General features: G+C 72.0%; 108 protein-coding genes and 3 pseudogenes (2 of these 111 running past the window's edge). 55 read left to right on the top strand and 56 right to left on the bottom strand.

What is annotated here, in order from left to right; translation table 11 throughout:
- Both AB0J40_RS30125 and AB0J40_RS30130 read right to left on the bottom strand, forming a co-directional pair.
- Positions 1-2,516, bottom strand: partial view of an ABC transporter permease gene (locus AB0J40_RS30125; RefSeq protein ID WP_364459850.1) — the 5' portion only. Its footprint begins 7 nt before the window's first position; 2,516 of the gene's 2,523 nt are visible here — the first part of the coding sequence; its start codon is at positions 2,514-2,516; its stop codon lies beyond the left edge, outside the window.
- A gap of 2 nt (positions 2,517-2,518) precedes the next feature.
- Positions 2,519-3,253 (bottom strand): ABC transporter ATP-binding protein, encoded by a 735-nt coding sequence (locus AB0J40_RS30130; RefSeq protein ID WP_364459346.1) that lies wholly within the window; start codon positions 3,251-3,253, stop codon positions 2,519-2,521.
- Positions 3,254-3,379: 126 nt separating this feature from the next.
- On the opposite strand from AB0J40_RS30130, the gene AB0J40_RS30135 reads away from it, so the two are divergent.
- The 3 genes from AB0J40_RS30135 to AB0J40_RS30145 all read left to right on the top strand — a co-directional run bounded on the left by AB0J40_RS30135 (position 3,380) and on the right by AB0J40_RS30145 (position 5,483).
- The gene (locus AB0J40_RS30135; RefSeq protein WP_364459349.1) at positions 3,380-4,579 is read left to right on the top strand and encodes a sensor histidine kinase; all 1,200 of its coding nucleotides are present in this window, start codon (positions 3,380-3,382) and stop codon (positions 4,577-4,579) included.
- Positions 4,567-5,223: a response regulator transcription factor gene (locus tag AB0J40_RS30140; protein ID WP_364459352.1), complete on the top strand. Its 657-nt coding sequence runs from the start codon at positions 4,567-4,569 to the stop codon at positions 5,221-5,223. Before AB0J40_RS30135 ends, AB0J40_RS30140 begins: the two co-directional genes overlap by 13 nt.
- 71 nt (positions 5,224-5,294) lie before the next feature.
- On the top strand, positions 5,295-5,483 hold the full coding sequence (locus AB0J40_RS30145) for a hypothetical protein (protein ID WP_364459355.1): 189 nt from the start codon (positions 5,295-5,297) through the stop codon (positions 5,481-5,483).
- Here AB0J40_RS30145 and AB0J40_RS30150 read toward each other — a convergent pair.
- The 8 genes from AB0J40_RS30150 to AB0J40_RS30185 form a co-directional block, all read right to left on the bottom strand.
- Positions 5,459-6,529, bottom strand: coding sequence for an MFS transporter (locus tag AB0J40_RS30150; protein WP_364459358.1), 1,071 nt, complete (start codon positions 6,527-6,529; stop codon positions 5,459-5,461). The genes AB0J40_RS30145 and AB0J40_RS30150 overlap by 25 nt on opposite strands.
- A 153-nt stretch (positions 6,530-6,682) precedes the next feature.
- On the bottom strand, positions 6,683-7,249 hold the full coding sequence (locus AB0J40_RS30155; protein ID WP_364459361.1) for a TetR/AcrR family transcriptional regulator: 567 nt from the start codon (positions 7,247-7,249) through the stop codon (positions 6,683-6,685).
- Between the two features lie 59 nt (positions 7,250-7,308).
- On the bottom strand, positions 7,309-8,622 hold the full coding sequence (locus AB0J40_RS30160; protein WP_364459364.1) for an ABC transporter substrate-binding protein: 1,314 nt from the start codon (positions 8,620-8,622) through the stop codon (positions 7,309-7,311).
- Positions 8,609-9,679 (bottom strand): branched-chain amino acid ABC transporter permease, encoded by a 1,071-nt coding sequence (locus tag AB0J40_RS30165; RefSeq protein ID WP_364459367.1) that lies wholly within the window; start codon positions 9,677-9,679, stop codon positions 8,609-8,611. Before AB0J40_RS30165 ends, AB0J40_RS30160 begins: the two co-directional genes overlap by 14 nt.
- Positions 9,676-10,527: a branched-chain amino acid ABC transporter permease gene (locus AB0J40_RS30170; RefSeq protein WP_364459370.1), complete on the bottom strand. Its 852-nt coding sequence runs from the start codon at positions 10,525-10,527 to the stop codon at positions 9,676-9,678. Before AB0J40_RS30170 ends, AB0J40_RS30165 begins: the two co-directional genes overlap by 4 nt.
- 28 nt (positions 10,528-10,555) lie before the next feature.
- Positions 10,556-11,263 carry an ABC transporter ATP-binding protein gene (locus AB0J40_RS30175; RefSeq protein ID WP_364459373.1) on the bottom strand — a complete coding sequence of 236 codons (708 nt, stop codon included), beginning with the start codon at positions 11,261-11,263 and terminating at the stop codon, positions 10,556-10,558.
- Positions 11,256-12,047, bottom strand: coding sequence for an ABC transporter ATP-binding protein (locus tag AB0J40_RS30180; RefSeq protein ID WP_364459376.1), 792 nt, complete (start codon positions 12,045-12,047; stop codon positions 11,256-11,258). Before AB0J40_RS30180 ends, AB0J40_RS30175 begins: the two co-directional genes overlap by 8 nt.
- 154 nt (positions 12,048-12,201) lie before the next feature.
- Positions 12,202-13,170 carry an ABC transporter substrate-binding protein gene (locus tag AB0J40_RS30185; protein ID WP_364459379.1) on the bottom strand — a complete coding sequence of 323 codons (969 nt, stop codon included), beginning with the start codon at positions 13,168-13,170 and terminating at the stop codon, positions 12,202-12,204.
- A gap of 341 nt (positions 13,171-13,511) precedes the next feature.
- Here AB0J40_RS30185 and AB0J40_RS30190 point away from each other — a divergent pair, with 341 nt between their 5' ends.
- The gene (locus AB0J40_RS30190; protein WP_364459382.1) at positions 13,512-14,423 is read left to right on the top strand and encodes a hypothetical protein; all 912 of its coding nucleotides are present in this window, start codon (positions 13,512-13,514) and stop codon (positions 14,421-14,423) included.
- A gap of 4 nt (positions 14,424-14,427) precedes the next feature.
- On the opposite strand, the gene AB0J40_RS30195 is transcribed toward AB0J40_RS30190, so the two are convergent.
- The 5 genes from AB0J40_RS30195 to AB0J40_RS30215 form a co-directional block, all read right to left on the bottom strand.
- Positions 14,428-14,691 (bottom strand): hypothetical protein, encoded by a 264-nt coding sequence (locus tag AB0J40_RS30195; RefSeq protein ID WP_364459385.1) that lies wholly within the window; start codon positions 14,689-14,691, stop codon positions 14,428-14,430.
- 11 nt (positions 14,692-14,702) lie between these two features.
- Complete coding sequence (locus tag AB0J40_RS30200; RefSeq protein WP_364459388.1) at positions 14,703-15,032, bottom strand: hypothetical protein; 330 nt, start codon at positions 15,030-15,032, stop codon at positions 14,703-14,705.
- 134 nt (positions 15,033-15,166) lie between these two features.
- On the bottom strand, positions 15,167-16,411 hold the full coding sequence (locus tag AB0J40_RS30205) for an MFS transporter (RefSeq protein ID WP_364459391.1): 1,245 nt from the start codon (positions 16,409-16,411) through the stop codon (positions 15,167-15,169).
- Between the two features lie 20 nt (positions 16,412-16,431).
- Complete coding sequence (locus tag AB0J40_RS30210) at positions 16,432-17,409, bottom strand: methyltransferase (protein WP_364459394.1); 978 nt, start codon at positions 17,407-17,409, stop codon at positions 16,432-16,434.
- Positions 17,410-17,423: 14 nt separating this feature from the next.
- Positions 17,424-17,852, bottom strand: coding sequence for a hypothetical protein (locus AB0J40_RS30215; RefSeq protein WP_364459397.1), 429 nt, complete (start codon positions 17,850-17,852; stop codon positions 17,424-17,426).
- A gap of 167 nt (positions 17,853-18,019) precedes the next feature.
- Here AB0J40_RS30215 and AB0J40_RS30220 point away from each other — a divergent pair, with 167 nt between their 5' ends.
- Entirely contained in the window at positions 18,020-18,193 is a 174-nt protein-coding gene (locus AB0J40_RS30220) for a hypothetical protein (protein ID WP_158104092.1), read from the top strand.
- On the opposite strand, the gene AB0J40_RS30225 is transcribed toward AB0J40_RS30220, so the two are convergent.
- On the bottom strand, positions 18,142-18,756 hold the full coding sequence (locus AB0J40_RS30225; RefSeq protein WP_364459400.1) for a thioesterase domain-containing protein: 615 nt from the start codon (positions 18,754-18,756) through the stop codon (positions 18,142-18,144). The two genes, AB0J40_RS30220 and AB0J40_RS30225, sit on opposite strands and share 52 nt — an antisense overlap.
- Positions 18,757-18,840: 84 nt before the next feature.
- Here AB0J40_RS30225 and AB0J40_RS30230 point away from each other — a divergent pair, with 84 nt between their 5' ends.
- On the top strand, positions 18,841-21,924 hold the full coding sequence (locus AB0J40_RS30230; protein WP_364459403.1) for a BTAD domain-containing putative transcriptional regulator: 3,084 nt from the start codon (positions 18,841-18,843) through the stop codon (positions 21,922-21,924).
- Between the two features lie 225 nt (positions 21,925-22,149).
- On the top strand, positions 22,150-22,917 hold the full coding sequence (locus tag AB0J40_RS30235; RefSeq protein ID WP_364459406.1) for a GntR family transcriptional regulator: 768 nt from the start codon (positions 22,150-22,152) through the stop codon (positions 22,915-22,917).
- Between the two features lie 151 nt (positions 22,918-23,068).
- Here AB0J40_RS30235 and AB0J40_RS30240 read toward each other — a convergent pair whose 3' ends face one another.
- From AB0J40_RS30240 to AB0J40_RS30255, 4 genes are read right to left on the bottom strand one after another with little or no spacing between them, the layout of a single operon-like run.
- Positions 23,069-24,385, bottom strand: a complete 1,317-nt coding sequence (locus AB0J40_RS30240; RefSeq protein ID WP_364459409.1) for a hypothetical protein — start codon at positions 24,383-24,385, stop codon at positions 23,069-23,071.
- Positions 24,382-24,771, bottom strand: a complete 390-nt coding sequence (locus AB0J40_RS30245) for a PTS mannose transporter subunit IIAB (RefSeq protein ID WP_364459412.1) — start codon at positions 24,769-24,771, stop codon at positions 24,382-24,384. Before AB0J40_RS30245 ends, AB0J40_RS30240 begins: the two co-directional genes overlap by 4 nt.
- Before the next feature lie 11 nt (positions 24,772-24,782).
- Entirely contained in the window at positions 24,783-26,402 is a 1,620-nt protein-coding gene (locus AB0J40_RS30250) for a PTS system mannose/fructose/sorbose family transporter subunit IID (RefSeq protein WP_364459415.1), read from the bottom strand.
- Positions 26,403-26,408: 6 nt separating this feature from the next.
- Positions 26,409-26,885, bottom strand: a complete 477-nt coding sequence (locus tag AB0J40_RS30255) for a PTS sugar transporter subunit IIB (RefSeq protein ID WP_364459417.1) — start codon at positions 26,883-26,885, stop codon at positions 26,409-26,411.
- 409 nt (positions 26,886-27,294) lie between these two features.
- Between AB0J40_RS30255 and AB0J40_RS30260 the strand changes: the two genes are divergently transcribed.
- Entirely contained in the window at positions 27,295-28,551 is a 1,257-nt protein-coding gene (locus AB0J40_RS30260) for an RICIN domain-containing protein (protein WP_364459420.1), read from the top strand.
- A gap of 60 nt (positions 28,552-28,611) precedes the next feature.
- Entirely contained in the window at positions 28,612-29,556 is a 945-nt protein-coding gene (locus AB0J40_RS30265) for an MBL fold metallo-hydrolase (RefSeq protein WP_364459423.1), read from the top strand.
- Here the strand turns inward: AB0J40_RS30265 and AB0J40_RS30270 are convergent.
- Positions 29,553-29,732 carry a hypothetical protein gene (locus AB0J40_RS30270; RefSeq protein ID WP_364459426.1) on the bottom strand — a complete coding sequence of 60 codons (180 nt, stop codon included), beginning with the start codon at positions 29,730-29,732 and terminating at the stop codon, positions 29,553-29,555. The two genes, AB0J40_RS30265 and AB0J40_RS30270, sit on opposite strands and share 4 nt — an antisense overlap.
- Positions 29,733-29,873: 141 nt before the next feature.
- Here AB0J40_RS30270 and AB0J40_RS30275 point away from each other — a divergent pair, with 141 nt between their 5' ends.
- Genes AB0J40_RS30275 through AB0J40_RS30285 form a run of 3 tightly spaced genes read left to right on the top strand, consistent with a single transcriptional unit; the run spans position 29,874 to position 31,705 of the window.
- The gene (locus tag AB0J40_RS30275; RefSeq protein ID WP_364459429.1) at positions 29,874-30,434 is read left to right on the top strand and encodes a sigma-70 family RNA polymerase sigma factor; all 561 of its coding nucleotides are present in this window, start codon (positions 29,874-29,876) and stop codon (positions 30,432-30,434) included.
- Positions 30,431-30,871: a hypothetical protein gene (locus tag AB0J40_RS30280; protein WP_364459431.1), complete on the top strand. Its 441-nt coding sequence runs from the start codon at positions 30,431-30,433 to the stop codon at positions 30,869-30,871. The genes AB0J40_RS30275 and AB0J40_RS30280 overlap by 4 nt, the downstream gene beginning before the upstream one ends.
- Before the next feature lie 27 nt (positions 30,872-30,898).
- Entirely contained in the window at positions 30,899-31,705 is an 807-nt protein-coding gene (locus AB0J40_RS30285) for a lipase (RefSeq protein WP_364459434.1), read from the top strand.
- Here the strand turns inward: AB0J40_RS30285 and AB0J40_RS30290 are convergent.
- Genes AB0J40_RS30290 through AB0J40_RS30300 form a run of 3 tightly spaced genes read right to left on the bottom strand, consistent with a single transcriptional unit; the run spans position 31,695 to position 34,569 of the window.
- The gene (locus AB0J40_RS30290) at positions 31,695-32,537 is read right to left on the bottom strand and encodes an ABC transporter permease (protein WP_364459437.1); all 843 of its coding nucleotides are present in this window, start codon (positions 32,535-32,537) and stop codon (positions 31,695-31,697) included. The two genes, AB0J40_RS30285 and AB0J40_RS30290, sit on opposite strands and share 11 nt — an antisense overlap.
- Complete coding sequence (locus AB0J40_RS30295) at positions 32,534-33,445, bottom strand: ABC transporter ATP-binding protein (protein WP_364459440.1); 912 nt, start codon at positions 33,443-33,445, stop codon at positions 32,534-32,536. The genes AB0J40_RS30290 and AB0J40_RS30295 overlap by 4 nt, the downstream gene beginning before the upstream one ends.
- Positions 33,442-34,569, bottom strand: a complete 1,128-nt coding sequence (locus AB0J40_RS30300) for a hypothetical protein (RefSeq protein WP_364459443.1) — start codon at positions 34,567-34,569, stop codon at positions 33,442-33,444. Before AB0J40_RS30300 ends, AB0J40_RS30295 begins: the two co-directional genes overlap by 4 nt.
- Positions 34,570-34,750: 181 nt before the next feature.
- On the opposite strand from AB0J40_RS30300, the gene AB0J40_RS30305 reads away from it, so the two are divergent.
- A complete protein-coding gene (locus tag AB0J40_RS30305) occupies positions 34,751-35,794 on the top strand; it encodes a class I SAM-dependent methyltransferase (RefSeq protein WP_364459853.1) in 1,044 nt (347 codons plus the stop codon).
- On the opposite strand, the gene folP is transcribed toward AB0J40_RS30305, so the two are convergent.
- The gene (gene folP, locus AB0J40_RS30310; RefSeq protein ID WP_364459446.1) at positions 35,784-36,662 is read right to left on the bottom strand and encodes a dihydropteroate synthase; all 879 of its coding nucleotides are present in this window, start codon (positions 36,660-36,662) and stop codon (positions 35,784-35,786) included. The genes AB0J40_RS30305 and folP overlap by 11 nt on opposite strands.
- A 95-nt stretch (positions 36,663-36,757) precedes the next feature.
- On the opposite strand from folP, the gene AB0J40_RS30315 reads away from it, so the two are divergent.
- Positions 36,758-37,414, top strand: a complete 657-nt coding sequence (locus AB0J40_RS30315; protein ID WP_364459449.1) for a rhomboid family intramembrane serine protease — start codon at positions 36,758-36,760, stop codon at positions 37,412-37,414.
- Here AB0J40_RS30315 and AB0J40_RS30320 read toward each other — a convergent pair.
- The gene (locus tag AB0J40_RS30320) at positions 37,407-38,186 is read right to left on the bottom strand and encodes an alpha/beta hydrolase (RefSeq protein WP_364459452.1); all 780 of its coding nucleotides are present in this window, start codon (positions 38,184-38,186) and stop codon (positions 37,407-37,409) included. The genes AB0J40_RS30315 and AB0J40_RS30320 overlap by 8 nt on opposite strands.
- Before the next feature lie 94 nt (positions 38,187-38,280).
- Here AB0J40_RS30320 and AB0J40_RS30325 point away from each other — a divergent pair, with 94 nt between their 5' ends.
- Positions 38,281-39,018: a serine protease gene (locus tag AB0J40_RS30325; protein WP_364459454.1), complete on the top strand. Its 738-nt coding sequence runs from the start codon at positions 38,281-38,283 to the stop codon at positions 39,016-39,018.
- A 63-nt stretch (positions 39,019-39,081) separates the two neighbouring features.
- On the opposite strand, the gene AB0J40_RS30330 is transcribed toward AB0J40_RS30325, so the two are convergent.
- Positions 39,082-39,909 carry a hypothetical protein gene (locus tag AB0J40_RS30330; RefSeq protein ID WP_364459457.1) on the bottom strand — a complete coding sequence of 276 codons (828 nt, stop codon included), beginning with the start codon at positions 39,907-39,909 and terminating at the stop codon, positions 39,082-39,084.
- 175 nt (positions 39,910-40,084) lie between these two features.
- Positions 40,085-40,714: a helix-turn-helix domain-containing protein gene (locus AB0J40_RS30335; protein ID WP_364459460.1), complete on the bottom strand. Its 630-nt coding sequence runs from the start codon at positions 40,712-40,714 to the stop codon at positions 40,085-40,087.
- A 93-nt stretch (positions 40,715-40,807) separates the two neighbouring features.
- Between AB0J40_RS30335 and AB0J40_RS30340 the strand changes: the two genes are divergently transcribed.
- From AB0J40_RS30340 to AB0J40_RS30360, 5 genes are all read left to right on the top strand, one after another.
- On the top strand, positions 40,808-42,493 hold the full coding sequence (locus AB0J40_RS30340) for a TIGR03086 family metal-binding protein (protein ID WP_364459463.1): 1,686 nt from the start codon (positions 40,808-40,810) through the stop codon (positions 42,491-42,493).
- A gap of 882 nt (positions 42,494-43,375) precedes the next feature.
- The gene (locus AB0J40_RS30345) at positions 43,376-44,215 is read left to right on the top strand and encodes a hypothetical protein (RefSeq protein WP_364459466.1); all 840 of its coding nucleotides are present in this window, start codon (positions 43,376-43,378) and stop codon (positions 44,213-44,215) included.
- Between the two features lie 22 nt (positions 44,216-44,237).
- Positions 44,238-44,837: a TetR/AcrR family transcriptional regulator gene (locus AB0J40_RS30350; protein ID WP_364459472.1), complete on the top strand. Its 600-nt coding sequence runs from the start codon at positions 44,238-44,240 to the stop codon at positions 44,835-44,837.
- Positions 44,834-46,018, top strand: coding sequence for a Glu/Leu/Phe/Val dehydrogenase dimerization domain-containing protein (locus tag AB0J40_RS30355; protein ID WP_364459475.1), 1,185 nt, complete (start codon positions 44,834-44,836; stop codon positions 46,016-46,018). The genes AB0J40_RS30350 and AB0J40_RS30355 overlap by 4 nt, the downstream gene beginning before the upstream one ends.
- A gap of 15 nt (positions 46,019-46,033) precedes the next feature.
- A complete protein-coding gene (locus tag AB0J40_RS30360) occupies positions 46,034-47,056 on the top strand; it encodes an LLM class flavin-dependent oxidoreductase (RefSeq protein ID WP_364459478.1) in 1,023 nt (340 codons plus the stop codon).
- Here AB0J40_RS30360 and AB0J40_RS30365 read toward each other — a convergent pair.
- A complete protein-coding gene (locus tag AB0J40_RS30365; RefSeq protein WP_364459481.1) occupies positions 47,053-47,631 on the bottom strand; it encodes a TetR/AcrR family transcriptional regulator in 579 nt (192 codons plus the stop codon). The two genes, AB0J40_RS30360 and AB0J40_RS30365, sit on opposite strands and share 4 nt — an antisense overlap.
- A gap of 82 nt (positions 47,632-47,713) precedes the next feature.
- Between AB0J40_RS30365 and AB0J40_RS30370 the strand changes: the two genes are divergently transcribed.
- Both AB0J40_RS30370 and AB0J40_RS30375 read left to right on the top strand, forming a co-directional pair.
- Positions 47,714-48,277, top strand: coding sequence for an alpha/beta fold hydrolase (locus AB0J40_RS30370; protein ID WP_364459483.1), 564 nt, complete (start codon positions 47,714-47,716; stop codon positions 48,275-48,277).
- Positions 48,214-48,615 (top strand): alpha/beta hydrolase, encoded by a 402-nt coding sequence (locus tag AB0J40_RS30375; RefSeq protein ID WP_364459486.1) that lies wholly within the window; start codon positions 48,214-48,216, stop codon positions 48,613-48,615. The genes AB0J40_RS30370 and AB0J40_RS30375 overlap by 64 nt, the downstream gene beginning before the upstream one ends.
- Here AB0J40_RS30375 and kstD read toward each other — a convergent pair.
- Complete coding sequence (gene kstD / locus AB0J40_RS30380) at positions 48,612-50,336, bottom strand: 3-oxosteroid 1-dehydrogenase (protein WP_364459489.1); 1,725 nt, start codon at positions 50,334-50,336, stop codon at positions 48,612-48,614. The two genes, AB0J40_RS30375 and kstD, sit on opposite strands and share 4 nt — an antisense overlap.
- A gap of 179 nt (positions 50,337-50,515) precedes the next feature.
- Here kstD and AB0J40_RS30385 point away from each other — a divergent pair, with 179 nt between their 5' ends.
- Both AB0J40_RS30385 and AB0J40_RS30390 read left to right on the top strand, forming a co-directional pair.
- Positions 50,516-51,214: an SDR family NAD(P)-dependent oxidoreductase gene (locus AB0J40_RS30385; RefSeq protein ID WP_364459856.1), complete on the top strand. Its 699-nt coding sequence runs from the start codon at positions 50,516-50,518 to the stop codon at positions 51,212-51,214.
- Positions 51,215-51,224: 10 nt separating this feature from the next.
- Positions 51,225-51,950: a nucleotidyltransferase domain-containing protein gene (locus tag AB0J40_RS30390; RefSeq protein WP_364459492.1), complete on the top strand. Its 726-nt coding sequence runs from the start codon at positions 51,225-51,227 to the stop codon at positions 51,948-51,950.
- Here the strand turns inward: AB0J40_RS30390 and AB0J40_RS30395 are convergent.
- Together AB0J40_RS30395 and AB0J40_RS30400 are read right to left on the bottom strand one after the other, a co-directional pair.
- Positions 51,947-53,227 carry a 6-phospho-beta-glucosidase gene (locus AB0J40_RS30395; protein ID WP_364459495.1) on the bottom strand — a complete coding sequence of 427 codons (1,281 nt, stop codon included), beginning with the start codon at positions 53,225-53,227 and terminating at the stop codon, positions 51,947-51,949. The two genes, AB0J40_RS30390 and AB0J40_RS30395, sit on opposite strands and share 4 nt — an antisense overlap.
- Complete coding sequence (locus AB0J40_RS30400) at positions 53,224-53,967, bottom strand: DeoR/GlpR family DNA-binding transcription regulator (protein ID WP_364459497.1); 744 nt, start codon at positions 53,965-53,967, stop codon at positions 53,224-53,226. The genes AB0J40_RS30395 and AB0J40_RS30400 overlap by 4 nt, the downstream gene beginning before the upstream one ends.
- Positions 53,968-54,080: 113 nt before the next feature.
- Here AB0J40_RS30400 and AB0J40_RS30405 point away from each other — a divergent pair, with 113 nt between their 5' ends.
- The 5 genes from AB0J40_RS30405 to AB0J40_RS30425 all read left to right on the top strand — a co-directional run bounded on the left by AB0J40_RS30405 (position 54,081) and on the right by AB0J40_RS30425 (position 57,925).
- Positions 54,081-55,109: a carbohydrate kinase family protein gene (locus AB0J40_RS30405; RefSeq protein ID WP_364459500.1), complete on the top strand. Its 1,029-nt coding sequence runs from the start codon at positions 54,081-54,083 to the stop codon at positions 55,107-55,109.
- Positions 55,109-55,807, top strand: a complete 699-nt coding sequence (locus AB0J40_RS30410; RefSeq protein ID WP_364459503.1) for a heavy metal-binding domain-containing protein — start codon at positions 55,109-55,111, stop codon at positions 55,805-55,807. The genes AB0J40_RS30405 and AB0J40_RS30410 overlap by 1 nt, the downstream gene beginning before the upstream one ends.
- Positions 55,808-55,898: 91 nt before the next feature.
- Complete coding sequence (locus AB0J40_RS30415) at positions 55,899-56,696, top strand: heavy metal-binding domain-containing protein (RefSeq protein WP_364459506.1); 798 nt, start codon at positions 55,899-55,901, stop codon at positions 56,694-56,696.
- Between the two features lie 9 nt (positions 56,697-56,705).
- Positions 56,706-57,524, top strand: a complete 819-nt coding sequence (locus tag AB0J40_RS30420; protein WP_364459509.1) for a heavy metal-binding domain-containing protein — start codon at positions 56,706-56,708, stop codon at positions 57,522-57,524.
- Entirely contained in the window at positions 57,524-57,925 is a 402-nt protein-coding gene (locus AB0J40_RS30425; RefSeq protein ID WP_364459512.1) for a hypothetical protein, read from the top strand. The genes AB0J40_RS30420 and AB0J40_RS30425 overlap by 1 nt, the downstream gene beginning before the upstream one ends.
- Here AB0J40_RS30425 and AB0J40_RS30430 read toward each other — a convergent pair.
- The 4 genes from AB0J40_RS30430 to AB0J40_RS30445 all read right to left on the bottom strand — a co-directional run bounded on the left by AB0J40_RS30430 (position 57,922) and on the right by AB0J40_RS30445 (position 62,436).
- The gene (locus AB0J40_RS30430; RefSeq protein ID WP_364459515.1) at positions 57,922-58,683 is read right to left on the bottom strand and encodes an alpha/beta hydrolase; all 762 of its coding nucleotides are present in this window, start codon (positions 58,681-58,683) and stop codon (positions 57,922-57,924) included. The two genes, AB0J40_RS30425 and AB0J40_RS30430, sit on opposite strands and share 4 nt — an antisense overlap.
- A 74-nt stretch (positions 58,684-58,757) precedes the next feature.
- On the bottom strand, positions 58,758-59,366 hold the full coding sequence (locus AB0J40_RS30435; protein ID WP_364459518.1) for a TetR/AcrR family transcriptional regulator: 609 nt from the start codon (positions 59,364-59,366) through the stop codon (positions 58,758-58,760).
- A gap of 74 nt (positions 59,367-59,440) precedes the next feature.
- Positions 59,441-61,498, bottom strand: a complete 2,058-nt coding sequence (locus tag AB0J40_RS30440; protein WP_364459521.1) for a PQQ-dependent sugar dehydrogenase — start codon at positions 61,496-61,498, stop codon at positions 59,441-59,443.
- A 68-nt stretch (positions 61,499-61,566) separates the two neighbouring features.
- Positions 61,567-62,436: an alpha/beta hydrolase gene (locus AB0J40_RS30445; protein ID WP_364459523.1), complete on the bottom strand. Its 870-nt coding sequence runs from the start codon at positions 62,434-62,436 to the stop codon at positions 61,567-61,569.
- Positions 62,437-62,500: 64 nt separating this feature from the next.
- On the opposite strand from AB0J40_RS30445, the gene AB0J40_RS30450 reads away from it, so the two are divergent.
- Together AB0J40_RS30450 and AB0J40_RS30455 are read left to right on the top strand one after the other, a co-directional pair.
- The gene (locus tag AB0J40_RS30450; RefSeq protein ID WP_364459526.1) at positions 62,501-63,064 is read left to right on the top strand and encodes a CGNR zinc finger domain-containing protein; all 564 of its coding nucleotides are present in this window, start codon (positions 62,501-62,503) and stop codon (positions 63,062-63,064) included.
- A 10-nt stretch (positions 63,065-63,074) separates the two neighbouring features.
- Complete coding sequence (locus AB0J40_RS30455) at positions 63,075-63,482, top strand: VOC family protein (RefSeq protein WP_364459528.1); 408 nt, start codon at positions 63,075-63,077, stop codon at positions 63,480-63,482.
- On the opposite strand, the gene AB0J40_RS30460 is transcribed toward AB0J40_RS30455, so the two are convergent.
- From AB0J40_RS30460 to AB0J40_RS30475, 4 genes are all read right to left on the bottom strand, one after another.
- Complete coding sequence (locus AB0J40_RS30460) at positions 63,483-64,238, bottom strand: SDR family oxidoreductase (protein ID WP_364459531.1); 756 nt, start codon at positions 64,236-64,238, stop codon at positions 63,483-63,485. It abuts the gene before it with no gap.
- A gap of 61 nt (positions 64,239-64,299) precedes the next feature.
- Positions 64,300-65,139: a hypothetical protein gene (locus AB0J40_RS30465; protein ID WP_364459534.1), complete on the bottom strand. Its 840-nt coding sequence runs from the start codon at positions 65,137-65,139 to the stop codon at positions 64,300-64,302.
- A 4-nt stretch (positions 65,140-65,143) separates the two neighbouring features.
- Positions 65,144-66,355, bottom strand: coding sequence for a cytochrome P450 (locus AB0J40_RS30470; RefSeq protein ID WP_364459536.1), 1,212 nt, complete (start codon positions 66,353-66,355; stop codon positions 65,144-65,146).
- A 97-nt stretch (positions 66,356-66,452) separates the two neighbouring features.
- Positions 66,453-67,181 carry an SDR family oxidoreductase gene (locus tag AB0J40_RS30475; protein WP_364459539.1) on the bottom strand — a complete coding sequence of 243 codons (729 nt, stop codon included), beginning with the start codon at positions 67,179-67,181 and terminating at the stop codon, positions 66,453-66,455.
- Positions 67,182-67,352: 171 nt separating this feature from the next.
- On the opposite strand from AB0J40_RS30475, the gene AB0J40_RS30480 reads away from it, so the two are divergent.
- Both AB0J40_RS30480 and AB0J40_RS30485 read left to right on the top strand, forming a co-directional pair.
- Complete coding sequence (locus tag AB0J40_RS30480; RefSeq protein ID WP_364459542.1) at positions 67,353-68,906, top strand: discoidin domain-containing protein; 1,554 nt, start codon at positions 67,353-67,355, stop codon at positions 68,904-68,906.
- Positions 68,907-68,981: 75 nt separating this feature from the next.
- Entirely contained in the window at positions 68,982-69,605 is a 624-nt protein-coding gene (locus AB0J40_RS30485) for a class I SAM-dependent methyltransferase (protein WP_364459545.1), read from the top strand.
- 56 nt (positions 69,606-69,661) lie between these two features.
- Here AB0J40_RS30485 and AB0J40_RS30490 read toward each other — a convergent pair whose 3' ends face one another.
- Together AB0J40_RS30490 and AB0J40_RS30495 are read right to left on the bottom strand one after the other, a co-directional pair.
- Entirely contained in the window at positions 69,662-70,678 is a 1,017-nt protein-coding gene (locus AB0J40_RS30490; protein ID WP_364459546.1) for a S1 family peptidase, read from the bottom strand.
- 162 nt (positions 70,679-70,840) lie between these two features.
- Positions 70,841-71,134 carry a GNAT family N-acetyltransferase gene (locus AB0J40_RS30495; protein ID WP_364459549.1) on the bottom strand — a complete coding sequence of 98 codons (294 nt, stop codon included), beginning with the start codon at positions 71,132-71,134 and terminating at the stop codon, positions 70,841-70,843.
- Positions 71,135-71,278: 144 nt separating this feature from the next.
- Between AB0J40_RS30495 and AB0J40_RS30500 the strand changes: the two genes are divergently transcribed.
- The 7 genes and pseudogenes from AB0J40_RS30500 to AB0J40_RS30530 all read left to right on the top strand — a co-directional run bounded on the left by AB0J40_RS30500 (position 71,279) and on the right by AB0J40_RS30530 (position 77,992).
- On the top strand, positions 71,279-73,267 hold the full coding sequence (locus tag AB0J40_RS30500; RefSeq protein WP_364459859.1) for a germacradienol/geosmin synthase: 1,989 nt from the start codon (positions 71,279-71,281) through the stop codon (positions 73,265-73,267).
- Between the two features lie 82 nt (positions 73,268-73,349).
- Positions 73,350-74,141: an MBL fold metallo-hydrolase gene (locus tag AB0J40_RS30505; protein ID WP_364459552.1), complete on the top strand. Its 792-nt coding sequence runs from the start codon at positions 73,350-73,352 to the stop codon at positions 74,139-74,141.
- On the top strand, positions 74,138-74,719 hold the full coding sequence (locus tag AB0J40_RS30510) for a VTT domain-containing protein (RefSeq protein WP_364459555.1): 582 nt from the start codon (positions 74,138-74,140) through the stop codon (positions 74,717-74,719). The genes AB0J40_RS30505 and AB0J40_RS30510 overlap by 4 nt, the downstream gene beginning before the upstream one ends.
- Positions 74,716-76,824 (top strand): phage holin family protein, encoded by a 2,109-nt coding sequence (locus AB0J40_RS30515; protein ID WP_364459558.1) that lies wholly within the window; start codon positions 74,716-74,718, stop codon positions 76,822-76,824. Before AB0J40_RS30510 ends, AB0J40_RS30515 begins: the two co-directional genes overlap by 4 nt.
- Positions 76,821-77,051 (top strand): glutaredoxin domain-containing protein, encoded by a 231-nt coding sequence (locus AB0J40_RS30520; RefSeq protein ID WP_155544664.1) that lies wholly within the window; start codon positions 76,821-76,823, stop codon positions 77,049-77,051. Before AB0J40_RS30515 ends, AB0J40_RS30520 begins: the two co-directional genes overlap by 4 nt.
- Positions 77,048-77,251 (top strand): annotated as a pseudogene (locus tag AB0J40_RS30525) (ferrous iron transport protein A); the annotation flags it as partial. The gene AB0J40_RS30520 and the pseudogene AB0J40_RS30525, both read left to right, overlap by 4 nt.
- Complete coding sequence (locus AB0J40_RS30530; RefSeq protein WP_364459862.1) at positions 77,225-77,992, top strand: methyltransferase domain-containing protein; 768 nt, start codon at positions 77,225-77,227, stop codon at positions 77,990-77,992. The pseudogene AB0J40_RS30525 and the gene AB0J40_RS30530, both read left to right, overlap by 27 nt.
- Here the strand turns inward: AB0J40_RS30530 and AB0J40_RS30535 are convergent.
- Positions 77,970-78,758 carry a TetR/AcrR family transcriptional regulator C-terminal domain-containing protein gene (locus AB0J40_RS30535; protein ID WP_364459561.1) on the bottom strand — a complete coding sequence of 263 codons (789 nt, stop codon included), beginning with the start codon at positions 78,756-78,758 and terminating at the stop codon, positions 77,970-77,972. The two genes, AB0J40_RS30530 and AB0J40_RS30535, sit on opposite strands and share 23 nt — an antisense overlap.
- Positions 78,759-78,835: 77 nt before the next feature.
- On the opposite strand from AB0J40_RS30535, the gene AB0J40_RS30540 reads away from it, so the two are divergent.
- The 3 genes from AB0J40_RS30540 to AB0J40_RS30550 are packed head-to-tail and all read left to right on the top strand — an operon-like array spanning position 78,836 to position 82,795.
- Entirely contained in the window at positions 78,836-81,109 is a 2,274-nt protein-coding gene (locus AB0J40_RS30540) for an excinuclease ABC subunit UvrA (RefSeq protein ID WP_364459564.1), read from the top strand.
- Positions 81,106-81,897: a siderophore-interacting protein gene (locus AB0J40_RS30545; RefSeq protein ID WP_364459567.1), complete on the top strand. Its 792-nt coding sequence runs from the start codon at positions 81,106-81,108 to the stop codon at positions 81,895-81,897. Before AB0J40_RS30540 ends, AB0J40_RS30545 begins: the two co-directional genes overlap by 4 nt.
- A gap of 16 nt (positions 81,898-81,913) precedes the next feature.
- Positions 81,914-82,795, top strand: coding sequence for an aminoglycoside phosphotransferase family protein (locus AB0J40_RS30550; RefSeq protein ID WP_364459570.1), 882 nt, complete (start codon positions 81,914-81,916; stop codon positions 82,793-82,795).
- Position 82,796: 1 nt separating this feature from the next.
- Here AB0J40_RS30550 and AB0J40_RS30555 read toward each other — a convergent pair whose 3' ends face one another.
- From AB0J40_RS30555 to AB0J40_RS30575, 5 genes and pseudogenes are all read right to left on the bottom strand, one after another.
- Positions 82,797-83,960: a cytochrome P450 gene (locus AB0J40_RS30555; protein ID WP_364459865.1), complete on the bottom strand. Its 1,164-nt coding sequence runs from the start codon at positions 83,958-83,960 to the stop codon at positions 82,797-82,799.
- Between the two features lie 99 nt (positions 83,961-84,059).
- Positions 84,060-84,623: a TetR/AcrR family transcriptional regulator gene (locus AB0J40_RS30560; protein WP_364459868.1), complete on the bottom strand. Its 564-nt coding sequence runs from the start codon at positions 84,621-84,623 to the stop codon at positions 84,060-84,062.
- Between the two features lie 133 nt (positions 84,624-84,756).
- A pseudogene (locus tag AB0J40_RS30565) lies at positions 84,757-85,338 on the bottom strand (glycoside hydrolase family 75 protein); the annotation flags it as partial.
- A gap of 48 nt (positions 85,339-85,386) precedes the next feature.
- Positions 85,387-85,815 (bottom strand): annotated as a pseudogene (locus AB0J40_RS30570) (CBM35 domain-containing protein); the annotation flags it as partial.
- A 146-nt stretch (positions 85,816-85,961) separates the two neighbouring features.
- Complete coding sequence (locus AB0J40_RS30575) at positions 85,962-86,666, bottom strand: SDR family oxidoreductase (protein ID WP_364459573.1); 705 nt, start codon at positions 86,664-86,666, stop codon at positions 85,962-85,964.
- Between the two features lie 102 nt (positions 86,667-86,768).
- Between AB0J40_RS30575 and AB0J40_RS30580 the strand changes: the two genes are divergently transcribed.
- Together AB0J40_RS30580 and AB0J40_RS30585 are read left to right on the top strand one after the other, a co-directional pair.
- Positions 86,769-87,263, top strand: a complete 495-nt coding sequence (locus tag AB0J40_RS30580; RefSeq protein ID WP_364459575.1) for a helix-turn-helix domain-containing protein — start codon at positions 86,769-86,771, stop codon at positions 87,261-87,263.
- A 114-nt stretch (positions 87,264-87,377) separates the two neighbouring features.
- Entirely contained in the window at positions 87,378-87,932 is a 555-nt protein-coding gene (locus AB0J40_RS30585) for a snapalysin family zinc-dependent metalloprotease (protein ID WP_364459578.1), read from the top strand.
- 60 nt (positions 87,933-87,992) lie between these two features.
- On the opposite strand, the gene AB0J40_RS30590 is transcribed toward AB0J40_RS30585, so the two are convergent.
- Genes AB0J40_RS30590 through AB0J40_RS30620 form a run of 7 tightly spaced genes read right to left on the bottom strand, consistent with a single transcriptional unit; the run spans position 87,993 to position 97,020 of the window.
- A complete protein-coding gene (locus AB0J40_RS30590; protein ID WP_364459581.1) occupies positions 87,993-88,664 on the bottom strand; it encodes a GntR family transcriptional regulator in 672 nt (223 codons plus the stop codon).
- A gap of 29 nt (positions 88,665-88,693) precedes the next feature.
- Positions 88,694-90,046 carry a sugar ABC transporter substrate-binding protein gene (locus AB0J40_RS30595; RefSeq protein ID WP_364459584.1) on the bottom strand — a complete coding sequence of 451 codons (1,353 nt, stop codon included), beginning with the start codon at positions 90,044-90,046 and terminating at the stop codon, positions 88,694-88,696.
- Between the two features lies 1 nt (position 90,047).
- On the bottom strand, positions 90,048-91,007 hold the full coding sequence (locus AB0J40_RS30600; protein WP_364459587.1) for an alpha/beta fold hydrolase: 960 nt from the start codon (positions 91,005-91,007) through the stop codon (positions 90,048-90,050).
- On the bottom strand, positions 91,007-93,283 hold the full coding sequence (locus AB0J40_RS30605; protein ID WP_364459590.1) for a glycoside hydrolase N-terminal domain-containing protein: 2,277 nt from the start codon (positions 93,281-93,283) through the stop codon (positions 91,007-91,009). Before AB0J40_RS30605 ends, AB0J40_RS30600 begins: the two co-directional genes overlap by 1 nt.
- Positions 93,280-94,158: a carbohydrate ABC transporter permease gene (locus tag AB0J40_RS30610; protein ID WP_364459593.1), complete on the bottom strand. Its 879-nt coding sequence runs from the start codon at positions 94,156-94,158 to the stop codon at positions 93,280-93,282. Before AB0J40_RS30610 ends, AB0J40_RS30605 begins: the two co-directional genes overlap by 4 nt.
- Before the next feature lie 8 nt (positions 94,159-94,166).
- Positions 94,167-95,063 carry a sugar ABC transporter permease gene (locus AB0J40_RS30615; RefSeq protein ID WP_364459596.1) on the bottom strand — a complete coding sequence of 299 codons (897 nt, stop codon included), beginning with the start codon at positions 95,061-95,063 and terminating at the stop codon, positions 94,167-94,169.
- Positions 95,032-97,020, bottom strand: coding sequence for a CBM35 domain-containing protein (locus AB0J40_RS30620; RefSeq protein ID WP_364459598.1), 1,989 nt, complete (start codon positions 97,018-97,020; stop codon positions 95,032-95,034). The genes AB0J40_RS30615 and AB0J40_RS30620 overlap by 32 nt, the downstream gene beginning before the upstream one ends.
- Positions 97,021-97,200: 180 nt before the next feature.
- On the opposite strand from AB0J40_RS30620, the gene AB0J40_RS30625 reads away from it, so the two are divergent.
- Together AB0J40_RS30625 and AB0J40_RS30630 are read left to right on the top strand one after the other, a co-directional pair.
- Complete coding sequence (locus tag AB0J40_RS30625; RefSeq protein WP_364459601.1) at positions 97,201-98,355, top strand: AAA family ATPase; 1,155 nt, start codon at positions 97,201-97,203, stop codon at positions 98,353-98,355.
- Between the two features lie 87 nt (positions 98,356-98,442).
- On the top strand, positions 98,443-98,799 hold the full coding sequence (locus AB0J40_RS30630) for a hypothetical protein (protein ID WP_364459604.1): 357 nt from the start codon (positions 98,443-98,445) through the stop codon (positions 98,797-98,799).
- A gap of 3 nt (positions 98,800-98,802) precedes the next feature.
- Here the strand turns inward: AB0J40_RS30630 and AB0J40_RS30635 are convergent, their stop codons facing one another.
- On the bottom strand, positions 98,803-99,801 hold the full coding sequence (locus AB0J40_RS30635; RefSeq protein ID WP_364459607.1) for a LacI family DNA-binding transcriptional regulator: 999 nt from the start codon (positions 99,799-99,801) through the stop codon (positions 98,803-98,805).
- Positions 99,802-99,955: 154 nt separating this feature from the next.
- Between AB0J40_RS30635 and AB0J40_RS30640 the strand changes: the two genes are divergently transcribed.
- From AB0J40_RS30640 to AB0J40_RS30675, 8 genes are all read left to right on the top strand, one after another.
- The gene (locus AB0J40_RS30640) at positions 99,956-101,032 is read left to right on the top strand and encodes an ABC transporter substrate-binding protein (RefSeq protein ID WP_364459610.1); all 1,077 of its coding nucleotides are present in this window, start codon (positions 99,956-99,958) and stop codon (positions 101,030-101,032) included.
- A complete protein-coding gene (locus AB0J40_RS30645) occupies positions 101,032-102,588 on the top strand; it encodes a sugar ABC transporter ATP-binding protein (RefSeq protein WP_364459613.1) in 1,557 nt (518 codons plus the stop codon). Before AB0J40_RS30640 ends, AB0J40_RS30645 begins: the two co-directional genes overlap by 1 nt.
- Entirely contained in the window at positions 102,581-103,543 is a 963-nt protein-coding gene (locus tag AB0J40_RS30650; protein ID WP_364459616.1) for an ABC transporter permease, read from the top strand. The genes AB0J40_RS30645 and AB0J40_RS30650 overlap by 8 nt, the downstream gene beginning before the upstream one ends.
- Entirely contained in the window at positions 103,540-104,514 is a 975-nt protein-coding gene (locus AB0J40_RS30655) for an ABC transporter permease (protein ID WP_364459619.1), read from the top strand. The genes AB0J40_RS30650 and AB0J40_RS30655 overlap by 4 nt, the downstream gene beginning before the upstream one ends.
- A 42-nt stretch (positions 104,515-104,556) precedes the next feature.
- A complete protein-coding gene (locus AB0J40_RS30660) occupies positions 104,557-107,055 on the top strand; it encodes a LamG-like jellyroll fold domain-containing protein (RefSeq protein ID WP_364459622.1) in 2,499 nt (832 codons plus the stop codon).
- A 130-nt stretch (positions 107,056-107,185) separates the two neighbouring features.
- Positions 107,186-109,552: a DNRLRE domain-containing protein gene (locus AB0J40_RS30665; protein ID WP_364459624.1), complete on the top strand. Its 2,367-nt coding sequence runs from the start codon at positions 107,186-107,188 to the stop codon at positions 109,550-109,552.
- A gap of 34 nt (positions 109,553-109,586) precedes the next feature.
- Complete coding sequence (locus tag AB0J40_RS30670; protein ID WP_364459627.1) at positions 109,587-109,985, top strand: carboxymuconolactone decarboxylase family protein; 399 nt, start codon at positions 109,587-109,589, stop codon at positions 109,983-109,985.
- Positions 109,982-110,472, top strand: the 5' portion of a protein-coding gene (locus tag AB0J40_RS30675) for an epimerase (protein ID WP_364459630.1). 175 nt of this gene lie beyond the right edge of the window; the window shows 491 of its 666 coding nt (coding positions 1-491); it begins with the start codon at positions 109,982-109,984; the stop codon falls past the right edge of the window. The genes AB0J40_RS30670 and AB0J40_RS30675 overlap by 4 nt, the downstream gene beginning before the upstream one ends.

Below are 110,472 nucleotides of genomic sequence, written 5' to 3' on the forward strand. Positions count from 1 at the left end.
CGCAGCCCGATGGCGTCGATCGGCCGGGCCCGCAGCGCCACGAACGTCGACAGCCCCATCGCCAGGAACCCCAGCACCGCCGCGCCGCCGACGATTCCGAAGTAGACAGACCACGAGCCCGACGGCAGCGGGGTCCCCCGCAGCCCCACGTTCAGCAACCCCAACGGCACCAACGCCACCACGGTCCCGACGACCACCGCGATCCCGACCGTCGCCAGCGCCTCGAGCCGCATCATGTGGGTCACCTGGCGGCGCGTGGTCCCCACCAGCCTCAGCAACGCGAACTCCCGCGACCGCTGGGCCGTCGTCAGCACCAGCGTGTTGGCCACCGAAATCGCCAGGTACCCGACGATCACGCCCGCCGCCACCAGGTTCAGGTAGAACTGCGCGTCACCACCTGCCGACGACGAAGGCGAAGAAGCCGGGGAAGCCACCGTCAAGCCCGGGTACGGCAACGAACGCAACGCCGTGGCCACCGCCGCCGGATCGGCGTCCGGAGAGCGCCGGACCAGCACCGAGTCGTCCAAGCGGCCGCCGTTGTGCAAGCGGGCCAGCGAAACCGGCAGCACGAAGTCGCCGAACGCCTTGTCGTGCGTGTACGTCGCCACCAACCGCAGCTTCGCCGGGACGCCGTCGCCGAAGTAGAACGTCACCTCGTCGCCGATCTTCTTGTCCTGCCAGTCGGCCTCCGCCTTGCTCAGTGCCACCGTGTCGCCCGTCAGATCGGCGAGCCGCCCGGAATCGACGCCCAGCTCGAGCACCCCCTGGACCGACCCCAGCCCCTGCGCCGGCGTCCGCTGGACCTCCGTGCTGTCGCCGACCGTCGACACCGTGAGCACCGAAGTGCGCACCACCGGCGTCACCGCGGCCACGCCCGGCAACCGGCCGACGGCCGCCGCCAGCTCCGGCGACACCCCCGCCGGACCGGTCAGCACGTAGTCGGCGGTGGTCGATTCCGCCGTCTCCGAAGCCGCGGCCGCCGTGGCGGACGTCGGGCCGTAGAACATCGCCAGCGCGAACGCGATCGCCAGCATCAGCGGGGTCACCGCCGCGGCGAGGCGCCGCGTGCCCGCCGAAGCGTTCGCCCCGGCCAGGTAGCCGCTGATCCGCCACAGCCGCGCCAGCACCGGGCTCAGGAACCGCACCGCCACCCCGGTCACCTGCGGCCCCACCACGGCCAGCCCGATGACGATCACCAGCGTCGACATCGACGACACCGCCGTCGCCACGTCGCCGCGCAGGAACAGCGGCACCAGCGCGCCGCCGACGCCGGCCAGGACCAGGCCCCAGCCGGTGAGCACGCGGCCGCGGCCGAGTTCACGGCGTTCGACCGCCGCCTCGCCGAGCGCCTCGACCGGCTTGATCGACGACGGCCGCCGCGACGCCGCCCACGCCGCCAGCCGGGCCGCGCCCAGTCCCAGCAGCACCGCGGCCAGCGACGGCAGCGGGCTGATCGCCAGCCCGAAGTCGGCCGGGATCACGCCGATCGCGGCGAACGCGTCACGCAGCCCGGACGCCACCGCCAGGCCCAGCGCGCCGCCGAGGACGCCGGCGACGAGCGCCACGATCGTCGTCTCGGTGCCGATGAGCTTGCGGATCTGCCGCGGGGTCGCGGCGACCGCACGGAGCAGCGCGAACTCCCGGCGCCGCTGGTTGATCGTCAGCGCGAGCGTGCTCGCCACCACGAACACCGCCACGAGCAGGGCGAACCCGCCGAACGAGCCGGCGATGGCGAGCAGCAGCGTCCGGGTCTGGCTGACGTCGAGGAACTCGATCGTGCTGCGCTCGACGCCGGTGGTGACCTCGGCGTCGCCGGCGACCGCGCGGATCCGCCCGGCCAGCGTCTCCGGTGCCACCCCGGGCTCGGCGAGGACGCCGATCGCGTGCGCCCGGCCGGGGCGAGCGGCCAGTTCCGCGGCCCGCGCAGGCGTGAAGAACAGCGCCGACTGCCGCGAAAGGGCGTCGACGATCCCGCTCACGCGGAACTCGACCGGCACCGACCGGCTCATGATCCGCACCTGCCCGTCGACGCCGACGCCGGCCCGCCGCGCCAGCTCGGCGTCGAGCACGACCTCGTCCGGCGCCCCGGGCGCCCGGCCCGCGCTCAGCCGGAACGGCGCCAGCACGGCCGCGTCCCAGTTGTGGCCCAGCGACTGCGGGCCGCCGAGCACCTCCCCGGAGACCGTGACGACCTGCGCCGGGAAGCTCTGCTCCGCCACCGCGGACCGCACGCCAGGCACCGAAGCGATCCGTCCGGCCAGCTCCGAAGGCACCGACGGCTGCTCGCCGACCTGGTCGAACGTCAGCGCGTCGGCCCCCGGCGGCCGCACGGTCTGGGCGCCGCCGACGACGACGGCCGCGGCGGCGTAGCGCTGGGTGGGGACGCCGGCCCGCAGGCCGGACTCCATGAGGACCCCGCAGCCCGCGACCAGCGCGGTGCCGCAGAGGATCGCGATGAAGGCTCCGGTGAACCCGCCGAGCCTGCTGCGGACGGTCTGCCACGCGAGGTTCAGCACGCTCACCACTCCCCGAGGTGCGTCATGCGCTCCGCCACCCGCTCGGGGGTGGGGTGCGGCAGGTGCCCGGCGAGCTTGCCGTCGGCCAGGAAGAGCACGCCGTGCGCGGCCGAGGCGGCGACCGGGTCGTGGGTCACCATCAGGACGGTCTGCCCCATCCCGTCGACGACGGCGCGCAGCAGGTCGAGCACCTGTCGCGCGGTGCGGGTGTCGAGCGCGCCGGTCGGCTCGTCGGCCAGCACGACGTCGGGCCGGGCGATGAGCGCCCGCGCGATCGCGACGCGCTGCTGCTGCCCGCCGGACAGCTCCGCCGGGCGGTGCTCCAGCCGCTTGGCCATCCCGACGCCTTCGACGATCTCGCGCAGCCACTGCGGGTCGGGCTTGGCGCCGGCCAGCCGCATCGGCAGCGTGATGTTCTGCAGCACGTTCAGCGACGGCAGCAGGTTGTAGGCCTGGAAGACGAACCCGACGCGGGTGCGCCGCAGCCGCGTCAGCTCGTTCTCCTTCAGCCGCCCGATCTCGGTGCCGCCGAGCACGACCTTCCCCGACGTCGGCCGGTCGAGCCCGGCCGCGCAGTGCAGGAAGGTGCTCTTGCCGGAGCCCGACGGGCCCATCACCGCGGTGAACGTCCCCCGCGGCACCCCGGCCGTCACGCCGTCGAGCGCGGTGACGGCGCCGTCGCCGGAGCCGTACACCTTTCGCACCCCGGCCAGTTCCAGCGCGTTCCCTGTGGTCATTTCCGATCCCCTTCGTTCTCTCGCAAGAAAACTAGGGCTCCTGACCTGGCCCGATCGATCCCGTGGAGAGGTGGATCGGGGGTAGCGCCAGCACCACCACGGCGGTGGGGTGGGACACTGTCGCCCGTGACGACCCGCCTGCGCGAGTGCTGGTCGGCGGCTCGTTACCTGGTCGTCGGCGCCGGCACCTCGCTGCTGTCGATCCTGGCCCTCGCCGGGCTCTTCGCCGTCCTGCTGCTGTGCCCGTTCGGGGTCGGCATCCCGTCGCTGACCCCCGCGATCAAGCTCGCGCGGTGGCCGGTCGGGGTGGACCGGCGCCGGGCCGCGCGCCGGCTCGGCGAGGCCATCCCCGAGCCCTACCGCGACGGCTCCCCGCTGAAGGACCCGGCGACCCGCCGCGACCTCGCGTGGCTCGCGATCCACGCGGCGACCGGGCTGATCCTCGGCAGCCTGGCGTTCGGCCTGCCGCTCGGTGCGGTCCAGCAGGTCGTCACGGTCCTGATCTGGCCGGCCGTGCCCGGCGGGATCGAGGGCTCGCTCGGCATCGTGGTGAACTCGTGGCCGCGGGCGGGGCTGGACTTCCTGGTCGCCGTCGGCATGGCCGCGGCGACGCTGCTGCTGCCGCGGGCCGCGCGCTGGCAGGCCCGCACCGCGCAGAAGCTGCTCCGGCCGGCACCCGGCGTCGTGCTGGCCGACCGGGTCGCCGAACTGACCGCGACGCGGGCGGCCGCGCTGGAGGCGCACGGCGCCGAGCTGCGCCGCATCGAGCGTGACCTGCACGACGGCACCCAGGCGCGGATCGCCGCGGTCGTCCTGCAACTCGGCATCGCCGGCCAGCTCTACGACCGCGACCCGGCCACGGCACGCGACCTGCTGGTCAAGGCGCAGGACACCGCGACCGACGCGCTGGCCGAGCTGCGGACCGTGGTGCGCAGCATCTACCCGCCGCTGCTGAGCGAGCGCGGCCTCGCCGGGGCGGTGCGCGCGCTCGCCGAGCACTGCCCGGTGCCGACGGCCGTCACCGTCGAGTACGAGACCGGCCGCCCGGCCGCGGTCGAGGCGGCCGCGTACTTCGTCGTCGCCGAGATGCTCGCCAACGTCACCAAGCACGCCGACGCGTCCACTGTGGACATCACACTCGGCGGCACGGCTTCCCTGCTGTCCCTGGAGATCCGGGACGACGGCCGCGGCGGCGCCGACGAGCGGCGCGGCAGCGGCCTGGCCGGGATCCGGCGCCGCGCCGAGGCCTTCGACGGAACCCTCACCCTGACCAGCCCACCCGGTGGGCCGACCGTGCTGCGAGTGGAGCTGCCATGCGGGTCGTGATCGCCGAAGACGACGCCTTGCTGCGCGAAGGCCTGGCACTGCTGCTGAAGACGGCGGGCATCGAGGTGGCCGCCACGTTCGACAACGCCGAGGCCTTCCTCGAGTTCGTCGAAGGCGACCGGCCCGACGCCGTCGTGATGGACGTCCGGATGCCGCCGACCCACCGCGACGAGGGCCTGCGCGCCGCCGTGCGCGCCCGTGAGATCCACCCCGGGCTGCCGGTGCTGGTGCTCTCGGCGCACGTCGAGACGAGCTACGCGGTCGAACTGCTCGCCGACGGCGTCGGCGCGGTCGGCTACCTGCTCAAGGAGCGCGTCGGCAAGGTCGAGCGGTTCCTCGACGCCCTCGAGCGGGTCGCGAAGGGTGGCACGGCGATGGACCCGGAGGTCATCGGCCAGCTGATGTCCCGCCGGCGCGCGAAGGACCCGCTGGAAGCGTTGACCGCGCGGGAGCGGGAAGTGCTGGCGCTGATGGCCGAGGGCTACAACAACGGCACGATCGCCGAGCTGCTCGTCGTCAGCGACGGCGCGGTGCTCAAGCACATCCGCAACATCTTCGCGAAGCTCGGCCTGCCGTCCGACGAAGGCGGCGGGCACCGCCGGGTGCTGGCGGTGCTCGCCTACCTCGGCCGCGACGCGGGGTAGCGCTGGCGCTACCCCCGTTCGGGGTGCCGACGGGATCGTGCCGTGAGCAGCGCGTTCGTAGTGTTCCGGGCATGACGAACGACATCGTTTCCACCCGTACCGCGACCGCGCTGTGGCCGGTCCTCATCGTCAGCGCCGCCGTCAACGCGGGCGGCACCCTGTTCGGGCTGGGCCCGGTGCCCCGGATGATCGCCGGGGTCGTCGCGATCGCCGCGATCGCCGGGCTGGTCGCCCACTACGTCCGGCGCCGGAGGGCGTGAACCCCCAGCGCCGCGGCCACGAGCGCCGCGGCGACCCAGAAGGGGTTCGCCCACCCCGCGAGGACCGGGCCCGCTGTCGCGCCGACGTTGAGCGCGGCGGTCGCGTAGGAGCCCGCCATCGTCGGGGCGCCGGTGGCCTCGCGCAGGATCCGGGTGATCACCGTGCCGCCGACGGCGAAGGACAGCGTGCCCTGCGTGAAGGCGAGGACGACGAGCGCGTCGGTGGTGAGGGCCAGCGTGACCCAGCCGGCGAGCAGGAGCGCGCCGCCGATCGCGATGACCCGGCCGGGCCACCGGTCGGCGAGCCGGCCCGCCGCCGCCACACCGGCGAAGCACCCGATCCCGAAGGCGGCGAGCACCACGGGCACCGGCGCGACGCCGTCGGCGAGCGGGGCCAGGAAGGTGAAGACGCCGAAGGTGGCGGCGTTGACGAGCGCGCCGAGCAGGAGAACTCCGCGCAGGGGGCGGAGTTCCCGGAGTTCGCCGCGCAGGTCGGCCGCGGCGCCGGCCGGGGTGTCGGCGACGCGGGACACGCCGGCGAGGGCGGGCAGGCACAGCAGGGCGACGACCCAGAAGGCGGACCGCCAGCCGAAGGCGGCGTCGAGCAGCGCACCACCGGGAATCCCGGCGACGCAGGCGAGGGTGGTGCCCCCGAGCAGCACGGCGAGCGCGCGCCCGGTCCGTTCCGGCGGCACGAGCCCGGCGGCCGCGGTCAGGGCGACGGCGAGAAAGCCGGCGTTGGCGAGCGCGGCGACCACCCGCGTCCCGAGCAGGACGCCGAAGGAGCTCGTCAGCCCCCCGGTGACGTGCGCGGCGACGAAGAGGGCGAGGAAGACCAGCAGGGCGGTCCGGCGTCGCCAGGTCCGCGCGAGGGCGGCCATGACCGGCGCCCCGGCGACCATCCCGGCGGCGAAGGCGGAGGTGAGGTACCCGGCCTGCGCGACGGAGACGCCCAGCGCGCCGGCGATGCCGGGAACGAGCCCGGCGAGCATGAATTCGGACGTGCCCATGGCGAACACGCCGAGGCCGAGGAAGTAGAGCGACACAGCGAAACTCCAGGGATCACGAAAGCGGTGGACGCGTTCGTGGTCACCCGGGAGCCCGGGAGGGTTGGAGGGTTACCGGGCTGCCGGAGTGACCGGCAGCCCCGCCCTGGACGCTTCGGGGCTCGACATGGGACCGACCTTACCGCAGCTCCACTAAGGACGGAGACTGCGCAGCATCAGGTTCGCGAAGTGCTCCCCGACCTGCTCCCCCGACAGCTCCCCATCCGCGTGGTACCACATGCCGAGCCGGTGGATCGCCCCGAAGTGGTAGTTGATCACCAGGTCCGCGGGGACGTCCGCCCGGAACACCCCCGCCCGCTGTCCCTCCTCGACCAGGTCCCGCACGCGCTCGTGGTACGTGCGCCGCTCGGCGCGTACCTGGACCTGCTTCGACTTCTCCAGCAGCGGGAACGACTGGAAGAACACCGTCGCCGCGTCGAGGTCGGCGATGCTCGTCACCACGACGTCCGCGATGATCGCGTGCAGGCGCTCCGGCAGCGGCAGGTCCGACTCCGCGATCGTCACCATCCGGCGCGTCTGCATCCGCAGCATCGCCGTGTAGATCTCGAACAGCAGGTCGTCCTTGGACTCGAAGTAGTGGTACAGCCCGCCTTTGGTGACGCCGGCCTCCTCGACGATCTCGCGGACCGTCGTGGCCTCGAAGCCCTTCTCGGCGAACAGGCGCACCGCCGCCCGCACCACCTTGTCCCGCACGTTCATGTCGCCACCCTATGTGAGCGGGCGGGCCGGCCCGTGGACCCCACGAGCCGGCCCGGTCCTCACTTGCCCAGCAGGTTCACCTGCTCCGGGGTGGCGCGTTCACCGGTGTAGGCCGTGATGGCCCCGGTACCCCGGTCGGTGACCGACGGTGGCTGGATCACCGTCGTCGTGGTGTCCGGGTTGATCTTGAACACGTACGCACCCGTGTACCCGGAGTGCGAGTCCTTCGAGAACCCGAACGGTGTCAGCCCCGGCCCCTTCAGGGCACCCGAGCTCATCGCGTCGACGATCTTCTGCCGCGTCGGGTCCGGCCCGGCGGCCTTCAGCGCCTGCGCGAACGTGTAGGCCTGCACCATCCCGTAGAACAGCGTGTTGGTGAGCGGCTCCTTCGGGATGTACTTGTCGTGGATGCCCTTGAAGTAGGCGACCCACGGGTCCGACGTCTGCGCGACGTCGGGCAGGTAGCCGGTGCCGATCAGCCCCGACAGCAGCTGCGCGCTCGACACGCTGGCCCCGCCGCGCTTGGCGAAGTCCTGCAGCAGCCCGGACAGCGTCGCCGGGTCCGCGCCGATGCTGCTGACGACGAACTGCGGCTTGTACCCGATCTTCGCCGCCGCCAGGATGGCGAGCGCGGTGAACGCCGGGATGCACTCGCAGACGACGACCTCGGCGCCGGCCGTCTTGAGCGCGGACAGCTGCGGCGTGACGTCGGTGTTCGCGCTGTCGTAGCCCTGCCGGACGACGGTCTGGTCCTTGACGAACTGGTCGAGCCCGGCCTGGGTGTCGCGGCCGACGTCGTCGTTCTGCGTGAAGTACCCGATCTTCTTGCCGGCGAAGGTGTCCTTGATGTACTTGCCCTGGATCTTGCCTTCACGCGTGTAGTCGACCTGGTAGCCGAAGGTCATCGGCGCCTTCTGCGGGTTGTCCCACGCGAGCGCGCCCGAAGACACCAGCAGGTCCGGCACGCCCTCGGTGTTGAGGTAGTCGACGACCTTCGAGTGCGTCGGCGTGCCGAGGCCGCCGACGATCGCGAACACCTTGTCCTGCAGCACGAGCTTCTTGACGACCTCGACGGTCTTCGTCGGGTTGTAGCCGTCGTCCTCGACCTTGTAGTCGATCTTGCGGCCGTTGATCCCGCCGCCGTCGTTGATCGCCTGGAACACCGCGCGGGCGCCGACGGAGATCTTGCTGTACCCGGGCGCGGCCGGGCCGGTGAGCGGCTGGTGCGTGCCGATGGTGACGGTGTCCTTCGTGATGCCGACGGCCGAGTCGGCCGCCTGCTGACCACCGCCGTCGCTCTCCCCCGCGCCGCCGCACGCGGTCAGCGCCAGTGCGAGGGCGACGAACCCCGCGCCGTACCTAGTGAGTCTCATGGTTCTCCTTCTTTTCGGCGGGTCGACGGAGAAGTCCGCGCAGCTTCTGGAAACCACCCTGGATGCCACGGGGGAAGGCGAGCACGACGACGATGAGGATCACGCCGTACACCGCCAGCGGGAGGTTGTTGGCCACGTCGGTGTTCAGGTGCAGGACGTCGGCGAGGTCCTCGGACCAGGCCTGGAAGTACACGAGCGCGACCGCGCCCCACAGCGCGCCCCACAGCGACCCGAGCCCGCCCAGCACCACTGCGGCCAGCAAGCTCAGGGACAGCGCCGGCGTGAACGAGCCGGGCGCGGCGGTGCCGAGCAGGAACGCCTGCAGGCCGCCGGCCAGCCCGCCGCACACCGCGCTGATGAGGAACGCGAGGATCTTCGTGCGCCCGACGGCGATCCCGCTCAGCGACGCGGCGACCTCGTCGTCGCGCACCGCGCGGAAGTCGCGCCCGAGCCGGCCGCGCACGACGTTCACCACGAGCACCAGCGCGATGAGCACGCTGAGCCAGACGATCCAGGTCTGCCAGCGCAGCTCCGGAACGGCCACTCCGGACGGTCTGCTGTGGACGGTGAAGCTGAGCCCGTTGCTGCCGCCGAGGAAGTCCTGGAACCGGCGGGTGAGCGCGGGCAGCCCGACGGCCAGCGCGAGCGTCGCGCCGGCGAGGTACGGGCCGCGCAGCCGGGCCGCGGCGGCCCCGGCCAGCAGCCCGGCGAGGCCGCCGGCGGCCGAGGCGAGCAGCAGGTCGGCCCACAGCGGGAACGACGGCACGTGCTTCACCAGCAAGGCGACCGTGTACGCGCCGATGAACATGAACGCGCCGTGGCCCAGCGAAACCTGGCCGGTCAGGCCGGTCAGCAGGGTCAGCCCGGCCACCGCGATCAGGTAGTAGCCGATGGTCGCGAGCCGCAGGTTGGTGAACTCGTCGGTGACCAGGGTCAGCAGGACGACGGCGGCGAACGCGGCCAGCGCGAACAGGGTGTGGCGCAGCAGCGGCGGGAGCGTCCGCTTCTTCGCGGCGGTCTCCACGCGGGTTTCCGGAAGGCTCGTGCGCACCGTCATACCCGCCTCACCTTCGCCCGGCCGAACAACCCGCTGGGCCGCACGATCAGCACGACGACGAGGATCGCCAGCGCCGCGATCGTCACCATCTCCGGTCCGAAGTAGCCGGACACATAGGACAGCCCGACACCGAGCACGAACCCGCCGGCGATGGTGCCCAAGGGGTTGTCGAGCCCGCCGAGCACCGCGGCGGTGAGGGCGTAGACGAAGACGCCGTCCAGGACGTTCGGGAAGAGGAACGGCGGGGTGGCCAGCAGGCCGGCCAGCGAGCCGACCGCGGCGGCCAGTCCCCAGCCGACGGTGAGCATCAGCCCGACCCGGACGCCCAACGTGCGAGCGACGTCCGGGGCGAACGCCGCCGCCCGCATCCGCAGGCCCAGCGGCGTGTACTTGAACACCACCAGCACCAGCCCGGCGATGGCCAGCACGATCAGCACGACGAACAGGTCGTTGGCGGAGAACCGGCCGCGGAAGTCGAAGGCGTACGGGAACGCCAGCGGCTCGTTGGACCAGATCATGCCCGCGATCGCCTGCAGCACCAGCAAAAGCCCGAGCGTGACGATGATCGAGCTCAGCTCGGAGCGGTGCCGCAGCGGCCGGATCAGCAGCCGTTCGGTGGCGACGCCCAGCACGGTCCCGGCCACGATCGCTACGGCGAAGCCGAGCCAGTAGCTGCCGGTCGCCTTCGTCACCGAATACGCGAGGTACGTCGAGATGAGGGCGAGGGCGGGCTGGGCGAAGTTCACCACCCGGGTGGCCCGGTAGATGATGACCAGCGCCAGCCCGAGCGCCGCGTAGACCGCGCCGGCGGAGATCCCGCCGAGGGTCAGGTCGAGGAATTCCTGCATACCGGACCGTTCTCTCCCTGGTGGTTGCTCAGAAACCGAGGTAGGCGTGGCGGAGACCGTCGTCGGCCAGCAGCTCGGCCGCGGTGTCGACGGCGACGACCCGGCCCAGCGCCAGGACGTACCCGCGGTCGGCGATGGACAGCGCGGAGTGCGCGTTCTGCTCGACGAGCACGACGGTGAGCCCGGTCGAAGCCCGTAGGTCGCGCAGGATGCCCATGATCCGGGCGGTGATCAGCGGCGCGAGGCCGAGCGAGGGTTCGTCGAGCAACAGCAGGGACGGCCGGCTCATCAGCGCGCGGCCGATGGCCAGCATCTGCCGCTCGCCGCCGGACAGCGTCGACGCGGGTTTCGCCGAACGTTCTGCCAACGGCGGGAAAAGCTCGTACACCTCGTTGCGAGCCGCCGCGCGGTCGGCGCGGTCCCGCCGCCACAGCGCGCCCAGCCGGAGGTTCTCGTCGACGGTCAGCTCGGTGATGACGCCGCCGCCTTCGGGCACGTGCGCGACCCCGCCGCGCGCGATGCGGTCGGGCGCCAGCCCGGTCAGTTCCCGGCCGTCCCAGGCGATCCGGCCGCCGCGGGCGGGCTGCAGGCCGCTGATCGTGCGCAGCAGCGTCGTCTTGCCCGCCCCGTTCGCCCCGAGCACGGCGGTGATCCCGCCCCGCTCGACTTCGATGCCGACGCCGTCGAGCGCGCGGACGGCGCCGTAGGCCACGGAAAGCTCGTCGATCTCAAGCACTCGGCGCCTCCTCGGCGGGGTCGCCGAGGTAGGCCTCGGCCACGCGGGGGTCGGCCTGGATCTCGGCCGGCGTGCCCGCCGCGATCACCTCGCCGAAGTTGAGCACCACGACCCGGTCGCACACCTGCATCACCAGGTCCATGTGGTGCTCGACGAGCACGACCGCCATCTGCCGCCGCAGCGACAGGATCAGCGTCGACAGCTCGACGAGCTCGGCCGCCGACAGCCCGCTCGCGGGTTCGTCGAGCAGCAGCAGGTCGGGCTCGGCCACCAGCGCCCGCGCGAGGGCGACGCGTTTTCGCACGCCGTAGGGCAGGACACCGGGCAAGCGGTCGGCGAGGTCGGCGATCCCGAGTTCGCCGAGCGTGGCGCGGGCGCGCGCGGCCAGGCCGGACTCGTCGCGCGCGGACCGGCCGGCGCCGACGAGCGCGGGCAGGACGCCGGTGCGGGCGTGGCGGCCCGCGCCGGCCATCACGTTCTCGAGCACGGTCAGCCCGGCGAAGAGGCCGAGACCCTGGAGGGTCCGGACGATCCCGAGGCCCGCGAGGTGCTCGGGGCGGTGGCGCACGAGGGGTTCCCCGCGCCAGACCACCCGGCCCGCCTGCGGCCGGACGAACCCGCAGACGACGTTGAAGAGCGTGGTCTTCCCGGCGCCGTTGGGGCCGATGACCCCGACGACCGTGCCCGCGCCGACGCTCAGCCGGACGTCGCGGAGCGCGGTGAGCCCGCCGAACCGGACGGTGAGGCCGTCGACCACGAGCAGGTCTTCGCCAGGCAGTGTCATCGATGACTCCTGTCTCACCATGTGGACCAGGCCGTACCGCGCGGTCGGTATGAAGAGGGTGGAGTGCGGCGCCGGTCGTGTCAAGGCACGAACCCACACGAAAAGGGCGGGCGCGCTCTTCAGCGCACCCGCCCGGTCCGTGTCGTGCCGGGGCTCAGCCCGTGCTGGCCTGCGGCGTGATCATCGAGGAGGCGTCGAGCTTCGTCTGGACGACGCCCAGCTGCTGCAGCAGGTCGGGCACGCGCTGGATGCGGCGGGCGTCCAGGGTGGACCCGAACGCCGGCATCACCATCAGGCTCGCGATGTCCTGGTCGACGTGGGCGTTGCGGACGACGAGCGGCTCGATCCGGCCGCGGTCGACGGCGGCACGCGTGGCGTTGAGCATCGCGCGCTGGAAGGCAAGCATCGTCTTCGGGTGGTCCTGGACCCACTTCCCGGTGGCGCCGAAGCCGGTCAGCGGGAAGGCCTGCGTGCTGCCGCTCGCGGCGTCGATGACCGGGAACGCCCCGGCCGTCTTGGCGGCCTGGGTCAGGAACGGCTCCGGCTGGTAGGCGGCGTCGACGCGGCCCTGCGCCAGCGCGGCCCCCATCTCCGGCAGCGGCATCGGGACCCACTGCACCTTGTCGAACGCGACGCCGTGGTCGCGCATCACCGACCGGGTCAGCACGTCCGAAGCGGCGTTCTTCGAGCTGATCGCGATCCGCTTGCCGTTCAGGTCGTTGACCGACTTCACCGGCGAATTGGGCACCGTGACCAGTTCGTTGCTGCGGGGGCTGGCCGACGTGGCGTCGCTGACCAGCTTCACGTCGGAGCCGTTGTTCTTCGCCAGGAAGAACAGGGTGTAGGTCGAGAGCGCGAGGTCGTCCTGGCCGTTCGCCAAGCGGGTGAGCGACTCCTGCCCGCTGGCGGCGGTGTCGGCCTGCACGTCGAGGCCCTCCGCCTTGAAGTAGCCGCCCTCCTGCGCCAGCCAGAACGTGGCGAGGTCGACGGTGGCGAAGACCGCGACCCGGATCGACGCCTTTTCGACGGCACCGCCGGACGCGGTCCGCTGGCTGCACGCGCTCACCAGTGCGAGGACGAGCGCGAGCACGGCGAACCGGCGGGTCGAGGCGCGTTTGCGCATACCACTCCTCGGAAAGAAACACGGGGACCACGGATTCCGGCTTTCGAGCCGTTGATCGCCGGACTGTAGATGACGATTTCCCGGACCGCAAACACGTTGCCGAGAAATACCGAGCCGGTGATCACCATCGGAAACAAACCAACGGGAAGCGGGCACACAGCGTGATCGATGTCCGCCATCCGGCCCAGCCCACTGCGTCGGATGATCGTCAGTGCCGTTCCTCCCCGCCGAGGCATCCGAAAACGAATAACCCGCGCCACCGCGAATAGCGGAAATCTAATCCGTCGTAACAGGCGGCCTCCCCGCGGAGACTCTGGCCGCGAAAAGAGGGGTGGTGCCCGATGAACGAATCCTGGAAGTACCGGCCGCCGATGCTCTCGCCCCGGTTCGCCCACGAGGTGGCGACCGTCGGCGACGACGTCTTCGTGCTCGGCGGCACGGACGGGAACGTCGGCTACGGCTCGGTGGAGACCCGCAAGCTGACCGGCAGCGGCGAGTGGCACTACGTCGGCCCGATGCCCACGCCGCGCGGCAACCACGCGGTCGGCGTGGTCGGCGAGCTGGTCTACGCCGCCGCGGGGATCACCCCGGACGGGCGCACGACCGACGTGGTGGAGGTCTACGACCCGGCGGCCGACGCGTGGCGGGCGGGCCCGCCGCTGCCGGTCCCGCTCGGCGCGGCTTCGGCGGCCGGACTGGGCGGGAAGCTCTACGTGGCGGGCGGTTTCGTCGGCGACAGCGACCCGGAGGAGCACGCCACGGACGCCGTGCTCGTCTTCGACCCGGCGGCGGGGCGCTGGGCGCCGGTGGCCCCGATGCTCACGCCGCGGGCCCGGTTCCGGCTCGTCGCGGCCGGCCCGCACCTGTACGCGCTCGGCGGGCTGCCCAGCAGGCAGCAGAACGCGCTCGATGCCGTGGAGCGGTACTGCCCGGACACCGGCCGCTGGGAGGCCGTCGCCCCGATGCGCAAGCGCCGCGGCGCGCCCGGCGCGGTCGGGGTGGACGACCGGATCGTCGTGGTCGGCGGCGGTCCCGCGCCGGTCGAGGAGCCGACGGCCCGGGACCGCACGGCCGAGGTCCTCGACGTCCGCACGGGCGAATGGGTGCTGCTGGGCACCCTCCTCCCGCACGGCCGGGCATCGCTGGTCTGCGCGGCCACCCCGGCGCACCGGGTCCTCGCGATCGGCGGCAGCGCGAACCTCTACGGCCAGCCCGTGACGGTGCCGGACGTGCTGTCGCTCAAGGTGCCCTGAGCGGTCAGCAGAACCAGCCGGCCTGGATCCAGCCCCGCTGGTTCACGTGGCCCATGGCGTAGCCCTCGGCCCAGTCGCCGCTGGGCGAGTACCGCGAGAGTTCGAAGTGGTCGCCGCGGTAGAGGGTGCCGATGATGACGCCGGCGGGTTGAGTGCGGACGTAGAGGTCCTGGGCGCAGATTTCGTGCACGGTACCGGCGCTCGCGGCGGGCGTGAACGCGATCGCCGCGGCGGCGGCGAGTGCGGTGGTCAGGATGGCGCGTTTCATCGGGTTCCCTTTCAGTTCAGGGCGAAGCAGTCGCGGAGGAGGAAGCCCCACTTGCTCGTGCCGTGCCAGAAGACGTCGGCGGAGTAGTGGTCGGCGGTGATGTACCGGACGCCGATGTAGTTGCCCTGGACGAGCGTGGCGATCGGGTCGGAGTGGCCTTGGCCGGGGGTGTAGTTGCCGAAGAGGGTGGCGGTCTGGCAGGTGACGTGCGCGGCGCGGGTCGGCACCCAGGGGTCGGTGATGGTGCCGCTTCCACTTTGGACGGTCGCGTCGGCGGGGGCGGCGGCGAGGGCGGCCACCGCGACGGCGAGGGCGGCTGCCGCGCGGATGCGTCGGGTCATTTCGGTCCTTTCCGGACGGACGGAAGTGTTGTCAGGAAAGGACTACCTGGTGGCGGAGCGCGACGGAAGGCCACGTGATGACCGTGCGTGCACGCTTCGGGTCCAGGTGTGCACCGGCGCAAGTGGCGGACTCGCTACTCCACGGCGACCTTCGCGGGCGTCGCGAAGCGGCGCAGCCCCGGCGTTGCCGCGCCCACCAGCGCCACCGCCACCACGCACAACACCCCGCCGCTCACCAGCGCGGCCGTCCCCGACGTCACCCCCGCCACCAGGCCGCCGCGCACGTTCCCCAGATCCGGCCCCGCCTGGCCGACGATCTGCTCCGCCGCCGCCACCCGGCCCAGCAGCCCGTCCGGCGTGTTGAGCTGCACCAGCGCCCCGCGCGACACCACCGAAACGGTGTCCGCCGCGCCCGCCAGCACGAGGCACGCCAACCCCACCCACGGGTCCGGCGCCAGCCCGAACACCACCAGGCTCCCGCCCCACGCCGCCGAGCCGGCGAGCATCACCAGCCCCGGCCGGGACAGCCGGGTGAACGTCCCCGAAAACACCGATGCCGCCACCCCGCCGACCGCGATCGCCGACAGGAACAGGCCCAGCGTCCGTGGGTCGCCGGCGAACCTTTCCGCGTTGACCAGCGGGAAGAGGCTGATCGGCATCGACAGGACCGTCGCCGCCAGGTCGGTCAGCAACGCGCCCCGGACGACCGGCGTGCGCACCAGGAACGCCAGCCCGTCCAGCACCCCGCGCAGGCCCGGCCGCGACGGTTCGCCGTCCGGCCGCATCGGCGGGAGACCGAACACGCCGTAGAACGCCATGCCGAACGTCAGCGCGTCGACGACGTAGCAGCCGCCCACCCCGAGCCGGCCCAGCAGCAGGCCACCCAGCGCCGGGCCGAGCAGCATCGCGCCCTGGAACGCGATCCGGTTCAGCGCCAGCCCGGCCGGCAGCTGCGCCGGCGCGAGCAGCCTCGGGACGAACGTGCGCGCCGCCGGCCCGCCGCCCGCGACGAAGCACGACTGGACGGCCACCAGGCCCAGGACCAGGAGGACCGGCACGTCACCGAGAAACCCCTGCACGGCGAGGAGCACCGAGCAGACCGCTTGCCCGGCGGTGGTGACCAGCGCGAACCGCCGCCGGTCGACGCGGTCCGCCAGCGATCCCGCGAGCAGGCCGAACACCACCACGGGCAGGGCCTGCGCGAGCCCGACCGCCCCGGTCCAGACCGTGCTCCGGGTCTGCTCCCAGACCTGGAACAGCACGGCGACGAGCGTCATCTGCGACCCGAAGCCCGAGAACACACGGCCGATCCAGAGCCGCCGGAAGGCCGGCGAGACGCGCAGCGGGGTCGGGTCGACGAAGGCACGGGACAGCGGCACGGGCGAAATTGTAACAGCGCTTATACGATTTTGAACTCCAAGATCGACCGCCCGCCCGCGTCCGTCACCGAGTCCAGGACCAGCCCGTGTTCCGACGCCAGCGCCTCGAACTCCTCGACCCGGCGTTCCCGCCCCCCGAAGATGACGAGCATGGCCAGGTCCATGTCCGTCGCGGCCTGCCGCCCGCCCACCGGCTCGACGACGACGATCCGCCCGTCCGGCGCGGCCGCCTCGACGCAGCGGGCCAGGATGCGGTGGGCGTGCTCGTCGTCCCAGTCGTGCAGGATGTCGACGAGCAGGTAGGCGTCCGCCCCGGCCGGGAGCGGGTCGAAGAAGCTGCCTTCCAGCACCGAAGCCCGGTCGTCGAGCCCGTGCTCGGCGAAGGTCGCGGCGGCCGCGGTGACGTCGAGGTCGACCAGCCGGCCCCGGACCGCGGGATGGGCCGCCAGGATGCCCGCGAGCGCCGTGCCCGGACCGCCGCCGACGTCGACGATCGTGGCGAACCGGCCCCAGCCGAACCCCGCCGCGAGGTGCGGCACCCCGGCCCGCAGCCGGTGCGCCATCTGCCGGTCGAACGACTCCCGCAGCGGCGGGTGCGCGGCGAGGTCGGACCAGAAGTCCCGCCCGTACCGGCGGTCGTACCCGGCCTGCCCGGTGGTGACGCTGTGCAGGAGCTCGGTGAACGCCAGCTCGGCGCGCCCGCCCGCGGTGTCCAGGTTCAGCAGGACCGTGGTGAGGCTGTCGCCGCAGAGGTGCTCGCCGTACTCCGTGGTGCGGTAGCCGGTGGCGGTCCGCTCGAAGAACCCGAGCGTGGTGAGGTGGGCCAGCAGGAGGTCGAGCGGAATCGGCGCGACGCCGAGGTCTTCCGCGAGCCGGTCCACGGCGGTGTCCGAATCGCGTAGCCGGTCCGGAAGGCCCAAAGTCACCGCCACCCGCAGGGCCATCGGTGTCGCGAGGCTCGCCATGCGCAGAATCGTGTTCGCGTCGTCACTCCCCATGACGACCGATGATGTCACCCGGGGAACATCGTGTCGCGCGAAATGGCACCGTCCTCGTCGAGGAGCAGGACCTCCAGCCCGCCGCCCACGACGGTGTCGTCGGCGACCCGAACGGTGCTCCACTCGAACTTCACGACCTGCCCGAGCCGGACCGCGCCGCCCTTCGCCCGGAAGGTGAACTCGCCCGCGGCGACGAACCGGTCGTAGCTGCGCCGCACCCGCGTTTCGATGGCTTCGTAGCCGCAGGCCTCGAGCGACGGCGAGTCGAAGCCCAGCTCCGCCGCGATCTTCACCACCTCGGCGGGCGGCTGGAGGACGTGGGCGCCGCCGGGCGCCCACAGCGCGCGGATCGCGGCCCGGCGGGCCTGCTCGTCGGGTTCGGTCCAGAGGGCGATGTAGCGGTCGGCCAGGGTCTGAGGGCCGGGTGTCGAAGTCGTAAGCACCCGGCGATCCTCGACGGCCGCCGCCCGCGGGCCAATTCCCCGCGCGGAATCGACGCGCTCCACAAGGGACGGCCGGTGAGCGGACGACCACCGGGAGCAAAGGGAAGCGGATTGGAAGTCCACTCGGGCAAGATCGACCCGCATCCCGAAGCGTGAGGAGTCGAAACATGAAAGCCCGTGTTCTCCAGGCCGTCATCGGTACGGCCTTCCTGGCCGTCCTCGTCCTCGCGCCCGCCGCGCAGGCGGCCGAGACCCCGCCGCAGACCGGCCCCTCGATCGGCGTCGGTCCCTACATCGGCGACTCACCCAAGCCCGGGACGGCCAACGCCGAAACCAAGTAGGCCGCGCGCAGGACGGCGTCGCGCAGCAGCGCGCCGCTGTCCCGCTCGCGCGCCGGGGCGAGCACGAACCCCGCTTCCGTATGCTCGCCCCAGCCCGCCATCGCGTGCGGCTCGCCGAAGCCGCGGATCGGGCACGGCAGCGGCGGCGCCACCGGCACGTGCGCGTCGCTGGCCAGCAGGCTGACGTCCGCGCGGGCCGCCTGCGCCGGCACCACCCGCGCGGCCCGGTCCGGCGGCGCCTGGTGCGCCACGACGAGTGCCCGCGGGACCCCCAGTCCCGCGGCCACCCGCCGCTGCGCCAGCCGGTAGGCCACCAGCGCGCCCAGCCCCGCGCCGAACAGCACGTGCGGGCGGGCGAGCACCCCCGCCAGCTCCACCGCGAGGGCCTCGACGAGCAGCCACATGTCCCGGTAGGGGTGTTCCGCGCTGCGCTCGCCACGGCCGGGCAGCTCGACGACGTGCACGGCGATCCGCGGATCGCGCCACGCCCGGTACCGGCCGGCTGCCTCCCCCGCGTCCGGGAAGCAGACGACCAGCAGCCGCTCGGCCTCGTCGGTGTCCACCCACGGCCTCCTTTGCCCTCGCCCCGAGCTAGGGTCGATCACGGCACTTCCGTTCCGCTTCGGTCGGCCTTCTGGGGGCTACTCGTGCGCTACCGCCTGCTCGGACCGGTCACGGTCCTCGGCGACGCGGGCGCCGTCCGGCCCGGTGGCCAGAAGCAGACGTCCGTGCTGGCCGCCCTCCTGCTGAACCCCAACCGCGTGGTCAGCGAAGACCGGCTCATCGACCTGACCTGGGGCGAGAACGCGCCGCCGAGCGTCCGCGGGCGGCTGCAGGTGCACATCTCGGAACTGCGGAAGCTCCTCGGCCGCGACGCGATCGTCCGCCGCGCGCCCGGGTACGTCCTGGAGGTCGCGCCCGGCGACCGCGACCTCGACGTGTTCGACGACGAGGTCGCACTGGCCAGGGCGACGTCCGGGCCGGCCGCCGTCGCGCACCTGCGCGCCGCGCTCGCGCTGTGGGACGGCACCCCGCTGGGCGGCGTGAGCGAGGCGCTGGCCGCGCACGAAGGCCCGGCGCTGGCCGAACGCCGGCTCGTCGTGCTGGAGGAGCTGTACGAGCAGGAACTGGCGTCCGGGCGGCACGGCGAAGTCGTCGGGGAGCTGCGCCGGCTCGTCGAGGAGCACCCGTTCCGCGAACGGCTGCGGGCCGCGCTGATGCTCGCGCTGCACCGCTGCGGCCGGACCCCGGAAGCCCTCGACACCTACACGCGGGCCCACGAGCTGCTCGTCGACGAGCTCGGCATCGAACCCGGCCAGGCCCTGCAGGACCTGCGGATGCGGATCCTGCGCGGCGAGGGGGAACCGGAGCCGGCCGCGGCCCCGGTCGTGCCGCGGCCCGCCGAGCTGCCGCTGGACGTCCGCGGGTTCACCGGCCGGGCCCCCGAACTGGCCGCGCTCGACGAGCCGGGGGACGTCTGGGTGATCACCGGGACCGCCGGCGTCGGCAAGACCGCGCTGGCCGTGCACTGGGCCCACACCGCGCGGGCGCGCTTCCCCGACGGCCAGCTGTACGTCAACCTGCGCGGCTTCGACGCCGACGACGAGCCGCTCACCCCCGCCGCCGCGCTTGCCCAGCTGCTGCGCACCCTCGGTGTCGACCTGCGGGACGTGCCGCCGGGCGTCGACGACCAGAGCAAGCTCTACCGCTCGCTGCTGGCCGACCGGCAGGCGCTCGTCGTGCTGGACAACGCCCGCGACGCCGCCCAGGTGCTGCCGCTGCTGCCGTCGTCCGGCCGGGTGCTGGTGACCAGCCGCCACCGGCTCGACGAGTTCGTCGCGCGCACCGGTGCCCGGGCGCTGGGCCTGGCGCAGCTGCCCGAAGACGACTCGCGCGCGCTGCTGACCGCACTGCTCGGCGAGCGGGCCACCGCCGAGCCGGACGCGGCGGGCGAGCTGGCCCGGCTCTGCGGGCACCACCCCCTCGCGCTGCGGATCGCGGCGACGAACACCGGCGTCGCGAGCCTCGGCGAGCTGGTCGACGAGCTGCGCGGCGACCCCCTGGCCCAGCTCGGCTTCGACGGCGATGAAGAGAGCGCCGTCGCGAAGGCGTTCTCGGTGTCCTACCAGGCGTTGCCACCCGGGCTGCGGCACGCGTTCCGGCTGCTGGCGCTGGTGCCCGGGGCCGACTTCACGGCGATCGCCGCGGCGGCCCTGCTGGACGTCCCGGCCGAAGAGGCAGCCCGGCGGCTGCGCGGGCTGACCGCGGCCAACCTCCTGGAGGCGCACGCGCCCCGCCGCTACCGGTTCCACGACCTCGCCCGCCGCTACGCCGAGCGGTGCGTCGTCGCCGACGAAGACGAGATCGCGCGGGAAAAGGCGTGGGAGCGGCTGTTCACCGGCTACTGCGCGGCCGCCGACGCCGCCGTCGCCCTGCTGGGCGCGCGGATCGTCACGCTGCCCCGCGACGACGCCCCGGCGGCGCCGAGCCCGGTCGCGTTCGCCGACGCCGCGGCCGCCGTGGCCTGGCTGGACGTCGAGGCGACGAACCTGGCGGCGGCGCTGCGGCTGGCGGCGACGCGCGGGCCGTACCCGGCGGCGTGGTACCTCGCCGACGCGTTGCGCCGCTTCTTCCACGACCACGGCCGCCGCGCGGAGTGGCTGGAGCTGGCGCCGATCGTGCTGCGGGCGGCGCGCGAACACGGCGCCCAGCCGGCCGAGGCGCTGGTGCACCTGTCCGTCGGGGGCGCGTACTTCCGGGAAGGCCAGCACGAGGCGGGCATCCGGCACTCGGAGAAGGCGGTGCTGGCCAGCCGGGCGTGCGGCTGGCGCGAGTGCGAGGCGACGGCGGTCGCGAACCTGGGCTCGATGCTGGAGTGGACGGGCCGGCTGTCGGAAGCCGTCGAACACAGCCGGCGCGCGATCCAGCTGTTCCGCGAGCTGGCGAACTCCTCGGGCGAAGCGCTCGCGCTGAACTCGCTGAGCTGCCACTACCGCCAGCTCGGCCGGCTGGAGCAGGCCGAAGACTGCCTGTGCGAGGCGGTCGCGCTGTGCCGCCGGGAAGATCTGCGGTTCTGGGAGGCGGCGAACCTCGCCGACCACGCGTGGGTGCTGCTGGAAACGGGCCGGTTCGACGAGGCGGGCGAAGCGGCCGAGCGGTCCCTGACGGCGTTCCGCGAGCTGGGTTCGAGCTTCGGCGAGGCGACGGCGCTCACGGCGTTGAGCGCGTTGCAGGGCGCCCGCGGCGACCACGCGGCGGCGGCACGGACGGCGGAGGAAGCGCTGGACCGCGTCCGCCGCGACGGCGACCGCCAGGTGGAGGCGGCGGCGCTGATCGCGCTCGGCCGGGCCGCGGAAGCCGGTGGCGACCTGGCGCTGGCGGAGCGGGTGCTTTCCGAAGCCCGCGAACTGGCGGTGGAGTCGGGGCTACGGGGCCAGCTGGCGGAGGCATCGGCAACGCTGGCGGGCGTGCTGGCGGCGGCCGGCCGGGTCCCGGAGGCGGGCGAACACGCGCGAACGGCATTGGACGCGGCCCGCGCGGGCGGCTACCGGCTGCTGGAGGCCCAGGCGCTGCTGGGACTGGCGGCGGTCGAGGGCGCGGCGGGCCGTTCGATGCTGGCCGCGGGGACGGCCCGGGAAGCCAGGGGGCTGTACCGGTCGGTCGGGCACGTGACGGGGGAAGCGCTGGCCGAGCGGTTCTTGACGGACCTCGCCCGCCGCGCGACGGGCTGAGGCGGCCGCGCTTCTCGGGCGACCTCGGCCGACCGGCTCGGCCTCGCCCGCCGCGCCACCGGATGAGCGCGCCCCGGACCAACCGCCGTCGCCCGATCGCGCTCACCCGCTGGACCCGACGGCAGCCCGTCCCTGCGCCCGAACGTCGTCACCTCCCCGCCTTCACCGCCGCGCCACCGGATGAGCGGTGTTACCCCGTGACCGGCGGCGCGACATACTGATCGCATGCCCCGTCCGAAACACGTCCCCGCGAGCGATCTCCGGCTCCCGGACGCGCTGCAGCCGGGGCGGCCCAAGGGCGACCAGCTGCGCGAGATCCTGGAAAGCGTCGCCACCGAAGCCGGGCCCGGGCGGCTGATGCCGTCCGAACGGTTCCTCGCCGAGCACTTCGGCGTCGCCCGCGGCACCGTGCGGCAGGAGATCAACCGCCTGGTCTCCGACGGCGTCCTCTACCGCCAGCACGGCACCGCCACCTTCACCGCCGAGCGCCAGGCCGCGCACATCGACATGCTGACCTCCTTCACCGAGGACATGAAGGCCCGCGGTGTCGTCCCGAAGACGAAGGTGCTGCACGCCGAGGTCGAGGGCGCGGGACGGCGGCTCGCCGGCCGCCTCAACGTCCCCCCGGGCGCGCGGGTGTTCCGGCTGGAACGGCTGCGGTACGTCGACGACGAGCCGTTCGCCGTCGAGCGCACCAACCTGTCCGTCGACCGGTTCCCGGGCATCGAGCTGTTCGACTGGGAGACGCAGTCCCTGCACCGCACGATCGAGGAGCGCTGGGGCGTCCACGCGGAGTGGAACGACACGGCGATCTCGGCGGTCCTCCCGGACACCGGCGACGCCGCCCTCCTCGGCATCGAGCCGAGCCAGCCGTGCCTGATCATCGAGGGCACCCTGCACGACCAGAGCGGCGGCGTCATCGAGGCGGGCCGGTCGCTCTACCGGGCGGACCGCTACACGGTCTTCACGCAGGCGCGGCGCAGCCCGGCCTGAGCCTGTGGCACGGCGGGGTCGGGGTAGTGCCTTCCGGCACCCCGAAGCTGTCATTGTGACTACGGCCGACAACACCGGCCGTGTTCCGGCTTCGGATCGGGGTGCGCGGGGTCTGGGTGCTCGTCGGTGCCGGCTCGCGTGTCGGCTCGGCTTAGGTGGGGCCCGCCTGATGAGCCCGCAGCAGCTTGAGGCAGTGCTCCACCAGCCTGTCCCCGGCGTCGGGCTCGAACAGCGTCACGTACGACTCGTACACGCCGTTGCGGTGCCCGTCCGCGTCCGGCAGGTACCCCAGATACCCGTCGGAATAGCCGATCACCCGTGTGTGCCGGAACGGGCTGCCTCGGCGGATCCGCAGCCCCAGGGACGCGAACAGCTCGAACGGCGTGTGCAGCCACGCGATCTCCCCCAGCGACACGACGCTGACCGGGACCTCCGCACAGCCCGTGGGCCGGTCGGTGGCCGCCATCGCGGCCAGCATCGCGCACCCCTCATAACGCGTCTGCGCGATCCGGACCGCCGGGTGGTCTTCGCCGTGGTGCGCCAGCTCGCGCTGCCACTCCCGCTCGGCCGACTCCCGCAGCTGCAGGCTGTCCTCCAGGGATGGCACGTCCCGGTACGGCAGGTGCAGCGTCGAGCGGGTCATCCGGACCGGGCCGGTCTCCGCCCCCGAAGACGACACCGCCGCCGCCGAAAGCGTCCGCGCGATCGACATCGCCAGGTGGCCGCCCAGTGTGCGGACTTCGTCGTGGTCGCGGCCGCGGCGGACGAACCGGGAGCTCGCGTCGCCCGCCGCGCCCTGCAGGAACGCCGAGACCGGCTGCCCGATCAGGGCCGCCAGCTCGCGCCGGGTCGCCCCCGGCCAGTCGGCCGACCACGTCAGGTTGTCCGGCCCGAGCACGGTCGGGTGGCTCGCGTAGTCGAACAGCAGCGCGGCCGGGGAACCGTCGTCGCGGCGCAGCTCCAGCACGCCGAACGACGTGTCGTGCGGCCCGTCCCTGCGGTAGCGGTTGCTGCCGACGGCCTCGGTCGACCCCGCGTGCCAGCGGGCCCGGACGCGGCCGCGGCACGCGCGCAGCCGCAGCGCCGCGCCGGTGACCGTCTCCGCCATGCGGCCGACCAGCCCGGCGTCGCGCCGCCCCGGCAGCCCCGGGTGCAGCGGGCCGGTCCAGCCCTCGGGTCCGGAATGCGTGTGCGACGCGCACAGGACGACCCGCTCGGGGTCGATGCCGACCGCCGCGGCGACGGCGTCGGCCAGGGTGCGGGTGAGGCCGGCGTCGACCGCCAGCGCGTCGAGCGCCACCCACAGCACGCCCGGATCGTCCTCTGTGGACAGCCAGATCAGCGACGCCTCGAGGTCGTCGTGCGTGCCGGTGGCGACGCCGTGCCGGGCCAGGTAGCCGCCGAGCGGGTGCCCGGGCCCCGGCGTGATCCGGACGTCTTGCGCGGCGAGCAGGAGCGCGGCGGTCACCAGGTCGATTCCAGGACGTCGACGACGCCGTCGCGGCCGGCGGCGCGGGCCACCCCGGCGAGCTCGGTGACGTCGTCGGTCGTGTGCAGCAGGACTTCCAGCAGCATCGGCAGGTTGAGCCCGGACACCAGCTGGATGCGCGGGTGCACGGCGGCGAGCGCGCGCACGGCGTTGAACGGCGAGCCGCCGTGCAGGTCGGCGAGCACGAGCGCCTCGCCCGCCCCGCCGAGCAGCGCGAGCAGCCGGACGCCGAACTCCTCCGGGCTGTCGTGCGGGCTCAGCTCGCACACCTTGAGCCGCGACTGCGGCCCGAGGATCATTTCGGCGGCTTCCCCCACGCCGGAGGGCAGCCGCCCGTGCCCGGCGAGGACGATCGGGACGGACATGGCGGTGTCTCCTAACCCTTTGCCGGGGCCGACGGCGCGAACCAGCCGAGCCACCCCAGGATGACCCCGGCGACGACGACGATGGCGATGATCCAGACCGGCCGCAGGCGAGCCTTGGCCGTGAGCAGGTAGACCCCGGCGGTGACGAGGACCGGCAGCAGGAACGGGACGAGCTCGTCGAGGCGGTCCTGGATCGCGACGGCCTGCGTCACCGGCTGCCCCTGGACCGTGGTGGTCTGGCGGTAGGTCAGCGTGGTGACGACCTTGACGATCGACGGGATGAAGCCGCCGAGCACGACGAACCCCAGCACGGTCGCCCCCTGCGCCACGCGCGCGAGCGCGCCGGCGGCGAGGTGGCCGGCCAGCCGTTTCCCTTCCCGGTAGGCGAACCCGAACTGCCAGCGCCGGATCAGCGCGTAGGGCACGAGCACCATCACCGCGGCGAAGGCGGGGCCGAGCCAGCTGCCCTGCAGCGCCCAGGACGCGCCCATGGTGAAGACGATGCTGTTGTACAGCGCGAAGACGACGGTGTCGCCGATGCCCGCCATCGGGCCCATCAGCGCGACCTTGGTGCTCGCGGCCGACTTCGGCGTGCCCGCTTCTTCGAGGGCGACGCTGGAGCCGAGGATCAGCGGGCCGCCGACGAGCACGGAGGTGTTGAAGAACTGCAGGTGCCGCTGCAGGCCGGCGACGTAGTCGGCCTTCTCCGGGTAGAGCCGCCGCAGCACCGGTTCCATCGAGTACGCGAACCCGAGCGCCTGCATCCGCTCGTAGTTCCAGGAGATCTGGCTCGACCAGAAGTACCGGCGAAAGACCCGGCGCAGGTCCTGCTTGCTCAGCCGTACGTCCACAGTGGACTCGTCGGTGCCGTCCCCCGGCACTTCGATCGCCGGTTCGTCGCGCTTGAGCGTCACGAACAGCATCGCGACCGCGACGCCGATCAACCCGATGCCCAGCAGCGGCACGTGCAGGTAGGCGAACGCGACGAACCCGATGAGCAGCAGGTACCAGTACCGCGAGAGCTCCATCATGCCGAGCAGCAGCGCGAACCCGACGGCGGGCAGCAGCGCCCCGGCGAGCGTCATGCCCTGCACGAACCCGGCGGGGATGCTCGCGGTGATGTCCTTGACCAGGCCGCCGGACGCGGCGAGCGCGGCGAGGAACGTCGGGATCGCGCGCACCGCCACCCACGGCACCAGGCTGACCCAGTGGATCATCGCGAGGCCGCGGGCGTTGCCGTCGGCGGCGTAGCCGTCGGCGCGGTGGACCAGCGCGGTGGTGATGATCTTGCCGACCGGGTCGAGCGCGGACAGCAGGATCGCGGCGGGCAGCCCGACGCCGAGCCCGATGGCGACCTGCGCGGACGTGTCCCCGGCGGCGCCCGCGGCCAGCGCGGTGCCGACGATGGCTCCGGTCTGGTAGTCCGGGATGGTCGCGCCGCCGTAGGTGTAGACGCCGAGGGCGGCCAGCTCCAGCGTGGCGCCGATCAGCAGGCCGAGCAGCGGGTGCCCGACGATCAGCCCGGCCACCGAGCCGGCGATGAGCGGGCGCTGGGCGTAGATGAGGAACGGGCCGAGCCCGTCGTAGGTGCAGTAGATCGCCCAGAGGGTCAGGGCCAGCGCGACGAGCATGCGGGGCTAAAGCCCTTTCCGGTCGAGCAACGGGACGAATTCGGCGGGCTTGTCCTGCGGCATCAGCTGGGTGACCAGCGGGACGCCGGACGCGGCCAGCTTGCGGTAGGCGTCGGCCTCGTCCGCGGTGACCGCGATCGAGCGCGTGACCATGGTGTAGGCGGTGCCGGGCCGCGGCGCGACGTTCCCGACGTTGACGATTTCGGGCCGCAGACCGCCCTCGACCAGGCGGAAGGCGTCTTCGGGGTGCTTCGCGAGGATCATGACGCCGCTGCTCACTTCGGTGGCGAGCACGTCGGCGACGGTGAGGACGTCGGTGGGCAGCCCGCGGGCGGCCTGCGGGAGCAGCATCCGCTGCAGGTCGTCGGCGGCGACGTCGTCGTTGCAGACGACCAGGCGGCGCACGCCGAGCCGCCGCGTCCACGCGACGGTGACCTGGCCGTGGATCAGCCGGTTGTCGATCCGGACGTGTGCCCCCGCCATGTGTCTCCTCCCGGCCGGCAGCGTCCATACTGGTTCGTACCAGTAGTTGTGTCAACGCTGTCCGTGACCGGCAGTGTCGAACGACGGCTTCGCGCGGCCGACGGAAGGACCCCTCAGACCTTCCGTCGGCCCGCGAGCGCGAAGCCCCCTCGGATTCACCCGGACCCTCCCATAAAGGTATATACCAGTATGGACGTACGAGATCGACTGTCAAGACCTGCGTCGATGATCGGTACGAAGATCATTTTCAATCGGACGACCGAAATAGAGTGACGCCATTTCCGTGAGCGATTCACCCCAAGCTGTCCGTTCTTGTCAGTGACAGCCCGCTCACCCGCTGCCTATCATCCTCAATGGTCTAGACCGCACTTCTCGTCCCCTGCCGTACCGGGAAAGGCGGAACTCCCCCATGACCGCGAGATCCCTGCGCCTCGCCGTGCTCAGCGGCGCCCTCCTCGTCGCCACCGCGCTGCTCCCTTCGGCCGCCGCCGCGGGCGACGGCACCGAACAGCTGCCGGACCACCTGCGGAAACCGGCGTCGCTCACCGCGAAGTCCACCGTCTGCGACGGCGACGGGACCAGCGGCAAGCGCGTCCAGGCCCTCTACGTCCGCGGCAACACCCAGGCGGACCGCTACGCCCAGTTCGCCGGCCAGTTCCAGACCTTCGCGAGCCAGATCGACGACGGTTTCGTCGAGGCCGCCTCCCGGCTCGGCGGCGGGGTGCGGCACGTCCGGTACGTCACGGACTCGAGCTGCCGCGCCACCGTGGGCAACGTGGTCATCGCCCAAGCCGACATGGCGACCGTCGACACGATCACCAACGCCATCAAGGCGCAGGGCTACAACCGCGCCGACCGCAAGTACATCGTCTGGTACGACAAGGACGGCTGCGGCCTGGCGTTCGGCAACGGCGGCAACGACAGCCCCGGCTCGGGCAACCCGTACAACGCCGGCCCGCACTACGCCACCGTCGGCACCGGCTGCTGGACCTGGCAGGCGACCGGGCACGAACTGCTGCACACCCTCGGCGCCGTCCAGGGCAGCGCACCGCACTCCAGCGCCTACGGTCACTGCTGGGACGACGAGGACATCATGTGCTACGACGACGGCGGCCTGCCGAACCCGCCGGGCACCCTCGTGAAGGTCTGCCCCGGCGCGCCGGAGAACCAGTTCGACTGCCTCGGCGACGACTACTTCAACACCAACCCGGCGCCCGGCAGCTACCTGGCGACCCACTGGAACGTCGCGACCAGCGCGTACCTCATCGCGAGCGGCACGCCCTACCCCGCCGGCACCATCACCGGGCTCGGCGGCAAGTGCGTCGACGTGTCGAACAGCGGCACCGCCAACGGCACCGCCGTGCAGCTGTGGACCTGCAACAGCACCCCCGCCCAGCGCTGGACCCGGCAGAACGGCACGATCCGCGCCCTCGGCAAGTGCCTCGACGTCGCCAACAGCGGCACCGCGGACGGCACGCTCGTCCAGCTCTGGGACTGCAACGCCACGGGCGCGCAGAACTGGCAGGCCCGCTCCGACGGGACGCTGCTGAACCCGCAGTCGGGCAAGTGCCTCGACGCGACCGGGAGCTCCTCGGCCGACGGCACCCGCCTGCAGATCCGGACCTGTTCCACGGCGGCCAGCCAGCGCTGGGTTATCTCGGGGTAAAACCCCGCAACCTGCCCGCGCCCCCGTCGTTATCCGCTTCGTCAGTCCAGGGGAGGAACCATGCCGGCCGTCACTTCGAACATCGTCCCGCTCCGGCACGCGCGCCCGGGTGTGGTCGCGTACGTGAAGAGCCCGGCGGAATGGTTCGTCTCCAACAGCGGCTGGATCCAGGGCAGCGAGCGGGTCGTGCTGGTCGACACCTGCGGCACCGAGCAGGCGACGCTGGAGCTGGTGCGCGACGTCCGCAAGTACGCGGGCGAGCAGGAACTGACCGTCGTCGTCACGCACGCGCACGGTGAGCACCACAACGGCGTCGGGGTCGCGCTGCGCGAGGGCGGCACGGCGCTGGCCGCGCCCGGCAGCGTCGACGTGGTCAAGGCCGGGCCGCAGACCTACGGCAACGTCTTCACGTTCACCCAGTGGGGCGTGCTCGAGCCGCCGGAGCCGGCCGCGGTGCGGCCGGTGCCCGGCTGGCAGCGGCTCGACCTCGGCGACGCGGTCGCCGACGTCGTCGCGGTGCCGGGCGTCGCGCACACCGCGGGCGACCTCGTGGTGCACGAGCCGCGCTCGGGCACGCTCTTCACCGGCGACCTCGTCTCCATCGGCGACACCCCGATGGCGGTGCACGGCTCGGTCCCGGGCTGGCTCAGCGCCCTCGACTGGCTGCAGGACACGTTCCGGCCGCGGACGCTCGTGCCCGGCCACGGTCCGGTGGCGACCCCGGGCCACACCGCCCTGCACGCGATGCGCGTCTACCTCGAATGGCTGCTCGAAGTGACCGAGCGCCAGACGGACTTCACGCGGCTGGCGAACCAGGCGTCGCTGCGCTGGCCGCACTGGCGCAACCCCGAGCGGCACATCGGCAACCTGATGCGCGCCTACGCCGACCAGCACGGCCGCAAGCTCGACGTGGACCTGGCGGTGGACGCGGTCCTCGCCGCGGCGGGCGGCCGGATCGACCTGGACTGCGTGCTCGGCGGGGAACCGGTCCGCCGCATCTCCTAGAGCCGCACCACTTCCGGCGCCACCGGTGTGTCCCCGAGCCACGTGCAGGCGGGGACGCCGGTGCTCGACGGCACCGGCAGCGCCTTGCCCACCTTCACGCCGGCCACCGGCCGCCCGCAGGCGGCGAGGTCCAGCACCAGCAACGGTATGACGAGCAGTACCTTCCGGATCCGCATATCGGCTCACCCCGGGTTCCGTCTCCACACTCCCACCCCGGCACACGGTCCCCGCGGCGGCGCGGTTCAGCGCGAACGGGTGTATTTCCGGACGGGTCCGCGGATCCGGGTGGTTAGCTGGGCGAGCCGATCGGAGGTGCGGTGGACACCACGACCCTGCTCGAGACGGCCGCCCGCGGCGACCAGGCGGCCTGGGACACCCTGGTGGACCGGTACGCGAGCCTGCTGTGGGCGATCGCGCGGGGCCACCGGCTCTCGGACGCCGACGCGGCCGACGTCGTCCAGACGACCTGGCTGAAGCTCGTCGAGAACCTCGGCCGGATCAAGGATCCCGACCGCCTGCCCGGCTGGCTGGCGACGACCGCGCGGCACGAGTGCCTTCGCCAGCTCCGCCGCGCCGGGCGCGAACGCCCGTCCGACGACCGGGACTGGGCCGACGAACCGGCCGGCCACGCGGGCGTCGACGCGGCCCTGCTGCTCGACGAGCGCAACGCCACGCTGTGGCGCGCGCTGGCGACGCTGTCGGAGCAGTGCCGTCAGCTGCTCCGCGTGCTGATGGCGACGCCGCCGCCGTCGTACGCGGACGTGGCGGCCGCTCTCGGCATGCCGGTCGGCAGCATCGGCCCGACCCGGCAGCGCTGCCTGGCCCGGCTGCGCGAACGGGCCGGCGCCGCCGGGCTCGGAACGGAGGACCGGACGTGACCGAAGACGACGAGCTCCTCGACGAGCTGCGCGCGGCCGCCGAGCAGGCGGACCCGGTACCGGACCTCGTGCTGCGCCAGGCCCGCGCGGCGCTGGCCACCCGCGACCTCGACGCGGAGCTGGCCGAGCTGGGCTTCGACTCCGACCTCGCGGAGGCGGGCTCGGTCCGCGGCGGCGACGTCCGCCTGCTGTCGTTCGACTCGGCGCGGGTGTCGGTGGAGCTGCAGGCCGAGTACGAGGAGGACCGGGTGACGCTGCGCGGCCTGGTGACGGGCGCGACCGGCGACGCGGTGATCGAGGCGGCGGGCGAGCGGCACGTCCGGCCGATCGCCCCGGACGGCTGGTTCACCGCGACGGGCCTGCCGCGCGGGGCGACGCGGGTCCGCGTGACGGCCGCGGACGGCACGACGGTCACCACCGGCTGGACCAGCCTCTGACCCCGGCCGGCCGGGCATCATGGAAGCGTGCGGATCACGGCCTGGTGGCGCGGCATCAGCCCGCGGCGGCGGCTGCTCATGGGCGGCCTCGCCGTCGCGGTCGCCGGTGTGCTCGTCGCGTCCGTCGTCGCCACCACCGGGACCAGCGCCGCGCCGCAGTCCGGCGTTCCCGACCAGGGCAAGCCCGGGCCCGTGCTGCTCGTTCCCGGCTACGGCGGCGGCCAGGGCGCGCTGAACGAGCTCGCCGCCCGCATCCGGCAGACCACCGGGCGCGCCGCCGAAGTCCTCACCCTGGCCGGCGACGGCACCGGTGACCTGGTCGAACAGGCCGGCGTCCTGGCCGAAGCCGTCGAGAACGCCTACGCGCGCGGAGCGCCTTCGGTGGACGTCATCGGCTACTCCGCCGGTGGCGTCGTGGCCCGGCTGTGGGTCAGCCGCGACGGCGGCGACCACCAGGCCCGCCGCGTCGTCACGCTGGGCGCGCCGATGCACGGCACCGGTCTGGCCGCGGCCGGCGGCGCGCTCGTCCCCGGCGCCTGCCCGGTCGCGTGCGTCCAGCTGGCCCCGGGCAGCACGCTCATGCAGGAGCTGGCGAAGGAACCGATCCCGGCGACGCTGCCCTGGCTTTCGGTGTGGACCGAACGCGACGAGACCGTCACGCCACCCGAGTCCGCCCGCCTCGAGGGCGCCGTCAACGTCCCCATCCAGCAGGTCTGCCCGGGTAACCAGGCCGGCCACGGCGACCTCCCGACCGACCCGGCCGTCACCGAGCTCGTCCTGCAGGCCCTCGGCACCGGCCCGCTCGAACCGCCGGCGGAGTGCCTCAGCTCGTGACGTCCTTGGTCGCGAAGTTCGCCCACGCGGCCCCGAAGAACACGACGATGTAGCCGGCCTGCAGCAGGAGGCCGTGGTCGATGTTGCGCCACAGCACGGGATCCCGGAAGAAGTCGATCCAGGACAGCCAGTAGTGCGTCGGCAGGTACGGCTTGATCGACGCGGCCGCGTCCAGGGTTTCCAGCACCGAACTGGTGATCAGCACGGCCAGCCCGCCCAGCGCGGCCCCCAGCGCCGAGTCGCTCAACGTCGACAGGAACACCGTGATCGCGGCGAACCCGAGCATCGACGCGACGATGTAGGACACCGCGCCGAGCAGCCGCAGGCCGAGCCCGGACGAGCTGAGCGACTGCCCCGACAACGACGTCACGCCGGTCGGCTGCCCGCCCGGCCCGGCGACGCCCGGTGTCCCGCCGGTGCCGAACAGGATCACCCCGAGGACCAGCGACGTCAGCACGACGATCACGATCGCCGCGGTCACGTACACGGCCAGCGCGACCATCTTCGCGCCGAGCAGCCGGGTCCGCCCGACCGGGCGGACCAGCAGGTACCGCAGCGTGCCGCTCGACGCTTCCCCCGCGATCGAGTCGCCGGCCACGACCGCGACGGCGATCGGCAGGAACAGCGGCAGGACGAGCGCGAGCGCGGCCGCCGGGAACAGCGCGCCGTCGTTGACGACCGCCGACAGGAACGCCCCGCCCTGCCCGGGCGGCGGCGCGAAGTCGGCCGTCGCCAGGAACACGCCGACGATCGCCGGCAGCAGGCACAGCAGCAGGACGCTGACCCACACCCGCGGGCGCAGCGCGAGCTTGCGCAGTTCGACGCCGATCACCCGGCGGCTCCGAACCGGTCCGAGCCCGGACCCGTCACGTCGAGGACGACTTCTTCGAGCGTCCGCTGCTCGGCGTGGATCGACGTCACGCGCACCCCCGCTTCGACGAGCAGCGCGTTCAGCGCGGCCGGGTCGCCGTGCCGGATGACCAGCCGGTCGCCGTCGCGGGCCTCGAGCTGGCCGTCGAGGACCGCGGCCGCCGCGGCGGCGTCCGGCGTGCCGACCAGGACCCGGCCGGTCGCCGCCCGCAGCGTCGCCAGGTCTTCTTCCAGCACGAGCCGGCCGCGGTCGACGACGCCGACGCGCGTGCAGAGCTGTTCGACCTCGGCCAGCAGGTGGCTCGACAGGAACACCGTCGTGCCGGCCGCGTTCAGCTCGACGAGCAGTTCCCGGATCTCCTTGATGCCCTGCGGGTCGAGGCCGTTGGTCGGCTCGTCGAGGACCAGCAGCCGCGGCTTGCGCAGCAGCGCGCCGGCGAGGCCGAGGCGTTGCCGCATCCCGAGCGAGTACGCCTTCACCGGCCGCTGGTCGACGCCGCCGAGGCCGACCTGTTCGAGGGCTTCGTCGATGCGCCGCCGTCGCGTGCGCCGCCCGCCGCCGCGCCCGGCGGCGTCGAGCAGCGCGAGGTTCCGCCGTCCGGACAGGTGCGGGTACGCGGCCGGGCCTTCGACGAGCGCGCCGACCTCGGGCAGCACCTCGGCGACCCGCTTCGGGACGGGCTTGCCGAGCACCTCGATCTCGCCGCTGGTCGCGTAGACGAGCCCGAGCAGCATCCGGACGAGCGTGGTCTTGCCCGAGCCGTTCGGGCCGAGGAAGCCGTACCGGTCGCCTTCGCGGACGGCCAGGTCGACGGCGTCGACCGCGAGGGTGCTCCCGTACCGCTTGGTCAGCGCGCGCGTGACGATCATCGGCCGCTCCGGCGCAGCCTGGTCAGTTCCTCCGCGACGGTCTTCAGCACGTCCGGCGTCACCGTCCCGGCCAGCAGGTAGGAGCGGCGGAAGGCGGAGGCGCGGACGATCGCCAGCGACAACGGCGTGATCGACAGCTGCACCACCGTGCCGGCGGCCAGCTTGACCTGCACCGCGCCGGCCTTCCCGGCGGCGTCGGCGGCCGCGTTCCCGACCGCGCGCGGCACGGCGATGACCGCGAAGGCCGCGAGCCCGGTGCCGTAGAGCGCGGCACCCTCGACGCCGCCGAAGTTCGCCGACACCACCGGGCGGCCGGCGAGCGTGGCGGGCAGCGGCACCTGGCCCAGCGCGCCGAGCGCGTTCGTGACGTCCGGGGCGCTCGCCACGGTGAACCCCGAGCCGAGCACCGGCCGCGGCGCCTCGACGACCGGCGTCGTCTGTTCGAGCTGCTGGAACTCGGTGACCAGGATCGGCGCCTGCTGGCCGCGGGCGGTGACCTCGACGCGCACGGGCAGGCCGGTCGCCGGGTCCGCCCAGACGTCGACGCGCCCGATCGTCGTGGCCGGGTCGGCGGGCACGAGCCGCAGCCCGGACGCGGCGACGCCGGCGACGTTGCGGCCCGGCAGCGCGCTCACCGGGTCGCCCTTCGCCGCCTTCAGGACGCGCCGCGCGAGCTCGGGCGGCAGCAGGTCCCCGGCCCGCGGCAGCCGGACGCCCGGCTCGCCGATCAGCTCGGTCAGCGTGTTGTCGCCGTAGTCCCAGGTGTATTCGCCGTCGGGCAGCCGGTAGACGTCGTGTTCGCCGGCGATGCCGAGGATGTCGACGCGGTAGCGGTCGGGCCCGGCGTACCACGCGCGCATCGGGGTCCGCATGGAGAACAGCGCCGTGACGGGAGCGAGGTTCGGCAGCTCCGGGAGGGCGAGCGAACCGGCGCTTTCGGCGTAGCCCTGGTACGGCTTTCCGGCGGACGCCAGCACGAGATCGCGCAGCCGGGCGGGATCGACGCTCGCGCCGGCCGGGGCGAGCGCGGCGACGACCGACGGCACGGACACGAGCACCGCGGCCACGGCGGCGACGACCGCCCACCGGCGCCGCTTCGCGTGCCGCACCACCGAGGGCGTCATCCGGCATCACCTCTTCGTCCTTTGTACGCCATGCCCGCTACTGTCGAAGGGTGACGAATCCCGTTCATGCCGCGGTCCTGAGCTAGTCCGGCGCCGGACTCCCGCACACCCGCCCGTCTCGCGGGTGCTTCACCGTGCCCGCAGCAAGAACGGAACCCCCTTTCCCGTGGCTCAGCTCGTCGTGCCCGGCGAACCCCCTCGCCGGCTCTTCTCACCTCCGTCGCGCCCGGCGGTCGTCGCCGACGACCGCCTCTCCGCCGACGCCGCCCTGCGCACGTCGTCGGCCCTGCTCTGGCGCGGGGACTACCCCGCCGCCCGCCGGTTACTCGACGCCGTGAACCGGCGGATTCCCCCGCCGCCACCGGACGACTACGCCCGCTACCGCGCCTGGCGCACCCGGCGGGCGCGGCGGCTCTCGCTCCTGTACGTGCCTTTGGACCCCGGGCACGTGCTCCCGCTGCGGCGGGCGCCGGACGTCGCCGCCGCCTGCACCGCGGTCTACGGCCCGCTCGACGTCCCCGCGGCGGTGCCGTTGCGCGAGCTGCTCGGGGTCGTCGGTGCGGCGGAATGGCGGCGCCGCGGCATCGCCGTCGCGGCCCTCGGCGCGCGGATCCACCCGCACTACGGCGTCTTCGCGCCGATCCGCCAGGAGTACGTCGACCTGGTGGCGGCGGCGCCGCTGCCTTCGCGCGCCTTGGCCTTCGACATCGGAAGCGGCACCGGGGTGCTGGCCGCGGTGCTCGCCCACCGCGGCGTCGCCCGGATCGTGGCGACGGACGCCGACCCCCGCGCCGTCGCGTGCGCGACGGAGAACCTGGCCCGGCTCGGCTTCGGTGCCCGTACCGAAGCCGTGCGCACGGACTTGTTCCCGCCGGGCCGGGCCCCGCTGGTGGTGGCCAACCCGCCGTGGCTGCCCGGCCGCCCGCGCACGCCGCTCGACCACGCCGTGTACGACCCGGGCAGCCGGATGCTGCGCGGGTTCCTCGACCGGGCGCGCCGCCACCTCACCCCGGACGGCGAGGCGTGGCTGGTGCTGTCGGACCTCGCGGAGCACCTGGGGTTGCGCACGCGCGAGGAGCTGCTCGGCTGGATCGCGGCGGCGGGGTTGCGGGTGGCCGGGCGGACGGAGGCGCCGGCGCGGCACCCGCGTTCGCTCGACCCCGCGGACCCGCTGCACCGGGCGCGGGCCGCCGAAGTCACGTCGCTCTGGCGGCTCAGTCCATAGTGGACACGAGGCCCGCGACCGCCTCGACGGCTTCCCGCGTCTCGCGGACGTTGTGGGCGCGGAAGACCGCCGCACCCGCGTGTGCCGCGATCGCCGTGGCCGCGAGGGTGCCCGCCAGGCGGTCGTGGGCCTCGACGTCGAGGGTCTCGCCGATCAGGTCCTTGTTCGACAGGGCCACGAGCACCGGCCAGCCCGTCGCCACCAGGCGGTCGAAGTGCCGGAGCAGCGACAGGCCGTGGCGGGTGCTCTTGCCGAAGTCGAACGTCGGGTCGACGAGCACGCCGCCGCGCGGGACGCCGGCCGCGACCGTCCGCTCGGCCGCCGCGGTCAGCTCGGCCACCACGTCCGCGACGACGTCGTCGTAGCGCGGCCAGAACGGGCGGGCGGGCGTCGGCGCCGGGTACGGGTCGGTGCGCACCGGCATGCCCCCGACGTGGGAGCAGACGTAACCCGTGCCGAACTCGGCGGCCACCTCGACCAGCTTCGGGTCGGCGCCGGCCCAGGTGTCGTTGAGCAGGTCGGCGCCGGCTTCGCAGACCCGGCGGCCGACCTCGTGGCGCCAGGTGTCGACGCTGATGACCAGGTCCGGGTGGCGTTCCCGCACCTCGGCGACGAACGGCACGACCCGGTCGCTTTCCTCGTCGACACCCACCTCCGGGCCCTCGCCCGCCTTCACGCCGCCGATGTCGACGATGTCGGCGCCCGCCTCGACGGCGCGGTCGACGGCTTCGAGCGCGGCGTTCCGCGCGAACGTCGCACCCTTGTCGTAGAAGGAGTCGGGCGTGCGGTTGACGATGGCCATGACCAGCGCGCGGTCGCCGGGCATGCGGCGGCCGCGGAAGACCGTCTCGGGCCGGGGTGGCGTCATGTCCCCCACCCTGCCAGGTCACGGCTCGGTCCGGAACGCCGCGTCCGGGGCCGCTGTCCGGTTATCCTCGGGCGCACACCGAGCAGGGGGAAGACATGAGCACCACCGGCGAAGGCCCCACCCGCAGCGAAGCCGAGCTGATGATCGCCGAGGCCAAGAAGGCCCTGTGGGTCATGGTCGGCCTGCTGGCCTTCCTGTGGGTCGTCCAGCTGATCAACGCGCCCACCGGCTACGACCTGAGCCGCGAGTTCGGCATCGAGGCCCGCGACCCGGCGTCGCTGCCGGAGATCTTCAGCTCGCCGTTCCTGCACTACGGCTGGGGCCACATCGAAGGCAACTCCGGGCCGCTGTTCGTGTTCGGCTTCCTCGCCGCCTACCGCGGGGTGAAGAAGTGGGTCGGCGTGAGCGTGCTGATCATCGTCGCGAGCGGCCTCGGCGTCTGGTTCATCTCGCCGTCGAACTCGGTCACGGTCGGCGCCAGCGGCCTGGTGTTCGGCTACTTCGGCTACATCATCGTGCGCGGGCTGTTCGACCGGCACCCGATCGACATCGTGATCGGCCTGGTGATGGCGTTGTGCTTCGCCTACCAGTTCGCGTCCCTGCTGCCGAGCCAGGAGGGCGTCAGCTGGCAGGGCCACCTGTTCGGCTTCGCCGGCGGCATCATCGGCGGCTGGCTGTTCCGCGACAAGCGCCCGAAGGCGGTCGCCTCCCCCGACCCGGCGACCACGTTGCTGCCGAAGAACCTCACCTAGTCCCGAAGGCGAACACCGCCGCGGCGAACTGGTCCGGGTCGAAGTCCATCGCCTGGTGCGCCTGGCCGTGCAGCGGCACGACGTCGGCGCCCGGGACGCGCGCGGCCACGGCGTCGGCGGCCAGCCGCAGGTACTCCGGGCTTTCGGTGCCGGCGAGCAGCCGGACCGGGAGCGCGATCTCGCCCAGGTCCTCGCCGAACTCCATCGCCTCGACGACGTCCAGCTCACGCGGGATCGTGTGCGCGGCGGCCACCCGCGCCCTCCAGACCGGCGTGCCGCGCATCGCCTCGACGTCGGCCTCGCCGAGCCGGAGCGCCTCCCGCAGGAAGATCCGCAGGATCTCCTCGGGGTCCCCGGCCGCTCGCATGCGGTCGCGCGCGTCGGCTCCGACGACGTGCTCGCCCGGCTTCGGCCGAGGTGGCTCGTAGGCCAGCAGCCGCGTCACGGCGTCGGTCTTCCGGACGGCTTCGAGCGCGCACAAGGCGCCGTAGGAGTGCGCCAGGAGGTAGACGCCGCCCCCGGCGGCCTCGGCCACGGCGGCGATGTCCTCGCCCTCGCGGGCGATGGCGTACCCGGGCGCCTCGTCCCGGCTCAGCCCGCGCCCGCGGCGATCGACGAGGTACAGCCGGTACCGCGCGGCGAGCCGCTCGCGCACCGCCGTCCAGCGGGTGTGGTCGGCGCCGGTGCCGTGCACGAGGACCATCGGCGGGCCGTCGCCCAGGGTTTCGAACCCGATGACCGTGCCGTCGGGCGACCTGACCGAACTCGACATGCACCGAGGCTAACGGCTTCCCGGCCGCTGTGAAGTCGCTGTGCATCGGGTCCGTTGCGCTGCCGACACGGCTCCGGTGTGGTGATCTGGAGTCGTGGCGATCAAGTTCCTGAGGCCCGCGCTCGCGGGCGCGGCGGCCGTGCTGCTGCTCGGTGCCGGCCTGTTCGCGGGCACGGGCACGACGGCCGACGACGCCTACGCCGCGGACACCGCTCCGGCCCCCGTCACCACTTCCGCGCCGGCGAAAACCGTTTCCCCGGTCGGCGCGTTGTTCGCGAACGGGAGCCATTTCTGCACGGCGAGCGTGGTGCATTCCGGCGGCGGCGACCTGGTGCTGACGGCCGCGCACTGCGTCAAAGAAGGAATGGCGTTCGCACCGTCCTACCACGACGGTGTGGCGCCACTGGGAATGTGGACGGTCACCGGCGTCGCCGTCGCGGACGGCTGGACGAACTCGGCCGATCCGGATCTGGATTTCGCGTTCCTGACCGTTCGGCAGGCCGGTAATCCGGCGTCACTGGAAAGCCTCACCGGGGCGAACGTTCTCGGCACCGATCGCGGATTCGAGCACACGATCACCCTCACGGGTTACCCCGATACGACCGATTCCCCGGTGGTGTGCACCGGAACGACGACGCGGTTCGAGACTTATCAACTGCGCGTGGCGTGCCCCGGTTTCCCGGACGGCACCAGCGGCGGGCCGTGGGTCACCGACGGCGCGGTCATCGGGGTCATCGGCGGCTACCAGCTCGGCGGCGACACCCCGGACGTCTCCTACAGCGCGTACTTCGACGACGACATCGCGAAGCTGTACGCGTCGGTGGCCGGCTGAAAACGCGAACCGGGCCCGCGTCCCTGGCGGAGGACACGAGCCCGGATCACCTCTCGCGAACCCTCAGCAGGTCACGATGAGCCCGGTGAGCGCCGAGCACGTCTTCGACGCGCTGTCGTTGGCACTGGTGGGATCCTCCGGCGAGCTTGCCGTGCGGACCGCGGTCGTGGTGTACGAACCGAGCGCCAGCAGGCCGCCGTTGACCGAGAACTTCGCCGTCGCCGAAGCGCCGGACGCCAGGGACGCGACGTCGCAGTTGACGTTCCGGGTGGTGCCGACGCGGGCGCACCCGGTGCCACTCGCGTACGACAGACCCGACGCATACGTTGCCACCACACGGATCCCCGACGCGGCCGACGGGCCGAGGTTCGTCACGGTCACCGTGTAGTCGATGCGCGCGTTCAGGCCGCCGTGGCCGGTCGCGGCGAGCCCGACCTTGACGTCGGCGAAGGTCGCCGGGCTGCCGACCGTGATGACCGGTCCGTCGAGGATGTCGAAGGCGTAGTTGTCGCCGACGAACTGGTGCTGCAGCGTGAACTGCCCGGGCGCCGCGGTGTCCTTGACGCGCAGGGTCCACACCGTGGTCCGCGTGCCGCCCGCCTCGAGGTCGCCGAACGCGGCGCGGTAGCTGCTGCCGGCCTGGAAGCAGCCGACCGCCGTGGTGTTGGTGCAGGACACGACGTCGACGACGTCGACGATCGCGGTCGGGGTGCCGTAAATGGCGCCCTTCGCGAAAGTCACCGTGAAATCGCGGTCGTTGTGAATGGTTTGCGTGACGGTGAACGTCTGTCCCGGCACCACGCTGGTGGTGCTGACGTCGACGGCACTCGTGGGCGTTTCCGCCTGCGCGGCGGGCGCCAGCGCGATGAACGCCGTGGCCAGTGCGGCCACCGAGGACAGGATCGTGGTCCGTCGCCAGGGTCTGTGCATAGTCGTGGTCTCGCTGTTCCGTCCGGGGAATGCCGCTCTGACTGATGCTGCGTGGTATTCGTGGACATCCGACGCTGATCAGTCGTCGCGAAACGGGCATTCGTTACCGCCATCCGGACGCGTCGCGGCACGGCCGTCAGGACGGACGCCAGCGGCCGTTCATCTCACCCGGGCGCGGCGGCGGACCGGGCAGCGCGCGGTCTTTTCCCGATTCCAGCCCCTCGATCAGCATCGCCAGGTACCGGCGGCGCAGCTGGGCGGTGCGCTCCGGGTCGTCGACGCGGATCGCCGCGCAGCACTCCAGGATCATGCCGATGTCTTCGGTGACGGCGTCTTCCCGGAGCCGCCCGGTACCCCGCGCCCGCGCGAAGAGGCCGGCCGACAGCTCGTTGGCGCGCCGCGCGTCGGCCCCCATCTCCTCGGTCGGGGTGAACGTGCCGGCGAGGTGGACGGTCAGCGAGTGGACGTCGGCCGCCACGACCCGCTCGAGGAAGCCGGTGAGGGCCTTCCAGGCGTCCGGTTCTTCGTCGGCGGCCTCGGCCTCGGCGATGTAGGTGCGCAAGCCCTCGTGGCAGAGCCGGCTGAGCAGCTGCTCCTTGCTCGGGTAGCGGCGGTAGAGGGCGCTGATGCCGACGCCGGCGCGCTCGGCCACCTGCGAGATCGGCGCCTTCGGGTCCGCGAGGAAGACGTGGCGCGCGGCGTCGAGGATGACGAGGTTGTTGCGGGCGGCCTGGCCGCGGCGGCCGGGCAGGGCTGTCTCGGGCATGCCCTGGAGATTAGCACTGGAACGGATCATTCCGGTCTGCTACAGTTCGGAACGAAGCATTCCGTTCCAGAGTTTCGACCCGAGGAGCCAGCCATGACCGTTCGCCCGTTCCGCGCCGAGATCCCCCAGTCCGCCCTGGACGACCTGCGGGGCCGTCTCCAGCGGGCGCTGTGGCCGGACGACCTGCCCGCCGAGTACGGCGTCACGAACGAGCGGGTCCGCGCGCTGGCTGAGCACTGGCTGGAGAAGTTCGACTGGCGGGCGTTCGAGGAGCGGCTCAACGCGTACCCGCAGTTCGTGACGGAGATCGACGGCGAGACGATCCACTTCCTGCACGTCCGGTCGTCGCGGCCGGACGCGACGCCGCTGGTGCTGACGCACGGCTGGCCGGGCTCGATCGTCGAGTACCTCGACGTGATCGGCCCGCTGACCGAGCCGGAGTCGGCCGACGCGCCGGCGTTCCACCTGGTGATCCCGTCGCTGCCGGGCTTCGGCTTCTCGGGCCCGACCAAGGCGGCGGGCTGGGGCACGTACCGCACGGCGGCGGCGTGGGCGGAGCTGATGAGCCGCCTGGGCTACGAGTCGTACGGCGCGGCGGGCAACGACGCGGGCTCGATGATCTCGCCGGAGATCGGCCGGCTGGCGCCGGAGAAGGTCGTCGGCGTGCACGTCACGCAGCTGTTCTCGTTCCCCTCGGGCGACCCCGCGGAAATGGCGGACCTGAGCGAGGCCGACCAGGCGGCGCTGGCGCACCTGCAGTGGTTCTACGAGAACATGTTCTCCTTCAACACGCTGCACAGCCAGCAGCCGCACACCCTGGCGTTCGCGCTGGCCGACTCGCCGCTGGCGTTGCTGGCGTGGAACGCGCAGCTGTTCGGCGAGCACCTCGACGCGGACTTCGTGATCGCGAACGTGGCGCTGTACTGGCTGACGGGCACGGGCGGCTCGTCGATCCGCTTCTACTTCGAGGACGCCCACACGACGGCCCACCCGGAGGGCCCGACGACGGTCCCGACGGCCCTGGCGATGTTCGCGGGCGACTTCCAGTCGATCCGCCGTTTCGCCGAGCGGGACCACGCGAACATCGTCAGCTGGAACGCGTACGACGCACGCTCGGCGAGCGGCGGCCCCCGCGACGCGGCCGGCCACTACGCGGCGCACGAGGCCCCGGAGGTCCTGGTGGCGGACATCCGCGGGTTCTTCGGGAGCCTGGACCGCTGGCCGCTGCTGACGGCGGCGCACGAGGCCCTGCGCACGGCGGTGGCGGGAGTGACGGACGGCAACGTCCCGACCCCGTGCGCGGAGTGGACGGTGAACCAGGTGATCCACCACGCGGGCGGCGACCAGCAGGGCTACGCGGCGTTCATCACGGGACAGCCGGGCCCGGACTTCAACCCGTTCGCCCCGTCGGGTTCGCTGGAGAACGCACTGGGCTTCCTGGAGCCGACGCTGGCGGCCTCGTCGGCAGCGTTCGCAACGGTTTCCCGATCGGCAAGGGAGGTACCAACGCCCCTGCCGCAGGGCGCGCTCCCGGCCCCGGTGGCGGTGGGAGCGGCGGCCCTGGACGCGGCGGTCCACGCCTGGGACATCGCGGTGGCGACCGGACAGGAGTCCCCGCTGACGCCGTTTCTGGCGGAGTCGCTGCTGCCGGTGGCGAAGGAGCTGGCGGAGCCGTTGCGGGGTTTCGCATACGCGCCGGCGCTGGAGGGATCACCCGAGGACGACGCGGCTTCGCAGCTGCTGCGCTACTTGGGCCGCGATCCTCAGTGGACGGTGTGAGGGCTCATCGGCCAGGCCGGGGACCGCTGGGGGCGCGTCCCCGGTTTCTCGCAATCCCTCCACCCCGGTAGGTGTTGTCGGCGCCACAGCGGGCAATCCTCACGAGCGGCGGCCGATCCCCAGCAACGGTCTCCTTCGGCCGGCGGGCCGAGCGAGCCGCCGCGACGCCGGCGGGCCAAGCCGTTCCGCTGCGGCATCCTTGCCCGGCTAGCGAGCCGACCTACCGGCCGCGGCCACCCACAATCGGCCCGCCAAGCGATCCCGCCGCAGCATTCCTCACCCGACTAGCGAACCGACCCACCGGCCGCAGCCATCCGCCACCGGCCCGCCATGTCATACCGCCGCAGCATTCTCACAGACCAGCGAACCGATTCACCCGCTCCACGCCATCGGTCAAGCCATCCCGCGGCACCCTCCTCGGCCAGTGAGCCGAACTGCCAGCCGCGGCCACTCCACCCCAGGCTGGCCGGCCAAGACATCCCGCCACAGCACTCCCCCGACTTATCCGCTCCAACCGCTCCACGCCTTCGGTCAAGCCATCCCGCCGCGGCATCCTGCCCCGGCCAGCAAGCCGAACTGCCCGCCGCGGCCACCCACCGCGAGCCGACCAAGCCATCCCGCCACAACATCCCTCCCCAACCAGCGAACCGCCCCACTCACTCCGCGCCATCAGTCGAACCATCCCGCCGCAGCACCTTCCCCGCCAACGAGCCGAACCGCCAGCCACGAACGCCAACCGTCGACATGCGCCTTCCTTCGCTCAGCCCGCCGATCGCACCGCCCCAAGCCCACCCGCCAACCACAAAGGACCACCCCTCCGCAACCGAATACCGACCCCAAAACCCGTTGCCCCCAACCAAATCCCCTCCCTACCCTGACCCCATGACGAACCGACCGTTCCGGTGGGACCTGGTGCGTCCCGACCAGGTCGGGACGCTCCTCGACCGCGCCAAAACCCCGCACCTCTGGTTTCTCGAAGACCTCACCGAAGCCACCGCGAAAGTCCTCGCCCGCTGCGGTGACGGCGAACTCCACTTCGTCGGCCGCTCGCTCGACAGCATGCACGACCTCCTCGGTGGCGCCCTCGAACGCACCTCCTGGCACGATCGCGTCCACCAGCTTCCCGTCTCGCTCAAGCCTCGGCCGGCCTACAGCCGCCAGGATGTCAAGCACCTCAGGGAAAACCTCGCCGAAAACGGCATCACCCCCTACGCACTCGCGCGCGGGACCCGGCCCACCGTCTTCGTCGATCTCGTCTACGAAGGCGATACCTTCACCGAGCTCTACCTCCGGCTGCGCGACTGGATCGACGACGAACGCGAAGCCTGGCACGTCATCCGGCGCAAGCTGCGGTTCCTCGGCGTCACCCTGCGGCAGCCCGTCCGGCCCGATGCCTGGCGCTGGCAGGAAGACGCCGCCTGGACGCGGGAGCTGCCCGCCGCCGCCGTGCGGAACGTCTCGCTCGCTCAGGACGTCTGGTTCTACCTCGGGAACGACCAGCCGAAGCTGACCCCCTCCTTCCCTCGGCAGCGGTGGACCGACGAGACCGTCCGGACGCCCGACCACGGCAAGGCGACCCGGCGCGCGCTGGCCGAAGCCTTCGCGCTCGTCGATGCCGGGCGGTCCGCCGAAACCCGGGACCGGCTCGTGCGGACGATCTCCGCCGAACCCGCGATCGCCGGGCCGTGGCTGCGGGCGCTCGTCACCGAACTGCGGTGCTGACCCCGCCGGGTACCGTGACCCCATGAAGCGCAAGGAGGTCGCCGTCCGGCGGGAAGAGATCCTGCTCGCCGCGCTCGACCAGGTGCGGGTGCGGGGCATCGCCGGCGTGCGGGCCGCCGACGTCGCCAAGGCCCTCGGCGTCAGCACCGCGCTCGTCTTCTACCACTTCGGCACCCTCGAAGCCCTCATCATCGAGGCCTTCCGGCACGCCGCCGAGCGCAACCTCGCCGTCCTGCGCGACGAACTCGCCCGCTCCGGCCCCGCAGTCGACCGGCTGCGCGCCGTCCTCTTCCTCTACGGGCCGACCTCGCCCGCCGCCGGCTGGCACCTGTGGATCGAGGCCGGCGCCGCCGCGATGCGGGACGCCGAACTGCGGGACGTCGTCCAGCGGCTCGACCTGCGGTGGCGCGACGCCGTCTGCTCGCTCATCACCGAAGGCGTCGCCGCCGGCGAGTTCCGGTGCCCGGACCCGCACGGGGCCGCGTGGCGGCTGACCGCCCTGCTCGACGGGCTCGCCGTGCAGTTCGTCGCCCGCGAAGGCACCGTCACCGCCGCCGACTGCGCGCACTGGGTCGACCAGGCACTCGCCCACGAACTCGCGCTGACCGCGGAGGTCCGATGACCGAGCCCGCCCTGCTCGAAGTGGCGTGGACCGACCCGGTCACCGGGTGCCGCGGCTACCTGGTGATCGACCGGCTGGTCCGCGGCGTCGCCAGCGGCGGCCTGCGGATGCGCCGCGGCTGCACGCTGTTCGAAGTGCGCGGCCTGGCCAGGGGCATGACGCTCAAGGAAGGCCTCAACTACGACCCGGACGGCCGCTACGTCCCGCTCGGCGGCGCCAAGGGCGGCATCGACTTCGACCCGTACGACGAACGCGCCCGCGACGTCGTCGCCCGCTACCTGCACGCCATGCGGCCGCTCATCGAGCGCTACTGGACCATGGGCGAGGACCTCGGCCTGCGCCAGGACGTCATCGACGGCGTCATCGCCGAAATCGGCCTGCTCAGCTCGGTCCAGGCCGTCTACCCGCTGCTCGAAGACCGAGAAGAGGCGACGGCCCGGCTGGCGGACGCCTTCCGCATCGAGGTCGGCGGCCTCGGGCTCGACGAGCTGGTCGGCGGCCTCGGCGTCGCCCAGGCCACGCTCACCGGCCTGGAGATGCTCGGCCTGGACGGACCGACCCGCGCGGTGGTCCAGGGGTTCGGCTCGATGGGCGGCGCGACCGCGCGGTTCCTCGCCGAGGCCGGGCTGCGGGTCGTCGGTGTCTCGGACGTGCGCGGCGTGGTGGTGAACCCGGACGGTCTCGACGTCGAGAACCTCCTGCGCCACCGCGACCGGTTCGGCGGCATCGACCGCGACCACCTCCGCCCGGGCGACGAGCTCCGGCCGCCGGAAGCGTGGCTCGACGTGCCGGCCGAGGTCCTCGTCCCGGCGGCGATCTCCTACTGCGTCGACAGCGACAACCAGGCCAAGATCGGCGCGAACCTGATCGTCGAGGCGGCGAACATGCCCGTGACGGCGGACGCCGAGGAGCTGCTCGGCGCCCGCGGGATCCGGGTGCTGCCGGACTTCGTGGCCAATTCGGCGACCAACTCCTGGTGGTGGTGGACGCTCTTCGGCGACGTGGGCGCGGACGCCGACGAGGCCTTCGCCAAGGTCCGCGCCCGGATGCGCGACCTCGTGACGGCCATGTTCGAACGCGCCACCCTCGACGGGCTCAGCCTCCGCGCCGCCGCGCTGCAGCTGTCGGAGAAGAACCTCGAGGCCATCCAGGCCCGCTTCGGGAACGAATCCGCCCCCTAGATAGTTGAACGCTCTATGAAACTCGGCATCTACAGCTTCGGCGACCGCGCGCCGGACCCCCGCACCGGCGAGCAGCTGTCCGTCGCGCAGACGCTGACCAACACCCTCGAGCGGATCAAGCTCGCCGACGAGCTGGGCCTGGGCTTCTACGGCCTCGGCGAGCACCACCTCGACCAGTACGCGATCTCCAACCCGGGCACCGTCCTGGCCGCCGCGGCGAGCATCACGAACCAGATCACCCTCAGCTCCGCCGTGACCGTCCTGAGCACCGAGGACCCCGTCCGCGTCTACCAGCAGTTCACCACCCTCGACCAGCTCAGCCACGGCCGCGCCGAGCTGCTCGCCGGCCGCGGGTCGTTCACCGAGTCATTCCCCCTCTTCGGCAACGACCTCGGCGACTACGACGAGCTGTTCGAGGAAAAGCTCGCCCTGCTCCTGCACATCGACCGCGAGGACCCGCTCACGTGGTCCGGCAAGTTCCGGCCGCCGCTGGACAACGCGCGCATCCTGCCCCGCCCGTACGGCGACCACCTGCGCATCTCGATCGGCACCGGCGGCAACCCCGAGTCGTCGATCCGGGCCGGCCTGCTCGGCCTGCCCGTCGTGTACGCCGTGATCGGCGGCCGGCCCGAACGCTTCGCCCCGCTCGTCGACCTCTACCGGCAAGCCGGGGAAGCGGGCGACCAGAAGGACCTGCACGTCACCATGGGCGCCATCGGCTTCGTCGCCGAGAAGTCCCAGGACGCCAAGGAAACCTTCTACCCGTACTGGCTCGAGACGATGAAGTACGGTGCGAAAGCCCGCGGCTGGGCGGTCCCGACGCGCGCCGAATACGACTCCTACACCCACAACGCCCAAGCGCTGTTCGTCGGCAGCCCGCAGGAGATCGCCGAGCGGCTGATCACCGTCGGGAAGCTCACCGGCGCCGACCGGTACGCCCTGCAGATGGACTGGTCCGGGGTGCCCCACGAGCACGTCATGCGCGCCATCGAATTGCTCGGCACCGAGGTGCTTCCCCTGGTGGAAAAGGAGTTCTAGGCGTCCAACGCCCGCGAAAGCGCACGCAGGCTGACGTCGACTATCGCGCGGAGCTGTTTGCGGCTCGCCCCGGCCCTGCTCATCACGGCCAGCGACTGGTTGACGGCCGCGAAGTGCACGGCCAGGCCGTCGGCGTCGGCCACCTGCGCGGCGGTCAAGGCGGTCCGCAGCCGCGTGCGCTGAAAGCCGAGCGCTTCGATCGCGCGCGCGGCGATGGCCGGGCTCAGCACCGGTACCGCCATCGCGGTCTGGGCGATCAGGCAGCCGTCCGGCACGCCGGGGTCGGCGATGCGCGCCAGGGTGACGTCGAAGAACTCCCGGATCGCCCGCGACGGCTCCTCGGACGCACGCGAAAGGGCCTGGTCGTACTTTTCCCCGTAGCGCGTGGCGTAGCGGTCCAGGCAGCGCAGGTAGAGCGACTCCTTGTCCCCGAGCGAGGAGTAGATGGAACTGCGGTTCAGCCCGGTCGCCGCGGAGAGGTCGTCGAGAGAGGTGTCGGCGTACCCGGCTCGCCAGAACCGGGTCATCGCCGCCTCGAGTGCGGTGTCCACATCGAACTGCTTCTTCCCCGCCATCGCGCTCCGCTTCCGAATCGAGCCGGTGTGACCTGGCCATCGTATCTTGAACCAAGCAGTTCAGGATGGTTAGGGTGGCGACATGACCGACACCGCCACGATCTCCGGACTGCCGTTGCCCGGCCTCGCGGGCTTCACCCACCGCTGGGTCGACGCGGAAGGCATCCGGCTCCACGCCGTGGAAGGCGGCCGGCCGGGCGGCCCCGCCGTCGTCCTGCTCGCCGGCTTCCCGCAGACCTGGTGGGCTTGGCGCAAAGCGATGCCGGGCCTCGCCGCGCGGTTCCGCGTGATCGCGATCGACCTGCCGGGACAAGGCCACTCCGACCGCCCGCACGACAGCTACGACACGCACACCGTCGCCTCGCGAATTCAAGCCGCGGTGACCGCGCTCGACGTGCCGAAGTACTGGCTCGTCGCGCACGACATCGGGGCCTGGGTCGCCTTCTCGCTGGCCCTGGCGCACGAAGAGCGCCTGCACGTGTCGCCCTGCTCGACGCCGGCATCCCCGGCGTCACCCTCCCGGACGCCATCCCCACCGACCCCGACCGGGCGTGGAAGACCTGGCACTTCGCGTTCCACCTGGTGCCCGAGCTGCCCGAAACACTGCTCGCCGGTCGCGAACGCGACTACGTCGGCTGGTTCCTGACGGCCAAAGCGCTGTCGCCCAGCACGTTCGGCAGCGCCGAGATCGACCACTACGCCGCCGCGATCGCGGCCGAAGGGGGCCTGCGAGCGTCACTCGCCTACTACCGCGACGCCGCGGAATCCGCACGCAAGAACCGCGAGGCCCTCCGGCGGCGGCACTTGACCGTCCCGGTACTGGGAATCTCCGGTTCCCACGGCTCGATCCCCGACATGGCCGCTTCCCTGAGCCCCTGGGCGGACAACGCGACCGGTGTCGTCATCCCGGACGCCGGGCACTTCATCCCCGACGAGCAGCCCGACGCGGTCGTGGCCGCGTTGACCGCGTTCGTCGCGCCCTAGACGTCGTTGCCGGCGACGAACCCGAACGTCATCGCCGGGCCGATGGTCGAGCCGGCGCCCGCGTAGCTGTGGCCCATCACCGCCGCGCTCGCGTTGCCCGCCGCGTACAGGCCCGGGATCACCGTGCCGTCGGGCCGGAGCACGCGGGCGCGGGCGTCGGTGCGCATGCCGCCCTTCGTGCCGAGGTCGCCGGGCACGATCTTGAACGCGTAGAACGGCGGTGCCCACAGCGGCGCCAGGCACGAGTTCGGCAGCACCAGCGGATCGGTGTAGTAGTGGTCGTACGCGCTCACGCCGCGACGGAAGTCACCGTCCACACCGGACCACGCGAAGCCGTTGAACCGGTCCACTGTGGACTTCAGCGCGGCCGGCGGCACGCCGATCGCCGAGCCCAGCGCCTGGATGCTCGACGCCTTGTACACCGCACCGGCCGAGTACCACGCGTCCGGTAGCGGCAGCAGTGGCAGGGTGTCGCGGAACAGGTACTTGTTGCGGTAGTTCTGGTCGACGACCAGCCACGCCGGGATGTCCGGCTCCGCCGGGTTCTTGTCGTACATGACGTGCACGACGTCGCTGTAGGGCGCCGCCTCGTTGACGAACCGCTTGCCCGCCTGGTTGACGATCAGCCCGCCGGGCAGCGTCCGCTCCGCCAGGCAGAAGTACGGGTCGCCCGGGATCGGGATGGCCGGACCCCACCACGCGTCGTCCATCAGGTCCAGTGCCGCACCGGCTCGCTGTCCCGCGCGGTGGCCGTCGCCGGTGTTCTCCTTCGCGCCGACCGTCCACGCGGTGCCGATCGGCTGCCGCTGGTACTGCGCGCGCATCGCGGCGTTGTGCTCGAACCCGCCGGACCCGACGATCACGCCGCGCCGCGCGCGCACCAGCCCGTTCGGCGTGAGCACCCCGGTCACCGCCCCGTTTTCGACGTTCAGGTCGAGCAACGGCGTGTTCAGCAGCACCGGCACGTTCGCCTGGAGCAGGCCGGCTCGCAGGCCGGCGGCGAGCGACTGCCCCATGGTGAGCGGCTTCTGCCCGGCCAGCGCGGCGGCCGTGCCCCGGGCCAGGCACGCGGCGGCGACCGCCGCACCCTTGGCGTTGACCGCGGCCAGGTTCAGCCACTTGTAGTCCGCGCTGAACACCACCATCCCCGCCGGCGTGGCGAGGTACGGCGGGTTCAGGTTCGCCAGTTCGGCGCCGAGGAGGTTGCCGTCGAACTGGTCCGGCTCGATCGAGCGGCCGTTCGGCAGCCCGCCCGGCAGTTCCGGGTAGTAGTCGCTGTAGCCCTCCATCCAGCGGAACCGCAGCGGGCTGTTGGCCATGACGAACGCGATCATCGCGGGACCGTTGCGCAGGAACGCCTCCTGCCGCTCGGCCGGGACGTCCGGCCCGACGACGGCGGCGAGGTACTGCGCGGCCTTGGCCGGCGTGTCCGGCACGCCGGCGGCGAGCAGCACCGGGTTGTTCGGGATCCAGATGCCCGCGCCGGAGCGCGCCGCGGATCCGCCGAACGTCGGCGCCTTCTCCAGCACGACGACGCTGAGCCCGCGCTTGGCCGCCGTCAGCGCCGCGGTCATCCCGGCGGCGCCGGCGCCGACCACGACGACGTCGTACTCCCCCGCGGTCGCGGCGTGCGCGGCGGTCGCGAGCCCGGGCGTCATGGCGAGGCCCACGCCCGCCGCGGTGCCGCGCAGGATCTGGCGGCGGGTCAGCTCGGCATCCATGGCGCACATCGTGTCGGTCCACTCCGGAAACTGGAACAGGTTCTACACGCTTGGAGCAGCCGGGTAGGCCACTGGTCCGAACCCATGACGACATTCGCCGCAGCAAGTTGACGGCGTCCTCAAGTTATGGCTAAGTTGAGAACATTCTCAAGTTATCCGAGGAGGACCTCTTGTCCCAAGTGATCGCCGTCCTGGGGGCCGGCCCGGGGCTCGGCCTGTCGATCGCCCGCCGCTTCGGCCGCGAAGGCTTCACGACAGCGCTCGTCTCGCGTACCGACACCCGGCACGCGAGCTACCGCGAAGCCCTGGGCGGCACCGCGCACACCTACACCGCGGACGTGACCGACCCCACCGAACTGGAAGCTGTTCTAACGCGCATCGAAGCCGACGCCGGAGAGATCGACACGGTGTACTTCGGCCCCGCGGACCTCTCCGGGCCCCGTCCCGTCCCGCTGACCGAAGCGGGGGCCGACGTCGTGCGCGCGCCGTTCGAGTCGATCGTGGTCCCGGCGGCCAGGCTCGTCGAGGCGGTCCTGCCCCGCATGCTCGACCGCGGCTCGGGCGCGCTGCTCTTCGCCGGCGGCCTGAGCGGCAAGTACCCGATGCCGATGCTCGGCAGCCTCGCGCCGGCGTCGGCGGCGTTGCGCATGTACGTCCTGACGCTGCACGCGGCGCTGCGCGAAACGGGCGTCTACGCGGGCGCGTTGACGATCGGCGGTCTCATCGAACGCGGCGACATCCACCGCGAGCTCACCGAGCAGAACCCCGGTTTCGCGGCCGGCACCCTCGATCCGGACGACATCGCCGACCGGGCGTGGTCGCTCTACACGGACCGCACGGAAGCCGAAGCGGAGTTCACCGCGATGGCCGCGGTCTAGCCTGGAGATCGTGTTCACCCCGGAGGAACGGACCCTGCTCCGCGACGCCCTGGTCGACGCGGCCCGGTCGGACGCGCGCGTCGCCGGCGCCGCGCTCACCGGCTCGGCCGCGCTCGGCGCCGAAGACGCGTGGTCGGACATCGACCTCGCCTTCGCCGTCGACGGCGACCCCGAGCCGGTGCTCGCGGACTTCACCACGCGGATGTACCGCGAGCACGCCGCGGTGCACCACCTGGACGTCGTCTTCGAGCGGACCGTGTTCCGGGTCTTCCTGCTGGCCAACACCCTGCAGGTCGACCTCGCGTTCTGGCCGGCGGCGGACTTCGGCGCGACCACGCCGAAGTTCCGCCTGCTGTTCGGCACCGCCCAGGACCGCCCGGCGACCCCGCCGCCGGACGCGCGGCGGCTGATCGACCTGGCGTGGCTGCACGCCCTGCACGCGCGGTCGAGCATCGAACGCGGCCGCGGCTGGCAGGCCGAGTACATGATCGGCCGGGTCCGCGAGTACGCGCTGGCGCTCGCCTGCCTGCGGCACGGTGTGCCCGCGGTCGAGGGGCGCGGCCTCGACCGGCTGCCCGCCGACGTCGCGAAACCCTTCGAGGCGACCCTCATCGGCGAGCTGCGCGATGCCCCGCGGGCGTTCCACGCCGTCACCGAACTGTTCATCGGCGAGATCGAGCACGCCGACACCGAATTGGCTCAGCGGCTGGCCCCCTTGCTCAGAGAGATTTCCTAAGCCAGATAAGCGAGTTCGGGGTGCGCGGCGACGTAGGAGCCGAGCAGCCGCCGCGCCACGGAGACCGAGTCGACCAGCGGGTGCAGGGCGAACGCCCGCAGCGCCGCCGCGCTTGAGCCGGTCGTCGCCGCTTCGATCGTCGCCCGCTCGACGGCCTTGACCGCCGTCACCAGTCCCAGTTCGTGGTCGGCGAGCGGTCCGGTGGCGATTGGCCGCGCACCGTTCGCGTCGACCACGCACGGTACCTCGACGACCGCGTCCGCCGGCACGCCCGGGAGCGCGGATTCGTTGCGGACGTTGAGGATCAGCGTCGTGCGCTCGCCGTGCGCGATGGCCCGCATCAAGGCCAGCGCGACGTGCTCGTAGCCGCCGCCCTCGAGATCGTCACGCTCTCCCTCGCGCGTCTCGGCCATGTACGTCGCTTCGCGCTCCAACCGCGTGCGTTCCCAGGAAGCCAGCGAAGGCTCGGCGTAGAAACCGCGTTGCTGCTCCAGCAATTGGGCGCCGCGCGACGCCGATCCGCCTGCCTCGCGCGCGAAGTAGTAGTAATGCAGGTATTCGTTGGGCACCGCGCCGAGCGCGCGCAGCCAGTCCGCGCCGAAGAGCTTGCCCTCCTCGAAGGACTCGAGCGCACCGGTGTCGGCGAGCAGCTCCGGCAGGACGTCCGCCCCGCCGACGTGGACCGCGCGCAGCCAGCCCAGGTGGTTGAGGCCGGCGTAGTCGAACCCCGCCGTCGCCGGGTCGATGCCGAGTGCCCGCGCGACCCGGCGGCACAGCCCCACCGGCGAGTCGCAGATGCCCAGCACGCGGCCCCCGAGGTGCGCGGCCATCGCTTCGGTGACCAGCCCGGCGGGGTTGGTGAAGTTGATGACCCACGCGCGCGGCGCCAGCTCGGCGATCGTCCGTGCGAGGCCGACAGCGACGGGGACCGTCCGCAGCCCGTACGCGATCCCGCCCGCGCCCACGGTTTCCTGCCCCAGCACGCCTTCCGCGTGCGCGATCCGCTCGTCCAGCCGGCGCCCGCGCAAGCCGCCGACGCGGATGGCGGAGAACACGAAGTCCACATCGGACAGTGCGGTCGCGAGATCGGTGGTGGTACGCACCCGCGGGGCGTTCGCCACCCCGTCAGCCTGCTCGGCCAGGACCCGCTCGATCGCCGCAAGCCGCCCGGCGTCGACGTCGTGCAGCACCAGTTCGGTGACCCCGCCGTTCGCCAGCAGCGCGCCGTGCACCAGCGGCACGCGGAACCCGCCGCCGCCGAGGATCGCGAGCCTCATCGCAGCACCTCGACGCCGGCCTCGCGCAGGGCCGCGCACGTCGGCTCGTCGGCCCCGGGTGTCGTGACGACGACGTCGAGCGCGTCCGGCCCGCAGACCATCGCCAGCCCGGTGCCGGGGAACTTGCCGGCGTCGGCGAGCAGCACCACGCGGTCGGCCGCGGCGACCATCGCGCGCTTGACCGGCACTTCGACGACCGTCGAGTCCATCACGTGCCCGTCGGCGCGGACGCCGCTGGTGCCGAGGAAGACCGTGCCGGCGCGCACCTGGCGCAGCGCGTCCTCGGTCAGGAATCCCACCATCGAGTGATAACTGCGCCGGACGACACCGCCGAGGAGGACGAGCTGGACGTCGTCGGCGTCCTTCAGCTCTTCGTAGACGGCGAGGCTGCTGGTGATCACCGTCAGCGCGCGGTCGCGCAGGTGGCGCGCCAGCCGGTGCGCGGTGGTGCCGATGTCGAGCAGCACGGTGTCGCCGTCGGCGACCAGGTCCGCCGCGCGCCGGGCGACGGCGTCCTTCTCGTCGGCGCGCTCGGCGGCCACCCGCGCGAACGGCTCGTCCCCGGCCGCCATCGCCCCGCCGTAGACGCGGGTCAGCCGCCCCTCGCGGCCGAGCCGCACCAGGTCGCGGCGCACGGTGGCCTGGCTGACGCCGAGCCGCTCGGCCAGCACGCCGACCGGCGCCGGGCCCTCCGCGCGGAGGGCCCGCAGGATCAGCTCGTGGCGACGCTGGGGCAGCATGCGGGGACGATAGCAGTCAAACCCGCGCACGAGCCGATCGAGTTTGCGCGGGTCTTGCGCATTCCGCGCATCTGAAGCACGCTCGTGCGCATCCTCGATCCCGGGAGGCGCCCGTGCCGGCCGAGTCCGCACCCGACATCGATGTCTTCCTGTCCGGCCTGCTGTTCTTCGACCTGGTCTTCACCGGGCTCGAACACCCGCCGGCGCCGGGCACCGAGGTGTGGACGGGCGGCATGGGCTCCGGGCCGGGCGGCATCGCGAACTTCGCGGTGGCGCTGAGCCGCCTCGGCCTGCGGACGTCGCTGGCGGCCGCGTTCGGCACCGACGTCTACGGGCGCTACTGCTGGGACGTGCTGTCCCGCCAGGAGCACATCGACCTCTCGCGGTCGCGGCGGTACCCGGAGTGGCACTCCCCCGTCACCGTCTCGCTGGCCTACGCCGGCGACCGCGCGATGATCACCCACGGCCACCCGCCGCCCGTCCCGGTCGCCGAGCTGGCCGGCTCGCCGCCGCCGAGCCGCGCGACCGTCGCGCACATCGGCCTCGACACCGCCGAGTGGGTGCACACCGCGCACCAGGCCGGCAGCCTCGTCTTCGCCGACGTCGGCTGGGACCCGTCGGAGACGTGGTCGGCGACGCTGCTCGACCAGCTGGCCTGCTGCCACGCGTTCCTGCCCAACGACGTCGAGGCGATGCGCTACACCCGCACCGACAGCCCCGAAGCGGCGCTGGCCAAGCTCGCCGACCACGTCCCGGTCGCGGTGATCACCCGCGGCGCGGCGGGCGTCCTCGCCGTCGACGGCACCACCGGCGAGACGGCGGACATCCCGGCGCTGCCGGTGAACGTCCTCGACGCGACCGGCGCGGGCGACGTCTTCGGCGCGGGGTTCGTCGCCGCGACGCTGACCGGCTGGCCCCTGGCCGACCGGCTGCGGTTCGCCGGCCTCACGGCGAGCCTGTCGGTCCAGCACTTCGGCGGCGCGCTGGCCGCGCCGGGCTGGCACGAGATCGCCGAGTGGCACACGCGCACCCGCCTGCCGGACTACGCGTTCCTCGACGACGTCCTGCCGGCCGAGACGATCGCCGAGACGTCCCGCCGCGGCCCGGTGACCCTCGGCTTCGGCGACGACAGCTGGCGCTAGTGCACCCCCGCGCGCGCCGCTACACGACGTCGGGGCTGCGGACGTCCCTGCTGTCGGTGCCGGGCGCGGTGGGCGCCGAAGCGGTCGGGCTGCGGCCGGTCGGCGAGGTGATGGGCTGCGTGGTCGCGCAGTCCGAGGACCTGGTCGCGGGTCTGCGCCACGGCTACGCGACGGCGCTGGACCGGCTGCGCGCGGAGGCGACGGCGCTGGGCGCGGACGGCGTGCTGGCGATCGGCTGCACGGTGACCCGGGTGAGCGCGACCGTCCGCGAGTTCGTCGTGCTGGGCACGGCGGTCCGGGCCGTCCGCGGCAGGCGCCCGGGCCGGCCGTTCACGACCGGGCTGCCCGGCCCCGACGTGGCGAAGCTGCTGCTGGCGGGCTGGGTCCCGGTGACGCTGGCGATCGGCATCGACGGCGGCACGGCGTACGACCTGGCGATGACGGACCGGCCGGGCGTGGAGGCCCCGATGCCGACGGAGCTGGTGACGCGGGTCCGCGCGGCGGCCCGGGCGGAGTTTGGGAACGTAGTGGCGGGATCGGGCGCGGACGGCGGGCTGGTGACTTCGACGACGGTGCGCGCGTGGGCCTTGGGGAACACGGGAGCGGCGGCGGTGGCGAGCGTGTTCGGCACGGCGATCGCCCGGTTCGGCGACGGGGCCGCCCCGACGACCGCGCGCGGCGTCCTCCCGCTCGGCTGATCGCGACCTTCCGGACATACCCCGTCTTCGCCTCGCCCGGACCCGGATCCGTGCCACGATGGGAAGAGCGGCGACGGAAGGAGGCCAGCCGGTGCCCGAGTGGGACGGTCGTGACCTGCCGCCCGTCGCGCGCGCTCGTGTCGAGCGCTATGGCGCGTCCGGGCTGAAGACCTCGTTGCTCAGCGTGCCCGGCGCGGTCGGTGCCGAAGTCGCCGGTTTCACGCCCGTCGGCGAAGTCATGGGCTGCGTCGTGCAGCAGGCCGGCCGGGCCGGGCTGGCCGTGTGGGCCGACGACCAGGTCAAGCTGCTGGCGGACCTGCTGTGCCAGGGCTACGCGATCGCACTCGACCGGCTCGGGCGGGAAGCCGCCGCCCTCGGCGCCGACGGCGTCCTCGGCATCAAGGTCACCATCACCGCGCTCGACGACGTCATGCACGAGTTCACCGCCCTCGGCACGGCCGTCCGCGCCGAAACGGAACAGCGCCCGCACCGCCTGTTCACCACCGACCTGCCGGGCCAGGACGTCGGCAAGCTCATGCAGGCCGGCTGGGTGCCGGTGCGCATGGCGGTCGGCGTCGCCGGGCGCGCCCGGTTCGACTACAACATGCAGTACCAGGTCAACCCGCTGGCCGGGAACACCGAGGTCGACGCGGCGACGAGGGTTGTCACCGAGGTCCGGGGCGCGGCGCGGGCGGAGTTCGCCCGCGCGATCCGCGACTGCGGCGCCGACGGCGGCATCGTCTCCGGCATGACGCTCCGGACGTGGCCGGTGCAGGAGATCGCGGTCGCCGGCACCGCGACCGTGACCGGCACCGCGATCGCCCGCTTCCACGAAGGCCCCGCCGCGCCCACCAGCGCGCTCAAGATCCTGCCGTTGAACCGTTCCTGAGGAGGCTTCGTGACCACCGCGGATCCCGCCGCGCAGCACATCCCCGAGGATGCGATGCGCCGGCTCGCCGAGATGCGACCGGGCCAGAAGACCAGCCTGTTCACCTCGGACCTGAGCGTCAACGAGTTCCTCCTCGTGCGCGAAGCCGGCTTCCGGCCGCTCGGGCTGGTGCTCGGCTCGAGCATCTACCACGTCGGGTTCCAGATGGGACGGTGGAGCAAGAACCAGGAGCTGGACCGGCTTTCGCAGGCGATGTACCACGCCCGCGAGCTCGCGATGTCCCGGATGGAGGCGGAGGCGGACGTCCTGGGCGCCGACGGCATCGTCGCGGTCCGGCTGGAGATCGAGTTCAAGGAGTTCGGCAGCGACCTCGCCGAGTTCATCGCCGTCGGCACCGCGGTGAAGGCCGACGAGCCCGGCGAATGGCGCAACAACACCGGAAAGCCGTTCACCAGCGATCTGTCCGGTCAGGACTTCTGGACGCTGGTGCAGGCCGGCTACGCACCGCTGGGCATGGTGATGGGCACGTGCGTCTACCACATCGCGCACCAGCGGTTCCGGCAGATGATGGGCAACATCGGCCAGAACGTCGAGATCCCGCAGTACACCGAAGCGTTGTACGACGCGCGCGAGCTCGCGATGTCACGCATGCAGGCCGAGGCGGAGCAACTGGCGGCCGAAGGCATCGTCGGGGTGCAGCTGCTGTCGCTGCCCCACCGCTGGGGCGGCCACACGACGGAGTTCTTCGCCATCGGCACGGCGGTGAAGCCGCTGCGCGCCGACCACCACATCGCCAAGCCGCAGCTCGTGCTGCCCCTCACCGACTGATGGGCGGCGAGCTGGACTTCCACCTGGTGGCGGCGGCCCTGCGCACCGACCGCGCGGACGTCGAGTCCTACCACCGGGTCCTGTCGGAGACGCTGGGCAGCGCGCTGCCGCCGGGCATGGTCGAGGTCGACCGGCACCGCACGTTCGCCGACCGCGTGGCCGGCCGGGACGGGCGGGCGACGGCGGTGCGCGTGCGGACGCCGGACCGGGTGCTGGTGCTGAGCGCCGGCGAGCACGGCGGGGTCGCGGCGGAGATCCACCAGGTGGTGCGGGGCGTGGTGATCAGCCGCAAGGAGGCCGCGGTCGACGACTGGCTGGCGGCGCTGGCCCAGGAGCTGACGGCGCTGGCGGCGAAGGACGCGAGGGCGCGGGATGCGCTCTCGCGTCTCCTCGGCGGCTAACCGTCCAATCGGGACCAGAACGCGGTCAGTGCGCGCGCCACCGGGTGCGGGTCCGTCACCGGCCACCAGTGCCCGGTACCGGCGAGTTCGGCGATCTCGGCACCGGCGGCCTCGGCCGCGAACCGGTGCTGCGCGGGCGTTCCGCTGGCCTGGTCGACGTCCGCGAGGGCGATCAGGGCCAGCCCGGGCCGCTGCCGCGCCTTCGCCAGGCCGCGGCCCGCCTCGGCCATCACGGGCTGGGCGGCCGACCGCAGGAGCGAGAGCACCGCCCGCCCCATGCCGTCGTCCATCCCGGCGGCCACGCGTTCCGCGGTAGGGCCGGTCATCCCGAGCGCGTTGACGACCGCCAGCCGCTGCTCGAACGTGCCGCCGAAGATCTCCTTGACCGAGGCCTCGCCCGCCCCTTCCTGCTGCCACACCTGGGCCCGCGCGTGCCAGACGTAGTCCGGGGCGAAGAGGCCGAGTGCGTCCGACGCCCAGCTGCGGATCAGGTCCGGGCGGCTCATCGCGATCCGGGCGACGTGCGCGCCGCCCCAGTCGTGGCCGACGAGGTCGACGGGTTCCTTGAACTGCTCCAGCCGCGCGGCGAGCCACTCGCCGTAGCCCTCGACGGTGGCGGAGAAGCCGTCCGACGCGGGCACCCCGAAGCCGGGCGGGGACAGCGTCACCGCGTCGTCCCGGCCGAGGGCGGCGATCAGGGGTCCCCACACGCCCGCGTTCTCCGGATTGCCGTGCACGAGTACCAGGGGAACAGCCATCTTCCACTCCTAACTTGCGTGCATGTACGCAAGTAAGTGTAGCAGCGGCCGGTGCGGGCGACCACGGCCCGAAGCTACGGCGTGACGGCGAAGGCCGCGCGCACCGAGCGCGTCGCCTCCCGGATGAGGGTGGGGACGTTGCGCACCGGGGGCTGGGCGATGAGCTGCAGCCCGGTCCCCCGGACCAGGGCGACGACCAGCACGGCGGCCGCGGCCGGGTTCGCGTCGGGCCGCACGGACCCGTCGGCGACGCCTTGGCGGACCACGTCCGCCAGCAGCTGCCGGAAGCCGGCGTCCCGGCGGGCGAACAGCGGGGCCAGCACGGGGTCGGCCGCGATCGCCTCGCCCCACAGCTGCAGGAACGCCCGCGCCGACGGGGTCCGCCGCACGACGTTGCGCAGGTACGCCTCGACGATCCGCACCAGGTGGTCCAGGCCGTCGCCCTGGTACTCGGGGACGTCGAACTGCTGCGCGGAGTCGAGCACGGCTTCGAGCAAGCGTTCCCGGCTGCCGAAGTGGTGGTAGACGATGCCGCGGCTGTAGCCGGCGGCTTCCCCGACCTCGGCGAGCGTGACGGCACGGGACCCGCTGCGCGCGATGAGCGCCATGGCCGCGTCCAGCACGCGCCGCTCGGTCTCGGCGCGTCGTTGCTCCTGCGTTCGCCTCGCCGGACGATCGGTCATGCGTCGTGCTCCCCTGACTGGCTCGGTGGTCGACGAAGTGTGCCACGCTCCGCCGACCACCGTGCCGTCCGGATCTAGCCGACCGTCACCAGCAGGATCTTGTTGTGGCTGTTGTGCGGGGTGCTGTCCTTGTCACCGTCCACACTGGTCGCCAGCCACATCCGGCCCGCCGGCGCCGGCTCCACCGTGCGGAGCCTGCCGTACGTCCCGCTGAAGAACGTCTGGAAGTTCGTCAGCGAGCTGCCGCTGATCACCGCCCGGTACAGCCGCGCGCCGCGCTGGCACGCCACGTACAGCGCGTCGTGGATGATCGTGATCCCGCTGCACGATCCCTGCGCCACCGGGTAGGTCTTCTTCGGCGCGATGAACCCCGCCGTGCCGCACGAACCCGACGTCCCCTCGCACGAGGGCCAGCCGTAGTTGCCGCCCTTCACGATCAGGTTCGTCTCGTCCATGATGCTGTTGCCGAACTCCTGCTCCCACAGCCTGCCCTGCGAGTCGAACGCCAGGCCCTGGACGTTGCGGTGCCCGTAGCTCCACACCGCGTTGTGGAACGGGTTGTCCGCCGGGATCGAGCCGTCCGGGTTGATCCGCAGCACCTTTCCGTTGGGGCTGCTGGTGTTCGACGCGTTGTCGCCGTTCTGTGCGTCGCCGGTGCCGGCGAACAGGTACTTGCCGTCCGGACTGAAGCGCAGCCGGCCGCCGTTGTGGAACTTGTTGCGCGCGATGCCGGTCAGCAGGACCTGCTCGGTGCTCGTGGTCAGCGAGTCGGCGGCCGGGTCGTACTTGATCCGCACGATCCGGTTGTCGTTCGGCGACGTGTGCATGATGTAGAGCCAGTGGTCGGACGCGAACGACACCGGGTTGATCTCCAGCCCGGTCAGGCCGCCCTCGCCGTCGGTGCTCTGGACGTTCGGCACGGTCCCGATGGTCTTCTTCGCCCCGGTCTTCGGGTTGAGGTGGACGATGTCGTGCGCGTCGCGCTGGTTGTAGAGGACCGTCCCGTCGGGCAGGGTCACCAGGCCCCACACGACGTCGTCGTCGGTCGCGACCTGCGTCGCCCCGCAGACGCCCTGCGACGGCGTGCAGCCCGACCCGCCGGTGGTCGTGACGTCCAGGACCGGCGTGCTCGGGTCGCTGAGGTTGCCGTTCGCGTCGACGGCCCGCACCTGCAGGTGGTACGGCGTGGCCGGGGTCAGGCCGCCGAGGGTGGTGCTCGTCGAGTCGGACGTGCCGATCTGCGTGCCGGAGTCGTAGATCCGGTAGCCGGTGACCCCGACGTCGTCGGTCGACGCCGTCCACGCGAGGCCGATCGACGTGCTGCCGACCGAGGTGGTGTGCACGTTGCCCGGCACGGACGGCGGCGTGTGGTCGTCCGACGGCGGCGTCTTCACCGACAGGGTGCCACTGGCCTGCGAGACGTTCCCGGCCGCGTCACGCGCGTTGACGTAGAAGCCGTAGGTGCTCTTCGGGCTGAGGTTCCCGCAGGTGGCCTGGAGCGCTCCGGTCGTGCTCGCGCAGAGCTGGCCGTCGCGGTAGACGTCGTAGCCCGTGACGCCGACGTCGTCGCTCGCCGCGGTCCACGAGATGGTCGCGCTGGTCGCGGTGACCGCGTCGAGGGCCGGCGTGCCGGGCGGGGTCGGCGGCGTGACGTCCCCGGTCGACCCGTAGACGCCGAACTCCTGCAGCGAGTAGCCCTTCGAGGCGTCGGTGCGGCAGCGTTTCGTGCCGTACACCCGGACGTAGCGGCCGGTGCCGTCGAGGGAGGTCAGGTCTTCGACACCGCCCTTGCCGGTGGTGGTCGCGTAGATCTTCGTCCACGTGACGTGGTCGGCCGAGGTGTCGATCTCGTAGGCCGTGGCGCAGGAAGCGTCCCACTGCAACCGGACGCGGCTGACGTGCGCCGCCGCGCCCAGGTCGACGTAGATCCACTGTGGATCGACGCCGGCCGCGCTGGCCCAGCGGGTCGCGGAGTCGCCGTCGACCGCGTTCGCCGCCGGGCAGCACCCGCCCGACGACGACGCCGTCACCGGTTTTCCCTGCGACAACAGGGAATCCGCGGCACCCGCCGGGGTGATCGTCGCGGCGACCAGCGCGAGCGCGATCGCCCCCACCCGAATCCGTCTGCCCATACCGTCCTCCAGGAGTGCTGACGACGGCGGAGGTCGGAAAAAACCCTACGAGCGCGGTGACCGGGTGGTCAACCGGCATCCCGCTCAACGGGCAGCACCCGCCCGAGGAAACCCCGTATGTACCCGGCGATGGCGTCCAGGTGCGTCTCCAGCGCGAAGTGGCCCGAATCGAGCAGGTGGATCTCGGCGTCGGGCAGGTCGCGGGCGTAGGCGCGGGCGCCGTCGGCGACGAAGATCGCGTCGTTGCCGCCCCAGACGGCCAGCAGCGGGACCCCGCTGGTCCGGAAGTACTCGTGGAACTTCGGGTACAGGCCGATGTTGTGGTGGTAGTCCGCGAGCAGCGCCATCTGGATCTCCGCGCCGCCGGGCCGGTCGAGCAGGGCCTGGTCGTGGATCCAGACGTCCGGGCTCACCAGCGCCGGGTCGGGCACGCCGTCGAGGTACTGCGCCTTGGTGGCTTCGAGGGTGACCATGCCGCGCAGGTCGTCTTCGGTCAGCGTGCCGGCGGCCAGCTTCTGCGGCAGCCCGGCGCCCAGCCCGTCCTCGTAGGCGTTGCCGTTCTGCGTGACGATCGCGCTCACCCGCTCCGGGTTGCCCGCCGCGATGCGCAGGCCGACCGGGGCGCCGAAGTCCTGGATGTAGAGCGCGAAGCGGTCCAGGCCGATCTCGTCGAGCAGGCCGAGGGTGAGTTCGGCGAGCGCGTCGAAGGTATAGGCGAACTCGTCCACGGAGGGCGCGTCGGAGGCGCCCGCGCCGAGGTAGTCCGGCGCGACGACGTGGTAGCGGTCGGCCAGCGCCGGGATGAGGTGCCGGTACATGTGCGAGCTCGTCGGGAAGCCGTGGAGCAGCACGATCGTGGGCGCGCCGGCGGGTCCGGCCTCCCGGTAGAACAGCCGGTGCCCGGCGACGGTGGCGAAGCGGTGGTGCACGGCGACCATGGGTCACTCCTCACGTCTCATGTTTATTGACTCATTTATCCATGAGACGACGTACACTGTCAACATGGAGGCCGGACTCAGGGAGGCGAACGTGGTCACTGCGGCACCCGGCGAGGAGCGCTCGCCCGCGCTGGCGCTGGTCAACACGCGCCGGCTGAGCGCGGGCGGCGAGGTCGACGACCTGGCCGGACCGGCGGACGCTGCTGCGTGGCTGGGTCTGCCCGTCTCACTCGGCGCGGACGAGCTTCGCCGCGTCACGGACCTCCGCGCGGCGGTTCGCGAACTGCTGGCGGCGTTGACGGAGGACCGCGTACCTTCCGCCGAAGCCGTCGAGACGGTGAACGCGGCCGCCCGCGCCGACGCCGCCGCACCGCAGCTCGCCTGGCCGCGCCGCGAGTGGCGCAGCACCCGGCCGGGCAGCCTGGAGGAAGCCCTGGCGGCACTGGCCCGCGACGCGATCGACGTCGTCACCGGCGACCTCGCCCCGCTGGTGCGCCCGTGCGAGGCCCACGGCTGTGTGCGGTTCTTCCTCCGCGAGCACGCCCGCCGCCGCTGGTGCTCGACGACGTGCGGCGACCGCGTCCGCGCCGCCCGCCACCAGCGGCTGGTGGTCGAGCGGCGCGGGTAACGTGGCGCCCATGGAATGGACGCTCGAAGTGGTCGTCGTGCCGGTGTCCGATGTGGACCGCGCGAAGGCCTTCTACGCCGACGGGCTCGGGTTCACGCTCGACCACGACCGGACGTTCGGCGAGCACGTCCGGATCGTCCAGCTGACCCCGCCGGGCTCGGGCTGCTCGATCGTGTTCGGCCGCGGCGCCGTGCCGGAGATGCCGCCGGGTTCGCTCAAGGGGCTGCAGCTCGTCGTCAAGGACCTCCCGAAGGCGCACGCGACGCTGGTGGAGCGCGGCGTCGAGGTGAGCGGCATCGAGGTCTACGGCATGGGCGAGTGGGACGGCCAGGCCGACCTCGACAACGTCGGCTTCGTCCACTTCGCCGACCCCGACGGCAACGCCTGGACGATCCAGCAGATCTCCTCGCGCAAGTAGCTAGTCCACCAGGGCGCCGCAGCTGACGTTGACCGTCGAGGCCGTCATCGTGCGGGCCCGGTCCGACGCCACGAACGCCGCCACCGCGCCCACGTCCGCCAGTGTCGCCGCGCGGCCGAGCATCGTCTTGCCCGCGATGTTCGCCTCGATCGCTTCACGGCCCGCGAACTCCGCCGGCAGGGTCTCCGGGATGCCGCCCGTCCGGAGCGTCACCGCGCGCACGCCGTGCGGGCCCAGCTCCGCGGCCAGCTGGCGGCGCATCGCCTCGAGCGCGTGGAACGCCACCTGCAGCCCGCCCACCGAGAACTCGCGCACCGGTTCGCCCGCGCCGCCGAAGAACAGGAGCACGCCCGACCGCTGCTTCACCATGTGCCGGGCCGCCGCGCGGGCCGTCAGGAACTGGGTCCGGACCGCGGTCACCACCGGGCGCTCATAGTCGGCGAGCGACATGTCGATCAGCGGCGTGCCCTGGACGTCGCCGTGGGCGATGAGGTTGAACGAGATGTCCAGGCCGCCGTCGGCGGCCACCGCGTCGGCGTGGTCGTCGACCGCCCGCTCGTCGAGGGCGTCCACCTCCGCCACGTCCGCCGAGCCGCCCGCGGCGCGGATCCGCGCGGCGACCACGTCGAGCCGCGCGCGGGTGCGGCCCGCGAGGAACACCCGCGCGCCTTCCGCGGCGAAGGCCGTGGCCACCGCCGAGCCGATCCGGCCGCCTCCGCCGTAAACGATCGCGTTCTTGCCGTTGAGCAGCGTCATGTGTCCCTCCGATTTCCGGGTTTCACCGGTGCGTCGAACGGGACCCGCCGGAATCGACACGTCAGGGCCGCGGGACGCCCATCGGGTTCGGGACCGGGACGACGCCCGCGTCGACGACCGCCCGGCTGAGCGGGACCGCCAGCTCCAGGAGCCGGTCGAGGTCCTCGCCCAGCGCGTCCACCGGGGCCGACGCCAGGCGGTCGGTGTCCTCTTCGAGGCGGGCGCGCACCGCCGTTCCGGCGTCGGTCAGCCGGCCCTGCGCATCCAGCAGGCCGCGGGCGCGGAGGCGCTCGGCCGCCGCCGTCCAATCGTCTTCGGTCCAGCCCCGGTGCGGCTGGACGTCGCCGCGGCCGATGACGCCGTCGCCGATGTGGGTCAGGGTGGTCTCCAGGCCGGTCAGCCCGGCGTGGACCGCGGCGAGGACGTGGCCGTCGCCGCGGTGCTCGCGCAGGACCGTCGCCGCCAGCCACAGCCGGGCCAGCACCCCGGGCGGCCGCGGCACCGCGGACCACGCCGCGGCCAGCGGGCGACCGTCGAACCGGCACGCGGCGGCGGCCCGCTCCAGCAGCTGCGTGAGTTCTTCGTGCCCGGGCCCCAGCGTCCGGTCGAGCGCGGTTTCGACGGCGGCGAGCCGGGAGCCGAGCACGTCGTCCGGGGAGGCGAACGACCAGGCGTCCGGCAGCGCCCGCGCCACCATCGCGGGCGCGAAACCGAACAGCACGGACGTCGCCGGCACCGGGCCGATCGGGCCCAGCGGCGCGAGGCGGCCGGCGAAGTACCCCATCCAGTACCCGCGCAGGCCGGCCTCCTTCGCCGCGGCCGCCGTCTCCGGCGCGAAGTAGACGACGGCGTGCAGGGGTTCGACGGCCGCCCACAGCCGCCGCGCCGGTGAAGGTGTCATGCCGTCATTCTCGGCCCCAGGCGACCGGCAGCTCCCGCACCCCGTAGACCAGCGTGTTGTGCTTGAAGTCGAGGGATTCGCGCGGCACCGCGAGCCGCAGGTCCGGCACCCGGCGGAACAGCCGCGTCAGCGCTTCCTGCAGTTCGACGCGGGCGAGCTGCTGGCCGATGCACTGGTGGGCCCCGAAGCCGAACGCCACGTGCGTGCGCGGCGAGTCGCGGTGGAAGTCGAGCTTGTCCGCGCCGGGGAACAGGTCTTCGTCGCGGTTCGCCGAGTTGAGCGCGGCCACCAGCCACTCCCCCGCCTTGACGGCCCGGTCGCCGACCTGGACGTCGGCGGTCGCGTAGCGCAGCACGCCGAACTGCACGACCGACAGGTACCGCAGCAGCTCCTCGACCGCGCGCTCCGGCGCGGACAGCACGACGTCGCGCTGGCCCGGGTGGTCCAGCAGCACGAGCGTGCTGAGCGCGATCATGTTGGCCGTCGTCTCGTGGCCGGCCACCAGGAGGCTGAGGCCCAGCACCACGAGTTCCTCCATGGTGAGCGGGTCGCCGGTGCTCTCGCCGCGGGAAATCAGCCTGCTGAACAGATCGTCCTGCGGATTCCGCTGCTTGTCGGTGAACAATCCGGCCAGGAACGTGGAAAGCTCGTCGTAGGCCCGCTGTCCCTCCTCGCGGGTGGTGTCGGTGCTGACGAGCAGCCCGCTCTGCCGCTGGAACCGCGCGCGATCGGCGTACGGGACGCCGAGCAGCTCGCAGATCACGAGCGACGGGATCGGCAACGCGAAGTCCCGCACCAGATCGGCTTCCCCAGGCCGGGCGAGCATGGCGTCCAGGTGGCTCTCGACGAGTTCCTGGACGTAGCCGCGCATGGCCTCCACGCGCCGCACGGTGAACTCCGCGATGACCATCTTCCGGATGCGCGAGTGCTCGGCGCCGTCCAGCTGGATGATGGAGCCGGGGCTGACTTCCTCGTCGAGGTCGGCGTTCGGGTTGACGTGCACCGAGGAAGCCCCGCGCGAGCTCATGGTGCGGTCGGCGAGCACGGCGCGGACGTCGCGGTAGCGCGTGACCAGCCAGGCATCCATACCGGCCGGGCAGCGCACCTGCGACGTCGGCGCGGTCTCCCGCAGGGCGGCGTAGGTTTCGGGCGGGTCGAACGGGCATCCGGCCGGTCGTGCCGTCGGGAGGGCCGGAGTTGCGGACGCTGCCGTCACGGCGGATCACACCTCTCGTGCGGTGGTCTGGACACTTCCACCATGGAGAGAACCCGGGCGGTCGTGGGACGTTCGACCCACTTCCGACCCGGATGGCCTAGCGAGCCCCGTACGCCCCACCGTTCACGTGCACCACCTGCCCGGTGATGTGCCCCGCCTCCGGCGAAGCCAAGAACCCCACCGCAGCCGCGACCTCCTCCGGCGTCCCCGCTCGCTTGTCGAACGCCACCGAAACCCTCGCCGCCACCCATTCCTCGGAAACCGTGCCGTGGAAGAACTCCGTGTCCAGTGTGACGCCCGGGGCCACGACGTTGGCCGAGCCCGCCGCGCCCAGCTGCCGCGCCAGGTCGGTGTTCCACGCCTCGATCGCCGCCTTCGCCGCGCCGTACGAGCCCGAGCCCTGCTTCGCCGCGACCGACCCGAGAGTCACCACCCGCACGTTGTCCGCGAAGCGCGGCTTCAACGCCGCCGTCACGAGAACCGCCGTGACGACGTTCGCCTCGAAGTTCGCGCGCCACGCGTCCGCCAGGCCCGTGAGGTCCCCCGGAGCCGGTGCCTCGCGGACGCGGTCGGTGTTGCCCCCTGCGTTGTTGACCAAGACGTCCACCCGCGAAGGCAGCTCCGCCAGCGCGGCCCGCACCGCCTCCGGGTCGCTCGCGTCGAAGGCCACCGCCCGCGCGCCGAGCTTCTCCGCCGCCGCTTCGAGCACGTCCTTGCGCCGTCCCGTGATGGTGACGCGCTCACCCGCCGCCGCGAACCGCGCGGCGATCGCCAGCCCGATGCCCGTGCCGCCGCCGGTGACCACGACTTCCCGTTGTTCGCTCATGGCGCCATCTTCGCCGAGCGGACCACCGGCGGGAGCGGTTTTCCCGGCGACCGGGACACGAAACCGGATTCGTTAGGACACTTTACGAACAGGTCTTGACGGCGCGCCGCCGCCCGGCGAACCTGGACGCACGCCGCAGTCATCGTCCGCCCCACCCCTTCCGGAGGCAGCATGACCCGGCGCGCGCTCGTGCTCGTCGTGACCCTGTTCCTCGCGTTGGCCGCCCCCGCGGCGAACGCGGCCACCACGCAGCCCACCTTCCTCACCTTCTACGGCTGGTGGGACAACACGCCGCCCGGCGGCGACATCTCCTACCCGCGGATCCACGACACCGCGGGTGGCAAGGGCACCTACGCCGACCCGATCACCTTCGCCACCAGCAGCGACGAACTCAAGCCCGGCACGAAGGTCTGGGTGCCGCGGGTGAAGAAGTACTTCATCATGGAGGACGGCTGCGACGAGTGTTCCGACGACTGGAACAGCCATGGCCCGAACGGCGGACCCGGGCTGCGCCACATCGACCTCTGGCTCGGCGGCAAGGGCGGCAGCGCCTTCGACGCGATCGACTGCGAAGACGCGCTGACGCACTACAACCCCGACAACACGCCGGTTATGGAGCCGGTGGTCGTCGACCCGCCGTCGGACGAGCCGTACGACGCGACGCCGATCTTCAACACCAGCACCGGTGAGTGCTGGGGCGGGGCCAAGCCGAACACGACGGTCGGCCAGTACAAGAACAACTCCACCGGCACCTGCCTCGAAGCGCCGAGCAGCGGCACCACGCTGAAAGTGGCCGCCTGCACCGGAAGCGCCGCCCAGCGGTTCACCTTCCACGGCGCTTTCCTCGTGATCGGCGACAAGTGCGCGGGCATCTCCGGCAGTTCGATCGTGCTGCAGACCTGCACCGGCGGCCCGGCCCAGCAGTGGTCGATCAACCCCGACGGCACCATCTCCGACATCCAGACGAGCACGAAGTGCTTCCGCGCCTCGGGCTCGACGCTCACCGCGGGCAGCTGCTCCGGCACCCAGGCCCGCTGGACGTTCACCGCGGCCGGCGGCGGCATCGGCGTGACGCCGTCGTCGGTGTCGGTCGCGCCGGGTGCTTCGGCGACGGCCACCGTCACCTCCACCGACGCCGCCACGCTGTCCGCGAGCGGCGCGCCCGCGGGGGTGACCGTGTCCTTCGCACCCGCGTCGGTGCCGGCCGGCGGCACCTCGACCGTCACGGTCGCCGCCGCCGCGACCGCCACCCCCGGCTCGGCGACGATCACCATCACCGGCGGCACGAAGACCGCCTCCCTGGGCGTGACGATCACCGGCGGCGCGGAAACCCTGCTCTCCCAAGGGAAGCCGGCGACGGCGTCGTCGACGGAGTCGTCGTCCTACCCGGCGGGCGCGGCCTTCGACGGCAACCTGACCAGCACGCGCTGGGCGTCCAAGGAAGGCTCCTCGAACGAGTGGCTGCGCGTCGACCTCGGCGCCACCAAGCAGGTCTCGCACGTCAAGCTGACCTGGGAAGCCGCCTACGGCAAGGCCTACAGCATCCAGACCTCGGCCGACGGCACCAACTGGACGACGATCTACAGCACGACGACCGGCAACGGCGCCACCGACGACCTCACCGGACTGGCCGGCAGCGGCCGCTACGTGCGGATGAACGGCGTCACGCGCGGCACGTCGTACGGCTACTCGCTCTACGAGATGCAGGTGTACGGCACGGCCTGAGTTGCCAATCCGGCAACGCGATTTGCCTCCTCGGTGCCGTCGTCCGCATGCTGGGGACGTCACCGAGGAGGAACCATGCCGCACGAGGGGCCCATGATCGTCGAAGACATGCTCAAGCAGGAGTTCTGGGAGGCGATGTACCAGCGCGACGAGCACCGGATCTGGAGCGGGAACGTCAACGCGAACCTCCGCTCCGAGGTCGAGGGGCTGCCACCCGGACGCGCACTCGACCTCGGGTGCGGCGAAGGCGGCGACGCGATCTGGCTCGCGAAGCGCGGCTGGACGGTCGACGGCGCCGACATCTCGACCGTCGCGCTCGCCCGCGCGGAAGAAGCCGGCCGGGAGGCGGGCGTGACCGTCCGCTGGCTCCACAAGAACATCCTGGAGTGGCAGCCGGAAGAGCGGTACGACCTGATCTCCGCGCAGTACATGCACCTGCCGCCGAAGCTCCGCGCGGATGTCTTCACGGCGGCCGCGAAGGCCATCCGGCCGGGCGGATCGCTGCTGGTCGTCGGGCACTCGCCGAAGGCCATGCGCGAGTTCGACGGCCAGAAGCCGCCGGAGGAGCTGTACTTCGAGCCCGAGGAGATCACGACCTACCTCGGCGACCCGTGGCTCTGGGTGGTCGAGACGTGCGAGACGCGCGGCGAGGGCCACCACACCGACGCCGTCTACCGCGCGCGGCGGCTCGAAGCGTGAGAAAGGCCCCTTTCACCTGCCCTCGACACGGGTGAAAGGGGCCCTTCGCGGGTCGGTCAGGCGAGCTCGAGGCCGTACGCCTGCAGCTCCAGGGTGAGCGGGTAGAAGTAGCTGGTCACGGTGTCGCCGCCGGACAGCGTGCCGAGGCCCTTCTCGCCGTCGTAGGCCGGGCCGCCGGAGTCGCCGTGGTCGGTGTGCGCGGTGGTGCCGAACTCGTGGTTGAGCACGCCGACGTCGAAGTTGACCGACTCGTCGACCGAGGTGACCTCGCCGCTGCCGCCGCCGGTGGTCGAGCCCTGCTTCTGGATCTGCTCGCCGACCGTCGGCTCGGCCGCGCTGGTGATCCGCTGGCCGGTGTTGATCTCGCCGGGGCCGGTGCCGTTCGGGCGGGTCAGCAGGCCGGAGTCGGCGCCGGGGCAGTCGCTCTCGACGACCTCGGCCCCGGAGACGTCGCCGCCGGACCAGGTGCCGCCGAGGTTGGTGCAGTGACCCGCGGTGAGCAGGAACGGCTCGCCGCCGCGCGTCACGTTGAAGCCGAGCGAGCAGCGACCCTGGCTGTTCTGGATGGCATCGCCGTCGGAGATGTGCAGTTCCAGCTTGCCGGTGCGGTGCTCGACACGGACGCTGTCGCCGTACTTCGCGGCGGCCGCGGTGACCTTGTCGGCGGTCTCCTTGCTGGCGGCGTCGTAGACCTTCACGACGACCTGGTTGGTCTTGGTGTCGATGCCCCACGCGGTCTGCGGGACGTTCTTCACCGCGTCGAGCTGGTTCTTGACGCCGGTCAGCGCGGCGAAGGTGTGCTTGACCTTCTTCGCGGTGAGGCCGGCGGCTTGCACCTGCTGCACGGCGGCGTCGTCGACGACGTTGACGACGGCCTTGCCGTTCTCGAGGTAGACGCCGCCGGAAGCGGCGCCGAGCGCGTTCGCCACCTGGGTGGCGCTGGTGATGGCCTTGGCCTGCATCGCGGCGAAGGCCAGCGGGGACGCGGTGGCCGCCGACGAGCACACGCCCGCCGTCAGCGCGGCGGCCGACAAGACGGCGAAGGTCCTGAGGGCGGTCTTCCGGGGAGTCATCAACTTCCTCCAGGTTGCCGGTTCGAAGCCTGCGCCGGTCACTTTCGTTGCCGGGCAACCAACGCAACACCGACGAAGGTTGGTTAATAACCAGCAGATCCGGACATACCTCTCAACTCAGACCCGAACGGCCCAGCGACGCTCCTGCGTTCGGCGTAGCGCTCAACCCTTCGGCCAGCGAATGTGGTCCTCGTACCCCGGGTTCTTCTTCAGGTATCCGGCGATGAACGGGCACACGGGCACGATCGTCCGGCCCTTCGCGACGACGTCGTCGAGCGCGCCGGCCGCCAGCACCTTGCCCAGCCCCTGTCCCGAGAAAGCGTCGTCGATCTCGGTGTGGGTGAACACCGTCAGCTCACCGCGCTCGTCGTAGTAGGCCGAGCCGGCGAGCTTCTCGTCGACCCACAGGTCGTAACGGCTCTCGTCGCGGTTGTCGACCACTCGGTTCTCGGTCATGGGCACTCCTGTCGTCGCTGGGCCGGCCGGGGGAAGCGCCCGACCCGTTCGTGTGCAACCCCACCTGCTCCTCTTGGCGGGCACCCGCGTCTTTGGTTGCCTCACGGGGTGCCCGAGCAGCCGTTCGTCCTCCCCGAGTTCTACATGCCCTACCCGGCGCGGCTGAACCCGCACCTCGAGCGGGCCCGCGCGCACAGCAAGGCGTGGGCGCGCGGCATGGACATGATCGACGTCCCCCAGCACGGCACGGTCGTCTGGACCGAGCACGATCTCGACTCCCACGACTACGCGCTGCTCTGCGCCTACACCCACCCGGACGCCGGCGCGGAAGAGCTCGACGTCATCACCGACTGGTACGTCTGGGTCTTCTACTTCGACGACCACTTCCTCGAGCTGTACAAGCGCACCGGCGACATCGACAGCGCGCGCACCTACCTCGACCGGATCGACCTCTTCATGCCCGCCGAAGGCGAGATCACCGCGACGCCGGAGAACCCGGTCGAGCGCGGCCTCGCCGACCTGTGGGGCCGCACGATCCCGCACCGGACGGCCGCGTGGCGGCGCCGGTTCGTCGCCAGCACGAAGGCGCTGCTCGAGGAGTCGCTGTGGGAGCTGGCGAACATCAACGAAGGCCGGCTCGCCAACCCCATCGAGTACGTCGAAATGCGGCGGAAGGTCGGCGGCGCGCCGTGGTCGGCGAACCTCGTCGAGCACTCCGTGCACGCCGAAGTCCCGGACGCGATCGCCGCGGCGAGACCCATGGAAGTGCTGCGCGACTGCTTCGCCGACAGCGTCCACCTGCGCAACGACCTCTTCTCCTACCAGCGCGAAGTCCAGGACGAGGGCGAGCTGTCCAACGGCGTCCTCGTGTTCGAGAAGTTCCTGGGCCTGACCACGCAGGAAGCGGCCGAGGCCGTCAACGACCTCATCACTTCGCGGCTGCACCAGTTCGAGCACACGGCGCTCACCGAGGTCCCCGCCCTGTTCGACGAGCACGGCGTCGACCCGGCGGCGCGCGCGGCGACGTTCGCCTACGTCAAGGGCCTGCAGGACTGGCAGTCCGGCGGCCACGAGTGGCACCTGCGGTCCAGCCGGTACATGAACGAAGGCGCCCTCGACGAGCGGCCGCCGGCCGCGCGGATCCTCTCGTCGGTGCTCGCCACCGCGCCGCAACGGACGCGGGCGTACAGCCATACGCCGTTCAGCGAGGTGCGGGTGACGCGGCCGGCCGTCGAGCCGCCGTTCCCGGTGCGGCTGAGCCCGCACCTGGAGGCGTGCCGCCGCCGCAACGTCGACTGGGCGCGCACCACGGGCCTCCTCGACGGCGTGGTGTGGGACGAGCGCAAGCTGCGCGCCGCCGACCTGCCGCTGTGCGCGGCGGGCATCCACCCGGCCGCGACGGCCGAGCGGCTCGACGTCACCAGCGACTGGCTGACCTGGAGCACCTACGCCGACGACTGGTTCCAGGAGGTGTTCGGTGCGACGCGCGACCTCGCCGCGGCGAAGGCGTGGCAGGAACGCCTGAAGCTGTTCATGGGAGACGGGCCGGCGCCGCTGAACCCGGTCGAAGCCGCGCTCGCCGACCTCTGGCCGCGGACGGACGACCGCGCCGCGGTGCGGCGGGCCGTCGAGTCGATGACCGCCAGCTGGCTGTGGCGGCTGGCGAACCTGGCGCAGAACCGGATCCCGGACCCCATCGACCACATCGAGATGCGGCGCCGGACGTTCGGCGCGGAGCTTTCGATGACATTGACGGCGCCGAGCGCGCGGCCGGCGCTGCGGAACCTCGCGGCCGACTACGGCGGGCTGCTCAACGACCTGTACTCCTACCGCAAGGAGATCCGCCACGAGGGCGAGCTCAACAACGGCGTCCTGGTGGTGCGGAACTTCCTCGGCTGCGCGGAGGAGCGGGCGTTCGCGGTGGTCACCGACCTCGCCGAGGCGCGCCTGGCGGAGTTCCGCCACGCGGCGGACCCGTCGCTGCGGGACTGGCTGGCGGGCGTGGCGCACTGGCACGAGCACGCCGGCCGGTACACCGGCACCGAGCTGGGCCACCACCCCCGGTTCAGCGGGCCGACCGGGATCGGGACGTCGTCGCTGCGCATCTCGTCCCTGCTGCCCGCCGGGCGCTGAGGTGCGCTAGCTCGCCGCCGGGCAGCGTTGTCCGCGCCACTCCGCCGGGCATTCGCCGGGGCCGAGGGCGATACTCGACACCGTGAGCGGCTTCAACCTGCGTTTCCTCGGCCATTCGACCGTCCGGCTCGAACTCGCCGGCCGGGTCGTGCTGACCGATCCCGTGCTCACCGCGCGCGTCGGCGGGCTCGTGCGGGTCGTGCCGCCGCCACCGCCGGCCGCCTACGCCGACGTCGACCTCGTCCTGCTCTCCCACCTGCACGGCGACCACCTGCACCTGCCGTCGCTGAAGCTGCTCGGCCGGGACACCCGGATCGTCGTCCCGCGCGGGGCCGGCGCCTGGCTCGCCGGCAAGGGCTTCCGGAACGTCGAGGAGATCGCGCCGGGTGAGACCGTCAGCGAGGGCGCGCTGGAAATCACCGCCACCGAAGCCGTCCACTCCGGACACCGGTGGGGCCCGCGGCTGACCCACGGCCCGCAGAGCCCGGCGATCGGGCACCTCGTCGAGGGCGACGGCACCACGGTCTACAACGCCGGCGACACCGACCTCTTCGCCGGGATGGCCGACTACGGCCCGGTCGACGTCGCCCTGCTGCCCGTCTGGGGCTGGGGGCCGAACCTCGGGCGGGGTCACCTGGACCCGGCCCGCGCCGCGAAAGCGGCCGGGATCGTCCAAGCTCGCGCCGCCGTGCCGGTGCACTGGGGCACCCTCGCCGTCCCCGGCCTGAAGCGGACCGCGCGGATGCGCCGGCTGCTCGCCGACCCGCCGCGCGTGTTCGCCGCCGAGGTGAAGGCCGCCGGCGGAGCCACCGAGGTCCTGTTCACCGAGCCCGGCGCCGAAGTCGTGCTCCCCGCGCCGACGGACCGCGCGTGAACTGGACCGACCCGGCCGCCATCGGCTACCCCGCCGTGTTCTTCGGCGTGCTGCTCGGCTCGATCGTGCCGATCGTGCCCACCGGCGCGGTCGTCGGCGCCGCGGCCGCCGTCGCCACCACCACCGACCACCTGTCCCTGCCGCTGGTCATCGTGCTCGCGGTGCTCGGCGCGTACGTCGGCGACGTCGTGACGTTCGGGATCCCGCGCCTGGGCAGCGAAGCCGCGTTCCGCTGGATCAGCCGCCGCCAGCCCGCCGAACGGCTCGAGAAGGCCCGCGACCAGTTCACCCGCCGGGGCTGGCAGCTCGTCGTGATCGGCAGGCTGGTCCCGGCCGGCCGGATCCCGGTGCTGCTCGCCGCGGCCGCGTTGAGCTACCCGTGGCGGCGGCTGCTGCCCGCGGCGCTCGTCGCGTGCGTGCTCTGGGCGACCGCGTACAGCTTGCTCGGCATCCTCAGCGGCGGCATCTTCGACTCGCCGCTCGTCGCGACCCTGCTGGCGACGGTGCTGGTCCTGCTGGTCACCGTGCTGCTGAACCTCGTTTCCCGGTGGCGGCGCAAAACCAAGGAGAAGGTGTGACGACGACCGCGCCGAAGGGCCGGCTGCTGCGGGGCGGCCGGGCCGTCGCCCGGATCCTGCTGGTCTGGGCCGCCGTGACGGGCGCCCTGCGCCTGCTCGACGTCGTCCTGCCCGGCTTCCGGATGACGCACTGGTGGCAGCCCACGGTGTGCGCGCTGGTGCTGGGCGTGCTGGTCGCGTTCGGCTGGCCGCTGGCCATGCGGATCGCCTACCCGCTGGCGTTCTTCACCTTCGGGCTCTTCGGGTTCCTGCTGCTCGGCGCGGGCACCCTGGCGGTCTTCCGGACCATCCCCGGCGTCGAGCTGGTCGGCTTCCGGACCGCGGTGATCGTCACCGTCGCCATGGCCGGCGTCGGCGCGCTCATCTCGACGGCGCTCGCCGTCGACGAGGACGAGATCTTCTTCCGCCGCGCGGCTCGGCGCCGCCGTCGCCACCACCCGGCGCCCAATGCCGCCGACCAGCCGCCCGGTGTGGTGTTCCTGCAGATCGACGGCCTCGGGTACGACACCGTCCGCCGCGCCGTTCGCGACGGCGACATGCCGACGTTCGCCGCCTGGCTCGCCGAAGGCAGCCACACGCTCACGCCGTGGCACACCGACTGGAGCTCGCAGACCGGCGCGAGCGTGTGCGGCATCCTGCACGGCTCCAACCACGACATCCTCGGCTTCCGCTGGTACGAAAAGGACCGCGACCACGTGATGGCGTGCGCGCACCCGACCGACGCGGCCGAGATCGAACGGCGGCACTCCGACGGGCGCGGCCTGCTCTCGGGCGGCGGCGCGAGCCGCGGCAACCTGTTCTCCGGCGACGCCGACCACGTCAGCCTCACCATGAGCTCGATCCCGGTGCTGGTGCCGAAGAAACTGTTGCGCCGCCGTCGTGACCGGCTCGGCGCGGGCTACTACGCCTACTTCGCGAACCCGGTCAACGCGCTGCGGACGTTCGTCGTCGCGCTCGTCGACGTCTTCCGCGAGATCAACGCCTCGGTCCGCCAGCGCCGGGCCGGTGTCGTGCCGCGGATCCCGCGCGGCGGCTGGTACCCGCTGGCCCGGCCGGGCACGACGGTGATCGCGCGCGACGTCGTCGTCTCGGCCATCCTCGGCGACCTGCTGGCCGGGCGCCCGGTGGTGTACGCGGACTTCCTCGGCTACGACGAGGTCGCCCACCACTCCGGCATCGAACGGTTCGACACGCTGTCGGTGCTGCGCTCGATCGACCAGCAGATCGCGCGGCTGCACCGGGCTTCGCGGCTCGCCCCGCGCCGCTACCACGTGGTCGCGCTGTCGGACCACGGCCAGACGCAGGGCCAGGCGTTCTCCGCGCGGTTCGGCGAGACGATCGAGGCCTACGTCGGGCGGCTGTGCGGTGGTTCGCCGGCTGCTTCGGCGGGCAAACGGCGGCAGGCCGAGAGCTGGCAGATCAACGCGGCGCTGGCGGAGGCGACGAAGAGCGGCGGCCTGATCGCGCGCCGGCTGCGCGCCCGGGTCGAGGACGCGGAGTGCGCCGACGACCGGCCGCGCACGACGTCCGGCTCGCCCGGCGCGGTGACCCGCGTGGCGCCGGGCGTGGTCGTGGTGGTGTCCGGGCACACGGCGATGGTGTCGTTCACCGAGCACGAAGGCCGCGTCGAGCTGGAGACGATCGAGCGCGAGTTCCCGGACCTGCTGCCGTCGCTGGTGGACCACCCCGGCGTCGGGTTCCTGCTGGTCCGCAGCCGCGAGTTCGGCCCGGTGGTGCTGGGCCGCGACGGCCTGCACCGGCTCGCTTCCGGGGTCGTCATCGGCGAGGACCCGCTGCTGCCGTACGGCCCGCACGCGGCGGACCTCATCCGGCGGGTGGACACGTTCCCGCACTGCGCCGACGTGATGATCAACAGCCGCTACGACCCGGACTCGGACCAGGCGTCGCCGTTCGAGACGCACGTGGGTTCGCACGGCGGGCTCGGCGGGCCGCAGCAGCGCGGGTTCGTGGTGCACCCGCGCGAGTTCGCGCCGCTCGGCGAGGTCGTCGGCGCGGAGGCGCTGCACCAGGTGTTCCGCGGGTGGCTGACCGACCTGGGTCACCCTTCGCCCGTTCCCGACGCTGTTTCGGAGGTTGTTTCGTGAGTTTGACGGTGTACGGCGCTTCCTGGTGCCCGGACGTGAAGCGCAGCCGCGCGCTGCTCGACCGCGAGGGCGTCGAATACTCCTATGTGGACGTCGAGGCCGACGCGGCGGCCGAAGCCCGCGTCCGCGAGCTGCAGGACGGCGCGCGCCGGATCCCGACGATCGTGTGGGACGACGGCAGTTTCCTGGTCGAGCCGTCCGACGACGAGCTGAGCGCGCGGCTGTGAAGCTGCTGCGGGACCTGCCGCTCGGCACGCGGGTGGTGGTGCGGTACCGGATCGAGGGCGGCTTCACCGACGCGCTCGGCGACTTGGTGGCGCGCGACGCGACGACGTGCACGGTGGAGACCCGGCGCGGCCCGGTGGTGGTGACGTTCGATGCCGTTACCCTGGCCAAGCCGGTGCCACCGCCACCGGTCCGGAAGTCGAAATTCGACGCGTTGGTCACCGAAGCCGACGCGGTGTCGGTGGACGGCTGGGACTTCTCGTGGCTCGACGGCCGCGCCACCGAGGCACGCCCGTCCTGGGGTTACCAGCGGCTGCTGGGCGCCCGGCTCGCCCAGGTCGAGGCCGCGCTGGACCTGGAAACCGGCGGCGGCGAAGTCCTCGACGGCTGCCCCGCCCTGCCGCCGCTGATGGCCGCAACGGAGTCGTGGCCGCCCAACGTCGCCAAGGCAAGCGCCCGGCTCCGGCCGCGCGGGGTCGTGGTCGTGGCCACCGAAGGCATCCCCTTCGGCGACAACGCGTTCGACCTCGTCTCCAGCCGGCACCCGGTGACGACGAACTGGCCCGAGATCGCCCGCGTCCTGCGTCCCGGCGGCAGCTACTTCTCCCAGCAGGTCGGCCCGGCGAGCGTGTTCGAGCTGGTCGAGTTCTTCCTGGGACCCCAGCCGGCGGAAGGACGCAACAGCCGTCACCCGGACCGAGCCGTGGCGGCCGCCACCGCCGCCGGACTGGAGGTCACGGACCTGCGCTCGGAGTCGCTGCGCACCGAGTTCTTCGACATCGGCGCGGTGGTCTACTTCCTGCGCAAGGTGATCTGGATGGTCCCGGGGTTCACGGTGGAGCAGTACCTGCCGAAACTGCGGGAGCTGCACGAGAAGATCGAGCGCGACGGCCCGTTCGTCGCGCACACCACGAGGTTCCTCATCGAGGCCCGGAAGCCTTGACGATCGCCGCTTCGACGCCGTCCAGCAACAGCTCCACCCCCGCTTCGAACGACAGCCGGGCTTCGCGTTCCAAGTAGGGCTCCTCGGAAGCTTCGACCGATGGCCCCAGCCGAGCCACGGTCGGGAACCGCGCGGGCAGATCCGGCACCAGCTCCCCCAGCAGGGCCGACCGCGCGCCCCACCAGTCCTCTTCGGACAGTCCGGTCTCGCGGGCCGCCTGGCGCGACTCCGCCGCCGCCTGGACCGAGCCGCGGACCACGTTGAACAGCGCCGACACCACCCACCGGACTCGCGCCAGCGGCAGCCCCGTGGCAGCCAGCACCGACAACAGCGTCTCCTGGACGTGGAACTCCCCCGGCCCGAGCACCGGCCGCGCCGGCGACACCTGCAGCAGCCACGGGTGCCGCAAGTGCAGGTCCCACAGTGCGTCGGCCAACCCGAGAGCCGCCGGCCGCCAGCCGCCGTCCGACGGGAACGACGACGGCAGCTCCCCCAGCGTCCGGTCGTACATCAGGTCGACCAGCTCGGTCTTGCCCGGCACGTACGTGTACAACGCCATCGCCGTCCGGCCGAGGCGCTCGCCGACCGAGCGCATCGACAGCGCCGCCATGCCCTCGGCGTCCGCGATGTCGATCGCCGCCGCGACGATCGCCTCCACGGACAGCCCCGGTTTGGGCCCCGGGCCCGTGCGCGGCGCGACCACCCGCGGCCCCCACAGCAGCTCCATGGACCGCCGGGCGTCGCCCTGACCCGCGAAGACGACCACCTTGCCGACTCCTTACAGCCTAAAGTATTGTACGATCGAGAATCACTTTACGCCCTAAAGTATCAAAGAAGGACGGTATGACCTCACCCAGGCGGGCCGCCGACACCCACGACGTGATCGAGGTCCGGGGGGCCCGGGAGAACAACCTGACCGGCGTCGACCTGGACATCCCGAAGCGCCGCCTCACGGTGTTCACGGGCGTGTCCGGCTCCGGCAAGTCGTCCCTGGTCTTCGGCACCATCGCGGCCGAGTCCCAGCGGCTGATCAACGAGACCTACAGCGCCTTCCTCCAGTCGTTCATGCCGAGCCTCTCGCGCCCGGACGTCGACCTGCTGGAGAACCTCAGCGCGGCCATCGTCGTCGACCAGGAGCGGATGGGCGCCAACTCGCGCTCGACGGTCGGCACCGCGACCGACGCCTACGCGATGCTGCGGATCGCCTTCTCGCGGCTCGGCGAACCGCACGTCGGCACGTCCGGCGCGTTCAGCTTCAACCTGCCCGAGGGCATGTGCCCGGCCTGCGAGGGCCTCGGCCGCGTCTCCGACCTCGACGTCAACGCCCTGCTCGACTTCGACCTCTCCCTGAACGAAGGCGCGATCCAGGTGCCGGGGTTCACGCCGGACACCTGGTACGTGCAGACCTACCTCTCCTCCGGCTTCTACGACCCCGACGCGAAGATCCGCGACTTCACGCCGGAGCAGCTCGATGCCCTGCTGCACAAGGACTCCTGCAAGGTGAAGGTCGGCAAGACCAACGTCACCTACGAGGGCCTGGCGGTGAAGGTCCGGCGGCTCTACCTGCACAAGGACGTCGAGTCGCTGCAACCGAAACTGCGCGCGTTCATCGAGAAGGCCGCCACCTTCAAGACCTGCGGCGGCTGCGGTGGTGCCCGGCTGAACCAGGCCGCGCTGTCGGCGAAGATCGACGGCAAGAACATCGCCGACTGCGCCGCGATGCAGATCAGCGACCTCGCCGAGTTCGTCCGGAACCTCGACGCCCCGTCGATCCGGCCGCTGCTGGGCAACCTGCGCGACACCCTGGACTCACTCGTCGAGATCGGCCTCGGCTACCTCTCCCTCGACCGCGAATCCGCGACGCTCTCGGGCGGCGAGGCGCAGCGCGTGAAGATGGTGCGGCACCTGGGTTCCAGCCTCACCGACGTCACGTACGTCTTCGACGAGCCGACCGTCGGGCTGCACCCGCACGACATCGAGCGGATGAACAACCTGCTGTTGTGCCTGCGGGACAAGGGGAACACGATCCTGGTCGTCGAGCACAAGCCGGAGACGATCCGGATCGCCGACCACGTCGTCGACCTCGGTCCCGGCGCGGGCGCCGACGGCGGCCGGATCTGCTACACCGGCAGCGTCGACGGCCTGCGCGCGTCCGGCACGCTCACCGGCCGCCACCTCGACCACCGGGTGACGCTGCGTTCCACGGTTCGCAAGCCCACCGGGCACGTCTCCATCACCGGTGCTCGCCTGCACAACCTGCGGGACGTCAGCGTGGACGTCCCGCTGGGCGTCCTGACCGTCGTCACCGGCGTGGCGGGCTCGGGGAAGTCGTCGCTGATCCACGGCTCGCTGGCGCACCGCGACGACGTCGTGGTGGTCGACCAGTCGGCGATCCGCGGCTCCCGGCGGTCCAACCCGGCGACCTACACCGGTCTGCTCGACCCGATCCGCGCGGCGTTCGCCAAGGCCAACGGCGTCAAGGCGAGCCTGTTCAGCGCCAACTCCGAAGGCGCCTGCCCGCACTGCAAGGGCCTCGGCGTCATCTACACGGACCTGGCGATGATGGCCGGTGTCGCGTCGGTCTGCGAAGAGTGCGAGGGCAAGCGGTTCACGCCCAAGGTGCTCACGTTCGAACTCCGCGGCAAGAACATCAGCGAGGTCCTGGCGATGTCCGTCGCCGAGGCGCGGGAGTTCTTCGCCACCGGCAACGCGCGGGTGGTCCTCGACCGCCTCGCCGACGTCGGCCTCGGCTACCTGACCCTCGGGCAGCCGCTGACCACGCTCTCCGGCGGCGAGCGGCAGCGGCTCAAGCTCGCCATCCGGATGGCCGAGAAGGGCTCGACGTACATCCTCGACGAGCCAACCACCGGGCTGCACCTCGCCGACGTCGACCAGCTGCTCGCGCTGCTCGACCGGATCGTCGACGCCGGCAACACGGTGCTCGTCATCGAGCACCACCAGGCGGTGATGGCCCACGCCGACTGGCTGATCGACCTCGGCCCCGGCGCCGGCCACGACGGCGGCCGCGTGGTCTTCGAAGGGACGCCGGCGTCGCTGGTCGAGAACGCCTCGACGCTGACGGCCCGCCACCTGCGCGAATACCTGGGGAAGCCGTGAAACCGACCGGCCTGCTCGAAGTGACGGCGGTGCGGCGGCCGACGCCGCGCACCGTGCGCGTCACGTTCGCCGGCGACGGGCTCGCCGAGCTGGAACCGTGGCCCGACCAGCAGCTCAAGCTCCTGTTCCCGCCACCGGGCCGCCCGGTGCGGCTGCCCGCGGACGACGGCGACGTCATGCGCTGGTACCAGGCGTACCTGGCGATCCCCGAGGCCGAGCGGCCGGTGCTGCGCAGCTACACGGTGCGCTCGCGGGACGGCGGCACGATCGACGTCGAGTTCGTGCTGCACTCCGCGGGCACCGACGGCCCGGCCACGGCGTGGGCCCGGACGGCGGCTCCCGGCGACGTCCTCGGCCGGTACGGCCCGGACGCCGCGTACCGCCGTCCACTGTCCACAGCGGACACGCTGCTGATCGCCGGCGACGAGACCGCGGTGCCCGCCATCGCCACCATACTGTCCGAAGTGGACAACGTGGTGGCGTTCGCCGAAGTGGCGGACGCGGCGGAGGAGCAGCCGCTGCCCGTCCACTGGCTGCACCGCGACGGCGCACCGCACGGCGTCAAGCTGCTCGACGCCGTGCGCGGCGCCGCGCTGGAGCCGGGATCGGCGGCTTGGCTCGCGGGCGAGGCGGGGATGGTGCGGGCGCTGCGCCGCCATCTGGTGAACGAGCGGGGGTGGGACAAGCGCGCCATCGAGTTCACCGGGTACTGGCGGCGCAAGCTGACGCAGGACGACGCGCCGACGACCGAGGACCTCGCCGACGCACGCGAAAAACTGGGCGGCTAGTGGCAGACTCGGGCGGGTGCGCGCGGAACTGACGGCATCGGGCATCGACCCGGCTTCGGTGGTGGCGGCCGAGAACATCGGCGGCGGAACGTACAACACGGCGATCCGGCTGCGGCTGGCCGACGGACGGCGGCTGGTCCTCAAGATCGCGCCGTCCGGCCCCGGGCTCTCCTACGAACACGACCTCCTGGTCACGGAAGCGGAGTACTACCGCCGGGTCTCCGGCCCGCTGCCGTCCGTCGTCGGCGCGGGGCCGGGGTTCCTGCTGATGACGGAGCTGCCGGGCGTCCCGTGGTCGCAGGTCGCCGACGGCCCGCGGCCGCACCGCGAGCTGGGCGAGGTGGTGGCCGGGCTGCACACCGCCACCGGCGACGGTTTCGGCTACCCGCAGGGCCCTTTGCACCCGACGTGGCCGAAGGCGTTCATGGCGATGGCGGACGCGGTGCTGGCCGACGCCGTCCGCTACGGCGTCCACCTCCCCCGCCCGGCGGCGGAGATCGCGCACCTGGTGCGCCGGCACGAGCCACTGCTGGAGCTGGTCGAAACACCGGTACTGGTCCACTTCGACCTGTGGGACGGCAACATCCTCCTCGACGACGGCCGCCTGTCGGGCATCATCGACGCCGAGCGCGCGTTCTGGGGCGACCCAGCGGCGGAGTTCGTCTCGCTGGGCCTGTTCCGCGACCTCGAACCGGAGCTGCTCGAGGGCTACCGGGCGGCGGGCGGCCCGGTGCGGTTCGGCATGCCGGTGTGGGCGCGGGTCGGGTTGTACCGGGTGTACCTCGACCTGATCATGCTGGTGGAGATGGTGCCCCGGAAGGTCGACGACCCCGACCGGGCCCGGTTCCTCTCGGCCCGCCTCGGCCGGCACGTCGACGCCCTGCAGCGCGCGGTGTGACTCACCACGTGACCGGCAGGCAGTGCACGCCGTACACCAGCATGTCGTCCTTGAAGGCCAGCTCCTCGACCGGAACCGCGAGCCGCAGGCCCGGGATGCGCCGGTACAGCGTCCCGTACACCACCTGCAGTTCCACGCGGGCCAGCGTCTGCCCGAGGCACTGGTGCACCCCGTACCCGAACGCCACGTGGTGGCGGGCCTCGCGCGTCACGTCCAGGCGGTCCGGCTCGGCGAACACCGCGGCGTCACGGTTGGCCACGTCGCCCGCCGCGATGACGCCCTCGCCGGCGCGGATCAGCTCACCGCCGATTTCGAGGTCTTCGACGGCCACCCGGCGACGTCCGGTGTGCGTGATGTTCAAGTAGCGCAACAGTTCCTCGACCGCACGGCGCAGCAGGTCCGCGTCCCCGGTGCGCACCAGCTCGAGTTGCGAGGGGTGCTCCAGCAACGCCACGGTGCCGAGCGCGATCATGTTCGCCGTCGTCTCGTGGCCGGCCACCAACAGCAGCTGGCCCATCGACGCGACCTCTTCGGCGGTCATGCGGCCGGTCGCGTACTGGGAGACCGCCAGCTTGCTCAGGACGTCGTCACCCGGAGCGGCGGCCTTTCGTGCCACCAGGCCGCCGAGGTAGGCCAGCAGTTCTTCGGTGGCCCGCACCGCTTCCGCGGGTGTCGCCGTCCGGGACACCATCACCTTGGTGATGTCCTGGAACAGTTCCCGGTCCTCGTACGGCACGCCGAGCAGTTCGCAGATCACCAGCGAGGGCACGGGCAACGCGAACGCCGTCACGAGGTCGACCGGTTTCGGGCCGGCGAGCAGTTCGTCGACGAGGTCGTCGACGATGCGCTGGACGGCCGGGCGCAGCGCTTCCATCTTCTTGACGAGGAAGTCGCCGGTCAGCAGCCGCCGCTGCGCCGCGTGCTCGGCGCCGTCCATGGTGATGAACGACTTGGCCCGCCGCCGCCGGGCCGCCGAGGCGGCACTCTGGTGCGGATAGCCGGGCCGATCGGAGTCGGCGCTGACCCGCGAGTCCCGCAGCACGGCGCGGACGTCGTCGTACCGGGTAACCAGCCACGGCGTGCTGCCGTCCCAGAGCCGGACGCGCGCCACCGGCGGCAGCTCGCTCAGTTCGGCGGGCGGGTCGAAGGGACACTGCCGGGTCATCGGAAACGCGGGCACGCCGTCCACCGGATACCTCCCGAAGGTGCCGGAAATTTACATAGCTATGCTAAGCATCTTCCGGCAGCCGCGCCACCCCGCCGATCAGGCGAACACGAGCGAGATCAACTCGTCCACGAACGGCTCCACCAGCTCGGCCCCAGTCCGGTTCAACACGCTGTGGAACAACGCCACCCGCCCGTGCGCGCCGACGAACACCACCGCCGCGGCACGACCCGGCGTCACCCGCAACGCATGTCCCGCCTCCACGCACCTCTCGAACCCCGCCGCCAGGCGGTCGATCACGTCCAGCAGCGGCCCCTCCGCTCGCGCCCCCGGTTCCGGGCGGGATGCCCCGTTCGCGAGCATCAGCCGGTAATGGCCCGGGTTCTCCATCGCGAACGTGCAGTACGCGTGAATCTGTGCCCGGACCCGGCCGACGACGTCGGTTTCGCCGAGCGTCTCCTCCGCCGCGCGCATCGATTCCGCGAGCCGGGCGTATTCGTGGTCGAGCAGTCCGCGCACCAATTCCGCACGGTCGGAAAAATGCTGGTAGATGCTGGCCGGGGCGATCCCGACCGCGCGTGCCACCCCGCGGATCGTCAGCCCGTCTTCCCCGCCGAGCTCGGCCAGCAACCGCCCGGCCGCCGCCAGGATCTCCCCGCGCAGCCGTTCGCCCTCACCCCAGCGGTTCCTCGTTCGGCCGTTTCCGGCTTCGACGTTCTCCGGCACCCGGCCATTCATACGCCCGGGCCGGCGGCGCCCGTGTTCCGGGGTCCCCGAAAGGACCCCGGAACGCCACTCAGTGGTTGTTCACGAACTGCCGCGCAAGCGCTTCCCCGGTGCTCACGGCGCCTGTGTGGCTCTCGATCGGCGTCACCTTGGAATTCTTGAAGAACAGATAGGTGACGCCGGAATCGGTTCCGCCGTTCGACGGGTCGGGGTTGATCCCCAGCGAGCTCGCCGTCGCGTACGAGGCCTCGCCGATGATGTCGGTCGGCCCGGTGTCGCCGACCACGGCGTAGGTCACCTGGTTGTTGTAGATCACCGCCACCACGCCGGCGCCCGCGATGCCGAACTTCCGGTAGTCCCAGGTGCTGCTCGGGCTCGGCACGACGACGTACGGCAGCGTGGCCGCGTTCAGCGGTTTCCCGTCGGACTGGTGGAACGCGGTGTCGGCCTGGAAGCAGCAGTCGGTGTTCTCGTTGCACTGCGACGTGCGCTGGCCGTCGCAGTCGATGTCCATGTCGGCCTTCCAGAAGACGGCGTCGGACAGCCCGCAGACCGGGATCGTCCGGCTCGTCTCCGAGTCGGTCTTGTACTTGCCGCTGGAGATCTGGCTGCACGACGTCAGCTTCGAGAGCAGCTCGGACGCGCTCGGCGCACCGCCGCCGCCCCCGGAGTCGCCGACGATCAGCGAGTCGACGTTCGGGCCGCCGTTCGCCGTCGTCGCCGTGGCCCGGACGGTGTGCGTGCCCGCGGCCAGCGTGGCGGTCACCGTCGTGGTGGCCCACGTCGTCCAGGCACCGGTCCCGGCGAACGACGGCGTCGCCACGGTCGCGCCGTCGACGGCGATCGTCATCGGCCGGGCGGTCGTCGTGCCGTTGGCGAACCGGAAGCCCAGCGAGGTGCTGCCGGCCGCGGCGACCGACACCGACCACTGGACGGCCGAGCCGGTCACGTTGTCGTAGTTGACGAATCCGGTGCCGGTGAAGCCGGCGTGGTCGGAGTTGACCGCGCCCTGGGTGATGGTGGCGTTTTCGGCTTCGTAGGTGACTGTCGCGGCGTTCGCGGCTGCCGGCGCCACCAGGAGGGCGCCGACGGCCGCGATCGCCATGGCGATCGCCCGGGGTCTGTGCATGAGGACCTCCGACAGTTAGGAAAGTTTCCTTACTGTCGGAAAACGCTAAGTCGACATACCGCCCCGGTCAAGACGGACCTCTGCGGCCCGGTGGGCTCTCGTTGAGCGGGAACCCGTTCAGCCGGCCGACACCATCCGAAGTGGACTCAAGAGGCGAGCGCCGGGTACAGCCCCGCGAGGTCGCCCGACAGCCCGGCCCGGACGTTGCGGCTGACGTCGTCGGCGAGCACCTCGAAGCGGCCCTGCTCGACGCCGTCGAGCGCGAGCCCCGCCACGACCGCCGGGTCGGTCTTCGGCCCGTCGACGTGCTTGGCCATGTCGGTGTCCATGTAGCCGACGTGCAGCGCGGTCACCTGGGTCTTCTGGGGCGCCAGTTCCAGGCGCAGCGCGTTGGTCAGCGACCAGGCCGCCGCCTTCGCCGCCGAGTACGCGGCGACCTGCGGCGAAGTGAACCACGACAGCACCGACAGCACGTTGAGCACCGCGCCGCCGCCGTTGCGCTCGAGGATCGGCGCGAACTCGCGCGTCACGGCGAGGGTGCCGAAGTAGTGCGTGTTCATCTCGAGCTTGATGTCGTCGAGCGACCCGCCGAGCAGCGACGAACCCGTGGACGACCCGGCGTTGTTGACCAGCAGCGTGACGTCCCCGGCCCGCGCGGCGGCTTCCCGGATCGACTCGGGGTCCGTGACGTCGAGGCGAAGCGGCACCACGCCCGGCAGGTCGACGGACTCGGGATTGCGCGCGGCGGCGTAGACCTTCTTCGCGCCACGCGCCAGAAGAGCGGCGGCGAACTGCCGGCCGAGCCCCCGGTTGGCCCCGGTGACCAGCGCCACCGCACCCGTGATCTCCATGACGAGCTCCTCTCGCACCTGGCTTGCTCGTTGCAAGCTAGCTACGGCCGACTGTACGACGTAGACTTGCTCGGAGCAAGCCAGGTAGGAGGGATCACAGTCATGAGCCGCCGCATCACCTTCGAGGACAGCTCCTGCCCGATCGCCCGCGCCGCCGACGTTCTCGCCGAGCCGTGGACGCTGCTGATCCTGCGCAACGCGACCGCGGGCACCACCCGGTTCGAGGACTTCCGCGCCCAGCTCGGCATCGCGGACAACGTGCTGACGACGCGGCTGGCGAAGCTCGTCGAGCGCGGTCTGCTGACGAAGCTCCCCTACCGCGACGGCGGCCGGACGCGGCACGAGTACCGCCTCACGAAGGCCGGCTCGGACGCGCTGCCGGTGCTGCACGCGCTCGGCGCCTGGGGTGACGCGCACACGCCGTCGGAAAACGCGTACGGCCCGATGCAGCTGGTCCACTGCGCCTGCGGCGAGCTGACCAGGCCGGGCGAGAAGTGCGACGCGTGCGGAAAACCGCTGGTCAGGGACGATCTCGCGTGGCGCGGCTCATGGCGCTCGGAGGGTGAGATCCCCCTGGCGGACCCCGTCAGTTGGTGAATCACCGATTTCCTTGCAGTACGAAAGTCGGGTCACAACGGCGGCGCGAGTTTGTAAGTTCGACACCCAGCGCGCGCAAACCCGGCAAATTCCCCACGGCAAGGAGTCGTCCCGATGTCCAGGAAGTACCTGCTGCCCGGCGCCGCCGTCGCGCTGGCGATGATCGCGACCCCGCTGACCGCCGCGCCCGCCATGGCGGCCCCGGCAGCGGCCACGATCGTCTACTACGACACCTCGGACGCCCCGACCTTCCGCGACGTGATCAACGCGGGCGCGGCCAACTGGAACGCGGCGGTGTCGAACGTCAAGCTCCAGGAGAGCTCCTCGGGTGCGTCGCTGCACTACACCGAGGGCAACGACCCGCGCGGCTCGTACGCCCAGACCGACGGCCACGGCAGCGGCACGATCTTCATCGACTACACGCAGGCCGAGCAGTACAACCAGACCCGCATCGCGGCCCACGAAACCGGCCACGCGCTGGGCCTGCCGGACCACTACGAGGGCCCGTGCTCGGAGCTGATGTCCGGTGGCGGCCCCGGCCCGTCGTGCACCAACGCGAACCCGAACGCGCAGGAGTCCGCCCAGGTGGAGTCCTTGTGGGCCAACGGCTTCCGCGCGGCGGCCGCCCAGCAGCACCGCATCTACGAAGTGACCATGCCGGTCAAGTGACCGGCAGCTGACGTCGTCGGGGGAGGCCGCACCGGGTACGCCCGGTGCGGCCTTCGTGCGTCACAGGCGGGAGAGCAGGCGGTCCCGCGCCACTTCGAGGTGGTCCGTCATCGCCTTCCGCGCCGCGGCCGCGTTCCCCGCGATCAGCGCGTCCACGATCACGCGGTGCTCGGTGATCGTCTGCTCGCCGAACGGCTGGTTGTAGTTCAGCCGGAAGAAGTGCAGGTGGCAGTGGGTCCGCGCGAACGCCTGCTCGACCGCCGCGTTGCCGGCCAGGTGCAGGATCAGCTCGTGGAGCCGCTGGTCGTGCGCCGTCAACGCCTTGTAGTCGCTGTACGCGTCCTCCGCCGGGGCCGCCGGGCACGTCGCCATCTCGGCTTCGAGCAGAGCGACGTTCGCGTCCGACATCGCCGCGGCCGCTAACGCCGCCGACGGCGGCTCCAGCAGCAGGCGCAGCGCGTACATGTCGTCGACTTCCTTGCGGTCGAGCAGTTCCGTCACCCGGTACCCGCGCAGCGGCAGCCGGCTGACCAGTTCCTCGGACTCCAGCCGCGCGAGCGCCTCGCGCACCGGCGTGCCCGACACGCCCAGCTCGCGCGCGATCTCGTCGATGTTGACGCGCGCGCCGGGCTCGATGCCGTCGTTCATGATCAGCGCCCGGATCTGCTCGTAGACGCCGTCGGCCAGCACCTGCCTGCTCGGCAGGGCCTCGAGCCTTCGTCCGGCGGCCACCCTGGCTCCCCTCGTGTCGTGACTACAGGTTACTGCTTGCCCAGCACGGCTCGGCTCTTCGACGCCATCTCCGCGAACACGTCGCCGTCGCGCTGGTGGGCGAAGTACGCCTCGAACAGCGGCCGCTCCGCGTCCTGCAGTGCCGCGCCGTTGCCGTAGACCACCGCCGGGACCAGCGTGCCGTCCTTGAGCATCGACGTGAACACCGAGAGGTCGACGCCCTGGCCCTTCATGGCCGCGGCCGCGGCGTCCATCGACGCCGGGATCGACGGGAAGAACGTGCCGCTCGCCCCGGCCGCCGACTGGCACTCCGGCGACCCCAGGTACGAGACCCACTTCCAGGTCAGGTCCGGGTTCTTCGTGCCGGCCCAGATGTTGTCGCCGTTCGAGTTGGACAGCACCGCGCGCTTGCCCGTCGGCCCCAAGACCGTCGGCGCGATCCCGACCTTCACCCCGGGCAGCTTCGCGAACGTCCCCGCCGTCCACGAACCCGCCGTCTCCATCGCCACCTTGCCGGAGCCGAGCAGGTCGGTGTCGCTGATGCTCGCCTGGCCGCCGGTCGTGAAGGTGCCGATCTTCGGCGCGAACCCGCGGTCGGCCAGCGACCGCACCCAGCTCAGCGTCTTGGCGAACACCGGGTCGTCGTAGGTGAACGTCGTCGGCCACGACTGCTTGTCGGCCATCCGCCAGCCGGTGGTCATCGCGAACGAGCTCCACGTCGATTCGCCGATGAAGTCCCGCGAAGCGAGCTGCCCGGTGCCGTAGGTGGCGACGTGGTCCTTGTCGAACCCGGGCTGGTCGCCGCGGACGCCGCTGCGGTCGACGGACAGGTGCGCCGCGACCTTCTCGAACGTCCCGCCGTCGTCGGGGTTCCACGTCAGCTTCGCCAGGTCTGCCGGTGTGTAGCCGGCCTTCGTGATCGCGTCGGTGTTGTAGTACAGGCCGGTCGCGGACCAGTCGAGCGGCAGGCCGTACTGCTTGCCGTCGGTGAACTTCCACGCGTCGACGCCGACGGAGAACCGCTTCAGGTCGAACTTGTCGCGGGAGATCAGGTCGTCCAGCGGCAGCAGCTGGTGCTGCGACGCGTAGGCCTGGAAGTACTGGACGCTGTTCTGGAACGCGTCCGGCGCGGTGCCGCCGACGAACCCGGCGGTGAGCTTGGTGAAGTAGTCGTCCACGTTGTACTGCGTGATCTTCACCGTCGTGCCGGGGTTCGCCTTCTCGAACGCCGACGCGCACGTCTGGTACGCCGCGGCCTGCTTGTCGTCCCAGGTCCACCAGTTGACGGTGGTCCCGCTGCCGCTCGCCGAGCCGCCACCGCAGGCGGCCGTCAACGCTCCGAGCGTGGCCACCAGACCGGCGGCCGCTGCGCGCATCTTCATGTCAACTCCCGTGGGGGTGCAGGGTGGTCCGGAATCCTTCGAGCACTGCCTGGACGTCTTCGGGGCCACCGGCTTCGTGGCCGTTGTACTCCCAGGCAGCGAGCCGCTTCGGTCCTTTGTAGACGTGATAGGCACCGAAGACCGTGGACGGCGGCACGATGCCGTCCATCAGCCCGGCGCTGAACCAGGCCGGTGCCGTCGCGCGGGAAGCGAACCCGAGACCGTCGAAGTAGGACAGCACTTCGAAGACCCGCGGGGTCGCGTCGCGGTGCTCGGCCAGGTATCGCGACAGCTCGACGTACGGCCGCTCGCCACCGACCAGGCTCGCGCGCCGGAAGTCGCAGAGGAACGGCGCTTGCGCGTGCAGGGCGGCGACGTCCGGGGCGAGCCCCGCCGCGGCGAGGGCGATGCCGCCGCCCTGGCTGTTGCCGAGCACCGCCACCCGCGCCGGGTCGACCTGCTTCAGTGCCCGTGCCGCGTCGACCGCGCGGACCGCGTCGGTGAAGATCCGCCGGTAGACATAGGTTTCGCGGCTGTCGATGCCGCGGGTCAGGTGGCCGCGGTAGGCCGGTCCGCTGCCCACCGGATCGGGCGTGACGCCGCCTTGGCCGCGCACGTCGACCTGCAGGTGCGCGTACCCGGCCGAGGCCCAGTGCAGCTCCTGGAGAGCGCTTCCCCGGCTGCCGCCGTAGCCGTGGAACTGGACGATCGCAGGCAACGGCTCGTCGGCACCGCGCGGCAGTCGCAGCCAGGCGCGCTGCGGATGCCCGCCGAATCCCGAGAAGGTCACGTCGAACACCTCGAGGGTGCGCAGGGGCGTGTCCACCGGCGTCAGCCGCAAGGCGAGGTCGTGGTCGCGGGCTTCGGCCAGCGTCGACGCCCAGAACTCGTCGAAGTCCGGCGGCGCCACGTAGTCGCTGCGGTAGTCCCACAGCGCGTCCAGGGGCAGGTCGGTGAGCATCACAGTCCTTTCAGGACGATCGATTCGCCGGTCCGCAGCCGCAGCTCGGTCTCGCGGCCGCGGTAGCGCACCCGCACCGGCTCGGCCGGGTCGCCCGACAGCCGCCGCAGGACGGCGTACCGCAGCTCGCCGTCCCGCCATTCGACGTCGGCCGCGAGCCCGCCGCGGCACCGCAGCCCCCGCGCCTCCCCCGACGTCCAGTCCGCGGGCAGCGCCGGCAGCAGCGTGACGACGTCGTTGTGGCTCCGCAGCACCAGTTCCGCGAGCCCGGCCGGGAAGCCGTAGTTGCCGTCGATCTGGAACGGCGGGTGCGTGCTGAACAGGTTGGGCAGCAGCCCGCCCCACTCGGAGCCGTCGACCGGCGCGTCCCGGTGGCGGTCACCGGTGAACGGCTGGGTGGCCTCGCTCAGCAGTTTCCGCGCGGTCTCGCCGTCTCCGAGCCGCGCGCGCAGCGCGATCTTCCACGCCCACGACCAGCCCATCGCGCCCGGCCCGCGCCGGTCCATGACCCGGCGCGCCGCTTCCACCAGCTCCGGGGTGTCCAGCTGCCCCAGCGGGTACAGCGCGACCAGGTGGGACAGGTGCCGGTGCGCCGGGTCCTCTTCGGGCAGGTCCTCGGCCCACTCCCCCAGCCGTCCGTCGGGGAGCACGGGCAGCGGGCGCAGCCTCGGCAGCGCGGCCTCGATCTCGGTGCACACCGGGTCGTAGACGCCGAGCGTCGCCGCGGCGGCGAGGCTCCGCTCGAACACCGCGCGGATCAGGACGAGGTCCATGGTCGCCGAATGCGTCAGCGACTCCTTCGTCCCGGCTTCGGAGAGGAACAGGTTCTCCGGCGACGTCGACGGGCAGGTGCCGAGGAAGCCGTCGTGCTCGACCAGCCAGTCGAGGCAGAATTCGGCGCACCCGCGCAGCAGCGGCCACGCCGTCCGCTCGAGGAAGGCGCGGTCGCGGGTGAAGTCGTAGTGGTCCCAGGCGTGCTGGACGAGCCACGCGCCGCCCAGCTGCCACAGTGCCCACGACGGGTTGCCGTGCCCCATTCCCGGTGGCAGCGCCCAGCCCCACGGATCGGTGTTGTGGTGGGTGACCCAGCCGCGGGCGCCGTACAGTTCGCGCGCGACGGCGGCGCCGGTGACCGCGAGCTTGCCGAGCAGCTCGAACAGCGGCTGGTGGCACTCGCCGAGCCCGGTCGGCTCGGCGGCCCAGTAGTTCATCTGGGTGTTGATGTTGATCGTGTAGTTCGACGACCAGGCCGGGCGCGGGTCGTCGTTCCAGATGCCCGACAGGTTGGCCGGCGGCGCGCCGGGCCGCGACGCGCTCGCCAGGAGGTAGCGCCCGTACTGGAAGAGCACGGTCGCCGTCAGCTGCTCGTCCCGGCCGGACAGCAGTTCCGCGACGTCGTGGGTGCCGCCCCGCCGCTCCCCGATCCGGAGCGAGCACGCGCCGAGCAGCGGCCGCAGGTCGGCTTCGTGCGCCCGGCGCAGTTCCGCCGCGCCCGCCGCGATCGCCTGTTCGGCGAGAACGGCCGCCCGCCGGCGGTGTTCGTCGCGGGTGTGCTGCCGGTCGCCGATCCAGGCGTCGTACGCGCTGGTCGAGCTGGCCAGAACGATCAGGACGCTCCTCCCGGTCCGGGCGACCCGGACGGAAACCGCGCCGAACGGGTCGTAGCCCTCGGCGGTCCCGTACCGAAGCGGCTCCTCGACCTGGGGCTCGTGGCGCGGCGCCCCGTCGATCGGGATCTCGATGCCCAGGTCCAAGCCGTCGCGCGACACCTCACGCAGTGGTGTCGACAAATCGACGTCGACCTCGGTCCAGCCGGAAAGCGCGACGCACAGGACCTGCGCCGGCCGGCTCACCCAGACCGTCCGTTCGACGTCGTGACCGTCGATGGTCAGCCGTTCGGTGGCGACGCCGTTGTCCAGGTTGAGGGTCCGGCCGCACGAGGTGCCCTCGGGCAGCGTCAGCCACAGGTCCATATAGGGCAGGAACTCCTGGCTGTACGGCCCTTCGAAGCCCATCAGCAGGTCTTCCGCGCGGCGGAAGTCCTTCGCGAACACGGCTTCCCGCACCTCGGCGAGCCGCTCGGGACCGGCGTCGACACCGGCCAGCGCGGCGGCCGGGCCGTCCGGTGTGCCGGACCAGACGGTGGCGTCGTTGACCTGGATGCGCGTGCGGCCGGCGCCGCCGAAGACCATCGCGCCGAGCCGGCCGTTGCCGACCGGCATCGCCTCGGTCCAGTCCGCGGCCGGGTCCGGCCAGGAGAGCAGGAGATCCGTCATTTCAACCCCGTGAAGCCGATGGAATTGACGAGCCGGCGGCCGAACACCACGAAGAGCAGCAGCATCGGCAGCGCGGCGACGAGCGTGGCGGCCATCAGGCCGGCCCAGTCCAGCGCCGCCTGCGGCGAGGACTGCTTGAACACCGCGAGCGCCAGCGTCAGCGGGCGGACGGTGTCGTCGTTGGTGACCAGCAACGGCCACAGGTAGTCGTTCCAGGTGGTGATGAACGTCAGCAGCGCCAGGGTCGCGATCGGCGCGGCGCTCATCGGCAGCACGATCCGGAAGCAGACGCGCAGCGGACCGGCGCCGTCGATGATCGCGGCCTCTTCGATCTCGGTGCTGAGCCCGAGCATGAACTGGCGCAGGAAGAAGATGTTGAACGCGGAGAAGAAGGCCGCCGGCAGGATCATCCCGCCGAAACCGTTGAGCAGGCCCAGGTCCTTGATCAGGACGAAGTTCGGCAGCAGCGTCAGCACCTGCGGCACCATCAACGCGCTCAGCAGCACCGCGAACACGGCGTTGCGGCCCGTCCACCGCAGCCGCGAGAAGGCGAACGCGGCCAGCGCGGAGAAGAACACCGTGCAGACGGTGAGCAGCACCGCGTAGACGATCGAGTTCCGCAGCGCGAGCAGCAGGTCGATCGACGCGGCGGACCCGCCCTGTGCCGCGGCTTCGGCCGGGGACGCCAAGCCGAGCGCGCGCTCGAACGCGCCGAGCGTGAAGCCCACCGGGCCGGGTGACGACGGGTCCGTCGCCAGTGCGTAGTTGTTCGACAGCGCGGTCCGCACGATCCAGTAGAACGGGAAGATCGTGACGACCAGGACGACCACGAGGTACGCCCAGGCGACGACCCGGCCCGGGGAGATCCGGCGCACGGTCCCTCCTAGTCGGTGTCGGACTCGCCGGCGCGAGCCAGCTTCAGCTGGGCGAAGGTGACCGCGGCCAGCAGCACGAACAGGGCCAGTGACATGGTCGCCGCGTAGCCGAAGTCGAACTGGCCGAACGCCTTGTCGTAGATGTACATCTGCAGCACCTTCGACGCGTCCGCCGGACCGCCCTTGGTGGTCACCTGGACGATGTCGAAGACCTGGAACGAGCTGATCACCGTCAGCACCACGACCATCACCAGGATCGGCCGCAGCAGCGGGACGGTGAGCCGGCGGAACATCTGCAGCTCGCTCGCGCCGTCGATCCGGCCCGCCTCGTACACAGTGGACGGGATGGTCTGCAGCCCGGCGAAGATCAGCACCGCGTTGTAGCCCATGGACTTCCAGATGTTCAGCCCCGCGAGCGTCGGCACCGCCCAGGCACCCGAGCCGAAGAACAGCACCGGTTCGCCGGTGAGCTTCGTGAGCAGGATGTTGACGATGCCGAGCTGCGGGTCGAGCATCCACGACCAGACGAGCGCGGTGACCACGCCGGAGATGAGGAACGGCAGGATCAGCAGCCCGCGGATGGTGGCCGCCGCGGCGAGCCGGTGCAGGATCACCGCCGTCACCAGCGAGACCAGCACGCCGAGGACGACCGACAGCGCGACGAAGTAGACCGTGACGAGCAGGGAGTGCCAGAACTCGCCGTCGCCCACGAGCTGCTCGAAGTTGCCGAAGCCGATCCAGCGCGGGTCGGTCAGGACGTGGAACTCGGTGAAGCTCAGGTAGAGCCCGCGCAGGGCCGGGTAGGCGAAGAACACCGCGAACCCGCCGAGCGCGGGGCTGACGAGCAGCCACGCGATCGGCGCGTCCCGGCCCCTAGACGGTGATCTTGTCGACGTCGTAGACATAGCCTGCCTGGTTGCCGATCTGGACGGTGTTGGCCCCGGCCTGCAGGTACACCGGGACGGTGACGGTCTGCGGGGTGTTCCAGTCGTTGTCGTTGCTGCCGGCGACCGGCAGCGGGAACGACGTCCCGTTCACCGTGACGATGCCGGTGCGGCTGGAGTCGCCGTCCACATAGGACAGCTGCATCAGGTAGGTGCCGGCCTTGGCGGTGGTGACCGTCGGCAGGACGACGTAGCCGCTGCCGCCGAGGTAACCGACCTTCTTGCCGCCCGAGCACGCGCAGTCGTAGACGGTCGCGCCGCCCTGCGGACTGCCGTTCTCGGCTTCGTACGCCTTCGGGCCATCGGCCGCGGGCGTGGTGATGCTGATCTTCTTGCTGGCCGCCGATGGCCGCCCGTACCGCTGGTTGGCGACCACCGTGAAGTCGTAGCTCGTCGAGGGCTGGAGGCCGGTGACCGTGGCGCTCGGGCCGGGCACCGTAGTGACCTTGCGGCCGTTCACGAGGACGTCGTAGTTCTGCGCGCCCTTCGAAGCGTCCCAGGCGAGCGAGACGCTGGTGCCGGTGGCCGCGGTGCCGTGCACGACGGCCGGGGCCGCCAAGGCAGTGCGGTCGAGCGGGGTCACCTTGAACAGGCGGGAACCGTGCACGGGCAGGTCGGCGGTGGTGGTGCCGACGTTCTGGTGCGCCCAGAGGTCGCGGATCTCGACCGGGCCGCCGATGCCGAGCTGCGCGAGGTCCGCCGTGACGCGGGCCGGCGTCGCGGCGAGGTTGAACAGCGCCACCGTGTAGCTACCGTCGGCGTTGCGGTTGTACCAGACCTGCTGGTCGGTCGTCTGGCTCACCGGCTTGGCCGGGGTCCCGGCCTGGTCGACCGCGATGACCTCGTCGTTGGTGAGCAGCTTGACGCCGTAGTCGTCGAGCTGGGTCAGGTCGTCGCCGAGGTAGAGCGGCGCGGCTTCGATCGCCCACAGCGTCACGTAGCTCTGGCGCTCGGCTTCGGTGAGGCCGTCCATCTTGCCGCTGCCGACGTCGACGGAGTCGAGGTTGTTCCAGTGGCCGGGGCCGGCGTCGGGGATCCACTGCACGACGTCGTTCCAGCGCTGCCTGACCGAGTTGTTCCAGGTCACGAGGGTGTCGCAGTAGCACTCGACGTCGGTGTCGACGCGCCAGCCGTTGGTGTTGCCCTTCCAGACGTCGGCCTGGCGGTGGCTGAGCGCCCAGGAGACGACGAACTCCATCGGGCGGCCGGTCTTGGCGATCGCCTGGTGCCACGCCTCGACGTCGGAGGTGTTGGTGTAGTTGTCGCCGCCCTTGAAGGAGCCGGGGCCGACGCCGTCGAGCTTGAGGAAGTCGACGCCCCAGCCGGCCAGCAGCCGCGCCACGGAGTCCACATAGGACTGGGCGCACGGGTTGCCGAAGTCGATCTTGTAGGCGGAGTCCCAGCCGTTGGTCTTGCGCAGGTCGGGGTAGACGAGGTCCCGGGTGTGACAGTTCGTGGTGCCCGCGATGGGCGAGTTGCCGTCGTTGTAGGCCTTCAGGTCGAGACCGACGGCCAGGTACGACCCGAGCTTCAGGCCCTTGCGGTGGACGTAGTCGCCGACGTACTTCATGCCGTCCGGGAACGTCACCGGGTTCACGACCGGGCGGGCGTTCTCGTCGAAGGAGTTCGACCAGCCGGCGTCGATGTTGACGTAGGTGTAGCCGTGCTGCTTGAACTTCGCGGCGAGGACGTCGGCCTGCTGCAGGACGTGGGCCTCGGTGAGCCAGCTGGCCGGGCCGGTCGGGTTGACGCCGGGGTAGTTCGTCGACTCCAGGCTCCAGCTGCTCCAGCCCATATACGGCTTCTGGGCCACCGGTTGCGGTTGTTCAGCCGCGGCCACTGTGGGGGCCGTGAGCAGGCCGGCGATCACCGTCAGTCCGGCGAGGGCACCCAGGCCCCGTCTGCCGCGTGCTGCCATGACCACTCCTTCGAGGTCGGGAAGACATCGGACGACCACGGTCCATTTAGCACGAACCGTGGATCCTATAGGATCGACGACGGCTGATTCTGGCTGTTCGAGTTCGCGGATGTCAACGGCCAAGCCGGACAGAGATCGGACGAATCCGGATTCGTCAGGGGTGGCGGCTAGGTTCGGGGCATGCTGACCACGCTGGCCGTCGAGAACTACCGCTCGCTGCGCGACCTGGTCCTGCCGCTGTCCGGGCTGACGGTGGTGACGGGGCCGAACGGCAGCGGCAAGTCGAGCCTTTACCGCGCACTGCGGCTGCTGGCGGACGCGTCCCGCAACGGCGCGGTGGCGGCACTGGCCCGCGAAGGCGGCTTGCCGTCGACGTTGTGGGCGGCCCCGGAGAACGGCTCACGCCCGGGCGCGCGGGTCCAGGGCACAGTGCGCACGAAGGCGGTCGGCCTCCGGCTGGGGTTCGCGGGCGACGAGTTCGGCTACGCGCTCGACCTGGGCCTGCCGGTACCGGTCCGGGAGACGATGTTCAACCTGGACCCGGAGTTCAAGCGCGAGGCGGTGTGGGCGGGGCCGGTTCTGCGACCGGCGGCCCTGCTGGCCGACCGCGCGGGCCCGGCGGTGCGCACGAGGGTGGCATCCGGCGGCTGGGGTCCGGAGACGTTCCAGATCCGGCTGTCCGACAGCATGCTGAGCGAGTTCGCGGACCCGCGGGCGTGCCCGGAGCTGCTGGTGGTCCGCGAGAGCATCAGGTCATGGAGGTTCTACGACCACTTCCGCACGGACGCGACGGCCCCGGCCCGCCAGTCCCGGGTGGGAACAAGAACGTTCGTGCTGTCCCACGACGGCGCGGACCTGGCATCGGCCCTGCAGACGATCATCGAGATCGGCCGAGCGGCGGAGCTGGCCGCGATCGTGGACGCGGCGTTCCCGGGCTCGCGGGTATCGGTGGAGTCGAGGGAGGAAGTGCTGTCGGTCCGCTTCCACCAGCACGGGCTGTTGAGGCCGTTGTCGGCGGCGGAGCTGTCGGACGGGACATTGAGGTTCCTGCTGTGGGTGGCGGCGCTGCTGACACCGCGCCGCCCGGAGCTGCTGGTTTTGAATGAGCCGGAGACATCACTGCACCCGGACTTGCTGCCGGCGTTGGCGGCGTTGATCGCGACGGCGGCGAAGGAGATGCAGTTGGTGGTGGTGTCACACGCGTCTTCGCTGATCCGGGCGTTGTCGGAGGTGGCCGAGGTCGGCGAGGTGGAGCTGGAGAAGGAGAACGGGGAGACGAGGCTGGTGGGCCAGGGGAGGTTGGACCGGCCGAGCTGGCATTGGCCGAAGCGCTGACCCGGCCCGGGTCCAACGGCCCTGGTGGTTTTGCGGCTCCAGGCGGATCGTGGGTACATCATCCGCCGCGCCCCGAAAGTTCCGATCATGCGTCGCTGCACCATCGCCGGGATACTGGCCGCCGCCGCGCTGGCCGGCGGCTGCACGGCCGCGCCCTCCGCGCAGACCCCGCAGCCGGTCCCCACCACCGTCACCGCCGAGCCGGTCACCGTCACCGTCACCGAGACCGCCACCGTGACGAGCGTGGTCACGACGACCACCACCGCGCCCGCGCGCAAGGCCACGCCCACCCGCCCCCGGACCGAGGACTGCCAGACCGGGAGCTGCCTGAACGCCGCCCGCGGGCTGACACAGGAACAGGTCCTCCGTGAGCGGGACGCCTGGCTCGCCACCCACCCCGGCTGGTGCGCGGCCGGCGAAACCGGCGCCGTCGCGCCCTGCTGAGGGTTACCCGCTCGTGCTCTCGCGGATCTCCAGCGCGAACGGCGTCTGGATGTCCTGCGGTGGCAAGCCCTTGTCCCCCGTGATGCGCCGGTGCACCAGATCGATCGCCGCCTCGGCCAGTGCTGTCTTGTCCGGGGCGATCGTTGTCAGCGACGGCAACGAAAACGCGCTCTCCTCGTTGTTGTCGAACCCCACGATCGCCACGTCCTCCGGCACCCTCAGCCCCAGCTCCGCGACCGCCCTCAACGCGCCGATCGCCAGCAGGTCGTTGAAGCAGAACACCGCGTCCGGCGGCGATGGCAACGCCAGCAGCGATCGCATCGCCGCCGCCCCCACCGATCGGTGCCACTTCTCCGCCGGTGCCACCAAACTGTCCGAATAGGACAATCCCGCCGCGACAAGGCCGGCCCGGTAGCCGGCCAGACGCTGGGAAGACGTCCCACGGGCCGGGTTGCGCCCGATCGCCGCTATCCGGGTCCGACCTAGCGAGGCCAAGTGCGACACCGCCGTCTGCGCCGCCAGCACGTTGTCGATCGCCACATGGTCGATCGGCACGTCGACCGCGTGCTCGCCCAGCATCACCAGCGGGATCTCTCCCGGTGACGGGAAGTCCGCCGCCTCCAGGGCTTCCGGGTGCACCAGCGCCCCGTCCACCAGGTGCGGCCCCAGCGACGACAGCGTCTCGCGCTCCCGTGAGCGCGTCCCCTGCGTCTGCTCGATCAGGACGCTCCAGCCGCGCTTCTGCGCCGCCGTGATGACCAGGCCGGCCAGCTCGCCGAAGTACGGGATCGACAGCTCCGGCACCATCAGCGCCAGGAACCCCGTGCGCCCGCGGCGCAGGTTGCGCGCCCCGACGTTGGGCCGGTAGCCCGTCGCCGCCAGCGCCTCCTCGACCCGCCGGCGGTTCTCCGGCTTGACGAAGGCATAGCCGTTCACCACGTTCGACACCGTCTTCACCGACACTCCGGCGAGCGTGGCGACGTCCTTGAGCGTCACGGTCACGGGCGGCTCCTTCGAGATAGTGAGCACGAAGTGTAGCGAGGATTTGCCGGTTTACAACGTTGTTCCAACGATGTAAAAAGTACCTCAAGGCTCCCGCGGTGACTCCGATCACCCCGGTGAGCGGGCCACCACCGTCGCTGCCCGAGGAGTCACCGTGCCTCTGTCCACCCGCCCCCTCCTGGTCCTGGCCACCGCGGCCGCCACCGCGCTGACCCTCTCCTCCTGCACCAGCAGGGAAGAGACCCCGGCCGCCCCCTCCAGCGGTGGCGGCCCCGCCGCCAGCGCCCAGTCCGTCGCGCCGAGCGCCGACGGCTGCACCATCGACAAAACCGGTTACCCCAAGGTCGACCTCAAGACCGCGGTGGTCGGTTTCTCACAGTCCGAAAAGGAAGCCAACCCCTTCCGGATCGCCGAGACGCAGTCCATCAAGGACGAAGCCGCGAAGCTCGGCATCGCGAGCGACAAGCTGCTCGTCACCAACGCCCAGAGCGACCTCAACCGGCAGATCAGCGACATCAAGTCGCTGCTCGACCGGGGTGCCCAGCTGCTCATCGTCGCGCCGCTGAACTCCGACGGCCTCCAGCCCGCCCTCGACGCGGCGAAGGCCAAGAAGGTCCCGGTCGTCACCATCGACCGCAAGGTGACGTCGCAGCCCTGCACCGACTACCTGACCTTCATCGGCTCGAACTTCGTCGAGCAGGGCAAGCGCGCCGCGCAGGCGATGGCCAAGGCCACCGGCGGCACCGGCAAGGTCGCGATCCTGCTCGGCTCGTCCGGCAACAACGTGACGACCGACCGCACCAAGGGCTTCAAGGACGAGCTCGCGAAGACCGCCGGCCTGAGCGTCGTCGCCGAGCAGACGGGTGAATTCGACCGGTCCAAGGGCCAGGCCGTGATGGAGCAGCTCATCCAGAGCCACCCGGACATCACCGCCGTCTACGCCGAAAACGACGAAATGGGCGTCGGTGCGGTCAACGCGCTGAAGACGGCCGGCAAGACGCCGGGCAAGGACGTCAAAGTCGTCTCGATCGACGGCACCCGCAACGCCGTGCAGCTGATCGCCGACGGCAGCTACAACGCCGTGATCGAGTCGAACCCGCGCTTCGGCCCGCTGGCCTTCCAGACGCTGCAGAAGTTCGAGAGCGGCGAGGCCATCCCGGCCAGCATCGTGATCACCGACGACCAGTACGACGAGACCAACGCGGCCCAGAAGGTCGGGAACGCGTACTGATGACGGCAGCCACCGAAGAGGACGTCGCCATGACGACCGCACCGGTGCTCGAGGTGGCCGGGGTGACCAAACGGTTCCCCGGCACCCTTGCCCTCGACGACGTGAGCTTCGCGCTGCGACCCGGCGAGGTGCACGCGCTGGTCGGCGAGAACGGCGCCGGCAAGTCCACGCTGATCAAGGTGCTCACCGGCGTGTACCAGCCCGACGAGGGCGAGGTGCGCCACCTCGGCGCCCCCGTCACCTTCAAGCGGCCGATCGACGCGCAGCGCGCCGGGATCTCCACGATCTACCAGGAGGTCAACCTCGTCCCGCTGATGAGCATCGCCGGCAACGTCTTCCTCGGCCGCGAACCGCGCACGAAGGCCGGTCTCGTCGACTGGTCGAAGATGTACGCCGACGCCCGCGAGCTCCTCAAGGGCTACGGCATCACCGACGACGTCAAGCGCCCGCTGCACACCCTGGGCGTCGGCGCGCAGCAGATGGTCGCGCTCGCCCGCGCGGTCTCGACCGACGCGAAGGTCGTCATCATGGACGAACCGACGTCGTCGCTCGAGCCACGCGAGGTCGAGACGCTCTTCGAGGTGCTGAACAGGCTGCACGCCGAGGGCATCGCGATCGTCTACGTCAGCCACCGGATGGACGAGCTGTACCGGGTCTGCGAAAGCGTCACCGTGCTGCGCGACGGCCGGGTCGTCCACAGTGGACCGTTGAAGGACCTGCCGCGCATCGAGCTGGTGAGCAAGATGCTCGGCCGGGAGATCAAGCAGATCCGCGAGGAAGGCGTCACGGCGTTCGGCGAGGAACACGACGTCGAACGCGAACCGCTGCTCAAGGCCGAAGGGCTGTCCGGCATGCGGAGGCTGCACGACGTCTCGGTGAGCATCCGGCCCGGCGAGGTCGTCGGCCTCGCCGGCCTGCTCGGCTCCGGCCGCAGCGAGACGGCGCGCGCCATCGTCGGCGCCTTCCCCCTCGACGGCGGAAGTGTCCTGCTGGCCGGGAAACCGCTCAAGAAAGGCAAGATCAAGGCCGCCATGCGGGCCGGGATCGCGCTGCTGGCCGAGGACCGCAAGACCGACGGGATCATCCCGAACCTGTCGGTCCGCGAGAACATCGTGCTCGCCGCGCTGCCGACGCTCTCGCCGTTCGGCCTGGTCAGCAAGGCCAAGCAGGACAAGATCGTCAAGATCTTCATGGAGCGCCTGCGGATCAAGGCGGCCAGTCCCGAGCAGAAGGTGTCGGAGCTGTCCGGCGGCAACCAGCAGAAGGTGCTGCTCGCCCGCTGGCTGGCCACCGGCCCGAAGATCCTGCTCCTGGACGAGCCGACGCGCGGCATCGACGTCGGCGCCAAGGCCGAAGTCCAGGCGCTGATCGACGAACTCGCGCAGGAAGGGCTCGGCGTGCTGCTCATCTCGTCCGAACTGGAAGAGCTGATCGACGGCTCCGACCGCGTGGTCGTGCTGCGCGACGGCTCGGTGGTCGGCGAGCTGACCGGCGACCGGATCACCGAGGAGAACGTCCTGACCGCCATCGCAGCCGAGGGTGACAACGATGTCTAGCGCCACCCTGACGAAAACCCCCGACCGCGCGAAAGTCACGGCGTGGCTGCAGAACTACGGCGTCTACCTGGCCGTCGTCGTGCTGCTGCTGTTCAACGTCGTGTTCACCGAGAACTTCCTGTCCGCGGCCAACTTCCGCACCCAGCTGGTGCAGGCGGCGCCGGTCTGCATCGTCGCGCTCGGCATGGCGCTGGTGATCGGCACCGAGGGCATCGACCTCTCGGTCGGCTCGGTGATGTCGATCGCCGCCGCGCTCATCCCGCTCTACCTGGGCGCCGGTCCGCTGATGGCGATCATCGTCGCCGTCGTCGCGGGCGTGGTCTCCGGCCTGTTCAGCGGCTACCTGGTGGCCTACCTCGGGATCCAGCCGATCATCGCGACCCTCGCGTTGCTCGTCGGCGGACGGGGGCTAGCGCTGGTCATCGCCCACGGCCAGCTCGTCCAGCTGCACAACCAGGACTTCCTGGAGCTGGGCACCGGCGACTTCCTGGGCGTGCCGATCATGGTCATCGTCGCGGGCGTGCTCGCGGTGCTGGCCGGGCTGGTCGTCCAGCGCACGACGTTCGGCCGCCACCTGGTCGCCGTCGGTGGCAACCGCGCCGCGAGCACCCTGGCCGGCCTGCCGGTGAAGCGCGTGCTCATCAGCGTCTACGTCATCTCCGGGGCGCTGGCCGCGGTGGCCGGCGTGCTGGCGACGTCGAGGCTGGCCGCCAGCGACCCGAGCGACGTCGGCCTGCTGATGGAACTGTCCGCGATCACCGCGGTCGTCGTCGGCGGCACCCCGCTGACCGGCGGCCGGGTCCGCGTGCTCGGCACCGTGTTCGGCGCGCTGCTCATGCAGCTCGTCCAAGCGACCCTGATCAAGCACAACCTGCCGGACTCGACCGCGCAGATGGTCCAGGCGGCCATCATCGTCGTCGCGGTCTACGTCGCGCGTGAGCGGAGCAGCAAATGACCGCGACCCAGACCCAGGCCCGCAACGCGGCGTTCGCTGGCGTCCTGCAGCGCCAGGGCGCGGCCGTCGTGCTCGTGCTCGGCATCGCCGCGTCGTGGTTCGCGTTCCCGCACTTCGGCACCGCGGACAACCTGCGCAACCTGGTGCTGCAGGGGTCGTTCCTCGCGGTGATCGCACTCGGCATGACGTTCGTGATCATCTCCGGCGGCATCGACCTGTCGGTCGGGTCGAACTACGCGCTCGGCGGCGTCCTCGCCGCGTACGGCGCGCAGTACGGCCTGGTCGTCGCGATCCTCTTGCCACTGGCCGTGTGTTCGCTGATCGGGCTGGTCAACGGCCTGCTCATCGCCCGCACCGGGATGGCGCCGTTCATCGTGACCCTGGCGTCGCTGCTGTTCGCCCGAGGACTCCTGCTGGCGCTGACGTCCGAAGGCGCGACGACGTACAAAGTGGACCCGGGCTCGGCGTTCCTCTGGCTCGGCCAGGGCACGATCTTCGGCATCGGCGTCCCGGTCTACCTGACGCTGGTCCTCTTCGCGCTCGGCGGGCTCCTCCTGCGCCGCACGCGGTTCGGCCAGTCGGTGTTCGCCATCGGCGGCGCCGAGAACTCCGCGCTGCTGATGGGCCTTCCGGTGGCCCGCACCAAGATCAGCCTCTACACGCTCAGCGGCGCGCTCGCCGGGTTCGCCGGCGTCCTCACCGCCGCGTACCTGCAGTCCGGCGTCACGGTCATCGGCGTCGGCACCGAACTGGACGCGATCTCGGTCGTCGTCATCGGCGGCACGCTGCTCACCGGTGGCGCCGGGACGATCGTCGGCACGCTCGTCGGCGTGCTGCTGCGCACGCTGATCCAGAACGTCATCAACCAGATCGGCACCCTCGACTCCAACTACCAGACGGTGGTGAGCGGGGCCTTCCTGCTCGTCGTCGTGGTGATCCAGCGCCTGCTGGCGCGCTCCCGAACCCAGTAGAAGTTCGACGCTGACCCCTGTCCCCTACCAGGAGGTTCAACGATGTTCCGCCCTGCCCGAAAAACCCGGAGATGGCTCACCGCGGCCGCCGCGTTCGCGGTCGCGGTGGCCGGCCTCGGCACCGTTCCCGCCGCCGCCGCGGCCGACACCCCGCAGTGGCAGCGGCTGACCCCGCCGCTGTCCACGCCGTGGACCAAGGACGTCTCCCCTGCCAACGCCCTCCCCGACTACCCCCGCCCCCAGCTGACCCGCGACAAGTGGCAGAACCTCAACGGCGTCTGGGAGTTCGCCAAGGCGAACCCGGGTGAGGCCGCGCCGATCGGGAAGACGCTCGGCGAACGGATCCTCGTGCCGTACCCGGTCGAGTCCGCGCTGTCCGGGATCATGCGCCACGAAACGAACATGTGGTACCGCCGCACGTTCGAGGTCCCGAAGACCTGGCAGGTCGGCCGCGGCCAGCGCCTGCTCCTGCACTTCCAGGCCGTCGACTACGACGCCACCGTGATCGTCAACGGCAGGACCGTCGCCCGCCACACCGGCGGCTACGACGCGTGGTCCGTCGACGTCACCGACGCCCTCACCACGGCCAAGGCCCAGGAGCTCGTCGTCGGCGTCGCCGACCCGAACGACCAGGGCGGGCAGCCGATCGGCAAGCAGCGCCAGCCCGGCGACGGCATCTTCTACACGCCGACCTCCGGCATCTGGCAGACCGTGTGGATGGAGCCGGTGGCGCCCGCGCACATCGACCGCCTGGACGTGACGCCCGACGTCGCGAGCGGGTCGGTCACGGTCAACGCCGTGGTCGGCGGCCCGGTGCGCCAGCGCGTCGAAGCCGTCGCCTACGACCACGGCCGCCCGGTCGGGCGCGTGTCCGGCGACGCGAACAAACCGTTGAAGCTCAAGGTGGACCGGCCGCACCTGTGGTCGCCGGACGACCCGTTCCTCTACGACCTGCGCGTGCGGCTCGTGCCCTCGGGCGACGAGGTCGGCTCGTACTTCGGCATCCGGTCGATCAGCGTCGGCAAGACCGCCGACGGCAAGGAGCGGATGCTGCTCAACGGCAAGTTCGTCATGCAGGTCGGCCCGCTCGACCAGGGCTTCTGGCCGGACGGCATCTACACCGCGCCGACCGACGCGGCCCTGAAGTTCGACCTGGAGCAGGAGAAGGCGCTCGGCTTCAACATGGTGCGCAAGCACATCAAGGTCGAGCCGGACCGCTGGTACTACTACGCCGACAAGCTCGGGCTCATGGTCTGGCAGGACATGCCGGCGATGAAGGACGACGTCGAGCCGTCGGCGGCTTCGCGCGTCAACTACGAGTCCGAGATGAAGCGGATGATCGACCAGCACCGCAGCTTCCCGTCGATCGTCACCTGGGTGCCGTTCAACGAGGGCTGGGGCGACTACGAAGTCGGCCGGATCGCCGACGAGGTCAAGTCCTGGGACCCGTCTCGGCTGGTGAACGCGGAATCCGGCGTCAACTGCTGCCGGTCCGAACCGGACAGCGGCAAGGGCGACATCTACGACGACCACACCTACACCGGGCCCGGGACGCCGATGCAGACCGGGACGCGCGCGGCGGTCGACGGCGAGTACGGCGGCCTCGGCCTCAAGGTCGCCGGCCACGAGTTCGATGCGGCGGGCAGCTTCGCCTACGAGATGGAGCCCGACAGCGCGACGCTGACCCGGCGCTACGGCGAGCTGCAGCAGCGCCTGCTGCTGGTCGCCCAGCGGTGCGGCGTCTCGGCCGGCGTCTACACGCAGACCACCGACGTCGAGAAGGAGGTCAACGGCTTCTTCACCTACGACCGGCAGGTGAAGAAGATGGACTTCGCGGCGGTCCGCGCGGCGAACCTCGCGGTCATCAAGGGCGCCACCGGCGCTCCGGTGTCCGGGCCCTCGGTGCCGCAGGGCACGCCGGGCATCGACGGCATCGCGGCGTACCCGTTCGACGAGAACACCGGCACGGTGGCCGCGGACAGCGTCGGCGACCACGACGCCACGCTCGTCGGCGGCGCGTCCTGGACCGCGGGCAAGAGCGGTTCGGCGCTGGCGGTGAACGGGTCGGGCCAGTACGCCGACACGGGCGCCGCGCTGGTGAACACCGAAGGCAGCTACAGCGCGGCTGCGTGGGTGAAGTTCAACGCCGTCGGCGACGGCTTCCAGACGATCGTCAGCCAGGACGGCCCGAGCAACAGCGCGTTCTTCCTGCAGTACTCGGGGCAGGACCACCGGCTGGCGATGAGCTTCGTCGGCACGCGGGCCCTGGCGCCCGTGGCCCCGGAAGCGAACCGCTGGTACCACGTGGTCGGCGTCCGCGACGCGGCTTCGGGCACGCTGAAGCTGTACGTCGACGGCCAGCTGGCCGCGACGAAGAGCGTCTGCCTCGGCGACGCGTCGACGGGCAACACGGTGATCGGCCGCGGCAAGTACGGCGGCAACCCGGTCGACTTCCTCAACGGAGCCGTCGACCAGGTCCACGTCTACGACCGGGCCCTGTCCGACGCCGACGTGAGCGCGCTGTACGCCAGCGGCAAGTAACCGTTTGTCCGGAATGGCCGCATCGGGTGCTCCCGGTGCGGCCATTCCGCGTTTTCGTGCCGAAAACGGCGTAACGACAACGAAAGCAGCGTCGATACGGGACTGAACCGAACTTCTTGGGGGAGGCCCGATGGGCTCGAAGGTCCGGGCAGCGGCCGTGTGCGCCGCCGTCTCCGCACTGGTCGCCACCGGCGCGACCGTGCTCACCGCGGCGCCGGCCGCCGCTTCGACGATCACCGAAAGCACCGCCGGCTCGTGGGCGTACATCGACTCGGCCGCGCCGGGCACCAGCTTCACGAACCCCGCGGGCGACCTCCCCGTGGGCGCGCACACCTACGCGAACGGCGTCAGCCACGTCTCGAAGGCCTACGTGACGTTCGACCTCTCGGCCCTGCGCGGGAACCGGCTGGAGCGGGCGGGGGTGTCCGTCGACGAGACCGCCGTCGCCGACTGCTCGACGCCCCGGGCGACCCAGCTGTGGCTGACCGAGCCGGCGAAGAAGCCGACGTGGAACAGCCAGCCCGCCGAGCTGGTCCAGGCGGGCGGGCCGATCATCGACACGTCGTGCCCGGCCCGCGGGGTGTTCTGGAACGCGACCGCGGCCCTGCAGAGCGCGCTCGACGCCGGGCAGAAGACCGCGACCCTGGCCATCCGGCTCCCGGACGACCAGCAGAACGACCCGAAGTTCGGCCGGGCCTACAACCCGCACGCCACGCTGAGCATCACCTACAACCGGGCGCCCTCGAAGCCGGCTCAGCTCACCGTGAACACGCACGCCTGCGGCACCAAGCCGGTCGTCGCCGGTGCCGGTTCGACCACCCTCGGCGCCGCGGTCACCGACCCCGACGGCGACTTCGGCACGGCCGAGTGGGCGCTGTGGCCGGTCGACCACCCCGAGCAGCGCGTGACGATCCAGAACTCCTTCACCGGGGACGGCGTCTCGCTCGACGTGCAGGGCCGGCTGGCCGACGCCACGACGTACGCGTGGCAGGTCCGCGCGCTCGACCGCACCGACGCGGGACCGTGGAGCGCCGTCTGCAAGCTGACCACCGACTTCGTCCGGCCGGACAAGGCGCCGGTGGTGACCTCCGCGGACTACTACGACGTCGGCCTCGGCACGGGCGGGACGGGCATCCCCGGCTCGTTCACCTTCACCGCCAACGGCGTCGCGGACGTCGTCGGCTACTACTACGGCCTCTTCGACACCCCCGGTTCGTACGTCCCGGCCACGCGCAAGGGCGGTCCGGCCACGGTGACCGTGGTGCCCCAGCAGAGCGGCCCGCAGTACCTGTCGGTGTGGAGCGTCGACGCCGCGGGCGCCCGCTCCGACCGCACCGACTACCGCTTCTGGGTGGCGTCGAACGAGCCCGGCGTCACCTGCACACCGTGGGACGCCTACGTCGGCGAAGCACGCCAGTGCACGTTCACCCCGAACGGGCCGTCCCCGGCGGCCGCGTACGTCTACCACCTCGGCCAGGACGACGACCGGACCGTGCCCGCCGGGCCGGACGGCACCGCGACGGTCACCGTCGTGCCGACCGACTACCAGCAGCCGTACCCGGAGCTCACGGTGCGGGCGAAGCTGGCGAACGGCTACGTGACGGGCCCGTCGACCACGTCGTTCTCGGTCGAGGCAGGCGAACCCGAGATCACCCCGCTCACCGCGAACCCCGTGCAGGGCCGCCCCGCGCAGTTCCGGGTCCACGCCACGCTGCCGGGGGCGGCATCGGTGACCTACCGCTGGCAGGACCAGGAGTGGGCCACCGCGCCGGTCGACGAGAACGGCGACGCGACCGTGACCGTCACGCCGGCGACCGCGTCCTGGGGCGCGTTCATCGCACACAACACCACCGCGGCGGGGATCCGCTCCGCCGACGCCTGGGTGAACCTCGACGTGGCCTCGAACCAGCCCGCCGTCACGAGCGCCGAGTACCCCGCGAACGACGCGGGCGGCGCGGTGGGCACCCCGGGGACGTTCGTGTTCTCCTCGCCCGTGGCGGGCGCGGTGAGCTACAGCTATGAGTTCGACGGCGGGCCGTCCGGCATGGTCTCGGCGGGCTCGTCCGGCACCGCTTCCGTGGTGTTCACCCCGACCCGGCGCTACCCGAACTCGGTCCGGGTGACCACGACGTTCGCCGACGGAGTGGTGTCGGCGGCGACCGTGTACACGTTCACCGCCAAGTCCGCGGCGCCCACCGTGACCTGCGACACCGGCGCCGACTCGGTCCGGCCCGGACAGCACATCCAGTGTTCGGTGCAACCGCTGCAGGCGAACCCGGCGAGCTACGGCTACGCGATCGGGTCCGGCGCCGAGACGGCGGTGCCCGCGTCCGCGGACGGCACCGCCTCGTTCGGCTTCGAGGTGCCGGCCGACCAGCCGAACGCCGCGTACCTGACGCTGCGGACGTGGAGCGTGAACGCGGCGGGCGTCCGGTCGGACGAAACCACCACCCTGTTCTACGTGTGGACCGTGCCGGGGTCCGCGCGCGCGGTTTGACCTGGAGCCCGCTCCAGCCGCTACCGTCGCCGTCATGACCGATGATCGTTTCGAACGCGGCAAGCGGGCCCTGGTCGACCTCAACGGGGAGGAGACGGCCCAGCGCGTGCTGGACAGTCTCGAGGACATCTCGCCGAAGCTCGCCGACAGTCTCGTGTCGTGGGGCTTCGGCGAGATCTACACGCGCCCGGCGCTCGTGCCGCGCGACCGGCAGCTCGTCACGCTCGGCATGCTCACCGCCCTCGGCGGGTGCGAGCCGCAGCTGGAGGTGCACGTCAACGCGTCGCTCAACGTCGGGCTGAAGCCGGAGGAGATCGTCGAAGCGCTGCTGCAGTCGGCTGCCTACTGCGGCTTTCCCCGTGCCCTCAACGCGACCGCCGTCGCGAAGAAGGTCTTCGCCGAGCGGGGGCTGCTGCCGGTGGCGGACGCGTGAGGGTCGCCCTCTTCGGCGCGACCGGCATGGTCGGGCAGGGCGCGCTGCGCGAGTGCCTGCTCGACGATCGCGTCGAGGCGGTGTTGGCGGTCGGCCGGTCCCCGCTCGGCGAGACGCACCCGAAGCTCACCGAGCGCGTCGAGAAGGATCTGTTCGCCCTCGAGCCGATCACCGGCTACGACGTGTGCCTCTACTGCCTGGGGGTGTCCTCGGTCGGCATGGCGCCGGCGGAGTACGAGCGGATCACCTACGAACTGGCCCTTTCGGTCGCGCGGAAGCTGCCCGAGGGCACCACGTTCGTGTACGTCTCGGGCCAGGGCACCGACAGCACCGAACGCGGCCGGGTCCGCTGGGCGCGCGTCAAGGGCGCCACCGAGAACGCGCTCGCGAAGCTGCCGCTGCGGACGTTCGCCGTCCGCCCCGGCTACATCCAGCCGATGCACGGGATCACGTCCAAGACCACGTTGTACCGGACGCTCTACCGCGT

Origin of the sequence: Amycolatopsis sp. NPDC049691 (assembly GCF_040675005.1) — a bacterium.
Classification (GTDB): Bacteria; Actinomycetota; Actinomycetes; order Mycobacteriales; family Pseudonocardiaceae; genus Amycolatopsis.

Excerpts from the sequence above, each read along its gene's own strand:
- AB0J40_RS30130 (WP_364459346.1), bottom strand. The coding sequence starts at position 3,253 with ATGACCACAGGGAACGCGCTGGAACTGGCCGGGGTGCGAAAGGTGTAC.
- AB0J40_RS30140 (WP_364459352.1), top strand. The coding sequence starts at position 4,567 with ATGCGGGTCGTGATCGCCGAAGACGACGCCTTGCTGCGCGAAGGCCTG.
- AB0J40_RS30145 (WP_364459355.1), top strand. The coding sequence starts at position 5,295 with ATGACGAACGACATCGTTTCCACCCGTACCGCGACCGCGCTGTGGCCG.
- AB0J40_RS30155 (WP_364459361.1), bottom strand. The coding sequence starts at position 7,249 with ATGAACGTGCGGGACAAGGTGGTGCGGGCGGCGGTGCGCCTGTTCGCC.
- AB0J40_RS30160 (WP_364459364.1), bottom strand. The coding sequence starts at position 8,622 with ATGAGACTCACTAGGTACGGCGCGGGGTTCGTCGCCCTCGCACTGGCG.
- AB0J40_RS30165 (WP_364459367.1), bottom strand. The coding sequence starts at position 9,679 with ATGACGGTGCGCACGAGCCTTCCGGAAACCCGCGTGGAGACCGCCGCG.
- AB0J40_RS30170 (WP_364459370.1), bottom strand. The coding sequence starts at position 10,527 with ATGCAGGAATTCCTCGACCTGACCCTCGGCGGGATCTCCGCCGGCGCG.
- AB0J40_RS30180 (WP_364459376.1), bottom strand. The coding sequence starts at position 12,047 with ATGACACTGCCTGGCGAAGACCTGCTCGTGGTCGACGGCCTCACCGTC.
- AB0J40_RS30185 (WP_364459379.1), bottom strand. The coding sequence starts at position 13,170 with ATGCGCAAACGCGCCTCGACCCGCCGGTTCGCCGTGCTCGCGCTCGTC.
- AB0J40_RS30190 (WP_364459382.1), top strand. The coding sequence starts at position 13,512 with ATGAACGAATCCTGGAAGTACCGGCCGCCGATGCTCTCGCCCCGGTTC.
- AB0J40_RS30195 (WP_364459385.1), bottom strand. The coding sequence starts at position 14,691 with ATGAAACGCGCCATCCTGACCACCGCACTCGCCGCCGCCGCGGCGATC.
- AB0J40_RS30200 (WP_364459388.1), bottom strand. The coding sequence starts at position 15,032 with ATGACCCGACGCATCCGCGCGGCAGCCGCCCTCGCCGTCGCGGTGGCC.
- AB0J40_RS30210 (WP_364459394.1), bottom strand. The coding sequence starts at position 17,409 with ATGGGGAGTGACGACGCGAACACGATTCTGCGCATGGCGAGCCTCGCG.
- AB0J40_RS30220 (WP_158104092.1), top strand. The coding sequence starts at position 18,020 with ATGAAAGCCCGTGTTCTCCAGGCCGTCATCGGTACGGCCTTCCTGGCC.
- AB0J40_RS30235 (WP_364459406.1), top strand. The coding sequence starts at position 22,150 with ATGCCCCGTCCGAAACACGTCCCCGCGAGCGATCTCCGGCTCCCGGAC.
- AB0J40_RS30245 (WP_364459412.1), bottom strand. The coding sequence starts at position 24,771 with ATGTCCGTCCCGATCGTCCTCGCCGGGCACGGGCGGCTGCCCTCCGGC.
- AB0J40_RS30250 (WP_364459415.1), bottom strand. The coding sequence starts at position 26,402 with ATGCTCGTCGCGCTGGCCCTGACCCTCTGGGCGATCTACTGCACCTAC.
- AB0J40_RS30255 (WP_364459417.1), bottom strand. The coding sequence starts at position 26,885 with ATGGCGGGGGCACACGTCCGGATCGACAACCGGCTGATCCACGGCCAG.
- AB0J40_RS30260 (WP_364459420.1), top strand. The coding sequence starts at position 27,295 with ATGACCGCGAGATCCCTGCGCCTCGCCGTGCTCAGCGGCGCCCTCCTC.
- AB0J40_RS30265 (WP_364459423.1), top strand. The coding sequence starts at position 28,612 with ATGCCGGCCGTCACTTCGAACATCGTCCCGCTCCGGCACGCGCGCCCG.
- AB0J40_RS30270 (WP_364459426.1), bottom strand. The coding sequence starts at position 29,732 with ATGCGGATCCGGAAGGTACTGCTCGTCATACCGTTGCTGGTGCTGGAC.
- AB0J40_RS30295 (WP_364459440.1), bottom strand. The coding sequence starts at position 33,445 with ATGATCGTCACGCGCGCGCTGACCAAGCGGTACGGGAGCACCCTCGCG.
- AB0J40_RS30300 (WP_364459443.1), bottom strand. The coding sequence starts at position 34,569 with ATGACGCCCTCGGTGGTGCGGCACGCGAAGCGGCGCCGGTGGGCGGTC.
- folP (WP_364459446.1), bottom strand. The coding sequence starts at position 36,662 with ATGACGCCACCCCGGCCCGAGACGGTCTTCCGCGGCCGCCGCATGCCC.
- AB0J40_RS30315 (WP_364459449.1), top strand. The coding sequence starts at position 36,758 with ATGAGCACCACCGGCGAAGGCCCCACCCGCAGCGAAGCCGAGCTGATG.
- AB0J40_RS30320 (WP_364459452.1), bottom strand. The coding sequence starts at position 38,186 with ATGTCGAGTTCGGTCAGGTCGCCCGACGGCACGGTCATCGGGTTCGAA.
- AB0J40_RS30335 (WP_364459460.1), bottom strand. The coding sequence starts at position 40,714 with ATGCCCGAGACAGCCCTGCCCGGCCGCCGCGGCCAGGCCGCCCGCAAC.
- AB0J40_RS30340 (WP_364459463.1), top strand. The coding sequence starts at position 40,808 with ATGACCGTTCGCCCGTTCCGCGCCGAGATCCCCCAGTCCGCCCTGGAC.
- AB0J40_RS30345 (WP_364459466.1), top strand. The coding sequence starts at position 43,376 with ATGACGAACCGACCGTTCCGGTGGGACCTGGTGCGTCCCGACCAGGTC.
- AB0J40_RS30350 (WP_364459472.1), top strand. The coding sequence starts at position 44,238 with ATGAAGCGCAAGGAGGTCGCCGTCCGGCGGGAAGAGATCCTGCTCGCC.
- AB0J40_RS30355 (WP_364459475.1), top strand. The coding sequence starts at position 44,834 with ATGACCGAGCCCGCCCTGCTCGAAGTGGCGTGGACCGACCCGGTCACC.
- AB0J40_RS30360 (WP_364459478.1), top strand. The coding sequence starts at position 46,034 with ATGAAACTCGGCATCTACAGCTTCGGCGACCGCGCGCCGGACCCCCGC.
- AB0J40_RS30365 (WP_364459481.1), bottom strand. The coding sequence starts at position 47,631 with ATGGCGGGGAAGAAGCAGTTCGATGTGGACACCGCACTCGAGGCGGCG.
- AB0J40_RS30370 (WP_364459483.1), top strand. The coding sequence starts at position 47,714 with ATGACCGACACCGCCACGATCTCCGGACTGCCGTTGCCCGGCCTCGCG.
- kstD (WP_364459489.1), bottom strand. The coding sequence starts at position 50,336 with ATGGATGCCGAGCTGACCCGCCGCCAGATCCTGCGCGGCACCGCGGCG.
- AB0J40_RS30395 (WP_364459495.1), bottom strand. The coding sequence starts at position 53,227 with ATGAGGCTCGCGATCCTCGGCGGCGGCGGGTTCCGCGTGCCGCTGGTG.
- AB0J40_RS30400 (WP_364459497.1), bottom strand. The coding sequence starts at position 53,967 with ATGCTGCCCCAGCGTCGCCACGAGCTGATCCTGCGGGCCCTCCGCGCG.
- AB0J40_RS30425 (WP_364459512.1), top strand. The coding sequence starts at position 57,524 with ATGGGCGGCGAGCTGGACTTCCACCTGGTGGCGGCGGCCCTGCGCACC.
- AB0J40_RS30430 (WP_364459515.1), bottom strand. The coding sequence starts at position 58,683 with ATGGCTGTTCCCCTGGTACTCGTGCACGGCAATCCGGAGAACGCGGGC.
- AB0J40_RS30435 (WP_364459518.1), bottom strand. The coding sequence starts at position 59,366 with ATGACCGATCGTCCGGCGAGGCGAACGCAGGAGCAACGACGCGCCGAG.
- AB0J40_RS30440 (WP_364459521.1), bottom strand. The coding sequence starts at position 61,498 with ATGGGCAGACGGATTCGGGTGGGGGCGATCGCGCTCGCGCTGGTCGCC.
- AB0J40_RS30445 (WP_364459523.1), bottom strand. The coding sequence starts at position 62,436 with ATGGTCGCCGTGCACCACCGCTTCGCCACCGTCGCCGGGCACCGGCTG.
- AB0J40_RS30450 (WP_364459526.1), top strand. The coding sequence starts at position 62,501 with ATGGAGGCCGGACTCAGGGAGGCGAACGTGGTCACTGCGGCACCCGGC.
- AB0J40_RS30455 (WP_364459528.1), top strand. The coding sequence starts at position 63,075 with ATGGAATGGACGCTCGAAGTGGTCGTCGTGCCGGTGTCCGATGTGGAC.
- AB0J40_RS30460 (WP_364459531.1), bottom strand. The coding sequence starts at position 64,238 with ATGACGCTGCTCAACGGCAAGAACGCGATCGTTTACGGCGGAGGCGGC.
- AB0J40_RS30465 (WP_364459534.1), bottom strand. The coding sequence starts at position 65,139 with ATGACACCTTCACCGGCGCGGCGGCTGTGGGCGGCCGTCGAACCCCTG.
- AB0J40_RS30475 (WP_364459539.1), bottom strand. The coding sequence starts at position 67,181 with ATGAGCGAACAACGGGAAGTCGTGGTCACCGGCGGCGGCACGGGCATC.
- AB0J40_RS30480 (WP_364459542.1), top strand. The coding sequence starts at position 67,353 with ATGACCCGGCGCGCGCTCGTGCTCGTCGTGACCCTGTTCCTCGCGTTG.
- AB0J40_RS30485 (WP_364459545.1), top strand. The coding sequence starts at position 68,982 with ATGCCGCACGAGGGGCCCATGATCGTCGAAGACATGCTCAAGCAGGAG.
- AB0J40_RS30490 (WP_364459546.1), bottom strand. The coding sequence starts at position 70,678 with ATGACTCCCCGGAAGACCGCCCTCAGGACCTTCGCCGTCTTGTCGGCC.
- AB0J40_RS30495 (WP_364459549.1), bottom strand. The coding sequence starts at position 71,134 with ATGACCGAGAACCGAGTGGTCGACAACCGCGACGAGAGCCGTTACGAC.
- AB0J40_RS30500 (WP_364459859.1), top strand. The coding sequence starts at position 71,279 with ATGCCCTACCCGGCGCGGCTGAACCCGCACCTCGAGCGGGCCCGCGCG.
- AB0J40_RS30540 (WP_364459564.1), top strand. The coding sequence starts at position 78,836 with ATGACCTCACCCAGGCGGGCCGCCGACACCCACGACGTGATCGAGGTC.
- AB0J40_RS30555 (WP_364459865.1), bottom strand. The coding sequence starts at position 83,960 with ATGACCCGGCAGTGTCCCTTCGACCCGCCCGCCGAACTGAGCGAGCTG.
- AB0J40_RS30575 (WP_364459573.1), bottom strand. The coding sequence starts at position 86,666 with ATGGAGATCACGGGTGCGGTGGCGCTGGTCACCGGGGCCAACCGGGGG.
- AB0J40_RS30580 (WP_364459575.1), top strand. The coding sequence starts at position 86,769 with ATGAGCCGCCGCATCACCTTCGAGGACAGCTCCTGCCCGATCGCCCGC.
- AB0J40_RS30585 (WP_364459578.1), top strand. The coding sequence starts at position 87,378 with ATGTCCAGGAAGTACCTGCTGCCCGGCGCCGCCGTCGCGCTGGCGATG.
- AB0J40_RS30595 (WP_364459584.1), bottom strand. The coding sequence starts at position 90,046 with ATGAAGATGCGCGCAGCGGCCGCCGGTCTGGTGGCCACGCTCGGAGCG.
- AB0J40_RS30600 (WP_364459587.1), bottom strand. The coding sequence starts at position 91,007 with ATGCTCACCGACCTGCCCCTGGACGCGCTGTGGGACTACCGCAGCGAC.
- AB0J40_RS30605 (WP_364459590.1), bottom strand. The coding sequence starts at position 93,283 with ATGACGGATCTCCTGCTCTCCTGGCCGGACCCGGCCGCGGACTGGACC.
- AB0J40_RS30615 (WP_364459596.1), bottom strand. The coding sequence starts at position 95,063 with ATGTCTACGACGTCGACAAGATCACCGTCTAGGGGCCGGGACGCGCCG.
- AB0J40_RS30620 (WP_364459598.1), bottom strand. The coding sequence starts at position 97,020 with ATGGCAGCACGCGGCAGACGGGGCCTGGGTGCCCTCGCCGGACTGACG.
- AB0J40_RS30625 (WP_364459601.1), top strand. The coding sequence starts at position 97,201 with ATGCTGACCACGCTGGCCGTCGAGAACTACCGCTCGCTGCGCGACCTG.
- AB0J40_RS30630 (WP_364459604.1), top strand. The coding sequence starts at position 98,443 with ATGCGTCGCTGCACCATCGCCGGGATACTGGCCGCCGCCGCGCTGGCC.
- AB0J40_RS30645 (WP_364459613.1), top strand. The coding sequence starts at position 101,032 with ATGACGGCAGCCACCGAAGAGGACGTCGCCATGACGACCGCACCGGTG.
- AB0J40_RS30650 (WP_364459616.1), top strand. The coding sequence starts at position 102,581 with ATGTCTAGCGCCACCCTGACGAAAACCCCCGACCGCGCGAAAGTCACG.
- AB0J40_RS30655 (WP_364459619.1), top strand. The coding sequence starts at position 103,540 with ATGACCGCGACCCAGACCCAGGCCCGCAACGCGGCGTTCGCTGGCGTC.
- AB0J40_RS30660 (WP_364459622.1), top strand. The coding sequence starts at position 104,557 with ATGTTCCGCCCTGCCCGAAAAACCCGGAGATGGCTCACCGCGGCCGCC.
- AB0J40_RS30665 (WP_364459624.1), top strand. The coding sequence starts at position 107,186 with ATGGGCTCGAAGGTCCGGGCAGCGGCCGTGTGCGCCGCCGTCTCCGCA.
- AB0J40_RS30670 (WP_364459627.1), top strand. The coding sequence starts at position 109,587 with ATGACCGATGATCGTTTCGAACGCGGCAAGCGGGCCCTGGTCGACCTC.